We start from the raw sequence: 115,343 nt of genomic DNA on the forward strand, positions 1-115,343 counted from the left end.
ACCTTCCTCTGGGCACCGGCCGAACCCGGCGCCCGCCCGACCGTCCACTACTTCGCCCCGGACGCGCTGCGGTGGGAGGACCTCGAGGTCGGGTACGCAGAATGGCTGAACGCCATGCTGTCCGGCGCGCTGACCGGCTTCTACGAGAACCTGCGCTGGCCCGGCTGGACCGACGAGGTCGCCGCTACCCGTCCGGACCAGGGAATCAACATGTTCCCGCCGCTGTGGACGAAGGAGGGCAAGGACCTGTCGGCGGCCTCGCGCCGGGCCATTCCGCTGCCCGAACTGATCAGCTATCACCAGCACTGCGCCGAGCAGCTCGGCGGATAATCGGCTGCGTCGATGGTGTGGTCCGGCTACCTTGATCGGCATGACGACGATGCTGGTACAGGTGGATCTGAGGTCGAGCGGGCGCTATCTGACGTGCTGGGTCGAGCCGAAGGTGCGCGTGGGCGACCAGGTCACGCTGAAGACCTCGGACGAGCCCGCCCGCCGCTGGGACGTGCTGCGCGTGGGCGAGCCCCGCGTCACCACGGACATCAAGCGCGGCTGGAACAACAACATCTGAACTGTTGAATGCGCTGGTGAACCGCCTCGTCCCGCCGGGACGGGGCGGTTTTCGCATGTTGCGTGAATGGAGCGGCGTCGGATTGGGCATGCTGGACCCATGAGCGAGGCGGGAGCAGGGCTGGCGGCGTCGCTGGTGCGCCTGCGCGACGAGCTGGCCGGGGTCGGCTACCCGCTGCCGCTGCCCGACGCCGCCACCGACTCGGCCCTGGCCAGGGCCACGGTGGGTCAGCTCGACGACTACCTGATCCCGCGCCTGGCGCGGCTGGACGCCCCGTTGCTGGCGGTGGCGGGCGGTTCCACCGGCGCGGGCAAGTCGACGCTGGTCAACAGTCTGGTGCAGGCGCCGGTGAGCGTGGCCGGGGCGCGGCGCCCGACGACCCGGGCGCCGGTGCTGGTGTGCCATCCCGGTGACGCGTCGTGGTTCGGGCAGGCGCAGCTGCTGCCCCGGCTGGGGCGTACGCACACGTCGGGCGGCTCCGGCACCGACCTGGTGATCGTCACGTCGTCCGTGCTGACCCCGGGCTTGGCGCTGCTGGACGCCCCGGACATCGACTCGGTCGAGGAGGCCAACCGGGCGCTGGCCGAGCAGCTGCTGGCCGCCGCGGACCTGTGGCTGTTCGTGACGACCGCGGTCCGCTACGCCGACGCGGTGCCGTGGGAGCTGCTGACCACCGCCCGTGACCGGGGCACCGCCGTCGCGGTGGTGCTCAACCGGGTGCCGCCCGGCGCCGACGGCGAGGTCGTGCCGCACCTGCGGGAGATGCTGGCCGAGCACGGCCTGGGCGAGATCGGCCTGTACGTGGTGGCCGAGCGCCGCCTGGACGAGCAGGGCCTGCTGCCGCCGGAGGCGGTGGCGCCGCTGCGCGACTGGCTGGACCAGCTGGCCCGCTCGGCGGCCGAACGGGCCCGGGTGATCCGGCAGACCGTCGACGGGGCGGTGGCCGCGCTGGGGCCGTCCACCGACCGGCTGGCCGCGAGCGCGGACGGGCAGGCCGCGGCCGTGGGTGAGCTGCGCGAGGCCGCCGACCGGGCGTACCGCGACGCCGAGCTGACCGTCGACCACGGTCTGCGCGACGGGCTGCTGTTCCGGGGCGAGGTGCTGACCCGCTGGCAGGAGCTGGTCGGCACGGGCGAGTTCATGCGGGGGCTACAGGCGAAGGTGGGCCGCTGGCGCGACCGGATAGTCGCGGCGGTCTCCGGCAAGCCGCTGCCCGACGAGCAGCTGAAGACCGCGCTGGAGTCGGGTCTGGTGACGTTCCTGCACAGTACGGCCGCCGACGCCGCCGAGCAGGCGGTCGCCGCGTGGCGCACCCGGCCCGCGGGCCTGGCGGTGCTGGCCGGTCCCGGCGGTCCGGAGCTGGCCGCGCCCTCACCCGACCTGCCCGCGCGGGCCGACCGGCTGGTGCGCGACTGGCAGCGTGGCGTGCTGGAACTGGTCCGCACCGAGTCGGGCAACCGCCTGTTCGCCGCCAAGGCCAGCGCGTACGCGGTGAACGCGCTCGGGCTGTGCCTGATGGTCGCGACGTTCGCGGCGACCGCGTTCATCCCGACCGGCGCCGAGATCGCGGTCGCGGGCGGCACCACCATCGCCGCACAGAAGGTGCTGGAGGCGGTCTTCGGCGACCAGGCGGTGCGACGGCTGGCCGAGCAGGCTCGAAAGGACCTGCTGGCCCGGGTGCGCACCCTGTACGGCGAGGAGGCGCGGCGGTTCCACGCGGTGCTCGCCGCGATCGGCGTCGACCCGGACGCGGGGCAGCGGCTGCGCGCCGCGGCCTCGGCGGTGCGCGCGGCCCGGCAGGCCGACCCGATCCCGGGCGCGGCGGCATGACCGACTCCGCCGTGTACGACCGCATCGAGGCGCTGCGCCGGTTCAGCACCGCCGCGCAGCCGTACCTGCCGGAGCCCGAGCTGGCCGCCGCGCGGGTCCTGGCCGTCAAGGCCGACGAGCGGCTGGCACTGTCGCGGGCGCACACCGTGGTGGCGCTGGCCGGGGCGACCGGCACCGGCAAGTCCAGCATCTTCAACGCGCTGGCCGGGCTGACGCTGTCGCAGGCGGGACTGCGCCGACCCACCACCGGCCAGGCGCACGCCTGCGTCTGGGGCGACCAGCCCGCCGACGACCTGCTCGACTGGCTCGGGGTGGGCAAGCGTTTCTCCCGGCCGGGCGGCGCCGACCCGGACCTGTCCGGCCTGGTGCTGCTGGATCTGCCCGACTTCGACTCGGTGCACGACGCGCACCGGGCCGAGGTGGACCGGCTGCTGAAGGTGGTCGACCTGATCGTGTGGGTGCTGCACCCGCAGAAGTACGCCGACAAGATCGTCCACCACGGCTACCTGGCCCGGTTCCACCGCCACCGCGAGATCACCGTGGTCGACCTCAACCAGGTCGATCTGCTGTCCCCGGACGACCTGCAGCTGTGCCTGCTCGACCTGCGGCGGCTGCTCGCCGATGACGGCCTGACCGACGTGCCCGTGCTCACCAGTTCCACCGTCGGCCCGCCGGGGCTGTCGGCGCTGGCCGACACGGTCGGCACGAAGGTCGCGGCCCGGCAGGCGGCGTTGCGGCGGCTGGCCGCCGATGTGGACGACGCCGTCGCAGACCTGCGCCCACTGGTCGCGCCGGACCTGCCCAAGGACGCGCTGGGCAAGCAGACGCTACGGCCGCTGACCGACGCGCTGGCGCGCGCGGCGGGGGTGCCGCTGGTGGCGCAGGCGACCGAGCGGGCGTACGTGCACCGGGCCCGCAAACGAACCGGCTGGCCGCCGCTGCGCTGGGTCCGCCGGCTGCGCCCCGACCCGCTGATCCGGCTGCACCTGGGCGGCCTGACCGAGGACACCCCACCCGGCATGGCCGGTTCGGTGGGCGCCACCTCGATCAGCCCGGCCGCGCCCGCCGAGAAGGCCGCGGTGGCGCTGACTCTGCGCGACACCGCCGCCCGCGCCGGGGCGACCCTGCCCGCACCCTGGCGGGAGAGCCTGCTCGCGGCCGTACGCTCCGGGGCCGACGGGCTGCCCGACGCGCTGGACCGGGCGGTGGCGAGCACCGACCTGGGCGTGGCCCGACCCCGGGCCTGGTGGCGGGTGATCAACCTGCTGCAATGGATCTTCACGCTGGTGGCGCTGGTCGGACTGCTGTGGCTGGGCCTGCGCTGGGCCATGTTCGCCCTGGCACTGCCGCAACTGCCGCTGCCGCAGGTGGCGGTGCAGGGCTGGCAGGTGCCGACGCCCACCGCGCTGCTGGCGGGCGGTCTGCTCGCCGGGCTGCTGCTGTCGCTGTTGGTGCGTCCGGTGGTGCGGCTGGCCGCCGTGCGCAGGCGCAAGCGGGCCGCCGCGCGGCTGCGCGCCAATGTGGAGCGGGTGGCCCGCGAGCAGGTGCTGGCCCCGGCGCAGCGGGTGCTCGACGCGTATGCCCAGGCCAGGCAGGCGCTGACGCAGGCGGGAGGCTGACGTGCCGCAGCCCCGTGCGCGACGGGTCCGGTCGATGCGGTGAGATGGTCGGCGTGTGCACGGTGATCCTCAGCTGGGAGCCCGCCGCCCGTACGCCGTTGCTGGTGCTGGCCGTACGGGACGAGGTGCTCGACCGGCCGTGGCTGCCTCCGGCGCGGCACTGGCCGCGGCTGCGGCTGGTCGGCGGCCTGGACCGGCTCTCCGGCGGCACCTGGCTGGCCGCCGACCCGGACACCGGCCGGGTGGCCTGCGTGCTCAACGGCTCGGGCCGCGAGCCCGACCCGGCGCTGCGGCACTCGCGCGGTGACCTGCCGCTGGCCGCGGCGACCGGCGCGCCGCCACCGGCCGACCTCAGCCGGTACTCGCCGTTCCACCTGGTCACCTTCCCGCCGGGGGAGGCGGCCCGGTTGGCGAGCTGGGACGGGCTGCGGTTGGTCGAGTCGACGCTGCCCACCGGGGTGACCGTGGTGTCCAATACGGGCGCCGACCTCGCCGACCCGCGTACGGCGGCGCTGACCGCCCAGCTCACCGCCGCGCCGCGCCCCGATCCGCGCCCCGGCGACGCGCCCGCCGACGCCTGGGCGAGCTGGCTGCGACCGCTGGCCGCACAGCGGGTCGCGCCACCCGCCGACCAGCACGCCATCTTCCGGCGCGGCACCGTCGAGGGACGGGTGGCGTACGGCTCGAACTCGCTGACCCTGCTCGCGGTCGCCCCTGGTCAGCTGCGCTACGACTTCACCGCGCTCGGCGATCCACCGTGGCCGCCGCTGGGGTTGACCACGGTGCTCGGCTGAGCCGAACGGCTGCTCGCGGGCCCGGCGTCAACCCCTACGCGGTGTGATGCGTCCGCATTAATTTCTATGCATCGACCCCTGGACATCGCCGCCGCTTTCCCCCTAAATGGATCGAGACTCGCGGCAGGCCGGCCGCGAGCTCGTGGCGGTGGGGGTGACCGGTGGGGTCCTGTCCGTGTGCCGCCAGGTCGAAGGGGTGGGGATGATGCTTTCGGTGGTGGAGTCGGGCAGTCAGGGCGCCCTCCCGGCCGTCGGGCCGCAGTCGCCGGACGCCGGCGGACAGACGTGGTGTTGGACCTCGGTGGCCGACAGTGACGGCGAACCGCTGCGCGACGCGCTGGCCCGCCGCGACATCGGCAAGGTGTTCAGTTTCCTGCGCGGACGCGGGATGAGCGTCAACGCGCTCAGCCGGGCCACCGGCATGCAGGAGCACTCGGTGCGTGCCGTGTGCGGCGGCAAACGTACCGTCCAGCACTACGACGTGCTTGTCCGCATCGCCGAAGGATTGTGTATTCCACGGGACATGATGGGGCTCGGTCAACGTCAGCACCAGCACTGAGACGCCGCTCGAATTACCGGCTGTGACGATATCGCCGCCTTCTGCGGCTTGGCGTGACACGCGCTTTGCCGTAGCTTTCTCTGCACAGCAGACTGGGGCCGATGCGACAGAAACGGGGACGTGCGCAGTGGCTTTACAGGTAAGGAGGCCACACTGATGACGTCGTACACCGTCACCATCACACCCGACGATCCGTCCCTCGCCACGACTACGCTGCGTGTGGAGGTGACCGACAGCTCGGCGGTCGTCACCGAGCTGCTGCTGCGCGCCGGCGCCGACGGGGCACTGACCCCGGGTGGGCTGCCGGTGCTCGACCTCAATCAGCTGGTGCGGGCCGTCACCGCCGCGACCGGCGCTCCGCTGCCGAGTGGCACGCGACAGCCCGCCGCATCCGGCGTGGTCGCGTCCGACCGCGACGATGCGGCCCGGCCGGTCGTCGTCGTCGAAGCCGCCGCCCCGGTGGCCGCCCCGGCAGTCGGGGATGCGCGCGGCGCGGCCCCCGCCCGTAGGGCCACGGCCACGGCGCCCGCGAGGAAGGCGCCCGCCAAGCAGGCCCCGGCGCAGCGGCCGACGCCGCCCAGGGGCACGACGCCCACGGCGCCCAGGGGCACGACGCCCACGGCGCCCACGGCGCCCAAGGGCGCAGTGGCCGGGAACACGGCGGGCAAGGCCGTCGCGCCGACGAAGGTCACGGCACCGGCGCCCAGGTCGACTGCCGCGTCGACCGCCGAACCGAAGGTCGCGGCGGTCCACGACGGTGGCGTCCTGATGCCGGTGTTCTCGGCTCCGACCGAACCTGTCCCGCAGGTCAGCGCCGCCGCCAAGGCGGCCGCGGTGACCTCCGCGCCCGCCAAGTCGGCCCCGGCTACGTCCCCGGCCGCGCCCGCGCACAAGTCCGCGCCCGCGCACAAGTCCGCGCCCGCGAAGGCGGCCGCAGTCAAGCCCGTGGCCGCGAAGGCGGCCGCGGCGAAGGCCGCGCCCGCGAAGGCGGCCGGACGCAAGACGACCGCGGCCAAGGCGGCCGCGGGCAAGGCGGCCAAGCGCGGCGCGGTGAAGACCTCCGCGCGGGTGTACCGCCGGGTGCCCGACGACTTCGAGTCGGTGATGCGGCAGACCGGCGACAACGGGCCGGCCATCGCCGACCACTACAACGTCCCCAAGCACACCGCGTACGGCTGGCTGCGGACGGTGCGAAACCGGCCCGGCGCCTGACGATCGCGTTCCACCAGGCCCGCTCCGCCCGCCACCGCGGGTCCGGGGCGGGCCTTCGCGTGCGCCAGGTGAAATCCACCCGGCCGTTCGGTGGCGCGACCCTGCCGGTCACCGGCTCACCGAGACGATCATATCGCTGGTCCGGACGGGTGGCGCGGCCATCGAGCATGTTTCCGTATGGTGTCCTGAAGCGACTGTCCGGTATGGGGGGTCCAAGTTAGACCCCCATGACAGTCTGGTGCTCCAGCGATTACAGTCGGCTCGCTTCATCGAAAAGCCTGCGGGGCGGTCAGGCATTCACCAGGTACGAGCAGCGTCGCTCGGTGGTGGGTGAACCTGGCTCGGGTGTGGGGTCGACAGAACGTTGGGGAGGCGGACCGCTATGCGCGGAATCGGCAAGGTCAGAGGCGGCACCACGTCGCACCGGGCACGGCAGGCCCGGGAGGTGCGATGACGGGGCGCGCACTGGCACGTCGGACGCTGGGCGCCGGCTCGCTGTGGGTCTTCGCGGTCGGGGCGTCCTCGCCGCTGACCGTGCTCGTCGGCGGTGTCGTCGCGATGTACGCCCTCACCGGCGTGATCGCGGTGCCGCTGTCGTTCGTGGTGATCGGGATCGTGGTCGGGCTGCTGGCCGTCGGCTACGTCGCGATGGCCCGGCACGTGCCGCACGCGGCACCGTTCTACGCGCTGCTCGCGCGCGGTCTGAACCCGTCGGTGGGGGTCGCCGGCGCGGTCATCGCGTTGCTGGGCTACAACGCCATCCAGATCAGCCTGTACGGCCTGTGCGCGGTCACCCTGTCCGGCCTGCTCGGCGGCCCCTGGTGGGTTTGGGCCGCGTTCGTCTGGGCCATCGTCGCGGTGCTGGGCCAGCTGCGCGGCGTCACCAACGCCAAGCTGCTCGGCACCCTGCTGGCGGTCGAGCTCGCCATCATCGTCCTGTTCGACCTGGCCGCGCTCGCGAACCCGGCCGAGGGCCTGGACATGTCGCCGTGGTCCCCCTCGCAGCTGGCCGTGCCCGGCATCGGTGGCGTGCTCGCGTTCGCCATGGCCGCCTTCGTGGGCGGCGAGACCGGACCCGCCTTCGGCGAGGAGGCCCGCGCCGACGGCGCGGTGGGCCGGGCAATGGCCGCCACCGTCGTCTTCCTCGGCCTGTTCTACGCCGTGTCGGCCTGGGCGTTCGCCGTGGCGGTCGGCCCGGACCACGTCGCCGAAGCCGCCCAGGACCCCGACCAGGGCCCGCTGGGCGTGCTGGGCACCGTGTACGGCTCCGGCATCATCACCGTCGCGACCGTGCTGCTGGTCACCAGCGTCATCGCCGCGATGTCGGCGTTCCACGCCACGGTGGCCCGCTACGTCTTCGCGCTGGCCCGCGAGGGGGTGCTGCCGCCGGTGCTGGCCAAGCTCAGCGGCGGCGTACGCGGTGGCGCGCCGCTGGCCGGCTCGGCCGTGCAGTCGCTCGTGGCGGCGGTCGTGGTGACCGCGTTCGTCCTGGTCGGCGCGGACCCGATGGCCATCATGTTCACCTGGCTGTCCACCATCGGCGGTATGTCGGTGCTGGTGCTGCTGGTGCTGTCGGCGCTGTCGGCGCGGGCCTACTTCGCCCGTGGCGGCGGCTCCCGCGAGTCCGTGCTGGTGCGCACCATCGCCCCGACCGTCGGCGCCGTGACCGGCTTCCTCGTGATCGTGTTCATGCTGTCCAACCTGGGCGCACTGCTGGGCGTGGCGCCGGAGTCCCGCTGGCCGTGGCTCATCCCGTTGCTCATCGCCGGCGCCGGGCTGATCGGCCTGGCCTGGGGTGGCGGCATGCGCCGCAGCCGTCCGGGCGTCTACCAGCAGATCGGGCGGGGCACGCCGAACCCGCTCACCGTCGGCGACCACCGCCTCGAACCCCTGGAGCTGTGACATGGGACCGACCGCATACGGGCAGTCGCAGCCCGGTATCAACCGACCGCAGGGCATGGACGAGCAGCCCGACCCGATCGGCGAGGCGTCCATGCTGGACCTGGCTCAGATGGCCGACCTGCGCCACCAGGCCGCGCAGCGGCTGCGCAAGATGAACGTGCTGCACGCCCGGCACGCGTGGGAGAAGCGCCGCTCCGACCCACTGTCGCCGTACGCGCTGGCGTTCCTGTACAAGCAGACCGATCCGTTCCGGCGCGACCGGCAGCTGCTCACCGCGTCGACGAAGATCTGGCTGGCCGGGCCGGAGGTCAGCAACCTGCCCCGGCTGCTGTTCGAGCTCAACCAGACCATCGCCGCGCAGCGTCCGCCATACGATGTCCGCTTCGCACTGGCCAACCGGCGCGACGACACGATGACGGACAAGGCTGTCTACGCCGGACTCGGTGTCAGCAGCCTGGACACCCACACCGGCACCTGGGAGCAGGTCCGCTCGCAGGTCAGCCGGGACTCCGACGTGCCGGGCAGCATCCGCGTGGTGATGACCGACGGCAGCGTGATGGTGGGGGAGCGGCGCGGCCTGGCCGAGTTCAACACCTTCCAGGTGCACTCCACGCACAGCCTCGAGGTCGCCCCGGGGCACCATCTGATGCAGTGGAGCCCGGTCGGCCTGGACAATCTGATCGCCGACGACTACCACGGCCAGATCGTGCGCTGGATGAACGAGCTGTCCACCACCCTGGCCTGGGCCGACAACCAGCGCATCGCGGCCGCGCAGGCCCGGGGCCGCAGGAGGGCCGGGTGACGGCCGTCCCGGTCACACCGCTGCGACCGGCGGCGCCGCCGCTGTCGGTCGCGGCCACCCTGCGGGACCTGACCGCCCGCCTCGCCCACTCACGGCACTACGACATCGGCTTCCCCGGCGCCGTCGACCTGGTCTTCCCCGAACTGGCCGAGCTGATGACCGGCCACCTGCTCAACAACGTCGGCGACGCCTGGGGCGACCCCGGGCACGGCGTGAACCACACCAAGGACCTCGAACGCGAGGTCGTCACGACCATCGGCGGCCTGTTGCGGGCCCCGCGCGACTGCTGGGGGTACGTCACCGGCGGCGCCAGCGAGGGCACCGAGCACGCCCTGGACGAGGCGTGGCAGCGCTATCCCGACATCGTCGTCTACACCTCGGCGGCGGCGCACTACTCGGTCGCCAAGGCCGCCCGCAAGCTCAAGCTGCAGCTGGTCATCGTGCGCACCGACGTGACCGGCCGGATGGACGTCGCCGACCTGGCCGGGGAACTGGCCCGGCGCCGCGAACGCCCCGCGATGATCGTGGCGACCGCGGGCACCACCATGACCGAGGCGATCGACGACGTCGCCGCGATCCGCGAGGTCTGCGACGATCTGGCCATCATCCGGCGGCGCATCCACGTCGACGCGGCGCTGTCGGGCGTCCCGCTGGCGCTGCTGCCCGAGGGGCAGCGCCCGGCGTTCGACTTCGCCGCCGGGGCGACGTCGATGGTCGTGTCGGGGCACAAGTTCCTGTCCACGCTGATGCCGTGCGGCGTGCTGGTGTACGCGCAGTCGCCGTACCGCAACGCCGACACGCGGGTGTCGTACACCGGCAGTGCCGACACGACGATCACCGGTTCCCGGTCTGGGCACACGCCGCTGATCCTGTGGACGGTGCTCAACCGGGTCGGCTTCGACGGGCTGCGCGAGCGGGCCGAGGCGTCGCGGCGGCTGGCCGACTACACCCACAAGCACCTGTGCGAGCTGGGCTGGGACGCGCACCGCAACCCGCACGCGTTCACGGTCACGCTGCCCAGTCCGCCGTCGGGGCGGCTGGGTCGGTGGGTGCTGGCCGACGACGGGCGCCTGTCGCACGTCATCTGCATGCCCGGCGTGACCGTCGGGCAGATCGACGAGTTCCTCAACACCCTCGGCCACGGGCCGGGTCGACGGCGGCTGCTGCGGTCCCGCGCGGCGGACGCCACGGCCGTGCTCAGTTCGGCGGTGTGAGGCACCGGAGGCCTCCGGCAGGGTGCGGCGTCGATACCCCGTGTCCGCCGCCGCGGTGGCCGTCCGGCCCGTAGTGCCGCCGTATGCCGAGGCGGAGGCGGGGCGAGCCTCCTCGCCCCGCCTCACGGCCGGTCCATGGTGGACGCCCGTGCCGCGGTGCGCCAGGATGTGACGTCGTGGAGGAGTTGCTTTCGGCGGGGCGGGTCGCGGCGGAGCTGGCGGCCGGACACCTGGCCGGGATCGACGCCGCCCCGGTGTGGCGGCCGGTGTCCGACGCCGATCGGGCTTGGCTCACCGGCCAGCGGTTGCCCACGACGGGACGGCCGCTGGCGCAGCTGCTGGCCGACGTGCGCGACCGGGTGCTGCCGTACCCGATGGGAAACGGCCATCCTCGGTTCTTCGGCTGGGTCAACTCCGCGCCGTCGCCTGCCGGAGTCCTGGTCGCCCCACTGGCCGCCGCGCTGAACCCCAGCTGCGCCGGGGGAGAGCACGCCGGGGCGCTGCTGGAGCACTCGGTGCTGCGCTGGCTGGCCGAACTGGTCGGCTACCCGCACCGGCCCGGCGGCGGCCTGCTGACCAGCGGCGCCTCGATGGCGACCATCGCGGCCCTGGCCGCGGCGCGCGGCCGGGCGGCCCGGCGTGACGGCTGGGACGTGCGCGCGGACGGCCTGGCCGGGCAGGCCCCGATGACCGTGTACGTCGGCGCCGAGGGCCACAGCTGCCTGCAGAAGGCCGCCGAACTGCTCGGCCTGGGTCGGCGCGGCGTGCGCACCGTGCCCGGCGACGACCGGCTGCGGATGGACCCGGCCGCACTGCGGCGCATGATGACCGAGGACATCGCCGCCGGGCTGCGCCCGATGTGTGTGGCGGCCAGCGCCGGGACGGTCGGCACCGGGGCGGTCGACCCGCTCGACGAGATCGCCGACGTGGCCGCCGAGTTCGACACCTGGTTCCACGTCGACGGGGCGTACGGGGCGCTGGGCGTGCTCGCCGTGCCCGAGCCGTACGCGGGGATGGATCGTGCCGACTCGCTCGCCCTCGACCCGCACAAGTGGCTCGGCGTGCCCGTCGACTGCGGCTGTGTGCTGGTCCGCGAGCCGTCGGCGCTGCGCGACACGTTCAGCCTCGTCCCGGCGTACCTGCGCGACGACGCCGCGGGCGACCTCGGCTGGTTCGCCGAGTACGGCCCCGAACAGACGCGGCCGCTGCGTGCTCTGCGCGTCTGGGCCACCCTGTCCCACCTGGGCCGCGACGGCGTGGTCGACCTGGTCGGGCAGACCGTGGCCCGCACCCGCGAGCTGGCGGATCTGCTCGCCGCCGCACCCGACTTCGAGTTGCTGGCGCCGGTCGTCACCGCCATCGCGGCGTTCCGGCACCGCCCGGCGGGCGTGACCGACGAAGCCGAACTGGACGCGGTGAACCGGGCCGTCCCGGCCGCGGTGCAGCGGCGTGGGTTGGTGTTCCTGACCGGTGCCAGGGTGGCCGGGCGGGAGTCGCTGCGGGCGTGTCTGCTCAACCCGGCCACGACGACCGCCGACCTGGCGATCCTGCTCGACGAGATCCGGGCGGCGGCCCGTGGACTGACACCCTGAGCACGCCGCGACTTGGTCGACGCCGTCAACACGACCGCGACCGAGCTGGACAAGCCCCCGACCCGCGGAAGTCCCGACCCGCCCTCAAGATCCCGCAAGTTGCCGGGCAATCGGGCGTATCTTGACCACTCTTTTCCCCGATTGCCTGGCAATTCGAACGATCGACGAGCGCCGTCCCGCCATATTGGACCAATGGTGGCAGTAGTCCGATCCGGTGAAGTTCGCGTCCCACCGGCGGGCCAAGCGGCCGAACATCCGGTTGCGGGTCTCGGAGAACGCGAGCAGACTCGCGTGCGTCGTCGCGTACGGGAGTCAAATGATGGCGCAGAGTTGGGCAGACCTGCCGCTGGGGCGGGTCATCCGCCTGCGCGACGCTGCCCTCGACGCCGTTGAACTCTCCCTGCGCCCCCTGCCCGCCGACGCCCCGGCCGTGCTGGTCTACCACCCGCGCCCGGCCCGGACCACGGCCGAGCTGGTCAGCGCCGTGCTGACGGAGCTGGAGCGCGCCGCCGTCCAACTCCTCCCGGCTTGGCTGCCCGGCGCCGAGCCGCTCGACGGTCCCGCCGGCGCCGGAGTCGCCGCCGTCCGCGCCCTGGCCGTCGAACTCGCCGCCACCACCGGCCATTTCGGCCCGTTCCTGGCCGACCTCGCCGAGCGGGCGCTGCGCGGCAGCGGCGCCGGCACCGCCCGCTTCGCCCCCGAGGTGCGCGCCGCCGAACTCGCCAAGGTGCTGGCCGCCAGCTACGGCCGCGGCGGCGCCGCGATCGTCGTCGAGGTGCCCGCCGACCTGGACCAGGCCGCGCAGCGGGTGCTCGGCGCCGCGTGCGAGTGGCTGGCCGCCCACGGCGGCTTCGGGGTATGGCTCACCGGCGCGCCGCTGCCCTCGGCCGAGCGGATCGAGACGGTCCGGTTCCCGCTGCCCGAGCACCTGGTGGAGGTCGTCGCGCAGACCCCGCCGACGCCCGCCCCGGTGGTGCCGCCGACTGGCGTGGTGACGTACCCGCCGGTCGAGGGGCGGCCGGACCCGAACAGTGCCGCCGAGAAGGCGCTGGAGGCGGCGCTGGCGAAGGTCGCCTGGGCGGTCGGCCGGATCTGGAACCGCAGGTTCGAGGCGTACCCGCACTACATCATCGACCTGCAGTGGCGGGCCGAGCGGTGCGCGGTGGAGATCGACGGCCCGGAGCACCGGGGGCCGCGCAAGTTCGAGCACGACCGCCGCCGCGACGTGCTGCTACAGCTCGACGGCTTCGCGGTGCTGCGCTTCACCAACAACCAGGTGATGACAGAGCTGGACCAGGTGCTGTCCCATCTGGAACGGTACATCCGAAACAAACGCGACGACGCGCACAAGGAGTGACGATGGCAGGCAAGACCCTCAAGCCCTCGCAGAAGGCCTTCCTCACACTGCTGATGGCCGAGGCCCGGGAAGTCACCAACAGTGAACTGACCGAGCGCTACGGCATCTCCCTGACCGGCGAGGACAGCCGGACGTTGGTCGACGAGAAGCTCGTGACGCGCCGTAAGGTCGGTCGAGGCCTCGCGCACGAGCTGACCGACCAGGGCTGGGCGCGGTGCAAGGATGAGCTGACCGCCGAGTACGTCAAGGGCACCGGGCCTGCCGTCCCCGCCATGCACGCGCTGCTGGGTGCCCTCGACCGGTACGTCAAGCGGGCTGAGCTGGGGCTGCCCGACCTGTTCACCGCCAGCCCGGCACCGGTGGAGGTGCCCAGGCCCGCCAAGGCCGCCGCCAAGCCGCGCGCGGCGACGAAGGTCGACGTCGAGCAGCGCATCCGCACCGCGTACGCGAAACTCGCGCCCGCGCCGCAGGGCTGGGTCAGCCTCACCGACCTGCGTGGCGCACTGTCCGACCTCGACCGGGGCGTGGTCGACCAGGCGCTCATGACGATGGCGGTGCACCGCGCGGTGGTGCTGGTGCCCGAGGAGAACCAGAAGAACATGAGCGCCGAGGACCGCGCCGCCGCTATCCACATCGGCGGTGAGGACAAGCACCTGCTGTCGATCGAGGCCGCATGAACGAGGAGGAGCGCCGGGCGCTGTCCGCGCTGAGGTTCGACGTCGCCCCCGTTCCCGACGACGTCTGGCGCAGCTCGCCGTTCCATGTCGAGGCACTGCACGGCGAGGTCGCCCAGTACATCCTGGACGGCCTGCACGACGCCGAGCGCAGCGCGGACGGCAGCCCCATGGGCGTGGCCATGCAGGGGCAGGCCGGGTCGGGCAAGACCCACCTGCTCGGCTGGGTGCGCGAGCAGACGCAGGCCAAGGGCGGTTACTTCTTCCTGGTCGGCCTGCTCGACGGCGGCCACTTCTGGAAGAGCACAGCGCTGGCCTTCCTGGACGGCCTCTACCGTCCCCACCTGGAGCGGCGCAGCCAGCTGTCGGTCTTCCTGGACCGGATCTGCGAACTGGCCGGGGTGGGCGACGAGGCGCGCGCGGCCGTCGCGGGCAGCGGGCTGCTGGAGCGCGCCCACGTGGACGAGTTCATCGGCGCGCTGCGCCGCTACCACCAGCCCGTGGGGATGGCCTGCCACCACACGGCCCGAGCCCTCGTGCTGCTCGCGGCGGGCGACCCCGCCGCGCAGGACGTCGGCTACGCCTACCTGCAGTCGATGGAGGAACTGGAGCAGGGCGAGCGGCACGCGTGGGGCATCCACCCCGATCCGAAGCTGCCGCAGCTCGTGGTCCAGGAGATCTCCCAGCTGCTGGCGCTGACCGGACCGTCGGTGGTGGCGGTGGACCAGCTCGACACGCTGATCGCACAGGCGGTGACCAACACCGCCGGCGACAGCGCCGCCGAGGAGAGCCAGGACCAGGTCATGCTGGTCAACCGCATCGCGGACGGGCTGATGTCGCTGCGCCAGACCACGCGCCGGACGCTGACCGTGCTGTCGTGCCTGCCCTCGACGTGGACGCTGATCCGGACCCAGGCCACCAGGTCGGTCGCGGACCGGTTCCGGGAGGTGGTGACGCTCAAGGGGATCGCCAGCGCGGACATCGCGCAGGACATCGTCGAGAAGCGGTTCGCGGTGCGCTTCGCCGAGATCGGGTACGCGCCCGAGTATCCGTCCTGGCCCGTACGCCCCGAGGTGTTCGCCTACGCCACGGTGATGACGCCCCGGCGCCTGATCAACACCATCAACGACCACGTCCAGTCCTGCCTGCGCCGGGGCGTCGTCCGCGAGCTGGAGAGCCTGCTCGCCGACGGCGAGGCGCCGCCGCCGGAGGAAACGGTCGTGCCGCCGCCGCGGGACGACGTGCTGGAGGAGCGGTTCGAGCAGCTCAAGCGGGTGGCCGACATCTCCGGGGCGATGCGGCCCGCCACCGAGGACCAGGTGGTGTACGAGCTGCTGACCGCCGGGCTGACGGCCTGGATCGAGGAGCAGGGGGCGTACGCCGAGCAGTTCAAGGTCGATCCGCCGCAGGGCGGGAAGGTGGCCCTGCACGCCCGGCTGCGCCGGATCCTGGACGAGAGGGTTGAGGACGAGCAGCACTGGGCGTTTCGCGCGATCTCGGCGGAGCAGCCGATCGCGGCGCTGGCGCGCATCCACGCGGCGCGTACCAGCGCCGGGCTCAGCCGGGGCATCACCAAGCGCAAACTGTTCCTGCTGCGCAACACCGACTGGAGTAAGGGCGCCAAGACCCGGGAGGTGCTGAAGGCGTTCACCGAGGACGGCGGCACCTGGCTGAAGATGAACGAGGACGACCTGCGGACGTTCGCGGCGTTGCGGCAGTTGCTGGCCGAACGCGACGCGAACCTGTCGGCCTGGCTGGTCTCGCGCCGCCCGGCCGGGCGCACGATGCTGCTGCGTACCGTGCTCGGCGAGGTCGGCGCGGAGCTGGCCCAGGCCGAGCTGGCGACGGCCGAGGCCGAGCAGGCAGGGTCCGGGCAGGCGGCGGAGCCTGAGCCGCAGGCCGTGTCCGAGGTCGCCGAAGTGCCCGACGGCGCGGGGACGTCCGACACCGAGATCGCGCTCGGGACCGGCTACGAGGACGGCAGGCCGCTGCGGTTGCAGCTGGAATGGCTGCGCAAGCACACGGTGATCTTCGCCGGGTCGGGTTCGGGCAAGACGGTGCTGATCCGGCGCCTGATCGAGGAGTGCGCGCTGCAGGGCGTCTCGACGATCGTGCTGGACCCCAACAACGACCTGTCCCGCCTCGGTGACGCCTGGCCGGAGCCCCCGTCGGGCTGGCGCGACGGGGACGCGGCCAAGGCGGCGGCCTACCACGACTCGGTCGAGGTGGTCGTGTGGACGCCGCGCTGGGAGGCGGGTCGGCCGCTGACGTTCCAGCCGCTGCCCGACTTCCAGGAGGTACGCGAGGACGCCGACGAGTTCCGGGCCGCGGTCGACTCGGCCGTGGCCAGCCTCGCGCCCCGAGCCAAGGCCGACGGCACCACCGCGAAGGCGATCCGCAGCCAGGCGGTGCTGAAGGAGGCCGTCCGCTCGTTCGCGGTGCAGGGCGGTCGGGGTCTGCACTCGTTCATCGGCATGCTGTCGGCGCTGCCCGAGGGGGTCAGTCGGCTGGAGGAGGCGGAGAAGCTCGCCTTCGAGATGTCGCAGAACCTGACCGCCGCGACGGTCAACGATCCGCTGTTCGGCGGGGACGGCGTCGCGGCCGATCCTGGGGTGCTGCTGACGCCGACGCCGGGGCGGCGCGCCCGGGTGTCGGTGATCAGCTTCGTCGGCCTGACCTCCGACGAGCAGCGCCAGGGCTTCGTCAACCAGCTGCAGATGGCGTTGTTCGCCTGGATCAAGCGGCATCCGGCCGGTGACCGGCCGCTGGGCGGCCTGCTGGTGATGGACGAGGCCCAGACGCTGGCGCCCTCGGGCGGGGCGACCCCGTGTACGCAGAGCACGCTGGCGCTGGTGTCGCAGGCCCGCAAGTACGGTCTGGGCCTGGTCTTCGCCACCCAGGCGCCCAAGGGGCTGCACAACCAGATCCCCGGCAACGCGGCGACGCAGTTCTTCGGGCTGCTCAACGCGCCGGTGCAGATCGACGCGGCGCGGGAGATGGCGCGGGCCAAGGGCGCCGACGTGCCGGACATCTCGCGGCTGGGCACCGGCGAGTTCTACGCCTCGGGTGAGGGCTTCGCGTTCCGCAAGGTGCGTACGCCCCTGTGTCTGACCCACCACCCGAAGAGCCCGCTGACCACCGAGGAGGTCGTCGACCGCGCCCGCGCCGGACGCGACTGACGTTAAGAAGGGCACCTTCTTCTACGCGAAGCGATAAGAAGGTGCCCTTCCTTACCTGTCAGGGTTCGTGGGGGTCGAGGCGGTGGCGGAGGTCGTCGCGGCGCTGTTCGAGCTCGCCCAGCAGCGCCTCCTGCTCCTGGGTTTCGGCGAACAGCTCGCTGACGTCGCCGGGGTCGCCGGGGCCGTCGTCGCGGTTGCCGATCTCCTCGTGGATGCCTTCGGCGCTGCGGCGCAGGTCGGCGATCAGCCGCTCGACCTCCGCCAGCTCCGCCCGCGTGGCCGCCTCGTCCGCCGCCATGGCCCGCCCCCTCGTGCGCTCGACCGCTTTCCACCCATTGTCGGCACCCGTTCGGGCACGCCGGGCAGGTTCGGGCGGATCAGAGTCGGGCGAACCAGTCGCGTACGGCGTCGACCCCGCCGCCGCCGAGCGCGGCCATCAGCGCCACCCGGGCCTTGACCGGGGACAGGCCGCGGGCGCCGATCGCGCCGATCCCGGCGGCCAGGCCGGTGCCGGGCGGCAGGTCGGTCAGCGCCGCGGTGCCGGTGCCGCTGCGCGAGGCGACCACCACCGGAATGTCCCAGCCGACGAGCTCGCTCACGGTGCTGAACAGGCCGACCGGGATGTTGCCCGCCCCGGTCCCGGCCAGCACCACGCCCCGGGCCCCGGCGTCGACGGCCGCGTTGAGCAGCCCCGGCTCCATGCCGGGGTAGGTCGTGATGAGAGCGACGTCGGGTTCGGGGTCGCCGGTCACGGCCGGGGGGCGCGGCGGGACAGCGCTCAGCAGCTCGACCTTGGCGCCGATGACCTGGCCGAGCGGCCCGGCCGGGCCGGAGCCGAACAGCGCCACCCGGTCGGCGTCGACAAGCGTCGCCAGCCGCGCGGCGTGCAGCTCGCCCGCCGCGCACACGAGCACCCCGGCTCCGGTCAGCCCGGGTTCGGACGCTGCGGTGAGCGCGTCGGCCAGGTTGCCGGGAGCATCGGCGTCGGGGTCGTCCAGGCGCCGCTGGCCGCCGGTGAACACGATGGGCCCGCGCCCGGCGGCGGGCCCGGCGAGCAGGTCGGCCAGGTAGGCGCTCTCCTCCAGGGTGTCCGGACCGTGGGCGACGACCACGCCGTGGTAGCCGTCGTCGAGCAGCGCGCCGCGGACCCGGCGGGCCAGCGCCAGCATGGTGGTGGGGGAGATGTCCCAGCTCGGCTCGGCCATGACGTCGACCGGGGTGACGTGGACGCCGGCGAGGGCCGGACCGGCCGCCTCCAGCAGCTCGTGGGCGCTGGCGACGGCCGGTCGTTCGCCGTGGTGGGTGTGGGCGTAGGTGTCCTTCAGCGCCAGCAGCAGCAGCCGTGTGGTCATTCGGAAACTCCTATCGCGCCGTCCACCACGTCGTCCACCCGGGGTGGTCAGGCGCCTGCCAGCGCCTGCAGGATCCGGGCGGCGTCGGTGCCCAGGCCGGTGAACGACGGCAGGGCGGGGACTGGTTCGTGGCGGGCGCGCAGCTCGTGCTCGCCGTACCGGATGCAGGTGTCGTGCCAGACCAGGATGCCCGACATCCAGTCCTTGAGCTGCCCGGCGTACCGGTCGAGCCGGTCGCGTACCTGGGCGGGCAGGTCCAGCTGCTCGTACAGCTGGGGCAGCTCGACCGAGTCCAGGTGTTCGAACTGGCGCATGCGCTGGTTCATCAGGTCGGCCACCACCTCACGGGCAGCGTAGGCGTCGCAGCCGAGGAACCGCTCCACCACGAACACCATGTTGTGGATCTCGTTCTCGTACTGGATCTCCTTCTGGTACGAGTACAGGTCGTTGGTGAAGCAGGCGTAATCCTGGGCCGCGTGCTCGAGCTGCTGCAGCACCCGGTGCTCGAACAGCTCGTCGGGGACCAGGTCGGCGTGGGCCAGCCGGGCCAGGCCCATGGTCATGTCCGAGCCGAAGGTGGCCCGGCGCATCTCCACGTAGTCGACCGGGTCGGGCACCCGGTTGAGCACCTGGTTCTCCAGCTCCCACACCCACGACGCGATCATGTCGAGCACGGCGGTGCGGAACCGGGCCTTCGCGTGCGGACTCATCGGCCCGGCGGTGCGCAGCCACAGGTCGGCCAGCCCGCGCTCCAGCGGGGTCACCGCCTCCGGCATGACCGCGCCGTCCAGCGGCATGAACGTCTCCAGCCGCGCGGTCTGCGCGCGGGCGCCGACCAGGTCGCGGGTGCGGCCGAAACGCACCGGGTAGAGGTCGTCGCCGTAGGTGCCCCAGGACAGCCAGTCGGCGGACAGTTCCAGCTGCTCCGGGGCGGCGTCGGCGTGGATCATCGCGGCGCAGTGGGCCAGGTCGTACCCGGCGAGCAGGCCCGCGTCCCAGACCGCGATCGGGCCGTCGCCGGGCGCGGGCTCGAAGAAGCCCATCTGCTCGCTCCAGGCCAGCACGTGACGGCGGGCCTGGGCCAGGTGGGGGCTGGTCCGATGGGTGTACGGCATGTGCAGCGGCGGCAGCGGCAGGTGCCCGACGACCCGCCCGACCGGCACGTGCGCGTGCTGGACCAGGAAGGTGCGCACACCCGGCGCGAGCTGCCCGGGCCAGGCGGCGGCGGTGCCCAGCCCCACCGGGCGGCCGCTGAGGTCGGCGGCGTTGCGCTCGCGCGGTTTCTGGTAGCGGCTGGACCGGGCGTGCCACTCGTGCCCGCCCGCCTGCCAGTCCTGCAGGCCCTTGGCGTACAGGGCGACGGCGAGCTGGTCCTCCAGCGGCACCCCCTGCTCGGCCAGCAGCTGCGGCAGCTCGGTGAGCGCGGTGTGCTCGAACTGGCGCAGCCGGGACGTCAGCAGCTCGTTGACCAGGTCCGCGGCCCGTTGGGTGGGCAGGTCGAGGAAGCGTTCGAGCACCAGCACCGCGTTGGAGTTCTCGCCCTCCTCGGCGACCTCGCGCTGGTACGAGAACAGGTCGTTGCGCAGGTGCACCGCGTCGGCGAAGGTGTCGCACAGCACCCGCAGCGGCCGCAGTGCGGCCAGGTGCTCGGGGATCTCGGCGCCCGCCGCGTACTCGACCAGGTTGGCCGACCAGGGGGCACCGCCGACCCGCCGCCGCATCTCGATGTACTCGATCGGGTTGGCGATGCGGTGCCGGTTGATGTTGTCCAGCTCCCACATGGACTCGACCATGAGGTTGTGCGTGCTGGCCACGAACCGCCGTCGCCAGCCGTCCGACATGGCCGGGATGGTACGCGCCCACAGGTCGGCCAGCCCCGCCTCGGCCGGGTTCTCCGGCTCCGGCGGGATCTCGCCGGGCTCGGTCATGAACAGGCCGAGCCGGTCCAGGTACGCCTGCGCTCCGGCCAGGTCGGCGGAGTACTTGAACATCTCCAGGAAGTGGTCGTCGAAGAAGAAGACCCACACGTACCAGTCGGTGACCAGGTCGAGGGTGGGCTCGTCGCAGTCGGGGTGGGTGTAGGCGCACATCAGCCCGTAGTCGTGGCGGTTGAGGCGCTCGGCGTCCCAGACCAGGTTGCCCGACGGCCCGACGGCGTCGAGCATCCCCATGTCCCTGGCCCACGCGTTGGAGTGGTCGCGGGCGTGCTGCTCGTGCGGGTTCAGCCGGGCGGGGTAGGGCAGGTAGAACTCGGGCAGGTCGAACGCTGGCATTGCGGCTCCTGACGGGTCGGGGGCGGCGTAGCCAGCACGACATTACCGATAAAACGGACTTCTGGGTAGATGTCTCCTGGCGATGATCGCCTGCCCGCCCAACGACCGACCGGACCGCCGTGACACGGGCGACGATGCGGCCATGATGGACGGTCACCGTCCGAAATGGAAATCGCCAGCTCCCGGCCGTGTAGTGGATCAGCCCAGGGCCTGCATGAGCGGGCTGTAGTGCGGTCCCCGGTCGCCGCGAACCGGGCCGAGCGCCATGATCGTGCAGGTGAAGCGCTCGGACAGCCCGTGCGCCGTGGCCCACTCGCGCAGGTGCGGACGGCGCTCGTCGAAGTCGACCCGGACCTCCCCGTCGGTGCCGGTGACCGTCTCGGTGATCAGGGCCAGCGCGTCGTCATCGGATCCGGCGACCACCGGACCGACCATCAGGCGGTCGGTGTTGGGCCACGCGGCCGCGAAGCCGGTGATCTCACCGTCGCGCTCGGCCACCCGCAGGCTGCTGCAGAACTCCGGCAGCAGGCGCAGCACGGACGTGCGCTCGGCGCCCATGGTCACGGTGTCCAGGCGGGCGATCGCGGGCAGGTCGGCCTCGGTCGCCGGGCGGGTCGCCGCGGTGGTGGATTGTGCGACGGGCGGGGTGAAGGTGCCGACGTGGACGTGGCGGGTGCCCAGGGCGGTGAAACCGAGCTTCTCGTACAGCGGGCGGCCCTGCTCGGTGGCGTCGAGGATGGCCGTGGCGGATCCGGCCTGCGCCAGCGCGTGCTCCATCAGCCGTCGGCCGAGGCCGTGTCCGCCCAGGCGGGCGGCGACCAGCACCATGCTGATCGCGGCGACGTCGGCGCCGTATCTGGTCAGGATCGTGGTGCCGACCAGTTCGTCGCCGTCACGGATGCCGTAGACCTCGCCGACGGCGAACAGGAACCGCCATTTGCCCTCCTCGGACAGCCAGCCCCGGTCGTCGGCCAGCGCCAGGCAGCCGGGCAGGTCATCCAGGGTCAGGCGTACCACGTCGTTCGTCACCAGCGGATGCTCGCATTCCCGCCGGCCCCCGGTCACCTGCGTTTCCGGGCTGAGCCGCAGGTCACATTCGGCCCGATTTACAAACCGTACGTACGTATTGTTGAATCGGCGGCATGATCCAGAGACTGCTGCCGCCGCCCGGTCCCGCCCGCCTGCTCAACCTCGCCACGCTGATCAACACGGCGGGCAACGGGCTCTGGCTCACCGTGAACGTCCTCTACCTGACCCGGGTGGTGGGATTCTCGCCGCGCGAGGTTGGGTTCGGGCTCACCGCCGCCACCGCCGTCTGCGTCGTGGCCAGCACCCCGATGGGCTACCTGGCCGACCGGTTCGGCCCGCGCCGCATGCAGATCGCGTGCTTCGCGGCGCTGTCGCTGCTCACCGCCGCGATGCTGCCGGTGCGCACCTTCGGCGCGTTCGTCGCCGTCGCGGCGCTGACCGCGCTGGCCGACGCCGGGCAGCGCGGCGCCCGAGGCGCCCTCATCGCGGGCGTCATCCCCGCCGACCAGCGGGTGCGGGCCCGCGCCTTCCTGCGGGTGACCACTAACGTCGGCATCTCGGTCGGGGCGGCGCTGGCCGGGATCGCGCTGGCGGTGGACACACCCACGGCGTACCGGCTGGTCATCCTCGGCAACGCGGTCAGCTTCGCCGCCGCCGCCCTGGTCGGGACCCGCCTGCCCGCGGTGGCGCCGGTGCCCGCCGGGCCCGGCCCGCGCCTGGTCGCCCTGCGCGACCGGCCCTACCTGGCCTTCGTCGCCCTGGACGGCCTGATGTCGATGCACTTCGACATCCTCAACATCGTCCTGCCGCTGTGGATCGTCTCGCACACCCACGCCCCGGCCTGGCTGGCCGCGGTGCTGCTGCTGGTCAACACCACCATGGTGGTGGCCTGGCAGGTCCGCGCCGCCCGCGGCACCGAGGAGCTGTCCGGGGCCGCCCGCGCCAGCCGCAGCGCCGGGCTGTTCGTCGGCGGCGCCTGCCTGATCTTCGCCGCCAGCGCCGGGGTGCCCACCTGGGCCGCGGTCACCCTGCTCATCGCGGGCGCCCTGGTGCACGTCGTCGGCGAGCTGCGCCAGTCCGCGGGCGGCTGGGGCATCTCGTTCGGCCTGGCCCCCGCCCACGCGCAGGGGCAGTACCAGGCGACCTACGGGATGGGGGCGCAGTTCGGGCGGATGCTCGCCCCGGCGCTGCTCACCTGGCTGGTGCTCGACCACGGCACCGCCGGATGGCTCGTCCTGGCGGTGCTCTTCGCGACCCTGGCCGCCGCAGTCCCACCCGTCGTCACCTGGGCCGCCTCCCACCGCCCCCGCCCGGCCACCGCGTAGACCGCGCAAGTTGCCGGGCAAACGGGCATATCAGCACCGCGATACCCCCTGTTGCCCGGCAACTTGCGTGATCTTGGGGTCGGTCAGTTGCGGCCCTGGCCGTCGTACAGGTCGAGGTCGCCGTCCAGTTCCACCGCGATGACCGTCGCGTGCGGGTCCACGTCCGCGTCCCGTGGCCCGTCGATCCAGGTCACCCCCGGCACCTCGCCGTGCCCGCCGGTCACCCGGTGCCCCAGCTCCGCCCCGGTGCCCAGCACGTACGCCCGCTTCACCGCCGTACGCAGCCCCTTGACCGCCAGCTCCCCGGGCGAGCCGAAGCACACCAGGTACAGCGTGCGGCCGTCGGCCGACCGGGTGCTCGGACCGTAGTGGTGCCCGGCGGGCAGACCCGCGACCGTGCCCCACACCGCGTCCGCGTGCCGGGCGATCCAGGCACCCAGACCCTCCAGGCGCTCCACCTGCTCCGCCGGGATCACCCCCGCGGCGGTCGGACCCACGTCCAGCAGCAGGTTTCCGCCCAGCCCGATGGTCTCGGCGAAGTAGCGCACCAGCTGCCCGACCGACTTGAAGTTCGTGTCGGACTGCCGGAAACCCCAGCTGTCGTTGATGGTCAGACACAGCTCCCACGGCCCGTCCGGCGCCCGCATCGGCAGACCCTGCTCCGGGGTCGCGTAGTCGCCATAGGACAGCATCCGGGCGTTGAGCACCGTACGCGGGTCGGCGGTCAGGATCCGCTCGGCCAGCGGGGCTAGGCGCCACTGCTGCTCGCTGCGCTCCCACTCGCCGTCGAACCACAGCAGGTCCGGGTGGAACCGGTCGACCAGCTCGCCGACCTGGGCGTCGCGGTAGTCCAGGTACCGCTGCCAGGCCTGCTCGTCGTCCGGGGCGCCGTCCTGCGGGGCCACCCAGCGGCTCTCGTTCACCCACGGCGCCCGCCCCTGCGAGCGCACCGACGGGTAGAGCGGGTGGTTCCAGTCCGAGTGCGAGTAGTAGAAGCCGACCTTGAGACCGTGCTCGCGCAGGGCTTCGGCGTACGGTCCGAGCAGGTCACGCCCCGCCGGAGTGTGCCGGACCACGTTGAGGTCGCCGTGCGCGGTGTCCCACAGCGCGACGCCGTCGTGGTGGCGCGAGGTGAGCACGGCGTAGCGGGCGCCGACCCGGGCGAACAGCTCGGCCCACGCCTTCGGGTCATAACCGGCGGCGGTGAATCCGTCGGCCTGGCGCATGTACTGGTCGTGGGGCACCTCGTCGGCGTAGAACGCCCACGACTCCAGTGTCCCGTCGACGGCGTAGATCCCCCAGTGCAGGAAGATGCCCAGTTTGGCCTCGGTGAACCACGGCTGCATAGCCACGTTGACGTTTCTCCAGTGTGCGTCGCTGGTCGGTAACGTGGAGAGGCTATGCGGCGGCGAGCCCGCGCAGCGTGGGTCGTAATCACCACTGCTGGTAGATTTTCACCATGCCGGATCTGGAACCGGGGGGCGGCCGGGTGCGGCTGCGGCTGCACGAGCCGCCCCGCGTGGTCAACATCGGCGTCGGGCTGCACGGGGTGGGCACCGTACGGGACGTGTTCCTGCTGCCCGACCTGTGGCAGTTGCACCTGTACGGCTACCACGCCGAACTCACCCTCGGCGGCCTGACGCACGAGATCCGCCCCGGCCACGTGAGCCTCATCCCGCCGGGGCACGAGGTCGCCTTCCGCTACCGGGGACGATCGGAGCACCTGTACGCCCACCTGCGGCTGCCGGGCGGCGGCCCGGCGCTGTCCGTGCCGGTGATGCAGGACGCCGCCGACCGGACCCCCGTGCTGCGCGACCTGTTCAGCCAGGCCCTGGCCGCCGCACCCCGCGACGGCGCGCACGCTGACGCCGAGGTGTGGGCGCTGCTGTGGCGGATCAGCCGCCTGCCCGGTCCGGCGGCAGCCACACCGGGCGGACCGCATCCGGCGGTGGCCGCCGCGACCGCCCACATCGAGCTGCGCCTGGCCGAACCGTTGACCGTGCCGGAGATCGCCCGGCACGCGGGCGTCTCACACAACCACCTGACCCGGCTGTTCCGCGCCGAGACCGGCGACACCGTCGTGGCTTACCTCCGTCGCCGCCGCCTGGCCCGCGCGGAGCATCTGCTGCGGCGCTCCACCCTGTCGATTCCGGCGATCGCGGCGCTGGTCGGGCTGGCCGACCTGCAGGCGTTCAACAAAGCGTGTCGGCGTGAGTTGGGGGCGTCGCCGCGCGCCCTCCGGGGGTAAGGAAGGGCACCTTCTTATCGCTTTCCGTAGTAAAAGGTGCCCTTCTTATAATAAGAGTCTTTTCATTGACTGATCCCAATGTGGACAATATTCGAGGAATAGACCTGCCGGAGCACCTTCCGCGCCTCGCCCCACGAGCCACGGCGCTCGATCGGCACGGGCACTCACAACATCAAAGACCGCGATACCGTATGACCCGCATCGACGTTTCCGGCGAAGGCCGTGGCCGCCGAGCGCGGCGTCGTCTGCCGGATCCGTTCGAGCAAGCCCAGGAGTAGCACGATGAAGCTGACTATCGTGGCGGCGACCGGCGGCATCGGCAGCCAGCTCCTCGTCCAGGCCGTCGCCGCCGGTCATGAGGCCACCGCCGTCGTGCGGAATCCGAAAAGGCTCCCCGACGCATCGGTACGCGTCGTCACGGCCGATCTCTCGGCAGCCGATCCGTCGCAGTTGCGGTCCGCGGTCGACGGCGCCGACGCGGTGCTCTCCGGACTCGGGGCACGATCGGGCGCCGAGGCGGGTGTCGCCTCACGGGGCACCCGCGCCCTCGTCCAGGCGATGCAGGCGACGGGCGTACGGCGCATCGTCGTCGTCAGTGCCGCATCGGTCGGCACCGTGCCGTCACCAGGGCGGCCGAACCCGCCGCGCCACAACCCCGGCGACGGGTTCTTCATGCGGCACCTGGCCGCTCCGCTGGCCAAGGCCGCGTTCCGCAGGCACTACGTCGACCTGGCGCTGATGGAGGATGTCCTGCGCGACAGCGACCTGGACTGGACGATCTCCCGCCCACCCCGTCTACTCAACGGGCGCGTGACGCGCAAATACCGGACGGCGTACGAGCAGAACGTCCGCGCCGGCATGTTCATCTCCCGCGCCGACGTCGCCCACCACATGCTCGACGCGCTCGACCATCCCGAGACGATCCATCGCACCATCGGGATCGCCTACTAACGCCTGGACCAGGAGCAGAAACCACTTGAAGAGTCTCAAGCCCACGGGCGACGCCCGTGAGTCCGGGTGGTCATCCGGTATCCGCGCGGAGCGGGCCGCGTGAAGCGCCGGCGGCTACACCGCGCCACCTTCGTCGCGGCCGGGATCTACAACATCGCCTGGGGCTGCTACGCGGTCCTCGATCCGCAATGGTTCTTCCGCGTCACGGGCCTGCCACTGTCGAACTCGCCGCAGATATTCGCCTGCCTCGGCATGGTCCTCGGCCTGTACGGTCTGCTCTACCTGGAGGTGGCCCGGCGGCCCGAACACGGCTGGCCGGCTGCCGCCGTCGGGTTCACCGGCAAGATCCTCGGACCCCTGGGCCTGGCGTGGCTCATCGCCACCGGCGTCTGGCCGATCAGCACCGTCATCATGATCATCACCAACGACCTGATCTGGTGGATCCCCTTCAGCTGCTACCTGCTCGACGCCTGGCCGGACTTCCGAGCCACGTGGCGGTCTCCGTCACCGCAACATGATCAGGCCGAGGACGTCCCCGCCGCACCCCGGTGAGCGTCGCGGCGACCGGTAGGGCGGCCCATTGGGCGCGATCTGGTGTAGCAGCCGGGTGCGCCTGCGGGGAAAGTCGTCGCGCGTCAGGTACCACCACATCCACGCATACATAACGAGAACGGCATATTTGGGTTGCTGGTCAATAACCCCTGAGGGTGGCGCGATATGGGGCTGCGGCGGGTCGCATGACCATAAACTGGGCGCGGAGGGGGTGGTTCTCCATGCCCATCAAACGCTGGCACAACGTGCGGACCGGGCCGACGGGCGACAAGATCATATCGATCTTCGAGAAGTACTACCCGAAGAAGCGTGACCTCTACGTCAGCTCCGGCATGGACGGCGACCATGGCGGCTCCAGCCACCACTACGGTCTCAGCCACCAGGGCTCACCCACCGCAGCGGTCGACTTCGGGGTGGGCGCGAAGTCGACGATAGGCCGGGACCTGGCCAAATGGATCGAGGACGAGTTCCACGACCAGTGCGTCGAACTGATCCACACCACCCCGTTCCCCGACGACGACGGGTTCTACGTCAAGAACGGGCAGAAGATCTCGTCGTACGGCGCCGGCACCGACGCCGCGCATGCCGATCACGTACACCTGGCCATGTCCGCGGTCCAGGCCGACGAGGTGCTGGCCCGGCTGGAGCGCAAGTACGGCGACAAGGTCAAGGGCACCCGGGCCCGCCGCACCACCACCGCCAAGAAGACGACCGCGAAGAAGGCGCCCGCCAAGAAGGCAGCCGGTGCGGCGAGCAAGCGTTACACCGTCAAGGCCGGGGACACCCTCACCGCGATCGCCAACCGCTTCGACACCACGGTGCTGGAGCTGTGCCGCCTCAACCCGCAGATCACCGACCCCGACCTCATCGAGATCGGCTGGCGTCTCCGCATCACCTGACCGCACACCGCGGCCATGCGCCCGCCCGCTCGCGCCCGCTCGCGCCCGTGGCGTCGCCGCTCGCGTGGCGTTGCTGCAATTTCGGGGAAAGTGCAGCTATCCGCGCCAAGATTCCTGCACTTTCCCCGAAACCGCACGAACCTCCGTGTGCTCGGGGAGGGCGGGATGCTCGGGGGCGGGGGAGGGCTCGGCGGTGGGCTGGCGGCGGCGTTGGGCCAGACGACGGACCAGGGGTTCGACGCCGCGGGCGATCAGTGGGCCGAGCACCGCCAGGATCAGCACGTACGCCGCGGCCAGCGGACCGAGCCGCGGGTTGATGCCGGCGGCCACCGCGAGGCCCGCGATGACGATGTTGAACTCGCCTCGGGGCAGCAGCGCCACCCCGGCCCGTAGCCGACCGGCGGCGTGGATGCCCGCCCGTCGCGCCGCCCACCAACCGGTGGCCAGTTTGGTGGCGATACCGGCCAGTGCCAGCAGCAGCGCGATGCCGATCACCGGCGGCAGTTGCGCCGGGTCGGTCTGCAGTCCGAAGAAGACGAAGAAGACCGCGGCGAACAGGTCCCGCAGCGGCGTCAGCAGCTCCCGGGCGGTGTGCGCGAGCGGCCCCGACAGCGCGATGCCGACCAGGAACGCGCCGACCGCCGCCGACACCTGCAGCTGCTGCGCCACCCCGGCGACCAGCACGGTCAGCCCGAGCACCTTCAGCAGCAGCACCTCCTCGCTGGGAGAATGCACGAACTTCTCCACCCACTTGCCGAACTTCAGCGCCACCACCAGGATCACCGTGATGGTCGCCCCGGCGATGCCCAGCGTGGTCAGCCCGGCCACGAACCCGACCCCGGCCAGCATCGCGGTCAGGATCGGCAGGTACACCGCCATGGTCAGGTCCTCGAAGACCAGCAGTGACAGCACCACCGGCACCTCGCGGTTGCCGAGCCAGTTCAGGTCGGCCAGCACCTTGGCGGTGATGCCGGACGAGGTGACGTACGTGATGCCGCCGAGCGCGACCGCCGCCACCAGACCCCAGCCCAGCAGCAGCGCCGCGATGACGCCAGGGGCGCTGTTGAGGACCAGGTCGACCAGGCCCGCCGGGGCGTTGTGCCGCAGCGTGCCGACCAGTTCCGGCGCCGTGTACTCCAGACCCAGGGTGAACAGCAGCAGGATGACGCCGATCTCCGCGCCGGTGGCGGTGAACTCCTCGGTGGAGACCAGCGGCAGCAGGCCGCCCTTGCCGAACGCCAGTCCGGCCAGCAGGTACAGCGGGATCGGGGAGATGCCGAAGCGCACCGACAGCGCGCCGAGCAGGCCCAGGGCGAGGATTACCGCCCCGATCTCGATCAGGGTGACGGCTCCGTGCACGGGCGCCCCTCAGCCGTTGTTCAGGATGTCGGTCACGGCGGCGGTGCCCTCGGCGGTGCCGACGGCCACGGCCAGGTCGCCCGGGTGGAACTCGAAGTCCGGCCGGGGGCTGGCCAGGATCTCCCCGGCCCGGATCACGGCGACGATCGAGGCACCGGTACGGGTGCGGGCCTGGGTGTCGCCCAGGGTGCGGCCGTCGTACGGCGAGCCCGCCGTCACCGGCACCTGGACCGTCAGCAGCCCGACCACCTGGCGGCGCAGGTCGGCCAGGCGCTCCACGATCCGCGCCGTGCCGAGCAGTTCGGCGACCCCGTTGGCCTCGTCGGTCGTCAGCGACAGCGCCGCCACCGCGGTATCGGGATCATCCGGGTGGTAGATGACGATGTCGCGGCGGCCGGAGACGTGCGACACGACAGCGGCGTGCTGCCCCTTCGCGGTCTGGAACTCGTGGCGCAGGCCGATTCCCGGCAGTGCGGTCTTCTCGACGTCCAACGGTGAAACCTCCCGGTGCGGCGTCACGGTTTGCGATCACCTTACCCGTATGGCATCTGATATCGGCAAACTCGAACTTGACCTCAAGTGCGCTTGAGCCTGCAACCTCGTCGCATGAGCTCGCAGACGTTGGCTGAACGGCTCGGCCTGCCCCGTACGCGTGGCAACGGCCGCCTGCTGACCGCACTGGCGATCGACGCCCTCGGCAACGGCCTGATGGCGCCGTTCCTGCTGCTGTTCCTCGGCGCCTGGACCGGGCTCGACCTGCTCGTGATCGGATCGGTGCTGACGGCCGCCCGGCTGGCGGCACTGCCGCTCGGTGTGGCGGCCGGGCCGTTCACCGACCGGATCGGGCCGCGCCGCGCCCTGGTGTGCAGCGGGCTGGCGCAGGCGGCGGGGATGGGCGGCTTCCTGTTGTGTACGCAAGCCTGGCAGGTCGCGGGGTGTGCGCTGCTCGCTGCCGTCGGCGACGCGACGTTCTGGGTCGCGCACCGGTCGATGACCGCCGCGGTGGTGCCCGAAGGCGACCGGCCGCGCTGGCTCGGTGCCCAGATCGCCCTGCGCAACGGGGCGTTCGCGCTCGGCGGGCTGGCCGCGGCACTGGTCGTGGCCGCCCCCGGTCGCACCGGCCTGGCCGCGCTCGTCGCGGTGAACGCGGCCAGTTTCCTGGCGCTGGCGGCTCTGGTCGGCACCTGGCACCCGGCGACCCTGGTGCCGTCGCACTCCTCCGATGTGGACACACCCTCGTACCGGGTGGTGCTGGCCGATCGGGCGTACCTGCTGTTCGTCGGGGTGAACCTGCTGCTGGTGGTGGCGATGGCCACGCCCGCGCTGCTGCTGGCGGTGTACGTCGGCGACGTCCTGCACGGGCCGGTGTGGCTGGTCGGGGTGGCGTTCACGGTCGAGACGGTGCTCATCGCGCTCTGCCAGACCGTGGTGGGACGTCTGCTGGAACGCCACCGGCGCACCACCGTGCTGCGCTGGGCGGCGCTCGCCTTCGCCGCCTCGTTCCTCGCGTACGCGCTGCTGCCCGCCGTACCGGCGAGCCTGCTCGGGCCGTGTCTGATCGGCGCGGTGCTGATCACGACCGTGGCCAACCTGCTGGAGGGGCCGACCGGGATCGGCCTGGTCACCGACGCCGCACCGGACCGGGTCCGGGGCCGCTACACCGCCGTCTACCAGCTGTCCTGGAACATCGGCAAGGCAATCACGCCCGGCGCGGCCGCCTGGCTGCTCGACCGGGGCCCGGCCGTCCCGTGGCTGACCCTGACCGCCTGCTGCGCCCTCGCGTACGCCCTGCTGACCCGCCTGGCCCGGCTACTGCCCACCCGCGTCGACAACCCGCGCCACGCGTCAACGCTCCCCGACCAACCCCTCCCCGCACCCGCCTGATGCCCCACCGCGACCCGCGCCGCGCCGCAACCCGCGCCGCGCCGCAACCCGCGCCGCGCCGCGACCCGCAACGACACCGAGGAGATCGACGCCGCCGACGCGACCCGCGCCGCGCGACGACCCGCGCCGCGCCGCGCGACCCGCCCGTTTCAGGCTGCAGTTTCCGGGAAACTGCGGCAATTCGGCCCAAGATTCCAGCACTTTCCCCGAAACTGCAGCCAAGCGGGCCCGGGACGCGGCGCGGAGCGGGGTGGGGGCGGCGGAGTGGGCCCGGTGGCGGAGCGGGCCGGGGCAGTCAGAAGGCGGGGCGGTTGTTGAGGATCTTCTGGAAGAGGACGTGGTCGCGCCACTGGCCGTCGATGTGCAGGTAGTCGCGCGCGGTGCCGATGTGCTCGAAGCCGCTCTTGGTCAGCACCCGCTGCGACGCGGCGTTGTCGACCAGCGTGCCCGCCTGCAGCCGGTGCAGGCCCAACCGCTCGTCGGCGATCCGGCAGGCGACGGCCACGGCGGCGGTCGCCAGGCCGCGTCCGGTCTGACCCGCGTCGACCCAGTAGCCGAGGTTGGCGCTGCGCAGCGGCCCGAACATGATGTTGGACAGGGTCACCGCGCCCAGCACCTGCTCGCCGTCGTCGAGCAGCCACGGCGCCATGTGACCGGCCTCCGCCAGGGCGAGCTGGTCGAGCACGCGGGCGGCGTGTGCGGCGGTGGTGAAGAACTCCTCGTCGCGCTGCGGCTCCCAGGGGCGCAGGTGCTCGCGATTGCGCAGGTACGCCTGCGCGATGGCGTCCGCGTCGGCCGGGCTGGGCGTGCGCATCACCACTCCGCGCGCGACAGGGAGCACTTCGCCGATCATCCATTCACCCTAACCCGTGCCCCTGCCGCCCGCCCGCTCCCGCGACGCCGGCCCGTCCGCTCCCGTGAGCCCGGCTCGCCGTTTCGAGGAAAGCGCAGCATTCAGGCTCAGGATTCCAGCACTGTCCCCGAAACCGCGCCCGCTCCCGCGTGGCGCGGGGTGGGGGCGGCGGGCGGAGCGGGCAGGCGGGGGGTGTGACGGGGTCGCGCGGGGTGGGTGGGGGCGGTAGCGTGCCGCCATGTCTGTGTCACCGGGGTTCCGCGACGGCGTCGAGTCGATGCGAGAGGGGCTGGTGGCGCTGCGGCGCGAGATCCACCGGTACCCGGAGATCGGCCTGTGCCTGCCGCGTACCCAGGAGACGGTGCTGCGGGCGCTGGCGGACCTGCCGTTGGAGGTGAGCACGGGCACCGGCCTGAGTTCGGTGACGGCGGTGCTGCGCGGCGGCCGTCCCGGCCCGGCGGTGCTGCTGCGCGGCGACATGGACGCGCTGCCGGTCACGGAGCTCAGCGGCCTGGACTACGCCTCGCGCGTCGACGGGGCGATGCACGCCTGCGGCCACGATCTGCACGTGGCGATGCTGGTCGGGGCGGCCCGGCTGCTGTCGGCCGTACGCGACGAGCTGCCGGGCAGCGTGGTGTTCATGTTCCAGCCCGGCGAGGAGGGTCCGGGCGGGGCCGAGCCGATGATCGCCGAGGGACTGCTGGAGGCGGCCGGTACGCCGCTGGTCGGCGCGTACTGCCTGCATGTGCTGTCGGGGTGGCTGCCGCACGGGCAGTTCACCACCCGGCACGGCACCATGCTCGCCGCGGCGGACACCCTGCACGTGACCGTGCGCGGGGCGGGCGGGCACGGGTCGGCGCCGCAGTTCGCCCGCGACCCGATCCCGGCCGCCTGCGAGATGGTGCTGGCGCTGCAGACGTTCGTGACCCGCAACATCGACGTGTTCGACCCGGCGGTGATCACGGTGGGCACGTTCCACGCGGGCACGGTCGAGAACGTGATCCCGGCCCAGGCCACGTTCTCGGCGACGCTGCGGTCGTTCTCGCCGCAGACCCGCGAGCGGGTGCGTACCGGGGTGCAGGACGTGGTCAACAACATCGCCGCCGCGCACGGGTTGACCGCCGACGCGGAGTACGTCCCCGGCTATCCGGTGACGGTCAACGACGGTGGTGAGGCCGACTTCGCGGCCGCGACCGTGGCCGAGGTGTTCGGGGCGGACCGGTTCGCCTGGATGGCGAATCCGGAGGCGGGCGCGGAGGACATGTCGTACGTGCTGGAGCGGGTGCCGGGGGCGTACCTGAACCTGGGCGCCTGCCCACCCGAGCTCGATCCGCTGACCGCGCCGCTCAACCACGCGCCCGAGGCGCGCTACGACGATTCACTCGTGCCCGACGGCGCGGTGCTGCTGGCGGAGCTGGCCTGGCGCCGCTTGCAGCGCGGATAGCCGCCCCGTTCCCTTCCCGACGAACGCCACACTCGTGATTGGAGTGTGGTGTTCGTCTTTATGTCGCACTCGTTGTGCGACAACGGGGCCGCGCGGTCGTGTTGAGTTCTTTGAGCCGATCACCTTCCGTATCGGTGATGGCACCAACAGATGCGGACCGGGCCGGTCGGCACCCTTCTACTGACGTCTGACGTCGCTGGGGCGTGGTGATGAGTACCCGGACCTCGAACCTGCGGGCCAAGATCGTATTCCTGCTGGTGTCCCTGTCCGCGCTGTGGATGTTCGCGGCCTTCGTGACCATGCGCGAGGGCCTGAACCTGTTCTGGATCAACACACTCGACCAGGACGTGGGCCGCCCCACCGACGCGCTGGTGGCCGATCTGCAGGCCGAGCGCCGCCTCTCGGTGGTGGTGCTGGCCGGTGACACCGGCGCTCGCGAGCAGCTGCTGCAGGCCCGGCAGGAGACCGACACGGCGGCGCGCAAGCTGCGCGAGTCGGTCGACGGCACGTTGGTCGGCTGGGCCGCCTCACCCCTGGCCGAGCAGCGCATCGAGGAGCTGCTGGGGCATCTCGACCGCATCGCCCCGGTACGGATGGGCGTGGACACCGGCCGCCTCGACCGCGCCGACGCCGCCACGTACTACACCGAGACGGTCGCCGCCGCGTACCAGATCTTCGCCACCATCGCCCGCTTCGACGATCCCGAGATCAACGACCAGCTCTCGCATCTGCTGACGGTCTCGCGCGGCCGTGAACTGCTGTCGCAGGAGGACGCGGTGATGTCCGGGGTGCTGGCGGCGGGGCGGTTCACCACCGCCGACGCGGCCCGCTTCGCCGAGCTGGTCGGCGCCCAGCGCTACGTACGCACCATCGGCACCCAGGGCCTGCCCGAGGACACCGGGATCTACGAACCGGTGCTGACCGGGCCCGCGCTGACCCGCCTGCGTACGGTCGAGGACCTGGTCATCTCGTCCGCGCGCGACGGCGCCGCCCCCGGAGTGTCGCGGCAGGCCTGGCGCGAGGCCTTCGACCCGGCCCTGGGCGAACTGGCCGACCTCGACGTCGACCTGGCCGAGGCCGCCATCGACCGCTCACGCGGGCCCATCGTGTGGACCGTCGTGCGGCTGATCCTCGCCGCCGGGCTCGGGCTGATCGCCGTCATCGCCTCGATCGTGCTGTCGATCACCACCGCCCGCGCCATCGTCGCCCAGCTGCGCCAACTGCGCGACGCCGCCAACGAACTGGCCACGGTACGGCTGCCGCGGGTGGTGCAGCGGCTGCGCCAGGGCGAGGAGGTCGACGTGGCCGCCGAGGCGCCGCCGATCGCGGCGTTCGGCGGCGACGAGATCGGGCAGCTCGGCCAGGCGTTCAACACCGCCCAGGAGACCGCGATCCGCACCGCCGTCGAGCAGGCCGAGCTGCGCAGCGGCGTACGCGACCTGTTCCTGAGCCTGGCCCGGCGCAGCCAGACGCTGGTGCACCGCCAGCTGGGCATGCTCGACGCGATGGAGCGCCGCACCAACGACTCCGCCGAGCTCGACGAGCTGTTCCGGATCGACCACCTGGCCACCCGCATGCGCCGCAACGCCGAGAACCTGATCGTGCTCGCCGGGGCGGTGCCCGGCCGGGGCTGGCGGCGCACCGTGCCGATGATCGACGTGATCCGGGGCGCGGTCGCCGAGGTCGAGGAGTATCCGCGCATCGAGGTGCGCCCGAGCGAGACCGTGGGCCTGGCCGGGTACGCCGTCGGCGACATCATCCACCTGCTGGCCGAGCTGATGGAGAACGCGTTGTCGTTCTCGCCCCGGCACTCGAAGGTGCACGTCGGTGGCTCCTCGGTGGGCAGCGGCTACGTGATCGAGGTCGACGACGCCGGACTGGGCATGACCGAGGCCGACCTGGCGGAGGCGAACGAGCAGCTGTCCCGCCCGGTCGAGTTCTCCCTGAGTGGCACTCCGCGCCTGGGCCTGTACGTGGTCGGCAAGCTGGCCCAGCGGCACCACGTGCAGGTACGGCTGCAGCACGGTCGTGGTGGCGGCACCACCGCGGTGGTGCTGATCCCGGCGTCGCTGCTGGCCGAGGGCTGGACCCCGCAGGGGCCCTTCGGCGCCGACGACGCCGACACCAGCGGCGAGCTGCCGGTGGTGCCCGCCCTCCCGCCCGCGCCCCGTACGCCGCAGCCGCGGCCGTCGGGGTCGGCGGCCGCCGAACCGACCGAGGAGCAGGGCGCGGAACCGGCTGAGCCGGCCCCGGCCCGCATCCCGGCCCCGCGCGACGGCGCCGCCACGACCGGTTTCACCGTCTCCGGCCTGCCGGTGCGCCAGCGCCGCCCCTCCCCGCACCCGGTGGGAACCGAGGAGACCGCACCGTCGGTCCCCGCCGCCGAGGCGATCGAGGTGGAGGCCGAACCCATTGACGACGACGGTCCAGACACCGTCGCCGACCTGCCGGGACTGCGCGAGGAACAGGTAAGGGCCCTGTTCTCGTCGTTCCAGAGCGGATCAGAACGAGGCCGCCGCGAGGCCGGCCTGATGTCCGTAAACGGATCTCCACCGGCGGCCCCACCCCCGCCACCGGCCGACCGGTCCTGAACCCGGTCATGGCGATCAACCACCGGAAGGGAAAGCACGATGCACGTGGAGCAGACAACGAGCGCGGTGGCGGACCTGGCGTGGCTGGCCGACGACTTCGTCGACCGGGTGGCCCAGGTGCGCAAGGCCATCGTCCTGTCCTCCGACGGCCTGATGATGGCGGCCTCAAGCGGGGTGGGCCGCGAAGACGCCGAGCACCTGTCGGCGGTCGCGGCCAGCATGTTCGGCCTGGCCAGAGGTGCTGGACGGCACCTGGGCCGGGGCAGGGTCCGCCAGGCGGTCATCGAGACCGACTCGGGGTTCCTGTTCGTGACCGCGGCGGGCAACGGGGCCTGCCTGGCGGTGGTCGCCAGCCGCGAGGCCGACGCCGGGATGGTCGCCTACGAGATGGCCATGTTGGTGGTGCGGGTTGGCCAGTTCCTGACCGCCCCGGTTCGAAGCAGCGGCGCGTGAGCGCCGCCGAGGCGGTCGAACCGGTGCCCGAGGGCATGCGGTGGCTGGATGACGACGCGGGGCCGGTGGTGCGCCCGTACGCGATGACCGGCGGCCGCACCCGCCCCGCCCAGGGCGACTTCGACCTGATCGAGCTGGTCGTGGCGACCAGGCCGATGCTCTCGATGGACGCGGGCATGGGCACCGAACTGGCCGAGATCATCCGCCTGTGCCAGCGGCCGCAGTCGGTGGCGGAGGTCTCCGCGCGGCTGCGCCTGCCTGCGGGCACCGTACGCGTGCTGCTGGCCGACCTGGCCGAGCGGCGACTCATCCGCCGGCGACCGCCGGTGGACCTCAGGCATCTGCCAACCCAGGACATCCTCAGGGCGGTCATCGATGGGATCCGAGCACTCTGACACCGCGCCACTGCCGTCCGCGTTCAAGATATTGGTCGCGGGCGGTTTCGGCGTGGGCAAGACCACCCTCGTCGACACGATCAGTGAGATCGCGCCGCTGCTGACGGAGGAGTACCTGACCGACGAGAGCGTCGGTGTGGACGACGTGTCCGGGGTGGAGGGCAAGAACACCACCACCGTGGCGCTGGACTTCGGGCGGATCACCATCAGCTCGGAGCTGGTGCTGTACCTGTTCGGCACGCCGGGCCAGCAGCGGTTCGCGTTCGTCTGGGACGAGCTGGCGCACGGCGCGATCGGCGCCGTGGTGCTGGCCGACACCCGTCGCCTTGAGGACGCGTTCGGTTCGATCGACTACTTCGAGCAGCGCGGCATGCCGTTCGTGGTGGCGGTGAACTGCTTCGACGGCGCCAAGGTCTACCGGCCCGACGAGGTCGAGCAGGCCCTCAACCTGGACCCGCACGTCCCGGTGCGGCTGTGCGACGCCCGCCGCCGCGACTCGGTGAAGGAGATCCTGGTGGCCCTGCTGGAGCACGTCATGTCCGCCCCCCAACCCGCCTGACCCCGGGTAAGGAAGGGCCCCTTCTTATCGGAATACGTTGAGGAAGGGCACCTCCTTAACCCCCTCACCAGAGCAGACCGCGGCCCCGGGCGGTGCGATGCCCGGGGCCGCGGAGTCTTGCGGACGCGCGGTTACAGCGTCAGGGTCCAGGTGTTGATGTACCCGGTGTCGTTGGTCGCCGCGTCCTGCACTCGCAGGTTCCAGGTGCCGTTGCGGGTCTCGGTGGACAGGTTGACGGTGAAGGTCTGGTCGATGTTGTCGGCCGACCCGCCCGCCCGGTTGGACAGCACGTACGCGCTGCCGTCCGGCGCGATCAGGCTGACCACCAGGTCACCCTTGTACGTGTGCACGATGTGCACCTCGACCGTCGAGGTCGCCGACGCGGTGCCGGTGCAGCCGGATACCGTGATCGGGCTGTTCACCGTCGTGTTGTCCGGGATGGTGACGTCGGTCCCGTTGGTCCCGCCGCAGGACGGTGGCACCGTCCCGCCCAGTCCCAGCGTCCACGAGTTGAGGTACCCCACGTCGCCCGACGCCGCGTCCTGCACCCGCAGCTTCCAGGTGCCGTTGGCCACCTCCGACGACAGGTTGACCGTGAAGGTCTGATCGATGTTGTCGGTCGCCCCGCCCGCCCGGTTGTGCAGCAGGTACGCGCTGCCGTCCGGTGCGATCAGGTTCACCACCAGGTCGCCCTTGTACGTGTGCACGATGTGCACCTCGACCGTGCTCGCCGAGCCCGCGTTGCCGCTGCAGCCCGAGATCGTGATCGACGACTCGACGGTGGCCAGGTCGGCGATGGTGACGTCGGTGCCGTTGGAGCTGGTGCAGCCGGGCGGACCGGCCACCGTCAGGGTGTAGGTCGCGGTGTGCGTCGCGTCCGGGCCCGTGCCGGTCACCGTCACCGGGTATGTGCCGGTGGGGGTGCTCGCCGTGGTGCTGATGGTCAGCGTCGACGAGCCGCCCGAGCTGATCGAGGCCGGGCTGAACGACGCGGTGGCGCCCGTGGGCAGCCCCGACGCGGTCAGGTTCACCGTCTGCGCGCCGCCGTTGGTGATGGCGGTGCCGATGGTCGAGGTGACCGAACCGCCCGCGGTGGTGCTGCCCGAGGTGGGCGAGGCGGAGATCGAGAAGTCGTTCGTGGCGGGGGCCGGGGCGACGGCGAGAGTCCACAGCGCGTACGCGGCGGCGTCGCCGGAGCGGTTCAGCACCGTGTCGCTGATGTTGCTCGGGTACGTGTCGCAGGACGAGTGGTAGCAAGGGTCGTAGTCGCCGGTGCTGCCGCCCCACTTGGTGACCTGCGCCGACGTCTTGTTGGCGCTGGCACCCGCGGCGACTCCGGAGGTCTGCACGCCCACGGCGTTGAAGGATGCGTCGTCGGACCGGCCGGCGCCCTCGACGTTCTCCTCCGGTGCCAGCCCCGGGAAGTTGGTGTCGTAGTACTGCTTGAGCACCTGACCCGGGGTGGACGTGATGCGGTTGATGAAGTAGCCGCCGTTGGTGGAGGCGACCATGTCGAAGTTGAAGTACGCCTTGATCTTGGCGCGCTCGGTCGACGACAGGTTGTTGGCGTAGAACTCCGAGCCGTTGAGGCCCTGCTCCTCGTCGGTCCACCAGCCGAACCGCACGTGGTTGAGCATGGTCGGGTTCGTGGCGGCGAGCGTGAGCGCCATCTCGAGGATGGTGGACGAGCCCGAGGCGTTGTCGTTGATGCCCGGACCGGCCGAGACGCTGTCGAGGTGGGCCCCGAACATGTACACGTTGTTGGCGTCGCCGCCCGGCCAGTCCGCGATCACGTTCGGGCCCGCGCCGGAGGTGCAGCCCGAGGTGCAGCTCTGCTTCACCACGGTGAAGCCCGCCGCGACGAGCTTGTCGTAGACGTAGTTCACCGACGCGGTGTAGCCCGCGGTGGTGGAGCGGCGGGTGCCGCCGTTGGCGGTGGCGATGCTCTGGAACTGCTGCAGGTGCGCCTTGACGTTGGTCAGCGAGATGTCGGGGACGGCCAGTGCGGCCACTGGCGCGGACTGCGCGGGGACGCCCACGCCGAGCGTCGCGGCGCAGGCCAGGGCGAGGGTCGCCAGGCCGCGCAGGATCGGGTGTCTACTCACGCCGTTCTCCTTCGGTCGGTTGTGCCGGGGTTGCCGGTCCTGCGGAGGATAAGCCATTAAGTAGACAGATTTGAATAGGTGAAAATTAGTGCCACGCTGTGCCTCCGCTTCGGCGAACGATCCGGGCAGCGTGGGCGTGGCGGGCGGGCCGTAGGCTGCCCGCCATGAACGAGCTGCTCGGCACCGTCCTGGCCGCGATCGGCGTCTTCGCGGGCACCAACATCGACGATCTGGTGGTGCTGACCGTGCTGTTCCTGTCCGCGCGCACCTCCGGGGTGCCGCGACCGGCCGCGATCTGGGTCGGTCAGTACGCGGGCATCGCCGCGCTCACCGCGGTCTCGGCCGCCGCCGCGTTGGGCCTGGCCGTCGTGCCGGGGACGTGGGTCGGGCTGCTCGGTCTGGTGCCGCTGGCGCTGGGCGTACGCACGCTGCTGCGCAACCGCCACGACGGCGCCGAAGCCGCCCCCGCCGTGCCCGCCCGCACCGCCTGGGCCGTGGCCGGGGTGACCATCGCCAACGGCGCCGACAACATCGCCGTCTACACCCCGGTGCTGCGCACCGCCGGAGTCGCCGCCAGCGTGGTCATCGTCGCCGTGTTCGCCGTGCTCACGGCGGTCTGGTGCCTGGCCGGGGCGTGGCTGGGCGGGCACCGCCATGTGGTCGCGATGCTGGAGAAGGCGGGGCACTGGCTGGTCCCGGCCGTGTTCATCCTCATCGGCGTCGTGATCATCGCCGAGTCGGGTGTACTGGCCCAGCTGGGCTGAGACTCAGAGGGTCCAGTAGCCGCGCACGTCGTTGGCCAGGTCCGGCCGCAGCTGGGCGCGCAGCCCGGTGACCGCGTCCTTCGGCACGTCGAAGACGACCACCCCCGCGACCTTCTCGCCGCTGTTGAGAGTCACCGACTGCATCCCGTCGTCGAAGCCGAACGGCAGCACCGGTTCGAACAGCGAACCGTCCGCGGCGACCAGCGCGAAGTCGCAGTAGCAGGCGTAGGTCTTGCCCGACACCACCTTCACCTCGACCGTGAGCGCCACGAACACGCCCTTCTTCGGCCGCACCAGCGAACTGTCCGGGGCGACCGGGTGCCGGGTGGCCTTGGCCACCGTGTACGACACCTTGTTGTCGCCGAGGCCGCCGCTGGTGGTGATGGTCTGCCCGGCCTTGGCTGTCGGCGGCCCCTGCGTCGGGGCCGCCGACGCGGGCGTGCCGGACGGGGCGGAGCCCTCGACATCGGCCCGCTCGGGCTTGATGCCGCAGGCCAGCGCGGTCAGGGCGGCCAGGGCCAGCACCGCGGTCAGCGCCGTACGCCCGGCGCGGGGGGTGGGGGCGGACACGCGTGCATCGTAGCGGCCACCGGTGATCACGTGCGGAAACCCGTTTGCCGCCCTCGCTACCCGGCCCCTAACCTGGCCCTTCGGGCGCGTCCAGCGCTCATGACCATCAAAGTTGCCGGGCAATCGGGCGAATGGCGAGCCAAGATTCGCCCGATTGCCCGGCGACTTGCGCGCGATCTTGATCGGGCACGGGTTGCGGGGAGGGAAGGGCGATGAGGGTGGTAGTGCCTTCGGTGCTGCGGGAGGAGCCGCAGTTCGCCCGGTACTTCACCGGACAGTTGCTGTCGGTGCTCGGCGACCGGATCACCATGGTGGCGCTGCCGTTCGCGGTGCTGTCGATCGGCGGGACCGCCTCCGACGTGGGCCTGGTCGCCGCCGCCGCGCTCGTGCCGTTCCTACTGTTCGCCCTGGTCGGCGGCGTATGGGCCGACCGCCTGCCGCGACACCGGGTGATGCTCGTCAGTGACCTGGTCCGCGGTGTGCTCCAGGCCGCCATCGCGGCGCTGCTGCTGTCCGGCACGGCCCAGGTGTGGCACCTGGCGGTGCTGATGGGCCTGTTCGGCATCGCCGACGCGTTCTTCACCCCCGCCGCCACCGGCCTGATGCCGCTGGTGGTGAGCCCGCACCGGCTCCAGGAGGCCAACGCCCTGCGCGGCTTCACCTTCTCCGGTGGCGTGATCATCGGCCCGGTGCTGGCCGGGGCCCTGATCGCCGCGTTCGGTCCGGGCGGGGCGATCGCGCTGGACGCGGCGACCTTCGCCGTCAGCGCGTACTTCCTGGGGCGGTTGCGCCCGCGCGCCGCGGAGAGCGCCGCCGAGCACGCCCCGTTCCTGCGGCAGCTGCGCGACGGGTTCGCCGAGGTGAGCTCGCGCAGCTGGCTGTGGGCGACCATGGGCGTGGTCTCGGTGTACCACGTGATCGTGCTGCCGTCGGTGTTCGTGCTCGGGCCGGTGCTGGCCGAGCAGGAGTTCGGCGGGGCGGCGGGCTGGGCGGCCGTGGTGACCGGCTTCGGGGTCGGCTCGATCGTCGGCGACCTGGTCGCGCTGCGGGTCCGGGTGCGGCGTCCGCTGATCGTGGCGGCGGTGGCCTTCGCGGTCGCCTCCTGCCAGGCGCTGGTCATCGGCGCCGGGCCGAACCTGGTCGTGATCGCGGCGCTGGAGGCGGTCACGGGGGTGGCCGTGTCGCTGGCGTTCACGCTATGGGAGACCGCGCTGCAGGAGCACGTGCCGCAGGCGTCGCTGTCGCGGGTCAGCTCGTACGACCATCTGGTGTCGACCGGGTTGATGGCGGTGGGGCTGGCGGTGGCCGGTCCGGCCGCGGACGCCTTCGGCATGCGCCCGACCCTGTTCGCGATGACCGCGGTCGGCGTGCCCGTCTCGCTGCTGCTGCTCACCCTGCCCGCGGTACGCGCGCTGCGCAGCGCCGCCGGTGAGCCCCAGGTGGTCGCCGTCGCGACCGCCTGAGGTCCGGCCGGGCCGCGGGCTCGGTAGGGTGGGCCGGTGACCGAGGTGACCGAGGACGCCGTCTTCCGTGACGAGGACTGGTACGGCGAGGAGTTCGTCGAGCGCCGCTTCGTCCGCTGCTCCTTCCACGAGGTGGACCTGACCGAGGCGGTGACCCGGGGCGCGGTCTTCGAGCAGTGCGTCTTCGGCAACGTCCGGTTCAACGCCTCGCACCACACCGACTCGGCGTTCCTGCGCTGCTCGTTCACCCGGTGCAACCTGTTCGAGGCGGAGTTCACCGGCTGTAAGTTGGTGGGCAGCACGTTCACCGAGTCCGTGCTGCGGCCGCTGCGGGTCGTCGGCGGCGACTGGTCGTTCGTCGGGCTGAACGGGGCCGACCTGCGCCGGGCCAGCTTCGACGGCGTACGCATGCGCGAGGTCGACCTCAACGGCGCCGACTGCACCGGCGCCGCCCTGGTCAACGTGGACCTGTCCGGGGCGCACCTGGCCAAGGCCAAGTTCGGCAAGTCCGACCTGCGCGGCAGCGACCTGACCGCGTTCGTGCCCGGCGAGCTGGAGCTGGCCGGGGCGGTCATCGACGACGCCCAGGCCATCGTGATCGCGCAGACTCTCGGCCTGATCGTCCGCTGACGCCCCCGGTCCTTCCGGTACTTTGGCGCCCCGGTCCTTCCGGTACTTTTCCGTGAATCTACCGCTGCATTGAGGCGCCGCGGACGCTCCGACCGTGGCCGCAGCACCGCGCTGGCGTGGAAATTTCCGGTCGCGACGGACGACATGGGCAGGCGCCGATAGTTTCCGGAAGTTGTTGACTTGCAACGGATGCGGCCGAACAATTGGGAGCGCTTCCATTGATGTGTGCCGTGTCCGGTCGCGACCGACCCCGCTGCGCCGCCGATCTGCCCGGATCGACGCCGCACCGCTCCCCAACCCGGGTCGGCCGCGACCGGCGCGGCACAGCTGCCCCGTCCCTAGGAGGAAAGACAATGACGCATCGCAGCGTCCCTGTCGCCCGATCCCGCCGCCTCGCGCCCGTCGCCGTGGCGGCGCTGCTGGCGGCGTTCGTCGTACCGGTGCTGGCGGCCGAGCCCGCCAACGCCGCCACCCCGCTGCGGACCCTGGCCGCCGCGAAGAACAAGTTCATCGGTTTCGCGGCCGCCACCGGCCCGCTGGCCAACGAGTCGGCCTACCGGACCATCGCGCAGACCGAGTTCAGCCAGATCACGCCCGAGAACGCGATGAAGTGGGACTCCACCGAGCCCAGCGACAACCAGTACAACTTCAGCGGCGCGGACCAGATCGTCACCTTCGCCGCCGCCAACAACCAGGTCGTGCACGGCCACACCCTGGTCTGGCACAGCCAGACCCCGAGCTGGGTGCAGAGCCTGTCCGCCTCGGCGATGCGCACCGCCATGAACGACCACATCGCCACCGTGGTCGGGCACTTCGCCAGCAACCCCGTCGTGCAGTCGTGGGACGTGGTGAACGAGGTCTTCGACGAGAACGGCGGCTACCGGAGCAGCTTCTGGTACAACACGCTGGGTTCGGGCTTCATCGCCGACGCGTTCCGCGCCGCCCGCGCGGCCGACGCCGACGCGAAGCTGTGCATCAACGACTACAACGTCGAGGGCATCAACGCCAAGAGCACCGCGATGTACAACCTGGTGAACACGTTGAAGGGCCAGGGCGTGCCGATCGACTGCGTGGGCCTGCAGACCCACCTGTCCACGCAGTACGGCTTCCCCGGCGACATGCAGCAGAACATCGCCCGCTTCGCGGCGCTGGGTGTGACGGTGCGCATCACCGAGCTCGACATCCGCATCCCGACGCCGCGCACCGCGGCCAAGGACGCGACCCAGGCGCAGTACTACACCAACGTGGTCAACGCGTGCCTGGCCGTCAGCGCCTGCACCGGCATCACCATCTGGGGCTTCACCGACAAGTACTCGTGGGTGCCCGACACCTTCCCCAGTGAGGGCGCGGCGCTGATCTACGACGAGAACTACCAGGTCAAGCCGTCGTACACGGCGGTCAACACCGCGCTGGGCGGCTCGCCGAACAACGACACCACGGCCCCGTCGGCGCCGAGCAACCTGGCCGCCTCCGGCACCACGTCGACCAGCACCACCCTGTCGTGGACCGCCTCGACCGACAACGTCGGCGTCACCGGGTACGACATCCTGCGCGCGCCGGGCACCTCGGGCGGCACGTTCGCGGTCGTCGGCAGCTCGACCACCACGTCGTTCACCAACACCGGGCTGACCGCCGCCACCTCGTACCGCTACCAGGTGCGGGCCAAGGACGCGGCGGGCAACACCTCGGCGGTGTCCAACACCGTCACGGTGACCACCTCCGGCGGCACCGGCGACACCACCGCCCCGTCGGCGCCGAGCAACCTGGCCGCCTCGGGCACCACCGCCTCCGGCACCAGCCTGTCGTGGACCGGCTCGACCGACAACGTCGGCGTCACCGGGTACGACATCCTGCGTGCCCCGGGCACCTCGGGCGGCACGTTCGCCGTGGTCGGCACGTCGACCACCACGTCGTACGCCGACAGCGGCCTGTCCGCGGCCACCTCGTACCGCTACCAGGTGCGGGCCAAGGACGCGGCGGGCAACGTCTCGGCGGTGTCCAACACCGTCACCGTCACCACCCTGTCGGGCGGCGGCACCGGCGGCTGCTCGGTCACCGCGACCGTGCAGACCTCGTGGGGCAACGGCTACGTGATGGACCCGGTCACCGTCAAGAACACCGGGACCTCCAGCATCACCGGCTGGACCGTCACCTTCACCCTGCCCGCCGGTCACACGATCTCCGGCAGCTGGAACGGCACGGTGACCGTCAGCGGCCAGAACGTGACCGTCAAGCCGGTCGGCTGGAACAGCACGGTGGCGCCCGGCGCCAGCGTCGCGTTCGGCTTCCAGGTCAGCCGCCCGAACGGCGACACCTCGACGGCGAGCGGCTTCGCCTGCACCACGCCGTGATCCACGGCTGACCAGGTGGCCGGTCGGCCCCGATCGTCGCCGACCGGCCACCGCGACGCGGCACGTCCCGGCGTACCCGGGTGAGGTTGTGCCCACAACCCCACCCGGGTACGCCGCACGGACGACACGCCCGCGGCGCCACCTGACCTCACCTTCCGCGCGTACGGCCCACCACTGCCCGGGTGGGCCGTACGCGTCCGCGGTTACCATGCCTTTGCGGCAGAGCAGCCGCGTGGAGAAGGAGCCCGGCATGCGTGTGTTCACGTCCCCCGACGACCTGGCGGCCGCGATCGGCGAGGACATCGGGCCGGGCCCATGGCACCGCATCGAACAGGAGCGGGTGGACGCGTTCGCCACCGCGACCGGCGACGACCAGTGGATCCACATCGACCCGGCCCGCGCCGCGCAGGGCCCGTTCGGCGGCACCATCGCCCACGGCTACCTGACCCTGTCGCTGCTGCCGCTGCTGGTCCGCGACCTGTACCGGTTCGACGGCGTCGCCATGGCCGTCAACTACGGCCTCAACAAGGTCCGCTTCCCCGCCCCGGTCCGCGTCGGCGCGAGCGTACGGCTGACCGCCCGGTTCCTCACGGTCGAGCCGGTCACCGGCGGAGTCCAGCTCGCCGCGCAGATGACGATGGGCACCGACGCCGGCGACAAGCCCTGCTGCGTCGCCGAAACCCTCACCCGCCTTCACTTCCGCCCCTGACCAAACGAAAGGAAGGGCCCCTTCTTATCGCTTTGCGAGGTAGAAGGGCCCTTCTTGACCACGCCTGCCCTCGAGGAGCGGACGTGAGTTGAGAAGGGCCCTTCTACTGCGGATTGCGATAAGAAGGGGCCCTTCCTTTTCTCAGGCCCAGTGGAGGGTGAGGAGGAGGTCGAGGAAGTCGGCCAGGCGCAGGGGGGCGCGGCAGACCAGGCGGTGGCGGGCGGTGCCGTCGCTCCAGCAGGCCTCGAAGCCGCGCCAGGTGGTCCCGGCGCTGACCCGGACCCGGAAGGCGCCCAGGTTGAGCTGGGCGATCTGACGTTCGGGGGTGTGCTCGCCCCAGCCGAGCATGGTGTGCAGGTGCAACTCCACGGCGCCGCGGGTGTAGGTGATGTACCGCTCGGCGGCGGTGGCGATCCGGGTGCGCTCGATCCACTCCGGTGGCAGCTGCGGCAGCGCCGACTCCGGCGCGGCGGCGGCCCGAGCGGCCGGGGCGAGCAGCGGCACATCGGCGGCGCACGCGGCGGCGGCCCTGCTGAGCAGGTCGGCGCGGCGGCGTACGTCGCGCAGCTTGGAGGCGGAGGTCTGCACGCTGTGCTCCAGGGGTAGCGGAGGTGTGCCGCGCGTACGCCCCGGGTGAGCGCGGGAACGCGGCGGATGCGGCCGGGTGTTGGCCGCCGAGCCCGACGCTGCGCTCGTGAACCAGTTCACACCATCCCCACCAGTCCCGCCGCCCCAACCCACCCCTCGGGACCAGCGGGCCTCGTACGGGCGGTGGCGAACGGGCGGTTTCGGCGTACCTGTACGAATCTTGGCGCGGCTTCCAGCGCGTTCTCGAAGCCGCGCCCACTTTCGGGTTCGCCGGTTGGGAGTGGGGGTGCGAGAACAGGGATAAACTGCGGAAATGGAGACGACGCGGGCACGCGTCGGCGACCCGCTGGCGCACATCGATCTGAGCAGGCTCCGCGCGGACCTTCGGGCCGTGCAGCGGCTCGGCACCTCCGGCGGCGCGTTCAACGCGTGTGCGGTGAGCGCCGAGATCCGCCAGGCCTACCGCACCGCACTGGCCGCCCGCGACGAGGCGGCGGCATACCTGCACGGCAGCCGGGTGTGGTCGCGGGCCGATCTGGCCGAGGCGATCTGCGCGTACGGCGAGCACGAGGGACGCCCACGCCTGGTGGCGCAGTGGTGCGTCACCACCGCACCCCAGCACTTGTACGACGCGGGGCACGAACTGCTGCGCCGCCAGCAGCTCGCCACGGCCCTGCGGGACCTGCTCACCGAGGCGCGCGGGACCGCGATCCGGCAGCTGAACGAGGCCGAACTGCCGCTGCCCGACGACCCGCTGGCCCGAGCCCACAAGGCAGCCGACGTGATCGTCTTCGCCCGGCACCACCTCGACTACGTCGCGGCCAACCGCAACCTGTACGCGGCGAACCTGGTCGTGCACCACGGCTGGAGCCTCGACGAGGTCGTCGAGGTCGCCGAGGCCGACCCGGGCGAGGTGGCCGACGCCTACGCGGCGGCCCGCGAGCACCCGCCCTCCGACGCCGACGCCCGCACGGTCCGCGAGCTCGCCCTGATCGCCGCCGCGATCGCGGGCCGGATCGAGCACTGGGAGTCGGCCCGAGCAGAGGCGATCGCCGACTGCCTCGCGAGCGGCCTGGCCACCGAGCGCATCGCCATCTCGGTGCCCACCTGACCCCGAGCCGGCGCCTCAGCGCAGGCGGCGCATGGAGTTGAGCCAGCGGTCGGGGTCGGTGGCTTTGCGGCGTACGTATTCGGCGACCTCGGGGTGGGGCAGGATGTGGAACCGGCCCTCGGCCAGGGCGGCGAGGGTCGCGTCGGCGACCTCCTCCGGTTCCAGGATCGCCCCGGCGCGGGCCACGGCCAGCGCGGCGGGGCTACCCGCGGTCAGCCCGTCGGTGAGCAGCGGGGTGCGTACGCCCTGCGGGCACAGCACGCTCACGCCGATGCCCCGGTCGCCGTAGGTGATGGACAGCCATTCGGCGAAGGCCACCGCGGCGTGCTTGGTGACCGCGTAGGGCGCGTCGCCGGGGGAGCTGAGCAGCCCGGCCGCCGAGCAGGTGTGCAGTAGCCAGCCGTGGCCGCGCGCGAGCATGCCGGGCAGCACCGCGCGCGCGGAGTGCACGTGCGCCATGACGTTGACCGACCAGGCGGCGGCCCATACCGACGGGTCGGCTTCGAGTCCGGCGCCGGTGCCGATGCCCGCGTTGGCGCAGAACAGGTCGATGCGGCCCAGTTCCCGCTCGGCGGCGGCGACCAGGGCCGTGACCTGCTCCTCGTCGGCGACATCGGCCTCGACGGCGACGGTGGGGGTGCCCACGGCGGTCAGCTCGGCCGCCAAGGCGTCCAGCGGGGTGCCGGACCGGTCGGACAGGCACAGGCCGGCGGCGCCCTCGGCGGCGAAGCGGCGGGCCAGGGCGGCGCCGATGCCGCCGGTGGCACCGGTGATGACGACGGTGGAACCGGCCACACGCATGTGCCCACTCCGTTCGGGTAGGGGTGTCGGCGGTTGACAGCGGGCAGCGGCTCCCGCAAGCTCCATACCGACCGGTCGGTCTGGTGGGTAACGTAGGCGCCCGACCGTGCACGCGTCAACGCCGGGACCGAATCGCTGGACAAACGTGGAGGCAGGACAGGTGGACACGGGTCTGCAGGGGAAAACGGCGCTGGTCACCGGCGCCTCCCGGGGCATCGGCAGGGGCATCGCGGCCGCGTTGGCGGCCGAGGGCGCCAACGTGGTGCTGGTGTCGCGGCGGCAGGATTCGCTGGACGCGGTCGCGGCGGAGCTGGCTGAGGCGTACCCGAAGGTGGGGGTCTTCGCCAAGGCGGCGCACGTGGGCGAGCCGGAGCAGGTGCAGGCCTGCGTGACGGCGGCCGTCGAGCGGTTCGGCACGGTGGACGTGCTGGTCAACAACGCCGGGACCAACCCCTACTTCGGGCCGCTGGTCGACCTCGACGTGTCCCGGGCCGAGAAGACGGTGCAGGTCAACCAGCTGTCGATCGTGCTGTGGACGCAGGCGGTGTGGCACGCCTCGATGGCCCGGCACGGCGGCAGCGTCGTCAACATCGCCTCGGTCGGCGGTCTGGTCACCGAGCACGGCATCGGCTACTACAACGCCACCAAGGCCGCGGTCATTCACCTGACCAGGCAGTTCGCCGCCGAGCTGGCGCCGTCGGTGCGGGTCAACGGGATCGCGCCGGGCCTGGTGCGCACCCAGCTCGCCCGCGCGCTGTGGGAGCCGTTCGAGGAGCAGATGAACGCGGTGCTGCCGCTGGGCCGCATCGGCGAACCGGAGGACATCGCCTCGGTGGCGGTGTTCCTGGCCGGGTCCGCGTCCGGCTGGATGACCGGGCAGACCCTCGTCGTCGACGGGGGCTCGCTGATCCGCACCTCGGTGACGGTCGGCTGATGCGCGGAGAGACCATGAGCGCACGTCGGGGGATTCTCCGATGAGCGGGCGCTGGGAGATCACCGTACCGCTGCCGGGGGTGCCGCTGGCCGAGCACCGGCGGCTGCTGCCGCTGCTGGCCGAGCTGGGCTACACCGGCGTGTGGAGCGCCGAGACCAACGGTGTGGACGCGTTCACGCCGCTGGTGCTGGCCGCCGAGCACGCCCCGACGCTGCGGCTGGGCACGGCCATCGCGCCCGTGTACACCCGGGGGCCGGGCCTGCTCGCGATGACCGCCTCCGCGCTGGCGCAGCTCGCGCCGGGCCGGTTCGCGCTGGGCATCGGCGCCAGCTCGCCGGTGATCGTGGAGGGCTGGAACGCGGCCGCCTTCGACCAGCCGTTCCAGCGCACCCGCGACACGCTGCGGTTCCTGCGCGCCACGCTGGGCGGGCAGAAGATCGACCAGGCGTACGACACGTTCGGCGTACGCGGATTCGCCCTCGATCCGGCGCCCGCCCAGCCGCCGCGCATCCTGCTCGCCGCGCTGCGACCGGGCATGCTGCGCCTGGCCGGGCGCGAAGCCGACGGGGCGATCACCAACTGGCTCGCCGTCGAGGACGTGGCCCAGGTACGCGCCGAGCTCGGCCCCAAAGAACTGGCCGCCCGGATCTTCGTCTGCCCGAGCGAGGACGCCGACGCCGTCCGCGCCCTCGGTCGGCGGCTGATCGCGGCGTACCTGACCGTGGGCGTGTACGCGGCGTTCCACGACTGGCTGGGGCGCGGCGAGCAGCTGGCGCCCATGCACCTGGCGTGGGCGGCGGGACAGCGCAAGGAGGCGGCCGCGGCCATCCCCGCCGAGGTGATCGACTCGCTGATCGTGCACGGGTCCTACCAGCAGTGCCGCGAGCACGTGGCCCGCTACGTCGAGGCCGGGATCGACACCCCGGTGCTGGCGCTGGTGCCGCTGCCGGGGCTGGACGTCGAACGCGCCGTACGAGAGCTGGCCCCGCGATGAGCGAGTACCGCGACCCGCCCGGCATCGACACCGACCGGCTCGCCGCGTACCTGCGCGATGCCCTGCCGACCGCGGACCAGCGGGCCGAGCTGGCCGGGCCGCTGCGCGGGGAGCTGATCGAGGGCGGCCGGTCCAACCTCACCTACCGGCTCACCGACGGCACCACCCGTTGGGTGCTGCGCCGCCCACCGCTGGGCCACGTGCTGCCCACCGCGCACGACATGGGCCGGGAGTACCGGGTGATCCGCGCCCTGCGCGACACCGGCGTGCCCGTGCCCGGCACCTGGCTGCTGTGCCCCGACGCCGAGGTGATCGGCTCGCCGTTCTACCTGATGGACGAGGTGCCCGGGGTGGTGCTGCGGGGCGAGGGACACGACCCGCTCACCCCCGAGCAGGCGCGGCGCTGCGGCCGGACGCTGGTCGACGTGCTGGTGGCGCTGCACGCCGTCGACCCGGCCGAGGTGGGCCTGGCCGACTTCGGCAAACCCGACGGCTACCTGGTCCGCCAGGTCGCCATCTGGCACAAGCAGTGGCAGCGCTCGATCACCCGGGAACTGCCGGGCCTGCAGCGGCTGCACGACCGGCTGGCCGCGGCCGTGCCCGACTCCGGCCGGGCCGGGATCGTGCACGGCGACTACCGGCTCGACAATGTCATGTTCGACCCGGCGGTGACCCGGATGCTGGCGGTGCTCGACTGGGAGATGTGCACCCTGGGCGACCCGCTGGCCGACGTCGGGCTGCTGCACGTGTACACGGTGCTCGCCGAGCAGGGCGCCCGCCCCGGCGGCGGGCTCGCCCCGGGCAGCGGCTTCCCGCCCGCCGGGCAGCTGACCGCCTGGTACGCCGAGGCCACCGGCGTCGACCTGGCCCAACTGGACTGGTACATCGCGTTCGCGTACTACAAGCTCGCGATCATCCTGGAGGGGATCCACGCACGGTTCCTCGCCGGGAAGACCGTGGGCCGGGACTTCGAGACGGTCGGCGCCATGGTGCCGCACCTGGTGGAGCAGGGACTTTCGGCGGCAGGGGAGTGACGATGGATTTCGCGATGGACGAGCGTACGGCGCACCTGGCCGAGCAGGTGCGCGCCTTCCTCGACGAGGTGGTGTACCCGGCCGAGGCCGAGTTCGAGGCCCAGATGGCGGCCGAGCCGGACCGGTGGGACTCCCCGCCGCTGATGGCGGGTCTCAAGCTGGAGGCGCAGCAGCGCGGGCTGTGGAACCTGTTCCTGCCCGACGCCGAGCACGGCGCCGGACTGACCAACCTGCAGTACGCGCACCTGGCCGAGCTGTCCGGCCGCAGCCCGCTGCTGGCGCCGGAGGCGATGAACTGCGCCGCCCCCGACACCGGCAACATGGAACTGCTGGCCCAGTTCGGCACGCCCGAGCAGCACGACCGCTGGCTCAAGCCGCTGCTGGCCGGGCAGATCCGGTCCTGCTTCTCGATGACCGAACCCGAGGTGGCCTCCTCCGACGCCAACAACATCGCGCTGCGCATCACCCGCGACGGCGACGAGTACGTGGTGCACGGGCGCAAGTGGTGGTCGTCGGGGGCGATGAACCCGCGCTGCGAGATCTCGATCGTCATGGGCGTGTCCGACCCGGACGGTCCGCGCCACCGCCGCCACAGCATGGTGCTGGTGCCGTTGGACACCCCCGGTGTCACCCGGCGCCGCTCGACCCACGTCTTCGGATACGACGACCGCAGCCACGGCGGCCACGCCGAGATCGAGTTCGACCAGGTCCGGGTGCCGGTCACCAACCTGGTCGGCGGCGAGCACGAGGGCTTCGCCATCGCCCAGGCGCGCCTGGGTCCGGGCCGCATCCACCACTGCATGCGCCTGATCGGCATGGCCGAGCGGGCCCTGGAGCTGATGTGCCGCCGGGTGCTGTCGCGCGACACGTTCGGCGGCCCGATCGCCGACAAGGGCGTGGTGCAGGAGTGGATCGCCGACGCCCGCATCGAGATCGAGCAGGCGCGGCTGCTGGTGCTCAAGACGGCCTGGCTGATGGACACCGTCGGCAACCGGGGCGCCCGCACCGAGATCGCCGCGATCAAGGTGATCGTGCCCGCGATGGCCTGCCGGGTCATCGACCGGTCCATCCAGGCGCACGGCGCCACCGGCGTCTCCCAGGACACGCCGCTGGCCTCGCTGTATGCCCACGCGCGTACCCTGCAGATCGCGGATGGGCCCGACGAGGTGCACCGCCGCACGGTGGCGCAGCGGGAGTTGGCACAGTACCGATGACAGGAGACGGCGTGGCGGGTCGGCGGCCGGGGGTGCGCGAGCGGGTGCTCGCCGCCGCCGTGGAACTGTTCGCCGGGCAGGGCTACGACGCCACGTCGGTGCAGCAGGTGGTGGAGCGTGCCCAGGTCACCAAGGGCGCGCTCTACCACTACTTCAGCTCCAAGGACGACCTGCTCTACGAGATCTACCACCACCTGATCTCGCTCCAGCTCGCCGAACTGGACGCGATCGTGGCCCGGCAGATGCCCACGGCCGACGCCGTGGGCGCGGTCATCGCCAGCCTGGTCTCCACGACCGCCGCCCACGCCCAGGAGGCGGCGGTCTTCGGCCGCGAGATGCACCGGCTGGACAAGGAGCGCCGCGAGGCGATCCGAGCCGACCGGCGCCGCTACCACGAGACGTTCCGCGCGGTCATCGACCGGGGCCAGGCGCGCGGCGAGTTGGCGTCGGTCGCTTCGGCCGAGACGGTGACGCTGATGGTCTTCGGCATGGTCAACCAGATCCCGGTTTGGTATCGCCCCGACGGCCCCAAGGACGCCGACCAGCTCACCCACGAGGTCACCGACTTCGTGCTGGCCGCGCTGCGCCCGGCCTAGGCCGGTAGTCGGCCCGCCTCCACCGTTCGGGGCTTTCGGCACGCGGCTCATCGCTGTTTGCTGTACCACGTGTCCTGTTCGGATGGAGGCGGCGCGTGACGGCGAACCACAACGTCCCCGCGCTGCGTAGGCGGATCTTCCTCATCGGGTTGCCCATGGCCGGCGGCGCGGGCCTGGTGGTGCACATCCTCACCGACGTCTCGCTGCCGCTGGCAATCGGCGCGTTCGCGCTGCTGGGCGCGGCGGTCTTCGGCTTCGTGCTGTCGCGGATGGACCCGGCCGGACGCCGGGCGCTGCGCCGCCGCGCCGGGGTCGGCCTGCTCGCGGGCCTCGTCGGCACCCTGGCGTACGACGCGGCGCGCTACGGCGTGGTGGCGCTGTTCGACATGTCGTTCAAGCCGTTCCACGTGTTCCACATCTTCGGCGAGCTGTTCATCGGCCCGAACCACCCCGACGTGCTCATCTTCGCGGTCGGCACGCTCTACCACATCTCCAACGGCACGTTCTTCGGCCTGGCGTACACCCTGGTCTTCAAACGGCCGTCCTGGTGGACCGGCGCGCTGTGGGGCATCGGCCTGGAACTGTGCATGGCGTTCCTCTACCCGACCTGGCTGCGGATCCAGATGCTCAACGAGTTCCTGGAGATCTCCGCCCTCGGCCACGTCGTATACGGCTCCACCCTCGGCGTGGTGGCCGCGATCGGCGTACGCCGCCTGGCCGCCCGCGCCACCGCCCCGGCCGACGCGCCGGTCGAGACCCCGAAACCCGCGGAGGTGCTGTGAACAAGCTGGTGGACGTCCTGTGGTTGCAGCTGCCCGCCGCCACCCGGCGACTGTGGCTGACCCTGGGCGCGATCACAGGCGACGGCGCGTACCTGCGCGCCTGGCCGCCGTTGGCCGTCGCCGCTCCGCTGGGCGGGTTCGCGCTCGGCGCGTTCCTCGGGCTGATCCACCCCGGCACCGTCTACACGTACTCGTTCTTCGTCGTCGCGTTCATGGTGCTGGCGGCGGGGGCGGGTGCGGCGGTGGGATTGTGGACCTGGTCGGGGTACGCGCTGGTGGACCTGGCCGTGACCGACCGCACCGGCCTGCCCGGGTTCTGGTACTACGGCGACGCGATCGACCGCGTCACCACCGGGTACGTCCCGCTGGCCATGTCGTACCTGCTGCTGGCGAGCCTGCTGGTGCTGGCGCCGCTGCTGGGCGCGGGCTTCGCGGCCCGCACCGCGCAGGTGGTGCGCCGGAGTAACCCCGACCTGGCGCTGGTGGCGGGGCAGGGTATCTACGTGCTGGTGGTGGCCGGGTACACCTACGCCTGGGCGCACGCCACCCCCTTTATGATCCGTCCGCTGTGGAGCTTCGCCGGGCAGGTGCCCGACACTGCGGCGGTGCAGCCGATCCAGGCCAACGCGTTCTGGCTGGCGGTGTTCGCCGGGTTCGCCGCCGTTGCTCGCAGCGGGGCGATGCTGATAGCCGCGCGCAAGCCGGTCCGTCCGCCCGCGGTGGCCGTGGCTGCCCCGAAGCCGCCCGGCGCGCTGCCGGACGTGATGCGGCTGGTGCTGCTGCCCGCGCAGGCGCTGTTCGTGACGCTGCTGTTGTCCGGCCTGGTCAGCAATCTGTTCCTCGGGCTGGTGGTGTGGGTGCTGCTGACCGGCATCCTGCTGCTGCGGGTCGCGGTGGTGCCGCTGATCCCGGTCTACCCGGCCCTCGTGGCCAAGGTGCCGCTGCTGGTGCGCATCGGCGTGTGTGTGCTGTTCAGCTACCTGTCCACGTCGGTGATCGTCCAGCCGTTCGTGGACCAGGGTGAGCGGTCGTTCACGCCGCTGGTCGTCTCGATCTTCCTGTCTTTCATCGTGTCGGTGTTCCTGCTGCCCGGCCCGCGCCTGACCTTCGGCCGCCTGCGCGGCCAGTCGGGTCCGGCCGGTCCGGCCGCCCCGACCGGGGGCGTGAGCGCGGCCGCCGCGAGCGGGCCGCTGGCGCCCACGGTGGCGATCCCGACCCAGCCGATCCCGACCAGCCCGCCGCCCGCCCCGCCAACCGTCCCGCCCTCGGCGGATCCGCCCGCGCCGCCGACCGCCCCGGCCACCCCGCCTCCAGCGGGCCCGCCCGCCGCATCGGGGCCGAGCGAGCCGCCCGCCTTCCCGCCGCCGGGCCTGGCCGGATTCGCGGCGCGGATCGTGCGTCGGGTCGCTCTGCTCGGTGCGATGGTCGTCGCGGTTGTGGGCGGGTCAAGCGCACCGGCGTTCGCGGACAACTGCTCGGGATTGACCGACTGCTCGTTCGGCGTGAAGGTCGCGCTGGTCGTGGGCGCGATCGCGCTGATCGCGCTGGCCGTTTTCCTGCTGCCGGAAATCCTGGCCGGGGCGGGCCTGGCCGAGGCCGCCGCCCTGGCGGAGGCGGAGGCAGCGGCCGCCGCCGCGGCGGAAGCCGCTGCCGCCGCCGAGGCTGCTGCGGCGGCTGAAGCTGCTGCGGCCGCCGCCGAAGCTGCCGCCGCCGCAGAAGCTGCTGCTGCCGCCGAGGCCGCTGCCGCCGCCGAAGCTGCCGCTGCCGCTGAGGCCGCTGCCGCCGCCGAAGCTGCCGCTGCCGCTGAGGCCGCTGCCGCTGAGGCCGCGGCGGCGGAGGCTGCTGCCGCGGAAGCCGCTGCTGCCGAGGGGGCCGCTGCCGAAGGTGCCGCCGCCGAGGGCGCTGCTGCCGAGGGCGCCGCCGCAGAGGGGGCCGCGGCGGGCGAAGGCTTCTCCGAAGAGGTGATGGAGCAGGCCTTCGAGTACGCCAACACCGAGTCCAAACTCGCCCACATCATCGACCCCGCCAAGCACAACCTGGAGCCGCTGGTCGAGGCGGCGGGTGGGCGCTCGGAGGCGATGAAGGCGCTGGTCGACAGCCTCGCCAGTGGTGAGGGCCTGCCCGCCGCGGGCCGGTTCGAGGTAACCCGGATCATCGAAGGCGCCACGGTGACCATCCGGGGCGCCGTCGTGAACGGCATTCCCAAGATCGGTACTGCCTTCATACCGTGATCGAGACTCGGAAGGATGCGACGATGAGCGAAGCGACCGGACGGCCGCTGACCGACGATGAGCGGGCGGTGCTGCGCCACCTGCTGTCGGCCCCGTTCAAGGGCGCCGAAGCGCTGCGGGACCAGGTCGAGGCGGCGTCCGCCGAGGGCTCGTGGGCCGACGGCGACGGGCCGAGCATCGACCTGGTCGTGCCGGACTCGGCGCCCGCGGCGCCGCTGGCGGACGGCCTGGTGCCGGTGGACGCGGCGGTGACCGGGCCCGACGGCGAGTTCGCCGGTGAGCTGCTGCTGTGGCTGCAGGACGGCCGCCTGGCCGCGCTGGAGTACGCCTGGGTCACCGACGAGGCCCCGGCGACCCTGCCCGCCGTCTCCGAGATCACGGTCACGGCGCGGTAGTAACTACACGCGAGCCCACACCTCATACGGTGTACGTACACCGTATGAGGTGTGGGCTCGCGTGGGCACCTGGCTGGTGGTAGGTACCGATGGCGCAATTCAAGGTTCACAACAGCACGGATTGCGCCTTGACGGTGCGATTCGAACCCAGCGGAATGGAGCACGACATTCCGTCGACAGACCACGTCGTCGTAGGTTGGCCCGATGACGAGAGCCCCATCCTCGGTTTCATCGAGGTCGGCGACGGGGAGCTTGTAATCGAAGGACCCGTGGGCCTGCGGGCATGGCATTCCTCAGGGCAGGAACTCGACACCTGACGTGCGCCGATGGCGCGCGCTGGAAGTCCGGCACCGCCAGGTGGCGAATGGGCCACCACCGGGGCCGGTCGTGGCGAGACTGGGAGCATGAGCGGCGTACCGATCGGCGCGCACGCGCTGCTGTCCGACTGCCACAGCGCGGCGCTGGTGACCCGGGACGGGTCGGTCGACTGGTTGTGCTTCCCCCGCTTCGACAGCCCCTCGGTGTTCGACCGGCTGCTCGACGACGGTGGCGGGCACTGGTCCATCAGCCCGGTCGGCGAGCACCACACGCTGCGCGGATACGCCGATCAGACGCTGGTGCTGGAGACCACCTTCCACACCTCGACCGGCACGGCCGTGCTCACCGACGCGATGGCGATGGGGGAGGGCAACCACGGCCACGCCCTGGGCCAGGGCGCCCCACACCTGCTCATGCGGGGCGTGCGCGGCCTGGCCGGCGAGGTCGAGTTCGACCTGTGCTTCCGCCCCCGGCCCGAGTACGGGCTGGTCCAACCGCTGCTGTCGGCCGTCGACGGGGGAGTGTCCGTGCGTGGCGGCGCCGACCGGCTGGTGCTGTCGAGCCCCGTGCCGCTGGCCGTGGCCGACGGCGACGCGCGAGCGCGGCTGACCGTGCGCGGCGGGCAGGAGCTGTGGTTCGCCCTGCACCGCTCGACGCTGGAGCAGCAGCCCGCGCGGATCTGGGCCGAGGATGAGATCGCCGCCCGGATGGCGGGCACCGTCGAGTCCTGGCGCTCCTGGTCCAAGCTGCACCAGCGGTACGAGGGCCCGTGGCGGGAACTCGTCCACCTCAGCGGCCGGGTGCTGCAGGGGCTGACGTACCAGCCCAGCGGCGCGATCGTGGCCGCGCCCACCACTTCATTGCCGGAGGCGGTCGGGGGCGAGCGCAACTGGGACTACCGGTACTCCTGGGTCCGCGACGCCAGCTTCACCATGCAGGCGCTGTGGGTCGCCGCCTGCCCCGACGAGGCGGAGAGCTTCTTCGCCTTCATGACCACCGCCGCGGCCGGGACGCTGTCGGCCGACCGCCCACTGCAGATCATGTACGGCGTCGGCGGCGAACACGACCTGTCCGAACGCACCCTGCCCCGGCTGCACGGCTGGCGCGGCAGCCGCCCGGTGCGGGTCGGCAACGGCGCCTGGGACCAGCAGCAGATCGACGTGTACGGCGAACTGCTCGACGCCGCCTGTCGGCTCGAACGCCACATCGCGACCGTGGACGACGACATGCGCGCCTTCCTGGTCGCCCTGGCCGACACCGCCGCCCGCCGCTGCCACGACCCCGACCAGGGCATCTGGGAGGTGCGGGGCGGGCCGCGGCACTTCACGTACTCGAAGGTGATGTGCTGGGTGGCGCTGGACCGGGCGATCCGCCTGGCGGACCGGCTCGGCGCCGCCGACCGGGTGCCCGACTGGGCGCGGGCCCGCGACGAACTGCACGCCACCGTGCTGAGCGAGGGCTGGAACGAACGCGTCGGCGCGTTCACGCAGTACTTCGGCGGCGACGAGTTGGACGCGTCCTGCCTGATGCTGTCGATCGTGGGTTTCCTGCCCGCCACCGATCCGCGCGTCGTGTCGACGGTCGAGGCGATCGCCGACCGGCTCACCGACGAGCGCGGCCTGGTCTACCGGTATCGGGCCGAGGCGGGCGTGGACGGGTTGGCAGGCGGCGAGGGCACCTTCCTGCTGTGCACGTTCTGGCTGGCCCAGGCGCTGGCCGAGGCGGGCCGGGTCAACCGCGCCGTCGAGGTGTTCGAGCGGGCCGCCGGGTACGTCAACGACGTCGGGCTGCTGGCCGAGGAGGTCGACCCGGACAGTGGCGAGCTGCTGGGCAACTTCCCGCAGGCGTTCAGCCACATCGGCCTGGTCAACGCGGCCTGGGCCATCGCGCAGGCCCAGCACCGCGCCGCGCTGTGAGAACCGCTGCGAAATCCGAAGGAAGCGCTGCGAAATCCGAAGGCAAGCTGTTCGGGAGCAACGGAATCCGTGTTACCGTGCCGGGATGACCGGCATCGACCGTACCCGCGTGGAGAAGCTCGTGGACCGCGAGCGCGAGCGCTACCGGGCCGAGCATCCGCGCTCGCTGGAGCTGCACCGGGCGGCCGACCACCTGTTCGGGCGGGTGCCGATGACCTGGATGAGCAAGTGGGCGGGCGGCTTCCCGATCGCGTACGCCACCGCGCACGGCAACAAGATCACCGACGTGGACGGGCGGTCCTACGTCGACTTCGCCCTCGGCGACACCGGTGCCATGGCCGGGCACAGCCCGCAGCCCACGGTCCGCGCGGTGGCCCGGCGCATCGGCACCGAGGGCGGCATCACCACCATGCTGCCCACCGAGGACGCCGAGTGGGTCGGCGCGGAGCTGGCCCGCCGGTTCGGGCTGCCGAAGTGGTCGTTCACGCTCAGCGCCACCGACGCCAACCGGTGGGCGGTGCGGCTGGCCCGGCTGGTCACCGGCAAGCCGAAGCTGCTGGTCTTCTCCTACTGCTACCACGGCTCGGTCGACGAGACCTTCATCGTGGTCGGGCCTGACGGCCTACCCGCGAGCCGCCCCGGCAACGTGGCCCCGGCCGTCGACCCGACGGTCACCACCCGCGTCGCCGAGTGGAACGACCTGGCCGCCGTCGAGCGGGAGCTGGCCCACGGCGACGTCGCCGCGATCCTCACCGAGCCCGCGCTGACCAACATCGGCATCGTGCTGCCCGCACCCGGTTTCCTCGACGGCCTGCGCGAACTGGCCACCAGGTACGGCGCGCTGCTGATGATCGACGAGACGCACACCATCTCGGCCGGACCCGGCGGCATGACCAGGCGCGACGGGCTGCGCCCCGACGTGTTCGTCATCGGCAAGTCCATCGGCGGCGGCATCCCCTGCGGCGCGTACGGCCTCTCCGACGAGGTCGCCGACGCGGTGCACCGGCGTGCGAGCAGCGGTGAGGCCGACATCGTGGACGTGGGCGGCGTCGGCGGCACCCTGGCGGGCAACGCGCTCTCGCTCGCGGCGATGCGGGCCACGCTGGGCGAGGTGCTCACCGACGACGCGTTCGCGCACATGATCCGGCTGGCGTCCACATACACCGAGGAGGTGCGGCGGGTGCTGGAGACCGCCGACGTGCCCTGGTCGGTGACCCAGCTCGGGGCGCGGGCGGAGTACCGGTTCACCCGACCGGCGCCGCGTTCGGGCGGCGAGTCCGCCGCGGCCGCCGACGACCCGCTCGACGAGTACATGCACCTGTACACGCTGAACCGGGGCATCCTGATGACGCCGTTCCACAACATGGCGCTGATGTGCCCGGACACCTCCGACGCCGACGTCGCCCGGCACACCGACGTGTTCGAGTCGGCCGTGGCCGAACTGGTGGGCTGAGTCAGCTCACGCGTTCGGTGCCGGTGAGGGCGGCGAAGACCACGGTGCTGTTCAGATAGCCGCGCTGGGTCGCGTCGTACGTCCCACCGCAGGTGACCAGGCGCAGCCCCATGTCGTCGCTGGTGCCGTACACCCGGGTGGCCGGGAACTCGGCCTTGGGAAACGATCGCACCTTGACCACGCTGAACACCGCGACGCTGCCGTCCATCCGCACCACCTCGACGCGGGTGCCCGCCGCCAGCCGTCCCAGCTCGTAGAAGACGGCCGGGCCGCTGGCGCGGGTGTCGACGTGGCCGACGATGACGGCGTTGCCGCGCTCGCCGGGGCTCGGGCCGTACCGGTACCAGCCGGTCAGGTCGGCGTGGGTGAGTTCGGGGACCTGCAGCGTGCCGTCGAGGTTGGTGCCGACGGTGACCACGACCGCGTCCACGTTGATCGTCGGGATGCGCACCCGCACCGGCACCGACCGCTCCATCGGCCGGACACCGCGCGCGTCGGGGCGCCGGTCGGTGTCCCCGGCCTGGTAGCGGCCGCTGTCGACGGCGGGCTGCGGCGGCGGCTTGGGCGCGGTCACGAACGCGGCGGCCAGCAGCACCAGCCCGGCCAGCGCGCACAGCACCACCAGCGTGGTGGCGGGCAACCGGCCGTCGCGGCGGCGCCCGCCCGCGCGGTGGCGGCCGAGCAGTTGCTGCACCTGCGCCGGGACCTGCGTGGACACCGGCACCAGCGCCTGGCTGGGCGCCACGGTGACCGAGGCGCGGCCGGTCCGCTCGTCGGGGTGGGACCAGGGCGCCGGCTCAGGCGCAGTGGTTGCCACGGTACCTCCGGCGTAGCAGCAGACCGGCGCCCGCGCCGGAGACCAGCACCAGGCTGCCGCCCACCGCGAGCATGACCCGGTTCGGTCCGCCCGAGGTCGAGCCGCCGCCGCCCGCGGGCGCGCCGGCCGGCGACACGACCAGGCTGCCGCTGCCGGTCTCGCCGTCGCCACAGGTCACGTCCAGCGTGTACGTCCCGGGCAGGGTCGTGGTCGGCACGGTCAGCGAGGACGCGAACGCGCCCGGCCCGCCCTCGGCGTACCCGTCCAGGTTGATCTCCGACGGGCCGCCCCAGCTCGTGCCGCTGAGCTGTGCCGAGGTGGCGCTGGCGCTGCAGTAGGCGGCGACGGTGAACACCCCGCCCGGGGCGACCGCCGCGGGGTTGACGGTGACGTCGGCGGCGGCGAACGCCGCGACCGGAAACGACAGAGCCGCCGCTGCGGCACCGATGGCGCCGGTCATCGCCGTACGCCGAGCGAGTGTGCCCATGGCCGATCCCCCCGAATGTGCTGATCGTATGGGTACACCAAACCATCTCTTATCGGACTTGGCTCATGCTTTGCCCGAGTTCGTCGTGATGAGAATCGACTCGATCCACCCCGGCGGCGTCGGCGGCTGGTCCCCGACCAGGCCCGCGATGATCCGGGTCCGGCTCAGCGCCGCCTCCGGCCACGGCGTGTAGCCGTCGGTCAGCACGATCACGACGTGCGGCGGCTGCGGCACCGCCAGCGCCGCCGCGACGCCCACGCGCATGTCCGTGCCGCCGCCGCCCGCGAGCACCACCTCGCCGACGGTGGCCACCTTGCGTGTGGCGTGCACGTCGGCGTCGCAGGCCAGCACGGTGACCCGGTTGCCGCGTACGCCCACCGCGCGCAGCACCCCCGAGATCTCACCCATCACCGCGGCCAGGTCGTCCTCGGACATCGAACCCGAGGTGTCCACCACGATCGCCACGCGCGGCAGCGGGGCGCGCAGGCTCGGCAGCACCACCCCGCGCAGCGCCGCCCCGCGCCGCGACGGCCGCTGGTACGTGTAGTCCACCGCCCCGCCGGCCCAGGCCGCCGCCTCGCGTACCGCGCCGGTCAGCGCCTGGCGCCAGTCGACCACCGGCTCCAGCACCTGCTGCGCCCAGCGCTGCCAACCCGCCGGCAGCTTGCCGCGCGAGCGCTGGTGGCCGCGCATCGCGTGCGCGGTCTGCCGCCGGATCGCATCCGCCTCCACCCCGGGCACCCCGGCGGCCCCCGCCGGATCCAGTTCCCATGGCATCGGGTTTCCATGCGCCCCCGACCCGCACTCCACCAGCACGTACCGAGTGTTCGGCAGCGACGGCAGGTACTGCTCGAACAGCTGCCCGATCGGCAGGCCCAGCGCCTTCGGGTCGACCCGGGACTCCGGCAGCGGCAGGCCGTCGGCGAGCAGGTCGTCGTTGATCTCGCAGTCCTGCGCGATGTTGAGCCGGTGGTGGTCGCGCCGGTCGGCGACGGGCAGCCGGTCGGCCCGGCCGTGGTGGTCGCGCAGCAGGTGTGCGACCTCGTGGATCCATACCGCCGCCAGCTGGTCGACCGGCGTCTCGGCGACGAACCGGGGGTTGGCGTAGCAGCGCCAGTGCCGGTCCACGCCCATCGTCGGCACCTGCTCGCTGGCGACGATGGTGAGGCTGTACAAGGCCGTGGCCAGGTACGGCCGGTCCTGGGCGGCGCGCAGCCGCGCGGCGAGCAGCCGGGTCCGGTCCAGCCCGCCGGTCATCGCCCGGACAGCATTCCGGACAGGCTCAGCACCTCGACGAAGGCGTCGATCGAGTCCGGCACCGGCCAGTCGGTGTCGCGCAGCGCCGCCAGGTCCAGCGCCGCCCGCGCGGCCACGTCCGGCACGCCCGCCTCCACCGCCTTGGCCAGCACCACCCAGCCCGCCTCCCAGCGCTTGCGGGTCACCTCCGCCTGCACCGCCGCGACCACCGCCGTCAGGAACGCCAGCTGCCGGTCACCCCGCTCGGGCAGCGTGAACGCGTCCGGGTCGGCCAGCACCCGCTCCGGATCGGGCAGATCCAGCTCCTGCAGGTACGTGATGAACTCCAGCCCCGGCCCGTCGCCCACCGCGCCGATCACCGCGGTGGCCAGCGCGTCGCGGCTGGTGTCGGTGCACAGGTGGAACGCCAGCAGTCGCAGCGCCATCTCCCAGCTGCGCGGCGACGGCCACGCCCCGCCCCGGCTGTCGGCGTCGGTCGGCAGGTGGTGCACCAGACCCGGCCGGGCGGTGAGAAAACCGGCGATCGTGCCCCGCGCCCGCGCCACCGCGCCTGCCGCCCGCGACGGGATCACCGACGGCACCGTGATCGCGGGCCACGTTCCGGCCAGGCCGCGCGCGACCGCCTTCGGGTCGTGCGTCCAGTGCAGGTGCACGAACCGGTTGGCCAGCGGCGGGCTCAGGTGCCAGCCGTCGGCGGCGCTGGCAGGCGGGTTGGCCGCCGCCACGATCCGGATCGAGGCGGGCAGCTCGAGGCTGCCGACCCGCCGCTCCAGCACCACCCGCAGCAGCGCCGCCTGCACGGCCGGGGGTGCCGAGGACAGCTCGTCGAAGAACAGCAGGCCCCGACCGGTACGGGCCAGCCGCACCGCCCAGTCCGGCGGCGCCATCGGCACCCCGTCCACGGCCGGGTTGTCGCCGACGATCGGCAGCCCGGCGAAGTCCGACGGCTCGTGCACGCTGGCGATCACCGTCTCCAGCGGCACGCCCAGCCCCACCGCGAGCTGCTGCAGCGTCGCGGACTTGCCGATGCCAGGCTCGCCCCACAGCAGCACCGGCAGGTTCGCCGACACCGCCAGCGCCAGCGCCTGGGCACGCGGATCGGTCACCGGCTCGCCGCGCCACGACCGGGTCCGCCCGATCAGTTCATCAGCCGCCAGCAGCGGGTCATCCAAAGTCGTCACGCCTTCTCCACTGTTCCAGGTATCGCCGTATCAGAAGCCTGCGCGCCGAGGGGGTGCCCAGTCGCCGAAGCACCTCGTCGTCCTCGTCGCCGTCCTCCTCCTCGCTGGAGTCCGTCAGGAGCAGGACCCACCGCCACGGCGACATTCCGTGCCGGTCCTCGGCGTACGGGTCGGCGCCCGCCTCCGTCAGCGCCCGCACCAGCGGCAAGGAGGTGGCCCGCTTGACGGCGACGTGAAGCGGCGTACGGCCCTCGCGGTCGCGCGCGTCCACGGGCACCCCGGCCGCCAGCAGCCGCGGCAGCAGCCGCTCGTGTTCCAGGTAGGACAGCAGGTGCAGCAGCGTGAACCCGCGCCCGTCGCGTATCGACGGATCCATACCGCGGTCGAGCAGGTCCAGCGCCTCATCGGCGTCGCCGTGCAGCACCAGCTGCATGAGGTCGATGCGCTGGGCGCGCAGCCGTCGGGGCAGGCGCCCAGACCCGGTCTGCCACGCCAGCCGGGTGGCGAAGCAGCCCGCGACCGCGCCGCCCAGGCTGTGCAGCGTCTGCTCGCGCAGCATCTCCTCGGCGGAGTGATCGAGCAACAGCAGGCCGCCCGGGTCGGGGCGCACCTGGTGCCAGGCACCCCGGCACCGGACCCGGACCGGCTCGGACACCGGCCGTGGTGCGGCGGGTGACGCGGTCGGTGCGCCGGGCAGCACCGCCGCGCGTACCAGTGGATGGAGTTCGTCGAGAGTGATCATTCCGTGGTGCAGGAGGTCGAGGTCGACCGGGCGCCGATGCAGCAGCTCGGGGAGGTCGACGAACGAGACGCCGTGGGCGGGCAGCCGCGCCGTGAGCCCGCCGTCCGCGCCCCGCCGCACCACCATGCGGGCCTGACCGCCGAACGTCAGCCCCATCGCGGCCACGCCGTGTCTCGCGGTGAGGTCGTCGACCAGAAGGCGCAACCCCACGAGGTTCAGCTGCCGCGCCTGTCCCCGGCTGCGCAGCACGTCACGAACGGCCTTCGCGCCGTAGTGGTGGCTGACCGGTTTGACCTCGTCGTCGACGTGCTCGGAGACCAGCGGGATGCCGGCCAGCTCCCACGCGGCGTCCAGGTCGCCCATGGCCAGCAGCGCGGCGATGTCCTCGGCCCTGGTGGCGGAGTCGGAACCCGCCAGCTCCTGCTGCCGCTGCTGGGTGAGGGGGGTGCCGTCCGGGGCGAGGAACGGCATGCGCTCGGCCGAGCCGCCCCAGACGGCACGCAGCCGGTGTGCCTCGCGTGCGTCCCACAGGAACGCGGGCAGCTCCGGGGTGCCGCCGGTGTCGCGGATCTCCAGGCGCAGCCGCTGCGATCCGTCGACGAACGCGGGCAGCAGCACCGCCAGGCGTGGCATGTCGTCGGTCACCCGGGTGACCTTCGGGGCGAGGACGAACGACCGCTCGGTGGCCAGGCCGGTGCGCCCGCGCAGCGCCCGGGGCAGGTGCCAGCGCAGCAGATCCGGGGCGAATCCGGTCAGCTCGTCGATGAGGCGGGCCGCCGTCCGGGCACCGTACGCTTCGACGAGATCCGCCTCGTCGAAGGCGACCTCCACGTTTGCGGCCGCGCAGGCGCCCCGCCAGTCCCCGGCCAGCCGCCTGGCCGTCGTCCGAGCGATCATCCGCTGCGGCACCGCGTACCGCCGCACCCGACGCCAGCTCGGCAGATCCGGCTGGATCGACTCGTCGAGCATGGACGCGGGCCCTCGCGCGCGCCTCACCGCTCGGCGGCCTCTTCGAGGTACCGCTTCACCAGGCGCAGGTCCTGCTGCCCGTCGAACCAGTCCTCGTCCTCGTCGTCGAACATGTCGCCGCCCTTGTACTCCAGCAGCAGCGTCGGCGACACCCCGTCGGCGTCGTCGGCCTTCGGGTCGGCCCCGGCCTCCAGCAGCGCCTTGACCAGCGCGGACGTGCCGACCCAGCCGACCGCGACGTGCAGCGGCGTACGCCCCTTGTGGTCGCGGGCGTCCACGGGCAGCCCGGCGGCCAGCAGCCGCGGCAGCACCCGCTCGTGGTCGAGGCAGCGCAGGTGGTGCAGCAGCGTGAACCCGCGCCCGTCGCGCACCTGCGGGTCCATGCCCCGGTCGAGCAGTGCCAACAGGCCGTCGGTGTCGCCGTGCAGCACCCGCTGCATCAGGTCGTCGCGCTGGGCCCGCAGCCTGCGCGGCAGCCGCCCGGCACCGCTGCGCCACGCCTGCTCGGCGGCGAAGCAGCCCGCCGTCTGCCCGCCGAGGCTGCGCATCATCTGCTCGCGCAGCACCTCCTCGGGCGTGTGGTCGAGCACCTGCAACCGGCCCGCGTCGTTGTGCACCCGGTGCCAGGCACCTCGGCAGCGCACCGCGACCGGCTCGAACCGGGGCACCTCGGGCTCGTCGTCCGGCTGCGGCGCGTCCGCGCCGGGAACCAGGGCCGCCCGCACCAGCGGATGCAGGTCGGCGACGGTGATGAGCCCGTGCCGCAGCAGCTCCAGGTCGACCGGCAGCCGGTGGAGCGGCTCGGCCAGCTCCGCCGCCGTGGTGTCGCGGTCGTTGGTGAGCCGGGCCCGGACCACGCCGCCGCCGTCCGGCCCGGACCGACGGTCCTCGTCCGCCCCGGGCCACTCGGCGTCGTCGCTCAGGTCCAGCTCGACGTGGATGCGCCAGCCGAAATTGACCTGGACCGCGGTCACGTTGTGCCGCGCGGCCAAGGCGCGGGCCTGCGGGAGCAGGCCGGCCAGGTTGAGCGCGGGCAGGCTCCGGACGGTCATGGTGACCCCCCAGCGGCCCTTGGCGTCGGCCGGGTCGAGATCGATCCCGGCCTCACGCCAGGCCCCGACGACGTCACCGGCGGCCAGCAGCGCGGCCGCGCGCTCGGCCCGAGCCGCCGCACCGGTGCCGACGCCCAGGTCGGCGGCGGCCAGCGGGGTGCCGTCGGCGGCCAGAAACGGCATCCGGTCCGCGCCGCCCCAGGCGGCGCGCAGCCCGTGCGCCTCGCGGGCGTCCCACAGGTAGCCGGGCAGCTCCTCCCGGGCGGCGGTGCGCACGTCCAGGCGCAGCCGCTGCGAGCCGTCGACGGTCTTCGGCAGCAGCACCACCAGGCGGGGCAGCTGCGCCTCGACCCGCTCGACCATCGGCGCGAGCGCGAACTGCTCGCCGGTGGCGAGACTGGTGCGCCCGCCCAGCGCCCGGGGCAGGTGCCAGCGCAGCAGGTCGGGGGCGAACCCGGCCAGCTCGTCGGCCAGCCGCGCGGCGGCCTCGGCGCCGTAGGTGTCGGCGAGCTTCGCCGCGTCGAACACCACGTCCACGTTGGCGGCGGCGCAGGCGCCGCGCCAGTCCCCGGCCAGCCGCCGGGCCGTGGCCCGCGCGATCATCGGCGCCGGTACGGCATACCGGCGCACCCGGCGCCAGGTGGGCAGCTCGTTCTGGTCGGACGTCTCGTCGGTCACCGGTACACGCTCGCGATCGCGCTGATGTCGGGGTGCGGGGCCTCGGCCGGGCCCAGCACGGCGGTCGACAGCCGCCGCAGCCGCCGGGGCACGCCGCCGTTGAGCCCGAGGTAGCGCAGCGGCATGCCATCGTGTAGGGCCGCGACCAGCACCTTCGCCCCACGCCCGCCGATGCCGGTGAAGCGCAGGTCCAACCGCCGCAGGGCGCTGCTCGGCAGCACCGCGGCCAGGGCGGCCGCGCCCTCATCGGCGACGATGTTGGCACTGGCGCCCAATGCCCGTTCCGACGGCGGTCGGGCCAGGTCGAGGGCGTGCCAGGCGCCCAGCCGGGCCGCGAGCGCGGCCGTCCCGGCGGGGGTGATGCCGTTGCCGCCCAGGCCCAGCGTCATCGGCAGCCCTTCGGCGGCCTCGGCCAGGGCGGCGGCGCCGGTGTCGCCGAGGGCGTTGGCGGCCAGGTAGAGCTCGCGCACCCGGCCGTCGTGGATGATCGAGGCGAGCGCCGCGACGGCGTCCGGCCCGAGGCCGTTGCCGCCCAGGAACAACCGCTCCAGCGGGGTCGCCCGCCCGGCCAGGGTGCGGGCCAGTTCGGCCAGCCCGGAGGCGCTGAGTCCGGTGTTCACCAGGTCCAGGGTGCGCAGCGTGGGGTTGGCGGCCAGCGCGGGGCACAGCCGGGCCACGCCCGCGTCGCCGATCGGGTTGCGTTTGAGCCAGAGCGCCCGCACCGTCCGGTCGGTGGACAGCCGGTCGGCCAGCGCCCCGGCGCCGTCGGCGTCGATGCGGTTGCAGCCCAGGTAGACCGTCCGCACCCGGTGGCCGGGGGTGAGCGCGTCGGCGACCACGCGGGCGCCCTCGCTGCCCAGGCCGTTGGTGCCCAGTAGCAGGTGGGTGGCGTGGCCGAACCGGACGGCGGCCTGCACCACCCGCTGCGCCGCGTACGGCCCCAGGCCCTGCTTGCACAGGTCGAGGCGCCCGTCGGGCTGCAGGGTGCCGCGCGGGAAGTCCTCGGGCGCGGCGGCGGCGTCGGGCTCGCCCAGGCGGGCCAGCAGCGCGTCGAAGTCGCCCGGGTCGGCCAGGCCGAGTTCGGGGTGGCTGATGGCGGGGCAGCGGACCGGCGTCGGGCCGGTGGGCGGGGTCGGCTCGGTCACCACGGCACCGGCCGGTAGTCCTTGAGGAAGGCGCCGTGCACGGGGTCGCCGTGGCGTTCGCGCACGATCGGGTCGTACACCCGGGCGGCGCCGTCGACGACGTCCAGCGGCGGGCGGAACCCGGCCTGTCGCTGCGCCTGCTTGGCCGGGTGCGGCCGCTCGTCGGTGACCCAGCCGGTGTCCACGCTGTTCATCAGGATGCCGTCGCGGTGGTAGTCGGCGGCCAGGGTGCGGGTCAGCATGTTCATGGACGCCTTGGCCATGTTGGTGTGCGGGTGGCGCTCGGTCTTGTACTCCCTGGAGAAGCTGCCCTCCATCGCCGACACCTGCACCACGTGCCGCAGCGGGTGCGGCGCGGCGGTCAGCAGCGGCCGCAGCCGCGAGGTGAGCAGGAACGGCGCGAACGCGTTGACCACGTGCACCTCCAGCCACTCCTGTGGCGTCACGTCCCGGTCGCGCAGCACCCAGCTGTTGACCTCGCGCAGGTCAAGCGGCTCGCCGGTCTCGTCGACGGCCCCGGCCGGGAACAGCGTCTGCACCAGCGCGGGCAGGGGGGCGGTGGTCCCGGCGGCGGCGTGCCCGCGGGTGGGCACCGCCGAGATCGCGGCGGCCGCGCCCGACAGCGGGGTGAGCTCGGCCGCCCGCACCTCGCGGTGGTAGGCCGCCGGGCGGTGCAGCGTCTGCGCGGCGTTGTTGACCAGGATGTCGAGGTGGTCCCAGCGCCGGTGCACCGTGTCGACCAGGTCGAGCACGCCGGTCAGGTCGAGGAAGTCGACACCGTGCACGTGCAGCCGGTCGCGCCAGTCGGCGGCGTCGGGCACGGCCGCGAAGCGGCGCGCGGCGTCGTACGGAAACCGGGTGGTGACCAGCACGTCGGCGCCGTCGCGCAGCAGCTTCAGGGCGACGTGGAACCCGATCTTCACGCGGCCGCCGGTCACCACCGCCCGCCGCCCGGTCAAATCGCACCGGGCGTCGCGCCGCTGCCGGTTGTCCCGCGCGCAGTCCGGGCACATCAGGTGGTAGTCGGCGTCGACCAGCCGGTAGTGCGTCTTGCACACGTAGCAGCGGCGCGGCTTGTGCAGCCGGGACGGCGCCTCGGCCGCATCCGTTCCGGACGGCGCGGACGCCGTCAGCGCGGGAATCTCCTCCCGGTACCGGCGCGCTGCGGCCAGCAGTTCCTGGTCCTGTTCCCGACGCGCCGCCGAACGGGCCGCCCGGCGCTCCTTGCGCCCGTCGCGGTACACCGCGCCGACCGCCCGCCCGACCGCCTCCGCGTCGGCCTCGTCCAGCGTCCCGTCGCGCAACGCGTCCAGCACGCGTAGACAGGTGTCCACATCGGAAGGGCTCACGCTCGGCCCCGCGCCGCGCGCGGACGGCACCCACGTGCTGCTCGGCGGCATCGATCCCTCCAGGCGCGGCCGGCGTGGCCGGACGGGCCGCGTTGCCGCCGATCCGGAGCCACGGATTGCTGTGGGGGCGAGGCCGGTCGGATTCGAACCGACGTCCTCCAGCTTGCAGTCAAGGCGCGACGACCTCTGCGCTACGACCTCGCCGCGCGGCACACTACCCGACCCGACCGACAACACGCCCGCCCCAGTCGGGCCACCGTCCAGCGTGCTCACAGCAACTTCCCGGATTGACCCCGACTGCCAGAAAGCTCCAAGTTGGCACGGAATTCGGGCGTAGCGTTGGCAGGCGTAGGACTTCCGCCAGACCGCGGAAGCGTCGGTCCCGGCGCTCGCACTGAGTGCGTTCGCTCGGTCCGTCGTCTCCGCTACCGCTGAGGACGGGGCGGGCTGATGATGCACTGGATCATCCGATCGAGCCTGAAGTTCCGGCTGCTGGTCATACCGGTGGCCGCGCTGTTGATGTTCTTCGGTGTCACCAGGCTGAATCGGTCGGCCTCCGATGTGCTGCCCGAGTTCTCGCCGCCGACGGTCGAGATCCAGACCGAGGCGCTGGGTCTTTCGGCGACCGAGGTGGAGCAGTTCATCACCGTCCCGCTGGAACAGGACCTGCTCAACGGCGTGCCGTGGCTGGAGTCGATCCGGTCGCAGTCGCTGGGCGGCCTGTCGCAGGTGGATCTGGTGTTCGAGCCGGGCACCGACGTGCTGCGGGCCCGCCAGGCGGTGCAGGAGCGACTCACCCAGGCGGTGGCCCTGCCGCATGTGTCGAAGGCCCCGAACATGATCCAGCCGGTCTCCTCCACCAGCCGGGTCCTGGTCGTCGGCCTGTCCTCGCCGGACGTGTCGCTGATCGACATGTCGCTGTTGGCGCACTGGCAGGTCAAGCCCCGGCTGATGGGTGTGCCTGGTGTGGCCAATGTGTCCATCTGGGGCGAACGGGAACGCCAGCTGCAGGTCCAGGTCGATCCCCAGCGGCTGGCCGACGCGGGCGTGACGCTCACCCAGGTGGTCGAGACGACCGGCAACGCGCTGTGGGTGTCCCCGCTGACCTTCGTCGAGGCGTCCACACCCGGCACCAGCGGCTTCGTCGAGACGCCCAACCAGCGGCTGAGCATTCAGCACATCCTGCCCATCCACACCGCCGCCGACCTGGCCAAGGTGCCGCTGGAGCAGGCTCGGGCCAACACCGGTGAGGACCAGGCCGCCGCGCCCCCGGTGCAGCACGACGGCAAGACGACGCGGCTGGGCGACGTCGCCACGGTGACCGAGGACCACCAGCTCCCGCTGATCGGCGACGCCCTGGTCGGGGACAAGCCCGGTCTGATGCTGGTGGTGGAGAAGTTCCCGGGCGCCAACACGCTCGAGGTCACCAAGGGCGTCGAGGAGGCGCTGAAGTCCCTGGAGCCGGGTATGACCGGAGTCCAGGTGGACACCTCCTTGTACCGCCCCGCCACCTTCATCGAGTCGGCGCTGGGCAACCTGCGCACCTCGGTGCTGCTGAGCATCCTGCTCGCGGTGATCGTGATCGGGGCGTTGCTGCTGGACTGGCGCGCCGCGCTGATCGCGCTGATCGTGATCCCGCTGTCGCTGCTGCTGGCGGTGCTCGTGCTCGACCTGCGCGGCAGCGGTGTGAACATGCTGGTGCTGGCGGGGTTGATGTTCGCGCTCACGGTCGTGGTGCACGACGTGGTCACCGAGACCGACAACGCCAGACGCGGGTTGGTACGCCGCGAGGGCGAGCCCGCCACCGAGCAGTCGTTCACCGACACGGTGCTGCGCACCCGCGTGCCGCTGCTGTACGCCACCCTGATCCTGCTCGCCGGACTGGCCCCGCTGCTGTTCATCGGCGGTCTGACCGGCGCCTTCACCGCCCCGGTGGCGTGGTCGTGCGCGCTGGCGGTGCTGGCGTCGCTGCTGCTGTCGCTGACGCTCACCCCGGTGCTGTCCTGGCTGCTGTACCGCCGGGCGAACCTGCCCGCGCAGTCGCGCGCGCTGGGCTGGCTGCGGACGCGCTACGAGGGCCTGTCGGCGCGCGCCGACCGCCGCCCGAAGCTCGCGCTCGCCACCGCGCTGGTGCTGGCGCTGGCCGGGCCGCTGCTCGCGCCGCTGCTGGGCGGCCAGGCGCTGCTGCCGGTGCCGCAGGACCGCAACCTGCTGATCCGCTGGACCGGCGTGCCGAGCATGTCCCAGCAGGAGATGGTGCGCGTGGCCGGTGCGGTCGGCACCCGGCTGCGGGCCACCGAGGGCGTGTCCAACGTGGGCGTGCACGTCGGCCGGGCGATCAACTCCGACCAGGCCGTCGGCATGAACTCCGGCGAGTTCTGGCTGACCCTCGACCCGAAGGCGGACTACACCGCCACCACCGACCGCATCCAGAGCGTCGTCGACCAGTACCCGGGCTTCGACCACCACGTGGTGACCTACCCGGCACAGCAGGTCAACGAGGCGTTGACGGGCACCAAGGGCGACCTGGTGGTGCGGATCTACGGCAAGGACCTCGACACGCTGCGGGCCAAGGCCCAGGAGGTGCGCGGGGTGCTGGCGCAGGTCGACGGCGTCACCGCGCGGCCGGAGGACCTGAGCAAGAACCAGGCCACCATCGAGGTCGAAGTCGACCTGGCCAAGGCGGAGAAGTACGGCATCAAGCCTGGCGACGTCCGGCGCAGCGCCGCCGTGCTGATCTCCGGCCTGACCGCGGGCAGCCTGTTCGAGGAGCAGAAGGTCTTCGACGTGGTGGTGCTGGGCGTGCCGTCGGTGCGCGACAGCGTCGCCGCCGTCGGCAACCTGCTCATCGACACCCCGAGCGGCGGGCACGTGAAGCTGTCCGACGTGGCGAACGTGCACATGGTGTCAGCGCCGTCGAACATCCGCCACGACTCCGTGTCGCGCCGGGTGGACATCCCGGTCGACGTGACCGGTCGCCCGGTCGACCTGGTCGCCCGCGACATCCAGGGCGAGCTGAAGAACGTGAAGTTCCCGGTCGAGTACCACGCCGAGGTGCTGGGCGACTACACCACCGCGGGCGCCGCGCACTGGCGGCTGCTGGCCCTGCTCGCCGTCGCCGCGATCGCGACGTACCTGCTGCTGCAGGCGGCGTTCGGCAGCTGGCGGCTGGCCACGCTGCTGATCCTGCTGCTGCCCGCGTCGCTGTTCGGCGGGGTGCTGCTGGCGCTGCTGACCGGCGTCGGGATCTCGATCGGCTCGCTGCTCGGCCTCGGGGTGCCGCTGGCGCTGGCGGTACGCGAGGGTGTGCTGCTGGTGCGCGGCTGGCAACAGCAGGCGGCCGAGGCCGCCGCGACCGGCGTGCGACCGACCTACGGCGTCGGCGACCGGTTCGGTCCGATCGTCACCACCGCGCTGGCCGTCGCGGCGGCGCTGGTGCCGATGCTGGCGCTGGGCAACGTGGCGGGCCTGGAGATCCTGCGCCCGCTGGCGGTCACCGCGCTCGGCGGCCTGGTCACGGCGGTGCTGCTGATCCTGTACCTGCTGCCCGTGCTGCACGGGTTCTTCGACCCGGCACGCGAGCAGCGCCCGGCGGCCGGTCCGGCTGGGACCGCCCCGTCCACCGCAGAGGGAGCGTGACGCCATGTCGGGCAACAGCGCAGGTCCTGGCAGCAGCGGCGCGAGGCCGGACCGTAGATGGCTCAAATGGGGCCTGGGTGCCGTGGTCGTGGTCGCCGTGGGCATCGGGCTGGCGTCGATGCTGGGCAGCTCATACCCGCCGCTGTCGGACATCGTCGACACCCAGAACGACACGTCCGGGGTGGCCGAGCCGGTCGACGGCACGGATCTGAGCAAGGTGACGCTGCAGCCGGAGGCGGTGGAGCATCTAGGCATCGTCACCGCCCCGGTGGCCACGGCCAAGTACGGCAGCAAGCAGAAGCTGACCATCCCGTACCAGGCGCTGTTCTATGACCCGACCGGCGACACCTGGGCCTACGCCGTCGTCGGCGACCGGGAGTACCTGCGCCAACACGTGACGGTGGAGACCGTCGCGGGCGACACCGTGGTGCTCAAGGAGGGGCCGAAGGCAGGGACCGAGGTGGTGGTCCAGGGCGTCGACGAGCTCTACGGCACTGAGGTCGGGGTCGAGGAAGAGTAGCGGCGGGGGAGTGAACCGGTCATGATGCGCTGGATCGTCGCGACGAGCCTGAAGTTCCGCGTGCTGGTGGTGGCACTGGCCGCCGGGATGATGGCGCTCGGCTTCGTCCAGCTGCGCAAGATGCCGGTCGACGTGTTCCCCGAGTTCGCCCCGCCGCGCGTGGAGATCCAGACCGCGTGCCTGGGCCTGTCCGCGGGTGAGGTCGAGTCGCTGGTCACCGTGCCGATGGAGAACGCGCTCAACGGCGTCGAGGGCCTGGAGACGATGCGGTCCAAGTCGCTGGCCCAGCTGTCCTCGATCGAGCTGCTGTTCAAGCCGGGCACCGACCTGTTCACCGCCCGGCAGCTGGTGTCGGAGCGGATGGTGGCGGTGACGCCGACCCTGCCGACCTGGGCGGCGCCGCCGGTCATGCTGCAGCCGGTCTCGTCCATGGGTCGGGTCATGAAGATCGGGCTGACCTCGGACTCCCGGTCGATCATCGAGATGTCGATGATCTCGTACTGGACCATTCGCGCCAAGCTGCTCGAGGTGCCCGGGGTCGCCAACGTGGCGATCTGGGGCGAGCAGCTGCAGATGCTCCAGGTGCAGGTCGACCCGAAGCGGATGCAGGCGCACAGCGTCTCGCTCGACCAGGTGATGACCGAGACCGCCGACGCGCTGGAGGTGGGGCTGCTCCAGTTCTCCAACGGCGCCGTGATCGGCACCGACGGCCAGGTCACCACCCCCAACCAGACCATCGGCGTACGCCACGTGCTGCCCATCCGCACCGCGGCCGACCTGGCCAAGGTGACCGTGTCGCGGGCCGGCCAGGCGCCGTTGCGCCTCGGCGAGGTGGCGGACGTGGTCGAGGGCCACCAGCCGCTCATCGGCGACGCGGTGATCGAGGGCCAGCCCGGCGTGATGCTGATCGTGGAGAAGCTGCCCTGGGCCAACACCATCGACGTCACCAACGGCGTCGAGCAGGCGCTGAAGACGCTGGAGCCGGGCCTGACCGGCATCAAGGTCAACCCGACCATCTTCCGGCCCGCCTCGTTCATCGAGACCGCGGTGGACAACCTGTCCCGGGCGCTGCTGCTGGGCTGCCTGTTCGTGGTGCTGGTGCTGGCGCTGTTCCTGTTCGAGTGGCGTACCGCGCTGATCAGTCTGGTCGCGATCCCGCTGTCCATCGTGGCCGCGGGGCTGGTGCTCTACTATCGCGGGGCCACGATCAACACCATGGTGCTGGCCGGGTTGGTGATCGCCGTCGGCGTGGTCGTCGACGACGCGATCATCGACATCGAGAACATCATGAGACGGCTGCGCCAGGCGCGGGCCGAGGGTTCGGACCGCTCCACCGCGTCCATCGTCCTGGACGCGTCCCTGGAGGTGCGGAGCCCGATCGTGTACGCCACGATGATCATCGTCGCGGCGGCGGTGCCGATCTTCTTCCTGGGCGGGCTGACCGGGGCGTTCTTCCGGCCGCTGGCGCTGTCGTACACCCTGGCGGTGCTGGCGTCGCTGGTGGTCGCGCTGACGGTGACCCCGGCCCTGGCGCTGCTGCTGCTCTCGCGCGCCCCGCTGGACCGCAAGGAGTCCCCGGTCGTGCGCTGGCTCAAGCCCGCCTACGGCAGGCTGCTCGACCGCGTCGTCCGCAAGCCGTTCGTCGCGTTCGCCGCCACCGGCGTGGTGCTGCTGTTCGGCCTGGCCGCGCTGCCGGGGCTGGGCCAGTCGCTGCTGCCCGCGTTCAAGGAACGCAACGTCTTCATGCACTTCATCACCGCGCCCGGATCGTCCAACGACGAGGAGATCCGGATGATCCAGAACGTCTCCAAGGAGCTGCGCGACCTGCCCGGCGTGCAGACCTTCGGCGCGCACATCGGCATGGCGTTCCTGGGCGACGAGACCGCGGGCGTCAACTTCGGCGAGCTGTGGATCAGTATCGACCCGGCGGTGGACTACGACGAGACCATCGCCAAGATCGAGGATGTCGGCAAGAACTACCCGGGCCTCATGCACAACGTGTACACGTACCTGCGGGAGCGGACCGACGAGGTGCTCACCGGCTCCGGTGACGCGATCGTGGTGCGCATCTACGGTGAGGACCTGGACAAGCTGCGGGGCAAGGCCGAGGAGATCCAGCAGTTGATGGCCGACACCCCGGGCACCGTCGACCGCCACGTCGACCTGGAGGTGGACGTGCCGCAGGTCGAGGTGACCGTCGACCTGGCCAAGGCGGAGCAGTTCGGCGTCAAGCCGGGCGACGTGCGGCGCGCCTCGGCGACGCTGATGGCCGGCGAGGAGGTCGGCGACATCTTCCGCGACGGCAAGGCCTACGACATCGTGGTATGGAGCACGCCCGGCACCCGCGACTCGGTGGCCGACATCGAGAACCTGCCCATCGACACGCCCAACGGCGGCCACGTGCGCCTCGGTGACGTGGCCAAGGTCGAGGTCAAGTCCACGCCCAACGTGATCCTGCACGACGGCACCCAGCGCTATATCGACGTCGGCGCCAACGTGGAGGGCCGCGACCTGGGCGCGGTCGTCAAGGACCTGGACTCCAAACTGGGCAACGTCAGCTACGACCGCGGCTACCACGCCGAACTGCTGGGCGAGTACGCCGAGCGCCAGGCCGCCTCGCAGCGACTGCTGTTCTTCGGCCTCGGTGCGGCGCTACTGATCCTGATCCTGCTGCGGCTGTCGTTCGAGAGCTGGCGGCTGGCGATCCTGTCGTTCCTCACCCTGCCGTCGGCGCTGGTGGGCGGCGTGCTCGCGGCGTACTTCTTCAGCGGGCGCACCATCTCGCTCGGGTCGCTGGTGGGCCTGCTGACCGTGCTCGGCATCGCGGCCCGTAACGGCATCCTGCTGATCAGCCACTACCAGCACCTGGAACGGTTCGAGGGGCAGTCCTTCGGCAAGGACCTGGTGCTGCGCGGCTCGCTGGACCGGCTGTCGCCGATCCTGATGACCACGCTGGCCACCGGTCTGGCGCTGGTGCCGCTGGTGGTGCTGGGGGACGTGCCCGGACACGAGATCGAGCACCCGATGGCCGTGGTCATCATCGGCGGGCTGCTCACCTCGACGCTGCTGAACCTGATCATCGTGCCGGTGCTGTACCTGCGGTTCGGCCGTTCCCGCAAGGAATCGGCCGCACCGGCCGCACCCGCACCGCCCGGCCCCGAACCCGCCCCGGCGGTGTGACCAGCGCGCTTGACCGCGGAAAGCGGTCAAGCGCGGGCAAATAAGAACGCTCGTCTTGGCAACCACGGGGGAAGTCGCCAAGCCGAGCGTTACCGATGAGCATAGCCGCGTCGGCAGCTTTTGGCTACGTCGTGTTCGGACGGGGTTCACCTGCTCAAACGTGGTGATCCTCCGCGATTCGACCAGGTCAGCGGCGAAGTGAAAAATGTCCAACGAATTTCACGCCGATCTTCGGATCCCGTCGTCAACCCCAGATCGTGGCCACCTCTTCGGCGATCACCACAGCCTGGGCCCGTCCGGCCCGCGCCGACATGGCCCGCCGGGCCGGATCGAGCATGTTGCGGCCGATCGCCGACCGGGCCGCCTTGTCCGGGCTGACCAGACTCACCTGGGCCCCGGCGGCGCGCAGGTCGGTGGCGTGCCGCGAGGCACTGGAGACCAGGCCGCCGCCGACGGTCACCGGCGCGACGATGACGACCCGCTCGTATCCGGTGGCCAGGTCGGCGTTGGTGGCCGAGCGCATGCCGCCGTCGATGTAGCTGCGCCCGTTGATCTGCGCGGGCGGCCACACGCCGGGCACCGCGCAGCTGGCCGTCACCGCGTCGAGCAGCGGCACCCCGCTGTCGCGGTCGAAGACCACGAACTCGCCGGTGTGCGCGTCGCTGGCGGTTATCTTCAACGGCCGGTCGGGCCAGTCGAGATCGGGCAGGCGGGAGGCGATGACGGCGCGCCGCTCGTCCGGGGTCATCCGGGCGTTGGCGATGGCCAGCGCACCCAGGCGGGCCCGGTACTGCTCGGGCTGCCTGCTCCAGAGCATGGCCCAGCCGTACCCCAGCAGCATCCGGGTGCTCAGCCGGTCGGCGACCTCGTTGACCGGGTCCTCCAGTTGGGTGGCGTAGCGCTCCTCGATCGGGGTGCGGTCGGCGATCAGCGAGGCGACCACCGAACCCGCCGAGGTGCCGATCAGCACGTCGGCCTGGCCCAGGTCGAGCCCGGCTTCGGCCAGCCCGGCGAGAATGCCCAGTTCCCAGGCGATGCCGGTGATCCCACCGCCGCCCAGCACCAGCGCCCGGCTCTTCATCGGCAACCCTTTCTTCCGCTTCGGGCTCCGACGGTACTCCGCCGAGGCTCGGGCGGCGGGCCGCCGGGAAGCGCGTGGGGGCTCGGGTTCGGGGGCCCGCGCGGTGGTGGCGGTGCGGGAGGCCGCTGCCTCGTCCGGCTGCTTCAGCATGTCGCCCTCTTTCCCGGCGAGCTCAGCGGCGGGTGGCAGCCCGCGCGCTTTGCGATGCTCATGCGCTTGTACGCCTGATCGAATCCTAACGTCCGAATAGCCGTCACCTGCTGTAACAACCGCGAAATACCCGGCTCGGGCCCATCTCATTCCTGCCGCCGCGCACCGGTCGTCGCCCCCGGCCACCCGCCCGTCCTGGTCACCCCGCTGGGCCCACCGCGGTGGGGAGAACTGTCACCGCGGTGGTTTAGCCTCCGGTGTCCTCGACAGGAAGGGGGCCGTCCACATGGGATGGTTGACCGCTTCGGGTGGCTATGAGGTCACCCTGCGGGAATCGACGCTGGTCGCCCGCAACGCCAAGGGGCGCGAGCTGCGCTCGGTGCCCACCGCGCTGCGCGACGACCCGGTCGTGGTCGGGCTGCGCCAGCTCACCGAGTGGCTGGGACGCCACGAGGCGCAGTGCCGCACCGACATCGAACGCTGGATGGTGCGCTCGCTGCCGGTGCCGGTGGAGGTGCTCGCGCAGGTGTGGCCGGACGAGAGCTGGCGTACCGCGCTGACCGACCTGGTGGTGGCGGTGCTCGACGACGACGGCGGCTGGGACCCCGACGAGGTCGGCTTCCTGCGGGCGGCGGAACCGGCAGGCGGGTCGCAGCCGGGGCGCATCGGCGTGGTCAACCTCGACGGCGAGACGGTGCGCCGCGACGCCGCCCGGGTGCTCATCCCACACCCGGTGACCCTGAGCGACCTGGACGACCTGCGTGAGTTCGCGGCGGACCTGGGCGTGCAGCAGTCGGTGGACCAGCTGTTCCGCCAGATCCACGTCCGCCCGGCGACGCTGGAGGCGGGCGCGAGCCGCGTCGAGGAGTACTCGGGGGGCCGCTACGAGCAACTGCGCCACCTGACCTCGCGCGCCACCAAGCTGGGTTACCCGGTGCGTGGCGGCAACGCCGTCTGCCGGGTGTTCGAGGGCGGCCGGGTGGTCGAGGCCCGCTCCTGGGTCGGCGCCGAGGACCCGTACTACGAGACCGAGACCGGCGACCTGGTCTTCACCGACCGCGACGGCGCCGGGCTGGCCCTGGCCGACGTCGGGCCGGTGGCCTGGTCGGAAGGCATCCGCATGGCCGCGGCCCTGTACGCCGGGCGCGTGGTGAAGCAGGAGGAGGGTGAGGACGAATGAGCGAGCGGAATTCCCCGGCGGCCGGTCTGCTGGAGGCCGGTGCGGTGCTGCCGACCGGCACCGCCGTGGCCAAGGACGACACCGTCGACGCGCTGAGCGCGCGCCGCTACCGGCACCCGGTGCTGGGCGAGCGGACCGTGGTGCGCCTGGTCCCGGCCACCCTCGGCGCGGCCGAGGACCTGACCATGGAGTTCCTGGGCTTCGACAAGCCCGAGTCGACCGAGCCGGTCGGCGTGGTGCGCCAGCAGGCGCTGGGCTTCCCGGCCTGGGCGCTGGTGCACGACCCGGCCAACGGCCACCACGCGCTGGCCCTGGTCAAGGAGATCGAGCGGCTGGCCCGCATCGCCAAGTCGCGCACCGGCGCGGCCAAGGAGGGGTTCGACGCCCTCGGCGAGCGCCTGGCCCGGTCGGTGCCGCACTTCCTGCCCACGTTCTACGAGGAGGCGGGCCGGGCCTTCCTGGCCGGGGACAGCACGTCGTACGGGGCGAGCATGTTCGGCAAGGCGCGTGACGCCGAGCGGGCGTACGGGCTGACCATCGACGAGGACCGGCAGCACGCCGTGTTCCTGGAGTTCGCGCTGGCCGGGGCGCTGACGGTGAAGGCGCTGACCGGGCACGCCCGGGACCTGGCTGCCCGGTGCACCCCGGCCGACGCCTACGAGCGGTTCCGGCGGCTGTGCGTGGAGCGGGTCCTGGGCGGACTCCCGCCGTACGCGGCGATGCACACCGATCTGCGCCGCCTGGCCAAGGCCGCCAAGGTGGACCAGGCCGTCGGGGACGAGCAGGTGCTGCGGGACCTGTTCGGCGCCCCCGCCGTCGTCGGCGCGCCGGAGCAGTTCTGGGCCGCCTACCGCGCGCCGCTGGCCCGGATGGCCGCCGCCGACCCGGCGATCCGCGGCCGCCTGCTGGGCATGTTCCCGAAGAGCTGCACCGACGAGACGTGGCTGTCGCTGCTGACCGAGGCGGGCGCGCTGGCCGCGCTGACCGAACCCGCCGACCGCGTCGCGGCCGGGGCCGCCTCCCCCGACGGCCCGGCGGGCTGGCTGCAGCGCTTCGACTCCCACCGCGAGAACCGCTCCTGGCGCGACCGCAAGCGCAGCCCGCAGCTGCTGGCGCTGCTGGCGCAGATGGCGCCCCGGCTCAAGGCCGACGGCGTGCCGGTGGCGCTGTGCCGCCGGCACGACCAGGTCGACCTGGACCTCGTGGACGCCTGTCTGGCACTGGGCGTGCCGCTGGCGCAGCCGCACGAAGACGCCCGTTACGACGTCGGGCAGTGGCTCAACGACAGCACCGACGGCCGCCGCGACCTGGTCGCCCTGGCCGGCGACGGGCGCTTCCTGGACGAGCTGGTCAGCGGGGTCGAGGAGTATCTGCGGCGGCGCAGTGGCGCGGCCGAGGGGATCAGCCACGTCCTGTCGGTCGCGGGTCTGCGCACCGCCGTGCGCGTCTGGCTGGAGAACCTGGCCCGCGAGGTCGGTGCGCACGGACTGCCCACCCTCGGCGGCCACCTGGACCGGCTGGAGCGGCTGAACAGCCCCGAGGGCCTGGCCGTGCACACCGACGCGGCCCGTACCGTGATCGAGCACGACGTCACCGCGGTCCTCGCCCGCACCCTGCGCGCGGGCGTGCTCGACGAGCTGGGCTGGCCCGCCTTCGAGGAGGCGGTGCGCCGCTTCGACGGCACGAAGGTCGACGACCTGACCGTGGTCGAGCAGTGGCCGCACCTGATCCTGCGCGTCGGCGACCTGGTCCAGGTAGTCGGCCCCGACCGCGTCGAGTACGAGCACCTCCTGCGCATCCCCGCCGCCGAGCGCCGCTACCAGTGGCGCCAGGTGCTGCGCTGGGTCGACGGGCAGCTGCTGGTCTGCTGGGACGCCGGAACCGAGCGGCGCGGCTACTGGAGCGGCACCGCCGACGACGTGTTCACCGTGCCCGACGAGGCGTTCGACCTCTCGCGCGGCGTGTCGCTGGCGCTGCCCGGCGGCGGCCGCACCCTCGGCGCCCGACCGCTGCACGTCGGCGACCGCTCCGAGCGCCGGGGCGGCCCGGTGCTCAGCGACGGCTCCGCGTACTGGGTGTGGCGCTCGGGGCGGGAACGCCACGAACTGCGTGAGTTCGACCCGGCCACCGGTGAGCTCGGCCGGGCCAGCCTGCCCGCGTTCCTGGAGGACGGCGCCGTCGACGGCGAGTCCCTGGAGCTGTACGCCTGCCGCCTGCACCCGGGCCCGGCCGACAGCCCGCTGGGCGGGCGCGACGGCCTGGTCGGCTGGCGGGTCCGGGAGCGGCCCGACGGCAGCCGGGTCGGCGAGTCGATCGACGGGGCCTCGTACACGCTGCGCAAGGGCGCGGGCGAGGGCCGCCTGGTCGGGGCACTGCGGCTGCCCGGCGGGCAGGTGTGCGGCCTGACCGAGGTCGACAACTACCGCAACAGCACGCTGCGGCTGTACGCCGCCGACGGCGCGGCGCTGGGCGAGTACCACCGCGGCTGGGGCAACTCGCACTACGCCTGGGGCACCACCCTGGTCCCACCGGCCGGGTTCTGGCACTACCTGCGCCCGCGCGACGAGGCCGGGTCGGCAGCGCTGCGCACGTTGACCGACGAGCGGGCCGCCGCCCTGGTGGCCGCCGCGCGGACCACCAACGAGCACGGCGGCGTCAGCACCGTCGCCATGGAGCGGCTGCCCGACCTCATCGCACCGTTGCTGCCCGAGGTCACCGACGCGGCGCTGCGCGCGGGCGTGGCCGGGGTGGTCATGCGCGCGGCCGCGCTGGCCGTCCGGCAGCACCGGCTGGGCGAGACCCTGGCCGGGCGGGTCAAGCAGCCCGCCGTCCAGGTCACGCCCGCGGGCGTGGGCGACAACGAGCTGGCCGAGGTGCTGTCGGGGCTGATCCGCTACTGCTACCGGCGCGGCGACAGCGCCGTACGGCTGCTGGAGGCCGCCGGTGCCGCGCTGACCGCACCCGAGGTGCCGACCGAGCGGGTCGCCTTCCCCGGCGACATCGACTGGATCGACAGCCTCGGCCTGCTCCGCCCGGCCATGGCCCGCGCGGCCAGCCCGTTCACCCCCGACGACCAGCGCACCGCCCTGGCCGACCTGCTCGCCGCCGCCGGGCGCAGCGGCCTGACCGCGCCCGGCAGCGCGCTGCGCCGCATCGACGTCACCTCCGACGCCCCCGTCACCGCCCAGGTGGGCCAGGTGCTGACCCTGGGCGGGCGGCGGCAGCTGGTGCTGTCGGTCGACCCCGACGACCGCGAGCTGACCCTGCTCGACCACGCCCCCGACGGGGTGTTCGGGGCGCTGCCCGGCCACACCCTCGACGAGGAGATGCGCTTCGACGTCACCGGAGCCGACCCGGCCTCGGTGGCGGCGTTCCTGGCGGCGCTGGCCGAGCACGGCCCGGCGCCGTGGCGGCCCGAAGCGCCCGCCGAACTGTCGCAGCGGGCGGGCATGTCGCCGGCCGAGGCGACGCTGCTGCTGGCCGGGCTGCCCCGGCGGCAATGGGAGCGGGCCGAGCACGAGCAGCTGCGCCAGCGGCTCGGCGACGTCGACGCGACCGCGCTGAACATCGCGGCCCGCCGCTGGAACGCGCAGGACGAGACGGTGCGGATGCTCGCGCTGCTGCTGCCCGACGACCCGGCCGCGCTCTGGACCACCGGCCCGGCCGTGGACCGGGTGGTGGCGGAGTGGGTCGAGCGGCACGGCGTACGCCGACCCGTGCGCGACGAGCTGATCGTGGCGCTCAGCCAGTCCCGGGCCGCGAGCGGTGTCGGGGCCTCCGAACTGCTGCACGGCATCAGCAGCCCCGACACCTGCCGGTGGCTGCACGGCAAGGTCAAGGGGATCGACACCGACGACCTGATCGTCGCGATCACCAAGACGCTGCCGTGGCTGGTCTACCACCTGCCCGCAGCCGACCCGATCCGCGCCGGGCTGCCCCGGGTCCTGGACCTGCTCCGGGCCCGGCTGCGCGACCCGAAGCTGGTCATCCACGCCGGGCACATCGCCGCCAAGGACATCGACGGCCTGGCCCGCGCCCTGGGCGGCACCGCCACCGAGGGCCCCGACGGCATCCAGGCGGGTGCGCTGGTGTTCCCGCCCGGCGGCGACTGGCGGCACGCGCACCTGCGGACCAGCCTGCTGGACGGCGCCGACGACCCGGCGCTGGCCGTCCTGCTCGCGCAGGTCAGCGGCGTCAGCGCGCTGGTCGCGGGCCTGCGCGCGGTGCTCGGCGACCAGATCGAGCAGCTGGTCGGCTACCCGGTGTCCGACGAGGCCGCCAAGGACCCGTCCCGGTCGGTCCCGGCGCTGGTCGCCGAGGTCGCCCAGACCACCGGCCTGACCGCCGACGCCGCCACGCTGTACCTGCAGCTGCTGGCCCTGCCGGACCCCACCGACCGCAACGTCGCGGCGTGGACCGGCTGGAAGCCCGCCCGGCTGAAGGCCGCCCGTGCCGCCCTGGCCGCCACCGACCTCGTCGTGGACGCCAAGCGGCCGCGCGCCGGACGGTCGCTGTTCCTGCCCGGCGGCTGGCTGGCGCTCAAGGCCCCGCACCTGCCACTGGAAACCTGGAAGTACGGCCTGCTGATCGGCGGTGCGCAGGGTCCGGGCGTGCTCGGCGTGGTGCTGCCGATCGCCCCCGCGCCACAGCTGTTCGACCTCGCCTGGACCCGGGTGCGCCAGGGCGACGCACCGCGATTCGATGAACTCGTCACCGAGAGGCGCCGATGACCACCACCGCAACACCCGACACCGCGCGGCAGGTCGACCCCGCCGAGCACCGGCACGCCGAGGAGCTGGCGTTCCTGGCCGCGTACGACGGCGGGCCGCGCCCGCCCGGCTGGCGGCTCACCCCGCGCGCCGTGGTCACCTTCATCACCGGCAGCGACGGCCGAGAACTGGAACTGGCCAAGGAGGACCGCCGCGACGGCCTGCCGCCCAAGCTGGTCGTGCCGGCGAAGTTCGTCGGCGAGCGGGCCCTGGTCGAGCGGTGCGTGGTGACCCTGGCCGGGGAACGCGGCCTGCTGCTGGTCGGCGAGCCCGGCACCGCCAAGTCGATGCTGTCCGAACTGCTGGCCGCGGCCGTCTGCGGCACCAGCGAGCTGACGGTGCAGGGCACCGCGGGCACCACCGAGGACCAGCTGCGCTACGGCTGGAACTACGCCCTGCTGCTGGCGCACGGCCCCAGCAGCGAGGCGCTGGTGCCCTCGCCGATCCTGACCGCGATGCGCACCGGCGCGGTCGCCCGGGTCGAGGAGATCACCCGCTGCCTGCCCGAGGTGCAGGACGCGCTGGTGTCGCTGCTGTCCGACCGGCGTATCGCCGTGCCGGAGCTGGCGGGCACCGCCGGGGCGACCGTCCCCGCCGCGCCCGGCTTCACTTTGATCGCCACCGCGAACCTGCGCGACCGGGGCGTATCGGAGATGTCGGCCGCGCTCAAGCGCCGCTTCAACTTCGAGACCGTCGGCCCGATCGCCGACCTGGCCCAGGAGACCGCGCTGGTCGCCCGGCAGGCCCGTGCGGCGCTGGCGCGGGTCAAGGCGCCGTTCGAGGTCGACGAGGCGGTGCTGGAGGCGCTGGTCACCGCGTTCCGGGACCTGCGCGAGGGCCGCTCGACGGAGGGCTGGGACGTGCCCAAGCCGTCGACGGTGATGAGCACCGCCGAAGCGGTGGCCGTGGCGACGTCGCTGGGACTGGCCGTCGCCTACTTCCCGGGCGACCGGGACGTGCTGTCGCTGCTGCCGGGCCACCTGCTCGGCGTGGTCCGCAAGGACGACCCCGCCGACGGCGCCAAGCTGCTCGGCTACTGGGACGGCGCGGTACGCCGCCGCGCCGAGGACGGCGCCCGGCTGTGGCGGCGCCTGTGGGAACTGCGCGATGAGCTCGACAACTGAGCCGACGGTGCCGGGCGCGAACGCGCCCGGCACCGCCCCCGACGATCCGGCCGTGGCCGTCGCCGAGCTGGCCGGATGCCGCGAGCCGTACCTGATCGGGATACGCCACCACTCGCCCGCCCTGTCGGTGGTCCTGCCCGAGCTGCTCGACCGCGCCGCGCCGCAGGCGCTGCTGTTGGAACTGCCGCCCGAACTGGGCCAGTGGCTGCCGTGGCTGGCCGACCCGGCCACCACGGGGCCGGTGGCGCTGGCGGGCATCGTCGGCGACCACGGCCCGGCGTTCTACCCGTTCGCCGACTTCTCGCCCGAGCTGGTCGCCATCCGCTGGGCCGCCCGCAACGGCGTCCCGGTCATCCCCTGCGACCTGCCCCTGGCCGACCGCACCTGGCACGAGCCCGCCCCGCGCGAGCCCCGCGGGCCCGCTCCGGTCGACGGCGGTCCGCCCGAGCGCGAGCTCCGCGGCGACGCCGAGCCCGGTGCGGCTCCCGGGCGCGGCCGTTCCGGCGCGGACGGCCCCGGCGGGGCGAGCGACTCGGCCGGGCTCTCCGGCGATCCGGTCCGGACGGTCGCGGCGGTGTCGCAGCGGCCCCTCGCGGACGTGCTCAAGCAGACCGCGACCGGGCGGGCCGACGAGGACATGTGGGACCGGGTGGTGGAGGCGCGGGCGCCGGGCGCCGACGCCGAGGCGGTACGCCGCGCGGCCCTGCTCGTCGGCTGGGCGCTGCGCCGCGACGCCGCCCGGGACACCGGCGTGTCCCCGCTGGACCTGCGCCGCGAGGCGCACATGCGCTCCTGCCTGGCCGCCCACGCCGGGCAGCGGGTCGTGCTGCTGGTCGGCGCCTTCCACGCCCCGGCGCTGATGACGACGGCCGACGCCGTCGCGGGCGGCGGATCGGGGCAGCAGGTGGTGACGTCGCTGGTGCCGTACACGTTCGGGCTGCTCGACGCCCGCTCCGGCTACCCGGCGGGCATCCGCGACCCGCAGTGGCAGCAGGACGTGCTCACCGCCGCGGGCGACCCGGTCAAGATCGAAGCGGCCGCCGTCGCGGCGCTGGTGGCGGTCAGCGCCCGCGTGCGCGCCGCCGGGCACCCGGCGGGCCCCGGCGAGTCCGGCGAAGCCGCCCGGCTCGCCCTCGACCTGGCCCGGCTGCGCGGCCTGCCCGCACCCGGCCGGGGTGAACTGGTCGAGGCGCTGACCAGCGTGCTCGCCCACGGTGAGGTGCTCGGCCGGGGCCGGGTCGTCGCCGCCGCGATGGAGCAGGTGCTGGTCGGCGAACGGCGCGGCCGACTGGCCCCCGGCACCCCCCGCTCGGGCCTCGGCCCGGCCGTACGCGACCTGCTCGCCGCACTGCGGCTGCCCGGCCCCGGCGACGCCGCCAAGGACCTGCGCCTGGACCCGCTGCGCTCCGACCTGGACGCCCGCCGCGAGATCGCGCTGCAGCGCCTGGCCACCAGTGGGGTCGCCTACGCCGAGCCCGTGGCGGGCGAGGGCGCGGGCGGCACCGACACCGTGACCACCCGCTGGCGGGTGCAGTGGACAGCCGCCACCGACGCGACCGTCGAGGTCGCCGGGCTGCGTGGGGTCACCCTGGCCCAGGCCGCCGAGGGCGCCCTGGCCGACCGTCGCCGCCGCGAACGCGACGCGGGCGGCCCGACCGCCGCCCAGGTCATCACCGGCCTGCACGCCGCCGCGGTGTGCGCCCTGACCGACCTCGCGACGGCGCGACTGGTCGAACTGGCCGCCGTCGTGCCCGGCGAGGGCTCGCTGAGCGACGCGCTGGACGCGCTGGCCCTGCTCGACCGGCTGCGGCTGGGCCACGTCCCGGGCCTGCCACGGCCCGACCCGGTGCCGCTGGCCGTGGCCGCCGAATCCATCGAAGCCGCCGCCGTGGCGCAGGTCGACGGCCTGGCCGGATCAACCGACCCCGCCGACGCGCGGGCGCTGGCTGCCCTGGCCCAGCGCGCCGACCGGGCCGGCTCGCTGCTGCGCCTGTCCGACGCCCTGGCCCGGCTGGCCACCGACGGCACGCCGCTGCTGGCCGCCGCGGCCGGTGCGGTGCAGGTGCTGCTCGGCCACCGGGCCGCCGCCGAGTACGGCGTACGCGTCGCGTCCTGGGTGGACGCCGCCGGCACCGACGAGGCCCGCCGCGACCTGACCGGGCAGCTCACCGGCCTGCTCGTGGTGGCCGAACCGCTGCTGCAGGCTGCCGAACCGGTCCTCGACGGGCTGCTCGACCGGGTCGAGCGGCTGCCCGACGACGCGTTCCTCAGCCGCCTGCCCGCCCTGCGCGGCGGCTTCCACGCCGCCAGCCCGGCCGCCCGCGACCGGCTGCTGGCCGTGGTCGACGAGCGGCTCGGCGACAGGGTACGCGTCGATGAGGTGTCCGACCCGGACGCGCTGCTGCTGCGGCTGCTCGCCGACCGCGCGGGCCGCGACGCCCTGACCGCCCTCGGCCTGCTCACCCCCGACACCCCGCCCATCCCCACCCCGCCCGCCGCCCTCGCCGCGCCCGCCGCGCCCGAGGTTGGCGGCAGTTTCGGGGAAACTGCAGGAAACGGGGCCAAGATTCGTGCAGTTTCCCCGAAACTGCACGACGATTCGGCGTCGGCGTCGGCGTCGGCGTCGGCGTCGGCGGCACCGGATCGGGAGGGGAGCGGGACGGGTGGCGACGGGGTGGGCGAGGCGCTGGGTGCGCGGCAGCTGACCCCGGCGGACCGCTGGCGGCTGATCCTTGGCCGGGACGGCGAGGCGTGCTCGCCCGGGGCCCGCCGCTACGCGACCGCCCTCGACGAGCTCTACGGCGCCGGACGGGGCGAGGGCGCCCGTGCCGACGCCGCCGGGCGGGCCGGGCGTGAAGCCCCGTTCCCCGGCGTACGTGAATGGTCGGAGGAGCTCGCGGCCCTGTTCGGCCCCGGCGTACGCGAGGAGGTGCTGGCGCGGGCGGTCGAGTCCGGACGGCTGGAGGCCGCGCTGGCGCTGGACCCGGACGCCGTACGCCCCTCGATCGGGCTGCTGCGCGACGTACTGTCGCTGGCCGGTGGCCTGCCCGAGGGTCTGCTGGCCAAGCTGCGGCCGCTGGTGGCCAAATTGGTCGAGGAACTTACCCGGCAGCTGGCCACCACCCTGCGACCGGCGCTCAACGGGCTCACCACGCCCCGGCCGACGAGACGTCCGGGCGGGCGGCTGGATCTGCCGCGTACGCTGCGCGCCAACCTCGCCGCCAGCCGCCGGGACGAGCACGGCAACGTGGTGGTGGTGCCGGAGCGGCCGGTATTCCGCAGCCGGGCCCGCCGCGGCGTCGACTGGCGCCTGGTGCTGGTCGTGGACGTCTCCGGCTCGATGGAGGAGTCGGTGATCTGGTCGGCGCTCACCGCGTCGGTGCTGGCTGGGGTGCCCGCGCTCAGCACCCACTTCGTCGCGTTCTCCACCGAGGTGGTGGACCTGACCGACCGCGTCGACGACCCGCTCAGCCTGCTGCTGGAGGTACGCGTCGGCGGCGGCACCCACATCGCCGCCGGGCTGCGTCACGCCCGGTCGCTGGTGACCGTGCCGTCGCGCACGTTGGTGGTTCTGATCAGCGACTTCGAGGAGGGGTACGGCATGTCCGGCGTGCTTGCGGAGGTGCGGGCGCTGGTGGAGTCGGGCGCGACGGTGCTCGGCTGCGCCAGCCTCGACGACGCGGGACGGCCGCGATACTCGGTGTCGGCGGCCGGGCAGCTCGTCGCGGCCGGGATGCCGGTGGCGGCGCTCAGCCCGCTTGAGCTGGCCCGCTGGGTGGGGGAGCAGGTGAGCCGGTGACCACGACCCTGCCCCCGGTCGACGCGGCGGTGCTCGCCGAGGCGCTCGACGCACTCCCCGCCCGGCTGCGCAAACGCGTCGACGACGCGGTGGCCAAGGCCGCCGCCTGGCCGGTTTCGCCGACCCCCGACGGCTGCGCCGTCAGCCCCGACGAGGACACCGTCGTCACGCTGACCGCCCCCGACGGCGTGGTCCGTACCGCCGACCAGGCCGTCTGCAGCTGCCTGCTCGCGCCGCACTGCCTGCACCGCACCGCCGTACTGGCCCTGGCCCCCATCCACGACGGCACCCCCGCACCCGCATTCACCACTTCCGACACCCCCGCCGCCGACCCGCCCGGATCCGACCCGACCCGCGCTGACACATCCGCCGCCGACGCGCCCGGATCCGACCCAACCTCCGCTGACACATCCGCCGCCGACGCGCTCGCGTCCGCGCCGACCCCTCCGGTCGCCGCACGCGCACCCGCCTCCGCGTCCGACGCACTCGCACCTGCCGCCGACGCGGCCGCCGCCGAAACCGCCAGTTTCGGGGAAACTGCACGAAAGAAGGCCAAGATTCCCGCAGTTTCCCCGAAACTGCAGCCCGGATCGGGAGCGCGCGGAGGCGCGCGGGCGGGCGTGGGCGTCGGCGAGGAGGGGGAGGCGGGGCCGGGGGGTGCGGGGGCCCGGTTGACCGAGCGGCAGCGGGCGGCGGCGGACGGGCTGTGGCGGGCGGCGGTGGCCGTGCTCGAGGCCGGGCTGTCCGGCAGCGGCGTCGTGCTGCGCTCCGGGCTGCTCCGGGCCGTGCACGAGTGCCGTGCCCAGGGGCTGCACCGGGCCGCCGCGGCGGGGCTGCGTACCGCCAACGGCATGCAGGCCGCCGCCCAGGCGCAACCACAGTTCCGGCTCGCCGAGCTCACCGACGACCTGCGTGAGCTGCTGACCGTCACCGCCCGGCTGCGCGACCCGGACCTGCCCACCGACCGGCTCGGCCCGCTGCTGGGCACCGCCCGCCGGGGCTACGACCCCCAGCAGGGCCTGCGCCTGTACGGCCTGTGCACCGTGCCCGTAGTCGCCGACACCGGCTACGCGGGCACGGTGACGTACCTGGCCGATCGCGCCGGACGCCTGTGGCTGACCGCCGACCTGTTCCCGGGCGGTGCCACTCGGGCCGCCGCGGCCGCCGACGCGACCGTGGCGCTGGGCGAGGCGGGAGTGTCGCACCGCGAACTGACCCGCGCCGGGCTGATCGTGTCCGGCGGCACCGCCACCGAGACGGGCCAGCTCGGCGCGGGCCGTTCGGTCAAGGCGGTGCGCGCGTCCGGGGCGACCTGGACGGAGCAGCCCTTGCGTGCACTGTGGGAGCAGCCGCTGGCCGACCAGCTGCGCCGGGCGTTCGCGGCGCTGACGGTGCCGGTGGTGCAGCGCCAAGTCGGCGCCGACCTGCTGTTCGTCACCGTACGGCTGCTCGGCCGTGACGGCGGCACCGTCCTGGCGGCCACCGCCGAGGGCACCGTGCTGCGGCTGACGGCGGCCGATGACGAGGCGGCGCTGCCGTTCCGGGAGAACCTGACCGTGCTCGGTGGCGCGCCCGGCGTGGAACTGCTGCTGGTGGGCCGGCCCGACCCGGCGCACCAGGGTCACGTCGCGGCGCTCGCGATCGGCGATCCCGGCGGCGCCGACAGCGGCCTGCGCCTGCCCCCGGCCTGGGGCGGCCACGCCGACCTCGGGTACGACCGCCTGCACCGCAGCCACCTGGCCGGATCGGCGGCGGACCGGCTGCCGCCGGTGCGTCGCGCGGAGGCTACCGGCGACCCCGCGCTGCGGCTGCTACGGCGCCACCTGGAACGGGTGGTGACCGGCGGCCGGGCGGTGCAGGCACTGGCCGAGTCGCAGGAGCGGGCACTGCTCCGGGCCCGACTCGACCTCGGCGCCCACCTGCTGGGCGAGCTGACCGGGGCGGCCCGGCACCGGCCGCGCGACACGTTCGGCCGGGTCACCGGCGACGACGGGCACGGGTTCGCGCGAGCCTGGCTGGCGGCCGCGGTGTACGAGCAGGCAGCCTCGGCCACCCTCACCGAAGCGTCCTGGCTGCGCTGACCCGTTCTGTGCGCCCGGCCCTCGTCGTGCTGCCGACCGGGGGCCGGGAGCGGTCAGCCCAGCCGCAGCAGATCCTCCAGGGTGAGCGGGTCCACGCCGGTCAGCCGCCGTACGGCGTCGGTCGGCGTGGCCAGCTCACCCGACGCGATCGCCAGGTACGTGCTGACCCACGCCTCGACCTGCCAGCCGGGTGCCTGATAATGCCGGCGCGAGGCGTACGCCTCGGCCTCGGTCTCGGCGTGGTAGCGCATGGGCCGCCCGGTCACCAGCGTGACTATCTCGGCGACCTGGCCCAGCGTCAGCGCCTGCGGTCCGGTGAGGTCGTAGGTCTGCCCGTCATGGCCGGGTTCGCGCAGCACCGTGGTGGCCACGTCGGCGATGTCGTCGATCGCCACCGCCGCGACCCGGCCCTGCCCGGCCGGGCCCCGAAGCACGCCTTCGGCGTCGGCGAACTGCGGCAGCACATCCAGGTACAGGTTGTCGCGCAGGACGGTCCAGGCCAGGCCGCTCGCCTTGAGGTGCTCCTCGGTGTGCCAGTGGTCGCGGGCCAATGTGAACGTGGCGTCGGGCGCGGCACCGTAGAACGAGGTGTAGACGATCCGCCGCACCCCGGCGGCGACCGCGGCGTCGATGAACGTGCGGTGCTCGTCGACGCGTCGGGCCGACTCGGCCCCCGACACCATGAACACGGTGTCGACCCCGGTCAGCGCCTCGGTCACCGCCGCACCGTCGTGGTACGCGGCGCGGGCGATGTCACAACGGGGCAGCACGGGTGCCCGATCGGGCTCGCGCACCACGAGGCGCTGGCGCACCCCGGCCTCGGCCAACCGCTGGGCGACCCGGCCCCCGAGCCTGCCGGTGGCGCCGGTGACGGCGATGAGTGGCTGCGGCACCTCGGTCATCGACACCTCCCGGCCTAGTATGGAGGAGAGGCCCGTGATGACACGCCAGAAGCCGGACGGCTCCCACGATCATCCGTACAGCGCGCTGAACCTGCGCCTGGCGCTGGCGGGCTTCGGCCTCGTCTTCGCCGCGGTGCTCGCCGTGATCGCGTTCGCCTTCGGCCTGGCGCTGGTGGGCTGGGCCGCGATCCTGCTCTGCCTGATCACGATTGTGGACCTCATCGTCATCATGCGCCGCCGCCGCGAGCGCGCCCGCGCCGATCACCACGCCCCGCACTCCCTGTTCGAATGAGACGCCCCGCTTCTTCACCCCGGTCGACGGGATCGACCCTGCTCAGGCAGGTGGCGGACCTAGAATCGAGAAATGATCAAGGGAATGCACGCGCTCATTTACAGCACGAACGCAGAGGCCGACCGGGCGTTCTTCCGCGATGTGCTGGGCCTGCCGCATGTGGACACCGGCGAGGGCTGGCTCATCTTCAAGGCGCCGCCCGCCGAGATCGCCTTCCACCCGGCCGAGGCACACACGCGCTGTGAGCTGTATTTGACCGTGGACGACGTGGAGTCGACCGTCGCGTCCTGGAGCGAGCGCGGCCTGGAGATCATCGTGGCTCCGGCCAAGCGCGACTGGGGCACCGAAGCGGTCGTCCGCCTGCCCGGCGGCGCCACCCTCGGCGTCTACCAGCCCACCCACGTCACCGCCTACGACACCCCCTGACACCCCACGCCCACCGCCCTTTGCTCTGCACCCCAACCCTTGCTCTGCACCCACGGGCGCAACACCCCGAACGGCAGTTTCGGGGAAACTGCTGGAATCATGGCCGTCTTTCCAACAGTTTCCCCGAAACTGCGGTCAGACGCCGCGTCAACGGGTGCAGAGCAAGGCGGTGGGTGCAGAGCAAGGCGGTGGGTGCAGAGCAAGGCGGTGGGTGCAGAGCAAGGCGGTGGGTGCAGAGCAAGGCGGTGGGTGCAGAGCAAGGCGGTGGGTGCAGAGCAAAGCGGTGGGTGCAGAGCAAAGCGGTGGGTGCAGAGCAAAGGGTGCGGGCAGGGGAGAGTCGCGGCGCGGGCGTCGGGTGGGGCCGGTCAGGCGGCGCGGCCGGGCGGCGGCGCCCAGGCCGGGTCGCGGCCGAAGGCGGCGATCAGGCGAGCCTGCGGATCGGCGTCAGCGGGTACGGTCACCGCCGGGCCGATCACCCCTGCCCGCCGGTACTCCCGCTCGTGGTCGCCGAACCAGGCCGCGATGAAGGCCACCGCGTCCGCGTCCAGCCGCCGGTCCAGTCCCGCGGCCGCGGCCAGGTCCCAGGTGTGCACCAGGTGGTCGGCGGTGAGCTGGTGCAGGTACTCGGTGGCGGGCGTCTCGCCGAAGGAGAGGAACACCGTCCGGTCCAGCGCGCCCGGCTCCTCGACGGCCTGCCGGGCCTGCCACGCCGCGTCCACGGCGGCGGTGTGCGGGTCGTCGCCGAGTAGGTCGCCCTCGAACCGGTCGCCGACGTCGGCGATGGTCGAGCCGCCGAACATCGGCGGCGTCCAGCGATCCTCGCCGACGAGGTGGTTGACCAGCTCGTTGACGTTCCAGTCGGGACACGGGGTCGGCGCGGCCCAGGATTCGGGGCCCACCTCGCCCACGCGCCGGGTGAACCCGTCCAGGCTGCTGCGGTACGCGGTCAGCAGGTCCATTCCTTCCACCCCCGCAGCAAGTATCGCTCGCGCCTAGGATGGGCCGGTGATTTTCCAGCAGGGACAGCGCATCGTCTTCATCGGCGACAGCATCACCGACTGCGGCCGCCGCGACCACGCCGCGCCATACGGCGACGGGTACATGAGCCTGGTCCGCGCCTTCGTCACCGCCGCCCACCCGGAGTTGGGCCTGACCTGGGCCAACCGCGGCGTCAGCGGTGACACCGTGCGCGACCTGGCCCGGCGTTGGGAGGCCGACGCGGTCGCCGAGCGACCCGACTGGCTCAGCGTGAAGATCGGCATCAACGACGTGTGGCGGCTGTTCGGCGACCGCGCCGACGAGGCCGTCCCCCTCGACGAGTACGCGGCGACTCTGCGCACCCTGCTCACCCGGGCGGTCGACGCCACCGGCTGCCGCCTGATCCTGGCCGACCCGTACGTCATCGAGGCCGACCGGGCCGAGCCCCAGCGTGCCCTGACCGCCCGCTACGCCGAGGTGGTGGCCGGGCTGGCCGCCGACTTCGACGCGCTGCACGTGCGCACCCAGGACGCCTTCGACGAGGTGCTCAAGACCACCACGTCGCAGGACTGGGCGCCGGACCGTATCCACCCCAACCTGCCCGGCCACGCGATCATCGCCCGGCAGTACCTGGCGCTGCTCGGCTGACCGGATCCGTGGCGGCGGGCCGCTGACGACGGGCGCCAGCTCGCCTGGGGCGAACGCCGATGCCCGTGATCGGCCCGATCGGGTAAGCGGGGCCGGTTAGCGTGCGGGCATGGCCAGGTGGGGATACGGCCTGGGGTCGGCACTGCTTCAGGTCGGTGCCGCGGCGCTGGTCGGTGCCCTGTCGGGCCTGCCTGGCGCGGTCGTGGCGGTGCTGGCCGCGGCGGCGGTGGCGCTGCCGTACGGCTGGGCGGTCGCGCGGCTGGACGCCTATGCCGACACCGGGCGCGGGCTGGCGCTGTTCGCGCTCGACCACACGTGGAGCCTGGTCAACACCATCGCGGGCGCGCTGTTCCTCGCGTTGAACCTGGTCGGCGGCCACCGGCTCGATCCGGCGCCGTCGCGGCACCGGGGCCGGATCGTGGTCCGGGAGCAGGCCCTGCCCGGGTACGCCACCACGGTCGGCAACGTCATCGCGGGTCTGACGCCCGGCAACGAGGCGCACGAGGACCTGCACGTGCGCCAGGGGCGCCTGCTCGGCCCGCTCTACCTGCCCCTGGTCGCCCTCGGGTACGTGCTGTGCGCCGCGTGCCCGCTGTGGCTGCGCCGCCACGACCACACCGTCTGGCCGATCACGGGCCCGATCCGCTACTTCACCCACGGCGTCTATCCCCACGTCTGGCACGAGGCGTGGGCCTACCGCCGCGACCGTCTGGCCAGGCGAGAGGGTGATCGCAATCACTGACGGCTGACAATTCTTGAAATCTGTCAGTTGTCAGTTCTATCGTTGCCGGTATGACTGACACACGTACGCTCGGCCAGGCCGGTCCCCGGGTCTTCCCGCTCGGCCTGGGCCTGATGGGCATGTCCGACCTCTACGGCCCGGCCGACGAGGCCGAGAGCATCGCCACCGTGCACGCCGCCCTGGAAGCGGGGGTGACCCTGCTCGACACCGGCGACTTCTACGGCATGGGCCGCAACGAACTGCTGCTGCGCGACGCGCTCAAGGGCCGCAACCGCGAGAACGCCGTCATCAGCGTCAAGTTCGGCGCCCTGCGCGACCCGGCGGGCGGCTGGAACGGGGCGGACACCCGCCCAGCCGCGATCAAGAACTTCCTCGCCTACTCGCTCAACCGCCTGGGCACCGACCACGTCGACGTCTACCGGCCCGCCCGACTCGACCCGAACGTGCCGATCGAGGAGACCGTCGGCGCGCTGGCCGACCTGGTCAAGGCGGGGTACGTGCGGCACATCGGCCTGTCCGAGGTCGGCGCGGACACGCTGCGGCGCGCCGCGGCCGTACATCCGATCAGCGATCTGCAGATCGAGTACTCGCTGCTCTCGCGGGGGATCGAGGACGAGATCCTGCCAGTGGCGCGCGAGCTGGGCATCGGCGTCACCGCGTACGGCGTACTGTCGCGCGGCCTGCTGTCGGGCCACTGGTCGGCCCAGCGGCAGACGCCCGAGGGCGACTTCCGCACCCGGCTGCCCCGGTTCGGCGGCGACAACCTCGACCGCAACCTCGCCCTGGTCGAGGCGCTGCGTGAGATCGGGCAGGACAAGGGCGCCAGCGTCGCGCAGATCGCCGTGGCCTGGGCGCTGGGCCGAGGCGAGGACATCGTGCCGCTGGTCGGGGCGCGTACCCGGGAGCGGCTGCACGAGTCGCTGGGGGCGCTGACCGTGGTGTTGACCGAAACCGACCTGGCCCGCATCGACGCGGCCGTGCCCGCCGGGGCGGCCGCGGGCGACCGTTATGACGCGTTCCAGATGTCACACCTGGACAGCGAACGGTAGGGTCTGCCTCACCATGGCAGATGTACTCACCTCGGACCGGATCCTGGAGGCGGCGGAGGACGTCCTACGCCGCTTCGGCCCGGCCAAGGCCAACGTGGTCGACGTGTCGCGGGCGCTGGGTGTCAGCCACGGCAGCGTGTACCGGCACTTCCCGAGCAAGGCCGCGCTGCGCGAGGCCGTCGCCGAGCGCTGGCTGGCCCGACTGTCCGAGCCGCTGGCCGTCATCGCCGCCGACCACGGCCCCGCCCCGCAGCGGCTGCGCCGCTGGCTGGACGCGCTGAGCGAGTCGAAGCAGCGGATGGCGCGCGAGGAGCCGGAGTTGTTCGCCACCTACCACGGCCTGGCCATGGAGGCCGGTGAGGTGGTGCGCGCGCACGTCATCGCGCTGTCGACGCAGCTCGGGCAGATCATCGCCGACGGGGTCGGCCGGGGCGATTTCGCCGTGGCCGACCCGTTCGGCATGGGCCGGGCGGTCCTGGACGCCACCAGCCGGTTCCACAACCCGGCGCACACCGCCGAGTGGACCGACCCCGACCTGCCCGCCGCGTACGAGCGGGTGTGGCGGCTGATCCTCAACGGCCTGGGCGCGCGCGCCTAGGCGACGGACTTCGGCGGCCGCAGCTCCCAGACCCGGGTGTGCTTGACCGTCGTGCTCTCCAGCGCGAAGGGCACCGGCACCTGGTACGACGCGACCTCGTCGAACATGCGCCGGGGCAGGAAGGCCCGGTCCGGGTCGCCGACCAGCACCCGGGCACCGCTCTTCACCGCCCGGCGCAGGAAGCCGATCATCCGGTCGGCCATCGCCTGGCTGTAGAACACGTCCCCGGCCAGCACCACCTCGGCGTCCCCGGCGTCGCCGTCGAGGATGTCGGCCCGCTCCGCGACCACGGTGAGGCCGTTGGCCTGCGCGTTGACCTCGGTCGCGGCGGTCGACAGCGGGTCGATGTCGACCGCGCGCACCGAGGCCGCCCCAGCCCGCGCCGCGCAGACCGCGACCAGGCCCGAGCCCGACGCGAGGTCCAGCACCCGGCGCCCGGCCACCGTCTCGGGGTGGTCGAGCAGGTAGCGGCTCAGCGCCTGACCGCCGGCCCAGGCGAAGGCCCAGAACGGCGGCGGCTGCTCGCTGCGGTACTCGCCCTCGGTCAGCTCCCACAGCCCGATCGCGTCGGCGGCCTGGTGCAGGCGCACCTCGGGGATGAACGGCACGGGCGCCAGTACGGCGTACTCACGAACGAAGTCAGCAGCGGTCACCCAGGAAGTGTGCCGCCTGTGCCCGTCCGGCACCCGCACCGCCCCCGGTGAGACTGCCCACGGTCACCAGCTGACCGGCCCCTGCTCCAGCACGGTGATCGGGATCTGCGCGCCGTAGCGCTCGACCAGCTTCTGCTGGATCTTCGGGTCGACCTTGGTCACGCCGACCTGCACGCCGGAGGAGTCCGGCAGCGGCCCGGTCATGTTGATCTCGATGCCCTGTCCGCGCCAGTACTTGTTGTCGTCGCTGATCCGGTTGGTCAGCTTGAGCAGCGCCGCCTGGCTGAACGCGGCGTCGCGCAGGTGGATGCACTCCTGCCCGGCCACCGAGCGCACGTACGCGTCGAAGTCCGCCGACGGGACCCGGTAGATGATCGCCTCGCCCTTCTCCGGCACCACCTCGACGCCGCCGAACACGTCGGCGAACCGGCCGCCCTCGGCCTCGCGCTGCACCACCCCGAGCACGTTGTCCAGCTCGGCGGGGGTGCTGTACATGATGCTGCCCGCCGTCTCGATCGGCGAGGGCACCGGCCGCACGGCGTCGCAGCCCGCCGTCTGTGCCGATGGGAACTTCGGCGGCGCGGCGGCCTCCTGCGCGTCCTTCTCCTGCCCGGCGCAGCCTGCCAGCAGTGCGATCAGCGCCAACCCGGGGGCGGCGACGCGCAGGTGCGAGCGGACCCCGGGGGCACGGGTGTGAATGCGTGTCATGGCAGTCCAGACGCGCGCGGTGCGCCCTCGGTTGCCGGGGGCAGGATCCGATCTTCGGGTGGCGCGTTAGCAGGGTATGACCCGAAAGCGGATCATCGCCGCGGCCCTGCTGGCCTCCGCCGCGACGGCAATGATGCACGTCCGGCTCGCCCCGCCCGCCACCGTCGCCGCGGCGGTGGTCGGCCCATCCGGGACCGGCGACGGCCCGGTGCCCCCGCCTGAGCGGGAGATCCCCCTGCACCCGTTCGCGATCGTCCCGATCGAGCAGAAGGTCGCGATCGGCGACGTCGCCCTGCCCGCCAGCGAGGCCTCGGGCCTGGCCGCCAGTCGCCGCTATCCGGGCGTCTACTACTGGCTGCGCGACGGCGGCGGCGCGACAGCGCAGCGTCCCCGGGCCGCCCTGTGGGCGATCAAGGTCGACGAGGCCGGCGACTCCAAGCCGGTGCGCCGGGGCGAGAACTTCCCGTTCGCCGGGGTCTTCGACGCGGCCAACGGCGACTGGGAGGACATCGTCGTCGACGACGACGACAACCTGTGGATCGGCGACATCGGCGCGAACAACTGCAAGGCCCAACAGCACCTGTTCAAGACGCTGGAGCCGGATCCGGACACCGACGACCCGTTCGTGGTGACCGCCAAGTACCCGCTGGCGTTCCCCGACCCGGCCGAGGGCTGCCGCACCCGCAACGCCGAGGCCATGCTCTGGCTGGACGGCAGCCTCTACATCTTCGCCAAGGGCCCACACTCCCCGCTGTACCGCGTCGAACTGCCGGACCACCGCGGCGACGACGCCGAATTGGCGCCGGTGGGCCAGTTCGAATCGACGGTCAATCGGATCTCGGTCAGCACGCTGTCCGACGACCGCACTCGCCTGGTCCTGGCCAGCCACGCGCTGTACTGGGTCTTCGAAACCGATCCGGAGCTCAAGGGCGACGACCTGCTACGCGACGCCATGAAGCGCACCCCCCGCTACGTCGGCAAGTTCCCGGAGCAGGACGGCATGGTTGCGGCGGTGGAGGGCGGCAGCTACCTGCCCGGCTCGCACCAGGTGCTGTTCGTGGCCGAGAACAAGCAGGTCTTCCTGCTACCCGACGACCCAGGCGGCGCTCCGGCCGCCAAACGGTGACGATCGCGTTCTAGGCTCGGCGGATGGGCCTGGAGTGGGAACAGACGATCGTCGACGCGCACGACCCGGCCGCGCTGGGCCGGTGGTGGTGCGAGGCGCTGGGCTGGGTCGTGATAGACCCCGACCCGCGCTGGTATGAGATCCGCCCGGCCGTCGACCGTATGCCGGGCCTGCTGTTCGTGCCGGTGCCCGAGCCCAAGACGGTCAAGAACCGCCTGCACCTGGACTTCCGCCCCGACGACCGCGACGCCGAGGTGGCCCGACTGCTGGCCATGGGTGCCACCCGGGTCGACGTCGGCCAGGCCGCCGACGCCTACTGGGTCGTCCTGGCCGACCCCGAGGGCAACGAGTTCTGCGTCCTGTCCTCCCGCCGCCCCACCTGACGCGACCGCCGTCGCGGATCGAGCAATGCGGTTTCGGGGAAACTGCACGAATCCGAGGCCGGATTCCAACAGTTTCCCCGAAACCGCACCCCCGCGGCCGCGGTGCGGCGCGGTCATGCGGGAGTGGTGCGGGCAGCGTCAGCAGCCGCCGCAGTTGTAGTAGAGGATGTCCCAGTGGTTGCCCTCGTCGGTGTAGAGGTTCCCGGCGCCGGACTTGTACTGGTAGCCCCAGCCGGAGATGTACCCGACGTAGGCGAAATTGTTCTTGATGTAGTTGCCGATGCAGGTGTACTTGCTGATGTCGACCTTGTAGCCGTTCCAGTGGCTGTAGGTGCCGCTGGCGTGGCCGGTCTCGGTGCCCGCGGTGATGTTGATGGCGCAGCCGCTGGCCTTCTTCAGGGTGATGACACCGCTGACGGTGGTCTGGCGGATCTGCTCGAACGAGGTGCAGGTGGAGTTGTTGCGGTTGGAGCAGCCGCCGCTGGACGACCAGGTGATCCCGGCCGCGCTGAGCTGTGCGGCGGCCTGGGCGTGGGTGAGGAAGGTGGCGGCGTGCGCGGGGCTGGCGAACGCGAGCACCACGGCGACGGTGGCGGCGCCGAGGACGGTCATCCCGCGGCGGACGATACGGAGCATGGGGGTCTCCCTGGGAAGTTCGGGGGGTAACTTCTAGGCGCTGCGCAGCGACCGTCGATTCCTATCACTCATTCGCATATGCCACTAGCCGCACTACTCCAGATCCACTACAGGCGGGCTACAGAACTAGTTGCCTAGGATGGCGTGGCGATGGTGCCGTGACCCCCGAAAGGAGCCCGATGGGCCTGCTCACACCCCTGTGGCGGGCGGTGGCCGTGTTCCGCGTCGCCGCCCTCGCGTACGCCGCGATCCTGATGCTCAACAGCTACCAGGATTTCCTGCGGCCGTGGCTGGGCTGGGCGGTGCTGGCGCTGATGGCGGTGTGGACGGTGGTCACCGGCGCCGCGTACGCCGATCCCGCGCGGCGGCGCTGGCCGATGCTCGGCGCCGACATGATGGTCACCATCGCCTGCCTGGCCGCGTCGGAGCTGGTCGTGGCCCCGCAGCGGCTGCACACCGGCAGCGCCACGCTGCCCATGGCCTGGGTCGCCGGGGTGGTCCTGGTCTGGGCGATCTCCGGCGGCCGCCGCCGGGGCACCATCGCGGCGCTGCTGGTCGGCGCCGTGGATCTGCTGCTGCGACGAGGGATCACCTCGGCCACGGTCAACGGCACCGTGCTGCTCCTGCTGGCGGGCTCGATCATGGGGTACGTGTCCCGGCTGACCGGCGACGCCGAGGAGCGGCTGCAACGCGCCACCGAACTCGAAGCGGCGACGAAGGAGCGGGAGCGGCTGGCGCGCGGCATCCACGACTCGGTGCTGCAGGTGCTGGCGCTGGTGCAGCGGCGCGGGGCCGAGATCGGTGGCGAGGCGGCCGAACTGGGACGGCTGGCGGGCGAGCAGGAGGCGACGCTGCGGGCCCTGGTGGGCGTACGCGCCGACACCCCCGCCGAAGGCACGGCCGACCTGCGCGTCCTGCTCGGACGGTACGCCGGGGCACGGGTCACCGTCGCCTCCCCGGCCACGCCGGTGCTGCTGCCCGCCGCCACCGCCGAGGAGATAGCCGCCGCCGTCGGCAGCGCCCTGGACAACGTGACCGTGCACGCCGGACCACACGCCCAGGCGTGGGTGCTGGTCGAGCACGAGCTCGACCTGGTCACGGTGTCGATCCGCGACGACGGTCCCGGGATCGCCCCGGGCCGCCTCACCGAGGCCGCCGACGCGGGCCGACTCGGGGTGGCCCAGTCGATTCGGGGCCGTATCCGGGACCTGGGCGGCAGCGTCGTCATCACCAGCGGCCCGGGTGAGGGCACCGAGGTCGAGCTGCGGGTCCCCGCCGCGTGAGCGAAGGTGACTAGGCTGCACGGCGTGGTGGACGTGATGGTGGTCGACGATCACCCGATGTGGCGCGAGGGAGTGGCCCGCGACCTCACCGAGGCCGGGTACACGGTGGTCGCGGCGGTGGGCGAGGGTGCCCAGGCGGTGCGGGTGTGCGGCTCGGTGCGTCCCGATGTGGTCGTGCTGGACCTCCAGCTGCCGGACCTGTCCGGGGTCGAGGTGATCCGGGGCCTGGTCGGGGCGCTGCCGCAGGTGCGGGTGCTGGTGCTGTCGGCCAGCGGCGAGCAGCAGGACGTGCTCGACGCGGTCAAGGCCGGGGCCACCGGCTACCTGCTCAAGTCGGCGGCGCGGGAGGAGTTCCTGGAGGCGGTGCGGCGCACCGCCGACGGCGACGCGGTGTTCACGGCCGGGCTGGCCGGGCTGGTGCTGGGGGAGTATCGGCGGCTGGCCGCCGGCCCGGCCGCGGACCTGGACGCCCCACGGCTGACCGAGCGGGAGACCGAGGTCCTGCGACTGGTCGCGAAGGGACTGTCCTATCGGCAGATCGCCGAGCGGCTGACCCTGTCGCACCGTACGGTGCAGAACCACGTGCAGAACACGCTGGGCAAGTTGCAGCTGCACAACCGCATCGAGCTGGTCCGCTACGCGATCGAGCGCGGGTTGGACGACTCAGACTCTCCTGAGTAGCCCACCCCCGTCTTTGAGTACGTGCCCCGATTCGCCGCGCCGCCGACTTTGGCTGAATCAGGGGCATGGCTGGAAACGTGTACCTGACCGGCTTTGGGGCGTACCTGCCCGGGGAGCCGCTGGACAGCGAGCAGATGGCCCGTCGCCTCGGCGCGGGCGAGCGCGGCGCGGCACTGCGGGCACGCGTGCTGGCCGCCAACGGCATCCGCACCCGCCACTACGCGCTGGACGAGCGCGGCGAGGTGACCATGCTCAACGAGGAGCTGGCCGCCGAGGCGGTCCGCGACGCCCTCAAGGACCGCGATCTGCCGATCGAGTCGGTGGGGATGCTGGCGGCCGGAACCACCCAGGGCGACCTGCTGGTGCCGGGGTTCGCCTCGATGGTGCACGGGCGGCTGGGCGGCCCGGCGATGGAGCTGCTGTCGGCGGGCGGGGTGTGCGCGTCGAGCATGACGGCGCTGGCCGCGGCCGCGCGGGCGGTGCGGCTGGGCGAGCACGACGCGGCCGTGGTGGTCGGGTCGGAGCTGGTCAGCCGTTCGCTGCGGCAGAGCCGGTACGAGGGCGCGCGCAGCACGTTCGACGCGGAGTTCCTGCGCTGGACCCTGTCGGACGGGGCGGGCGCGGCGGTGCTGGAGCGCGCGCCCCGGCCCGGCGGGCTGAGTCTGCGGCTGGACTGGACGCACGTGGTGTCGTACGCCAACGAGCGGCCGGTGTGCATGTCGGCCGGTGGCGAACCGGTCGCCGGGCAGACCTGGCAGGACGGGGCCGATCTGGGCGAGGCCGTGGGTCAGGGACTGATCCGGCTGCGCCAGGACGTCAAGAACCTGCCCGCGCTGTTCCGGCTGGGGCTGCGCGAGTTCATGGGGCTGGTGCGGGCGGGCCGGTTCCGGCCGGAGGACGTCGAGCACGTGCTGTGCCACTACAGCGCCGAGCATTTCCGGGGTGAGATCTTCGACCTGTTGCGCGGCGCCGACCTGATGATCGACGAGAGGCGCTGGTTCACCAATCTGCACAGCCGCGGCAATACGGGGGCCGCCAGCATCTTCGTGATGCTGGCGGAGGCGTGGCAGACGGGGCGGTTCGCCCCCGGTGACCGGATCCTGCTGATCGTGCCCGAGTCGGGCCGCTACTCCTTCGCCTTCGCCCACCTGACCTGCGTGGACGGTTCGGTCGAAGCCGAGGCGGACGCCGCGCGGCCGGGGAACGCGCCTGCGGTCGACCGCCGGGCCGCGACGGCTGCGCTGTCGCATGCCGAACGGGCCGTGTCGCTGCCCGCGCGGGCGCGGTTCGAGCAGGCGGTGCGGCATGCGGTGCCGGTCGCGGCCACGCCGTCGCCGCTGGGGCGGCCGCTGCCCGAGGACGGTGACGCCGTCCGCTGGACCGTGCTGGAGCTGGCCCGGGTCTGGGGTGACTTCGAGCGGCAGGTGCGGGCGGTGCCGCTGGTGCGGCGCATCGACACCCATACCGCGACCCTGGCCGACTACCGGCGCCTGCTGTTGCACCTGCGCCAGCAGGTGGTCGAGGGCGGCCGCTGGATCAGCCGCGCCGCGTCGAACTTCTCGGTGGAACTGTTCGCGCTGCGTAGCGCGGCGATCAAGCACGCGGCCGAGGAGCACCGCGACTACCAGCTGCTGGAGCGGGACTTCGTGGCGGCGGGCGGGGACCTGGCCGAGATCCAGGGCGGGCGCAAGAACATCGGGTCGGAGGCGCTGTCGGCGTTCATGTTCCACCAGGCGAGCCAGCCGGATCCGGTGGATCTGCTCGGGGCGATGTTCATCATCGAGGGGTTGGGCACCGCGCTGGCGCTGGGCTGGGCGGACTCGCTGCGTGAGCAGCTCTGGCTGCGCGAGGACCAGGTGCGGTTCCTGGCCTACCACGGCGAGGCCGACGACGGGCACTTCGCGGAGCTGGCGCACCTGCTGCGTGAGGGGGTGCTGGACGCGGCGCGGGCCGCGCGGGTGGTGCGTACGGCCGAGGTGGTGGCGCGGCTGTACACGCTGCAGCTGGCGGAGGTGGACGCGTGAGGGTGCTGCGCGACCCGTCGGTGTGGATGGCGATGCTGGCCGACCCGGCGGTGCCGATGGACCGCGAGACGCTGCGGCTGGTCGTACGCGACCAGCGGCGGTGGACCCGGCGCTGGCTGTACCCGGTGGTCCGGCCCTGCTCGGCGGTCGCGGTGTGGCTGATCCGGGTGCTGAAGCGGCTGGTGGCGGTGCCGCTGTCGGCGCACGGCACGATGGACCGGCTGTGCGTGTGGTTCCTGCACCGGTTCGTGCACCCGGAGGCGGGCACGCTGCTGGTGCGGCACTTCATCGTCGAGACGAACCTGCTGGCCTTCCTGGTCCGCAACGCGCCGGTGGCCGGGGTGCCCGAGCCGACGCTGCGTCCGACGACGGTGTCGCGGCTGGGCGACCGGGCCGTGATCGAGCACGACGTCAACGTGTACGAGGTGCTGATCGGCCTGGGCACCGGCGTGCCCCGGCCCCGCCCGGACCGGCTGGACCTGTCGATGCTGGACGTGCCGCCGATCGACCCGGCCCCGGCGCGGCGACGCTGGCTGCGGCTGGACATCCAGACCGCGCTGTGTCTGATGAACATCCCGTTCGCGTTGTGCCTGACGGTGCCGGAGTACCAGCGGGCGGTGCACTCGATGCGGCTGGACGCCTCGCTGCTGGCGCTGCTGGCCGACACCACCGGCGACGAGACGTTCCTGCGCTGGCGGCCCCAGGGGATCACGGTGCGCCTGGACAGCGGCCTGGACGTCCCCCGCGCCGTCTACGAACACGCCGTCATCTGCGAATACGCCCACGAACACCTCCTCCGCCTCCGCGGCGGCGGTGGTGGCGGTGGTGGCGGTGGTGAGTTGCCGGGCAGTCGGGCGAATGGGGTCGCAAGACACGTCCGGTTGCCCGGCAACTTGGGTGATCTTGGAGACTCGGCCGGGTCAGGTGGTGCGGGGGCGCATGGCGCGGTCGAGGGCGCGCATGCGTGAGGTGGCGATGGCGGTGACCACGCGGGTGGCGGGGGACAGTTCGGCGTCGCGGCGGTGCACGATGGCGAACTCCTCGTACATCGCCGGGCGCAGCGGGGCCCAGCCCAGCCCGGCGGGCAGCCGGTCGCCGAGGTTGTGCAGCACGCCGCGCCAGGTGACGGTGTCGGCCAGGCCCCGGGCGGCGATCTCCAGCGCCGTCTCGGTGTCCTCGACCTCCACGCGCGGGCGCAGCGACCGGCCGGTGCCCTGGACCGCGCGGGTGAGCTGGCGGCGGGTGGTGTCGTCGTCGCGCCAGCTCGCGTCGGGCAGCACCAGCGGGGCGTCGGCCAGAGCGGCCGGGGTGATCCGGCCGGTGAGCCGGGCCGGGTCGGCGCTGACGTAGACCAGTTCGTCGCGCAGCACCGGGGTGACGACCATGCCCTCATCGGCGACGGGCAGCGCGATCACGGCGGCCTCCAGGCGGCCGCGGCGCAGCTGCGCCAGGATCTCGGCGGAGTTCTGCCCGACCAGCTCGACCCGGATGCCGGGGTGCTGGCTGAGCACGTCGGCGACCAGGTCGGCGGCGAGGTAGAAGCGGGCGGTGCGGAACACCCCGAAGCGGACCGTGCCGGTGAGCAGCTGGCGCACCGAGGCCACGGCGCGGCGGGCCTCCTCGACCGCGCCGAGCGCGGTGGCGGCGTGCGGGGCCAGCGCGCGGGCCGCCTCGGTGGGCACCAGTCCTCGGCCGACCCGCTGGAACAGGGTCGCGTCGAGCTGCTGTTCCAGCAGCCGGACCTGTTCGGAGACCGACGGCTGGGCGTAGCCGAGCGCGGTCGCGGCGGCGGTGAACGAGCCGTGCTCCAGCGTGGTGAGGAAGCAGCGCAGCTGGTGCAGCGAGATCAAGGAAATCCCTTCGGTATGTGCTGGAATCCAAGGCTACCTCGATGGCTCGGCCCGCCCTACCGTCTTGGTGTGTCCTCGGCTCCCCCTGCCCCGACCTCGACCGTTCCCGCCCCCGCCCCGTCCCGCTCGGCTCGCCGTGGAGTCGCGCTGTGTCTGCTGGCCGCTGCCGGGTTCGGCGTCTCGGCCGTGTTCGCAAAGCACGCGTACGCCGCCGGGCTCAACGTGTCGACGCTGCTGACGGCTCGGTTCGCGCTCGCCGCCGTGCTGCTGTGGGCGGTCGTGGCGTGGCGTCGGCCCAAGCTGCCCACCGGGCGCAGCCTGCTGGTCGCGATCGGCCTGGGCGCGATCGGGTACGCCTGCCAGTCCGGTCTCTACTTCGGCGCCCTGGCCCGCATCGACGCCTCGCTGACGGCGCTGCTGCTGTACGCGTACCCCGCGCTGGTCACCGTCATCGCCGTGGTGCTGCGCCGCGAACGCGCCGACCGGCGCCGGATGGCGGCGCTGGCCTGCTCGGCCGCCGGGCTGCTGCTGATGCTGGGCGCGGGCGGCATCAAGGGCTCCGCCGCCGGGGCCGGGGTGCTGCTGGCGCTGGGCGCCGCCGTCGCCTACTCGCTGTATCTCACCGTCAGCGAGGGCCTGCCCGCCGGGCTGGACCTGTTCGCGGTGACGGCGATCGTGTGCAGCGCCGCCGCGGTCAGCCTGGGCCTGACCGGACTGGTCACCGGCAACCTGCACGCCCCGGCCGACCCGTCCGCGTGGGGCTGGGTGGCGCTGCTGGCCGCCTGTTCGACGGTGGTGCCGATCGCCTGCGTGTTCGTCGGTGTACGCGAGGTGGGCGCCTCCACCGCCGCGATCCTGTCCTGCGCCGAACCGGCCGTCACCGTCGCGGCGATGGCCCTGGTCTTCGGCGAGCGCCTCACCCCGGCGCAGGCCGTGGGCGGCCTGGCCGTGCTCGCCTCGGTGGCGGTGCTGCAGTGGCCCCGGCGCACCGCGCGGGCGGCGGCGGACGCGCAGCCAGCGGACGCGGGTATCGTGCGGGGCGATCGACTCGCGGAGGAGACCCCACCCCATGCGCCGCTTCCTGCCCCTGGCCCTGCTCGCGGTGATGCTCGGCGCGGGCTGCGCCGACGGGCCGACGCCGGTGTTCCACGCCGCCCAGAGCAGCCCGGGCAGCACTCCGGGCCCGACGGGCGCCGCGACGCCGTCGGCGCCGGCCGCGCTGTCGGCGGCCGAACGGCTGCAGGCGGCACTGGTCACCGATGACGAGCTGAAAGCCGACGCGGTGTTCGCCGTCGCCGACTTCGAGCGCACCTTCGACCAGGACCACCAGGTGAACTACGCGTACGGGGTGGTCCCGGCCTGCGGGGAGAAGGCGGCGTCGTCGACCACCGAGGGGCGCGCGGTCGTGGCGTGGTCGCGGGCGTGGTGGACCGGGCACGGCATCGCCGGCCAGGACGCGTACGTGCTGCCCAAGCAGACCGCCGCGACCGTGCTCGCCAAGGTCAAGTCGAACCTGGCCGGGTGCGGTTCGTTCAGCGAGGACGACGTCACCTACCACAAGACGGCCAAGCACCAGGTGAAACTGCCCGCCGGGTTCACCGGCTCGGTCGCGGCCTGCTTCGAGGGCTCCGGCGACACCGCCTGCTTCGCCTACCTGGGGCGCGGGCACGTGGTGACGCGCCTGTTCAGCTCCGCCGAGGACCAGGCGGGCGCGCAGCGCCAGCTGCAGGCCCTGATGGCCCCGGTCGCCGCCCGCCTGCAACGCCTCCCCGCCTGATCGGGGCAAGGCAGGGCACCTTCGTCGGCTCGCGTCAGCGAGACGAGCAGCGGCTCGGCTCGCAATACGGTTCGGAAGGGCCCCTTCCAAACCGGGGCTGCCGCGGCGGATGGCGCGGTGCTGTGGCGGTCAGCGGGTGGTGAGGTCGGCGGTGTCGAGGTCGACTCGGGTGCCCAGGGCGCCGGCGGCGGCGCAGGCCACCGCGAGCACCAGTTCGGCTCGGTCCGGTCTGGTCAGGGCGGTGCCGGACAGGGCGATGCCGCGCGTGCCGGGGACCAGCGCGGTCAGGGCGGTGCCGTCGGCCGGTGGCGGCAGCGGCATCTCGCGGCGCAGGCCGCCAGCGCGCAGGCCGGTGCCCAGGGCCTTGCCGACGGCCTCCTTCTGCGTCCACAGGGCCAGGAAGTCCTGCGGGCGCTCCCGCACCCAGCCCGCCTCACGGGCGTCGAACCACCGCGCGGCCAGCTCCGCGGCGGGCAGGTCGCGGCGCAGTTCGACGTCGATGCCGACCGGGCCGAGGGTGCTCAGCACGACCGCGGCCACGCCTTCGGTGTGCGTCAGGGACAGGTGCAGTTGCGGATGGGCGGGCAGCAGCGGCCGCCCGGACGGGTCGCGGCGGACGCGGACCGTGGTCGGGCAGGTGTCGAGGGTCTGCGCCACGGCCAGGCGGGCCAGGCAGGTGGCGCAGTGCGATTCGGAGACCCACACACGCAGCACCAGCTGAGCACATCACGCGGGCCTGCCGGGTGGTATCGGTGAGCCGGTCGCGGCGTGACGCTGATACGGCGGTGGCCGCGACCCGAGTACGGGTCGCGGCCACCGGACGGCGCGTCGACCGACCGAACGGTCGGTCGGGCAGGTCAGCTCACCAGGAAGTTGGCGAACGCCCACGGCTCACTGTCGTCACCGGACGCCGGACGGAAGTTGGCGAACGGCTCGTAGTACGCGCTGCGCGGGGTCCAGTCGGTGTGCACCGACGGGCTCGCGCCGAGGTACGGGTTGGCCACCGACAGGACGGTCTCGTGGTCGAGGTCGTCCGGGACGCACAGACCCTTGTTCGGGTTCTGCACCATCCAGTAGACGGCGCCGAGCACCGAGGCGGCCACCTGCAGGGTGGTCGCGTTCTGGTGCGCCACCAGCGCGCGGGACTCGTCGATGGTCAGCTGCGAGCCGACCCACCAGCCGTTGAGCTCGTGGCCGAGCAGCAGCACGCCCAGCTCGTCGCGACCGCTGACGATCTCGTCGTTCATGATGCGCTGGTTGGTCTGCAGCTCGTAGCCGTTCATGCGGCACTCGTACAGCGAGTTCATCGCGGCGTCGGTGGGCAGGTAGGCGTAGTGCACCGTCGGGCGGTACACGGCCTTGCCGTCCTCCCACACGGTCAGGTGGTCGCTGATGGTGAAGGCCTCACCGTGGCGGACCACCATGCCGATGATCGGGCCGCCGATCGGCACCCAGGAGCGCACGTACGTGGTGATGCCGGTCTGGGCCAGGCAGATCTGGTTCTGCGGGCCGGACTCGTGCGTGTACGCGTGCTCGGGCAGCGACGGCTCGTGCGTGCCCCAGCCGAGCTCGGCGGGGGCGATGCCCTCCTCGTAGAAGCCCTCGACCGACCAGGTGTTGACGAACTCGCCGACCTGCTTGGGCTTGTCGCCGACCTGGGTGTCGCGCTCGGAGATGTGGATGACCTTGGTGCCGGTCTCCTTGCCCAGGGCCGCGAAGTCGCGGTTGGCCAGGGCCTCCTCCAGCCGGGTGCGGTGGGCCTCGTCCAGCGGGCGGGCCAGGCGCTCGGGCTCCTTGAGCATCGCGGTGGCGATGTCGATGAGCGCGACCTTGGTCCAGTGGCTGACCAGGCCCGGGTTGGCGCCGTGCTCGACGACCGCGGTGGGGCCGTCGGCCCGCCACGACTTGGCCTTCTCGCGCAGCTTCATGTGCCGGGCGTAGAGGGTGCGCGACTGCGGCGTGGCGTTGAGCTGGTCGGCGTACGGGTCCCACTCCTCGACCGAGGTGTCGACGTAGAGGGTCCCGTGGCGCTGACACCAGTCGATGATCGTGCAGGTGTCGATGTTCCACGCCAGGTTGATCAGCAGATCGCCCTCGCCGACGTACTCGGCGAGCTTGGTCTCGATGTTCTCCTCGGTGATCCGCTCCCGCACGTAGGTGCCGCCGGCGGCGGTCACCTCGGCGGCGGTGTGGGCGAGGTCCTCGAAGTCCATCACCGTCAGGCGCGTGAAGTCCATGTCCAGGTGGCGCAGCAGCAGCGGCTGCAGGCACTGCGAGACAGAGCCGCTGCCGAGCAGGAGGATGCGGCCGTCGAAGGCAAGCTTGGGAATGGAAGTAGTCACGCGCCGTCTCCGATACAGAATGTTGCCAATGGTGCGAACCCGTTGAATCCAACGGAAGAATACGTGGTGGTATAGGCCCCGGTGCCCAGAATGTCGACGTAATCGCCGGGCTTCAGGTCCAGTGGGAGCCGGTAGGGGGCCTTCTCGTACAGGATGTCGACGCTGTCGCACGTCGGACCCGCCAGCACGACCGGCCCGCACGGCTCGCCGTCACGGGCGGTGACCAGGCGATACTGGATCGCCTCGCCCTCCGTCTCCGCCAGCCCGCCGAAGCGACCGATGTCCAGGTAGACCCATCGGTGATCGTCTTCGTAGGACTTCTGCGACACCAGCACCACCTGGGCGCGGAGCACCCCGGTGTCGGCGGCGATGAAACGGCCCGGCTCCACGGCCAGGTGAGGTGACGGCAGGTCGGCGAAGTGGCGGTCCACCGCCCCTTCGATCGCCTCCGCGTACTCCTCGATCGGCGCGACCGGCTGCTTGTAGTCGGTGGGGAAGCCCCCGCCGACGTCGAGCAGCCACAGGTGCACGCCACGCCCGGCCAGCTCCCGGAAGACCCGCGCCGCCTGGGCGATGCTGGGTTCCCACCGGGTCGGGTCGAGCTGCTGCGAGCCCACATGGAAGGAGATCCCGACCGGAACCAGCCCGAGTCGGCGGGCCGAGTCGAGCAGCTCCACCGCCATGTCCGGCGCGCAGCCGAACTTGCGGCTCAGCGGCCACTGGGCACCGGCGCTGCCGGCCAGCAGGCGGCAGAAGACGGACGCGCCCGGGGCGTTCTCGGCGATCTTGTGGAGCTCGGCCTCGCTGTCGAAGACGAACAACCGCACACCGCGTTCGTACGCGTAGCGGATGTCGGAGGCCTTCTTGATGGTGTTCCCGTACGACAGGCGGCCCGGATCCGCACCCTCGGAGAGGCACAGGTCGATCTCTGCGGGGCTTGCCACGTCGAACGAGGAGCCGAGCCGGGCGAGTCGCCTGATCAGCTGCGGCTGGGGGTTGGCCTTGACCGCGTAGAAGACCTGGGTCTGGCGGAAGGCGCCGGTCAGGCGGAGGTACTTGTCCGCCGCGACCTTGGTGTCAATGACCAGGTAGGGGGTTTCCTGCCGGGTCGTGTCGAGGAAGTCCTGGATCTCGCGGTTGCCTGCCGCGAACGTGGTGACCAGGGTGGTGCCGTTGGTCATCGCCATTGTCTCGCTAATCCTCCACTGAAGGGTTTGATGCGCACCCGGTGCGGGAACGCCGACGGAGGAGTCTAGGGCCAAAGGGTGAACAACCGCGGGGCGGGACGCCGTGACCGAGTGTGGCGATGCTCATACGCAGGTGCGGGCGGGTCGCCGAGCGGCCCGCCCGCACCCGATCAGGTGACGCGCATCACGAAACGGTGATCTTCACATCGTCCACGCCCGCCTCGACGAGGCTGGCGGTCGAGGCGTCGGCCGCCTCGATCAGGATCCGCACCGACTGCCCCGCGTACGGGCTGAGGCTCCAGGTCCCCTGCGCCCAGGCGCCGTTGCGGTTGCTCGCCGCCCCGGCCTGGGTGAACAGGGCGGTCGTGCCGCCGCTGTGCACCACCGAGACCCGGAAGAAGTCGGCGTTGGAGGAGTTCGACCCGTGCGCCAGGTACCACGACAGCGACAGGTTGATCGCGCCCGAGGCGGGCAGGGTCACCGCGGGGGAGCGGACGCTGGTCGTACCCCCGTCGATGTCGTAGTCACCCGCGGCCGTGCCCGCCAGGCGCCCGGTGACCAGGTCGTTTGTCCCGGAGACGGTGGTGCCGAGCTGCTTGGCGCCGCCGGAGTTGGTGTCGGCCGGGTCGCCGCGCTCCCAGGCGCCGGTGGTGGCGCCGTCGGTGCCGCTCGGGTTCACGGTCCACCCGGTCGTGGTCTCGAAGGTGTCCTGCCACACCACGGTCGCCGGGGTGCCGGTGGCCAGGTTCCACAGCGCGTACGCCGCCGCGTCGCCCGCCCGGTCGAGCACCGTGTCGCTGATGTTGCTCGTGGTGTCGCAGGCCGAGTGGTAGCAGGCGTCGAACGCGGTCTGGGTGCCGCCCCACTTGGTGACCTGCGCCGCGGTCTTGACCCGCGACGCACCCGCGGCCACCCCCGAGGTCTGCACGCCCACGGTGTTGAACGAGGCGTCGTCGGAGCGCCCGGCGCCCTCGGTGTTCTCCTCGGTCTGCACCCCGATCGAGTCGTAGTACGCCTTGAGCACCGCGCCCGGCGTCGACGTGATCCGGTTGATGAAGTAGCCGCCGTTCTTCGAACCCACCATGTCGAAGTTGAAGTACGCCTTGATCTTGGCGCGCTCCGTGGCCGACAGGTTGTTGGCGTAGAACTCCGAGCCGTTGAGGCCCTGCTCTTCGTCGGTCCACCAGCCGAACCGGACGTGGTTGAGCATGCTCGGCTTGGTCGCGGCCAGCGTCAGGGCGATCTCGAGGATGGTGGACGAGCCCGAGGCGTTGTCGTTGATGCCCGGACCGGCCGAGACGCTGTCGAGGTGGGCCCCGAACATGTACACGTTGTTGGCGTCGCCGCCCGGCCAGTCCGCGATCACGTTCGGGCCCGCGCCGGAGGTGCAGCCCGAGGTGCAGCTCTGCTTCACCACGGTGAAGCCCGCCGCGACGAGCTTGTCGTAGACGTAGTTCACCGACGCGGTGTAGCCCGCGGTGGTGGAGCGGCGGGTGCCGCCGTTGGCGGTGGCGATGCTCTGGAACTGGGTCAGGTGCGCCTTGACGTTCGTCAAGGAGATGTCGGGGGCGGCCAGCGCTGCAGCCGGGAGCGCCGGGGCCGGGGCGGCGGCCAGGGCCGGGGGCGCGGCCAGGGCGCCCGCGGTGGCCAGGGCCAGGGTCAGCAGACCGCGCAGGACCGGTTGGGGTCTCAAGTCGTGCTCCTCACGGTATGGGGAAATCGCCGGGGGTCACCGGCGCCCGCAGGATATGACCCGTAGTGACGAATGTGAATACTGAAAATCATTTCGGTGCCCGCTGGGTGTCGGCTGGACGCGGTGCGGTGCTGAGCGTTGGCGCGTTCGGGCACTCGCGCCTACCCTGACGCCCGTGGCATTCGATCTACGTCGATCAGCCCGGTCCACCGCCCGCTGGTCCAGCCCGGCGGCGCTGCTGTTGGCCGGATTCTGTCTGCTCATGCCGTTCCTGGCGGTCTCCTGCGACGCCCCGGGCGGCTACGGCCGGGCCGCGCCCGGCGGCACCACCACCTACACCGGCTGGGACCTCGCCGTCGGCGGCGCGCCCGAGGTGACCTCGGACCATCTGCGCCCGGCCGAACAGGCCCGGGACGACACCCTGCCACCGCAGCCGCTCGCGATCGCGGTGCTGGTGCTGGTGCTGGTCGGCCTGGCCGGTGCCGTGGCGATCCGCGGGGTGCGGGCGCGGCGGGCCGCCACCGCGCTGGCCGCCGCGATCGGGGCGGTGTTCCTGGTGGCCAACCAGGCCACCGCGCGGGCCCTGCTGGAGTCGCGGCTGCGCGAGCAGCTGACCGTGCCGATGCCGACGGGCAAGACCGCCGCCGACTTCATCGCCGACCAGGGCGGCTTCGCCCTGTGCCTGCTCCTGCTGGCCCTGGTCGCCATCTTCAACGGCATCGGCTGGCTGCGCGCCCCCGCCCCGTCCACCCCGCCCCTTGGCCCGCCTCCCGCCCCGCCTCCGGGCGGCGTTCCGGACGCTGCAGTTTCGGGGAAACTGCACGAATAACGGCCAAGATTCCTGCAGTTTCCCCGAAACTGCACCCCGTCCCGCCCCGCCCCCGCCCGCGGTGGGTGGGGTGGGGCGGGAGGTTAGCGGTCGTTCAGGGGGTTGGGGGAGGATGGGCGGCATGGTCGTCACGCATGAGGTCTTCAACCAGGTGCCGCCGCTGGTGGACTACGACGTCGCCGCCGACCCGCCGCTGCTGGCCGCGTTGGCGCGCGAGGGTGCGGGCTGGTACGCCGAGGACCTGCACCGGTTGGGGCGGCTGGCCGGAACCGAGCAGGCCCAGCGTTGGGGTGACGAGGCCAACCGGTACTCGCCGGTGCTGCGTACGCATGACCGCTACGGCAACCGGGTGGACGAGGTCGACTTCCACCCGTCCTGGCACAAGCTGATGCGGGTCGCGGTCACCGAGGGGCTGGCCGGGGCGGCATGGGCCGACCCGCGCCCCGGCGCACACGTGGCCCGCGCCGCCGGACTGCTGGTCTGGAGCGCGGTCGAGCAGGGCCACACCTGTCCGATCTCGATGACGTACGCCGCCGTGCCCGCGCTGCGCGCCCAGCCCGACCTCGCCGCCGCCTACGAGCCGCTGCTGAGCAGCCGTGACTACGACCCGGGACTGCGCGCCCCACTGAGCAAGCGCGGGCTGCTGTCGGGCATGGGCATGACCGAGAAGCAGGGCGGCTCCGACGTACGGACCAACAGCACCACCGCGACCGACGCCGGGGACGGCACCTGGCTGCTGCGCGGCCACAAGTGGTTCACCAGCGCCCCGATGAACGACCTGTTCCTGGTGCTGGCCCAGGCCCCGGGCGGGCTGTCCTGCTTCCTGGTGCCCCGGGTGCTGCCCGACGGCACCCGCAACCCGTTCCGTATCCAGCGGCTCAAGGACAAGCTCGGCAACCGCAGCAACG

The 115,343-nt window shown here is 72.8% G+C and carries 96 protein-coding genes, 1 tRNA gene and 1 pseudogene (2 of these 98 cut by a window edge); 66 read left to right on the top strand and 32 right to left on the bottom strand.

What is annotated here, in order from left to right:
* The 14 genes from KUA19_RS08345 to KUA19_RS08410 form a co-directional block, all read left to right on the top strand.
* Positions 1–330 carry the 3' portion of a DUF2625 family protein gene (locus KUA19_RS08345; protein WP_217395569.1) on the top strand. Its footprint begins 282 nt before the window's first position, so only the last 330 of its 612 coding nucleotides appear in the window; its start codon lies off the left edge, out of view; its stop codon occupies positions 328–330.
* A gap of 40 nt (positions 331–370) precedes the next feature.
* The gene (locus tag KUA19_RS08350) at positions 371–568 is read left to right on the top strand and encodes a hypothetical protein (RefSeq protein ID WP_217395570.1); all 198 of its coding nucleotides are present in this window, start codon (positions 371–373) and stop codon (positions 566–568) included.
* Between the two features lie 99 nt (positions 569–667).
* Entirely contained in the window at positions 668–2,398 is a 1,731-nt protein-coding gene (locus tag KUA19_RS08355; protein WP_254548980.1) for a GTPase family protein, read from the top strand.
* Positions 2,395–4,017: a GTPase gene (locus KUA19_RS08360; RefSeq protein ID WP_217395571.1), complete on the top strand. Its 1,623-nt coding sequence runs from the start codon at positions 2,395–2,397 to the stop codon at positions 4,015–4,017. The genes KUA19_RS08355 and KUA19_RS08360 overlap by 4 nt, the downstream gene beginning before the upstream one ends.
* A gap of 53 nt (positions 4,018–4,070) precedes the next feature.
* A complete protein-coding gene (locus KUA19_RS08365; RefSeq protein WP_217395572.1) occupies positions 4,071–4,811 on the top strand; it encodes an NRDE family protein in 741 nt (246 codons plus the stop codon).
* Between the two features lie 175 nt (positions 4,812–4,986).
* Positions 4,987–5,370, top strand: coding sequence for a helix-turn-helix domain-containing protein (locus tag KUA19_RS08370; protein WP_217395573.1), 384 nt, complete (start codon positions 4,987–4,989; stop codon positions 5,368–5,370).
* 156 nt (positions 5,371–5,526) lie between these two features.
* Positions 5,527–6,582: a hypothetical protein gene (locus KUA19_RS08375; protein ID WP_217395574.1), complete on the top strand. Its 1,056-nt coding sequence runs from the start codon at positions 5,527–5,529 to the stop codon at positions 6,580–6,582.
* Between the two features lie 450 nt (positions 6,583–7,032).
* Positions 7,033–8,484 (top strand): APC family permease, encoded by a 1,452-nt coding sequence (locus KUA19_RS08380; RefSeq protein WP_217395575.1) that lies wholly within the window; start codon positions 7,033–7,035, stop codon positions 8,482–8,484.
* Between the two features lies 1 nt (position 8,485).
* Positions 8,486–9,286, top strand: a complete 801-nt coding sequence (locus KUA19_RS08385) for a hypothetical protein (protein ID WP_217395576.1) — start codon at positions 8,486–8,488, stop codon at positions 9,284–9,286.
* Positions 9,283–10,500: a pyridoxal-dependent decarboxylase gene (locus KUA19_RS08390; RefSeq protein ID WP_217395577.1), complete on the top strand. Its 1,218-nt coding sequence runs from the start codon at positions 9,283–9,285 to the stop codon at positions 10,498–10,500. The genes KUA19_RS08385 and KUA19_RS08390 overlap by 4 nt, the downstream gene beginning before the upstream one ends.
* A gap of 176 nt (positions 10,501–10,676) precedes the next feature.
* A complete protein-coding gene (locus KUA19_RS08395) occupies positions 10,677–12,092 on the top strand; it encodes a pyridoxal phosphate-dependent decarboxylase family protein (protein ID WP_217395578.1) in 1,416 nt (471 codons plus the stop codon).
* 319 nt (positions 12,093–12,411) lie between these two features.
* Positions 12,412–13,449: an endonuclease domain-containing protein gene (locus KUA19_RS43830; RefSeq protein WP_217395579.1), complete on the top strand. Its 1,038-nt coding sequence runs from the start codon at positions 12,412–12,414 to the stop codon at positions 13,447–13,449.
* A 2-nt stretch (positions 13,450–13,451) separates the two neighbouring features.
* Positions 13,452–14,126, top strand: a complete 675-nt coding sequence (locus KUA19_RS08405) for a hypothetical protein (protein ID WP_217395580.1) — start codon at positions 13,452–13,454, stop codon at positions 14,124–14,126.
* Positions 14,123–17,302 carry an ATP-binding protein gene (locus KUA19_RS08410; protein ID WP_217395581.1) on the top strand — a complete coding sequence of 1,060 codons (3,180 nt, stop codon included), beginning with the start codon at positions 14,123–14,125 and terminating at the stop codon, positions 17,300–17,302. The genes KUA19_RS08405 and KUA19_RS08410 overlap by 4 nt, the downstream gene beginning before the upstream one ends.
* Positions 17,303–17,360: 58 nt before the next feature.
* On the opposite strand, the gene KUA19_RS08415 is transcribed toward KUA19_RS08410, so the two are convergent.
* From KUA19_RS08415 to KUA19_RS08430, 4 genes are all read right to left on the bottom strand, one after another.
* Positions 17,361–17,600: a hypothetical protein gene (locus KUA19_RS08415; protein WP_217395582.1), complete on the bottom strand. Its 240-nt coding sequence runs from the start codon at positions 17,598–17,600 to the stop codon at positions 17,361–17,363.
* A gap of 79 nt (positions 17,601–17,679) precedes the next feature.
* A complete protein-coding gene (locus KUA19_RS08420) occupies positions 17,680–18,654 on the bottom strand; it encodes an asparaginase (protein ID WP_217395583.1) in 975 nt (324 codons plus the stop codon).
* Between the two features lie 47 nt (positions 18,655–18,701).
* Complete coding sequence (locus tag KUA19_RS08425; protein ID WP_254548982.1) at positions 18,702–20,927, bottom strand: terpene synthase family protein; 2,226 nt, start codon at positions 20,925–20,927, stop codon at positions 18,702–18,704.
* Between the two features lie 198 nt (positions 20,928–21,125).
* Positions 21,126–21,956, bottom strand: a complete 831-nt coding sequence (locus tag KUA19_RS08430) for a GNAT family N-acetyltransferase (protein WP_308167378.1) — start codon at positions 21,954–21,956, stop codon at positions 21,126–21,128.
* Positions 21,957–22,069: 113 nt separating this feature from the next.
* Here KUA19_RS08430 and KUA19_RS08435 point away from each other — a divergent pair, with 113 nt between their 5' ends.
* Positions 22,070–23,281, top strand: coding sequence for an MFS transporter (locus tag KUA19_RS08435; RefSeq protein ID WP_217395584.1), 1,212 nt, complete (start codon positions 22,070–22,072; stop codon positions 23,279–23,281).
* An 83-nt stretch (positions 23,282–23,364) separates the two neighbouring features.
* Here KUA19_RS08435 and KUA19_RS08440 read toward each other — a convergent pair.
* Positions 23,365–24,642 (bottom strand): annotated as a pseudogene (locus tag KUA19_RS08440) (alpha-L-fucosidase); the annotation flags it as partial.
* Positions 24,643–24,740: 98 nt separating this feature from the next.
* Here KUA19_RS08440 and KUA19_RS08445 point away from each other — a divergent pair.
* The 4 genes from KUA19_RS08445 to KUA19_RS08460 all read left to right on the top strand — a co-directional run bounded on the left by KUA19_RS08445 (position 24,741) and on the right by KUA19_RS08460 (position 27,931).
* Positions 24,741–25,529 (top strand): AraC family transcriptional regulator, encoded by a 789-nt coding sequence (locus tag KUA19_RS08445; RefSeq protein ID WP_217395585.1) that lies wholly within the window; start codon positions 24,741–24,743, stop codon positions 25,527–25,529.
* 222 nt (positions 25,530–25,751) lie between these two features.
* Positions 25,752–26,480 (top strand): NAD(P)-dependent oxidoreductase, encoded by a 729-nt coding sequence (locus KUA19_RS08450; RefSeq protein ID WP_308167379.1) that lies wholly within the window; start codon positions 25,752–25,754, stop codon positions 26,478–26,480.
* 99 nt (positions 26,481–26,579) lie between these two features.
* The gene (locus KUA19_RS08455) at positions 26,580–27,032 is read left to right on the top strand and encodes a hypothetical protein (protein ID WP_217395586.1); all 453 of its coding nucleotides are present in this window, start codon (positions 26,580–26,582) and stop codon (positions 27,030–27,032) included.
* Between the two features lie 221 nt (positions 27,033–27,253).
* Positions 27,254–27,931: a LysM peptidoglycan-binding domain-containing protein gene (locus KUA19_RS08460; protein ID WP_217395587.1), complete on the top strand. Its 678-nt coding sequence runs from the start codon at positions 27,254–27,256 to the stop codon at positions 27,929–27,931.
* Between the two features lie 96 nt (positions 27,932–28,027).
* Here KUA19_RS08460 and KUA19_RS08465 read toward each other — a convergent pair whose 3' ends face one another.
* Together KUA19_RS08465 and KUA19_RS08470 are read right to left on the bottom strand one after the other, a co-directional pair.
* On the bottom strand, positions 28,028–29,290 hold the full coding sequence (locus tag KUA19_RS08465; RefSeq protein WP_217395588.1) for a cation:proton antiporter: 1,263 nt from the start codon (positions 29,288–29,290) through the stop codon (positions 28,028–28,030).
* Positions 29,291–29,299: 9 nt separating this feature from the next.
* On the bottom strand, positions 29,300–29,782 hold the full coding sequence (locus KUA19_RS08470; RefSeq protein WP_217395589.1) for a cation:proton antiporter regulatory subunit: 483 nt from the start codon (positions 29,780–29,782) through the stop codon (positions 29,300–29,302).
* 114 nt (positions 29,783–29,896) lie between these two features.
* Between KUA19_RS08470 and KUA19_RS08475 the strand changes: the two genes are divergently transcribed.
* Complete coding sequence (locus tag KUA19_RS08475) at positions 29,897–31,174, top strand: MFS transporter (protein ID WP_217395590.1); 1,278 nt, start codon at positions 29,897–29,899, stop codon at positions 31,172–31,174.
* A gap of 295 nt (positions 31,175–31,469) precedes the next feature.
* On the opposite strand, the gene KUA19_RS08480 is transcribed toward KUA19_RS08475, so the two are convergent.
* Positions 31,470–32,027, bottom strand: coding sequence for a GNAT family N-acetyltransferase (locus tag KUA19_RS08480; protein WP_254548984.1), 558 nt, complete (start codon positions 32,025–32,027; stop codon positions 31,470–31,472).
* A 238-nt stretch (positions 32,028–32,265) separates the two neighbouring features.
* Between KUA19_RS08480 and KUA19_RS08485 the strand changes: the two genes are divergently transcribed.
* The 5 genes from KUA19_RS08485 to KUA19_RS08505 all read left to right on the top strand — a co-directional run bounded on the left by KUA19_RS08485 (position 32,266) and on the right by KUA19_RS08505 (position 37,469).
* Positions 32,266–33,471 carry a M20 metallopeptidase family protein gene (locus KUA19_RS08485; RefSeq protein ID WP_254548986.1) on the top strand — a complete coding sequence of 402 codons (1,206 nt, stop codon included), beginning with the start codon at positions 32,266–32,268 and terminating at the stop codon, positions 33,469–33,471.
* Positions 33,472–33,680: 209 nt separating this feature from the next.
* On the top strand, positions 33,681–36,062 hold the full coding sequence (locus tag KUA19_RS08490; RefSeq protein ID WP_217395591.1) for a sensor histidine kinase: 2,382 nt from the start codon (positions 33,681–33,683) through the stop codon (positions 36,060–36,062).
* Positions 36,063–36,107: 45 nt separating this feature from the next.
* Complete coding sequence (locus KUA19_RS08495) at positions 36,108–36,515, top strand: roadblock/LC7 domain-containing protein (protein ID WP_217395592.1); 408 nt, start codon at positions 36,108–36,110, stop codon at positions 36,513–36,515.
* Positions 36,516–36,550: 35 nt separating this feature from the next.
* Positions 36,551–36,910, top strand: coding sequence for a DUF742 domain-containing protein (locus tag KUA19_RS08500; RefSeq protein WP_217395840.1), 360 nt, complete (start codon positions 36,551–36,553; stop codon positions 36,908–36,910).
* Positions 36,891–37,469, top strand: coding sequence for a GTP-binding protein (locus tag KUA19_RS08505; RefSeq protein WP_217395593.1), 579 nt, complete (start codon positions 36,891–36,893; stop codon positions 37,467–37,469). Before KUA19_RS08500 ends, KUA19_RS08505 begins: the two co-directional genes overlap by 20 nt.
* Before the next feature lie 131 nt (positions 37,470–37,600).
* On the opposite strand, the gene KUA19_RS08510 is transcribed toward KUA19_RS08505, so the two are convergent.
* The gene (locus KUA19_RS08510) at positions 37,601–39,574 is read right to left on the bottom strand and encodes a M28 family peptidase (RefSeq protein WP_372451780.1); all 1,974 of its coding nucleotides are present in this window, start codon (positions 39,572–39,574) and stop codon (positions 37,601–37,603) included.
* A gap of 164 nt (positions 39,575–39,738) precedes the next feature.
* On the opposite strand from KUA19_RS08510, the gene KUA19_RS08515 reads away from it, so the two are divergent.
* On the top strand, positions 39,739–40,338 hold the full coding sequence (locus KUA19_RS08515) for a cadmium resistance transporter (protein WP_217395595.1): 600 nt from the start codon (positions 39,739–39,741) through the stop codon (positions 40,336–40,338).
* 3 nt (positions 40,339–40,341) lie between these two features.
* Here the strand turns inward: KUA19_RS08515 and KUA19_RS08520 are convergent, their stop codons facing one another.
* Entirely contained in the window at positions 40,342–40,908 is a 567-nt protein-coding gene (locus tag KUA19_RS08520; protein ID WP_217395596.1) for a DUF4352 domain-containing protein, read from the bottom strand.
* A 212-nt stretch (positions 40,909–41,120) separates the two neighbouring features.
* Between KUA19_RS08520 and KUA19_RS08525 the strand changes: the two genes are divergently transcribed.
* The 4 genes from KUA19_RS08525 (at position 41,121) to KUA19_RS08540 (ending at position 46,061) form a co-directional block, all read left to right on the top strand.
* Entirely contained in the window at positions 41,121–42,371 is a 1,251-nt protein-coding gene (locus tag KUA19_RS08525; RefSeq protein ID WP_217395597.1) for an MFS transporter, read from the top strand.
* Between the two features lie 36 nt (positions 42,372–42,407).
* The gene (locus KUA19_RS08530; protein WP_217395598.1) at positions 42,408–43,001 is read left to right on the top strand and encodes a pentapeptide repeat-containing protein; all 594 of its coding nucleotides are present in this window, start codon (positions 42,408–42,410) and stop codon (positions 42,999–43,001) included.
* 353 nt (positions 43,002–43,354) lie between these two features.
* Complete coding sequence (locus tag KUA19_RS08535) at positions 43,355–45,352, top strand: endo-1,4-beta-xylanase (RefSeq protein ID WP_217395599.1); 1,998 nt, start codon at positions 43,355–43,357, stop codon at positions 45,350–45,352.
* Positions 45,353–45,602: 250 nt separating this feature from the next.
* Positions 45,603–46,061 (top strand): MaoC family dehydratase, encoded by a 459-nt coding sequence (locus tag KUA19_RS08540; protein WP_217395600.1) that lies wholly within the window; start codon positions 45,603–45,605, stop codon positions 46,059–46,061.
* Between the two features lie 141 nt (positions 46,062–46,202).
* Here KUA19_RS08540 and KUA19_RS08545 read toward each other — a convergent pair whose 3' ends face one another.
* A complete protein-coding gene (locus KUA19_RS08545; protein WP_217395601.1) occupies positions 46,203–46,649 on the bottom strand; it encodes a hypothetical protein in 447 nt (148 codons plus the stop codon).
* A 313-nt stretch (positions 46,650–46,962) separates the two neighbouring features.
* On the opposite strand from KUA19_RS08545, the gene KUA19_RS08550 reads away from it, so the two are divergent.
* On the top strand, positions 46,963–47,760 hold the full coding sequence (locus tag KUA19_RS08550) for a hypothetical protein (RefSeq protein WP_217395602.1): 798 nt from the start codon (positions 46,963–46,965) through the stop codon (positions 47,758–47,760).
* A gap of 15 nt (positions 47,761–47,775) precedes the next feature.
* Here KUA19_RS08550 and KUA19_RS08555 read toward each other — a convergent pair whose 3' ends face one another.
* Positions 47,776–48,561, bottom strand: coding sequence for an SDR family oxidoreductase (locus KUA19_RS08555; RefSeq protein WP_217395603.1), 786 nt, complete (start codon positions 48,559–48,561; stop codon positions 47,776–47,778).
* A gap of 160 nt (positions 48,562–48,721) precedes the next feature.
* Between KUA19_RS08555 and KUA19_RS08560 the strand changes: the two genes are divergently transcribed.
* The 11 genes from KUA19_RS08560 (at position 48,722) to KUA19_RS08610 (ending at position 60,428) form a co-directional block, all read left to right on the top strand.
* Positions 48,722–49,495, top strand: a complete 774-nt coding sequence (locus tag KUA19_RS08560; RefSeq protein ID WP_217395604.1) for an SDR family oxidoreductase — start codon at positions 48,722–48,724, stop codon at positions 49,493–49,495.
* Between the two features lie 58 nt (positions 49,496–49,553).
* On the top strand, positions 49,554–50,489 hold the full coding sequence (locus tag KUA19_RS08565) for an LLM class F420-dependent oxidoreductase (RefSeq protein WP_217395841.1): 936 nt from the start codon (positions 49,554–49,556) through the stop codon (positions 50,487–50,489).
* The gene (locus KUA19_RS08570) at positions 50,486–51,523 is read left to right on the top strand and encodes a phosphotransferase family protein (protein WP_217395605.1); all 1,038 of its coding nucleotides are present in this window, start codon (positions 50,486–50,488) and stop codon (positions 51,521–51,523) included. Before KUA19_RS08565 ends, KUA19_RS08570 begins: the two co-directional genes overlap by 4 nt.
* Before the next feature lie 2 nt (positions 51,524–51,525).
* On the top strand, positions 51,526–52,737 hold the full coding sequence (locus KUA19_RS08575; RefSeq protein ID WP_217395606.1) for an acyl-CoA dehydrogenase family protein: 1,212 nt from the start codon (positions 51,526–51,528) through the stop codon (positions 52,735–52,737).
* Between the two features lie 11 nt (positions 52,738–52,748).
* Positions 52,749–53,333, top strand: coding sequence for a TetR/AcrR family transcriptional regulator (locus KUA19_RS08580; RefSeq protein WP_217395607.1), 585 nt, complete (start codon positions 52,749–52,751; stop codon positions 53,331–53,333).
* 95 nt (positions 53,334–53,428) lie between these two features.
* Positions 53,429–54,115 (top strand): hypothetical protein, encoded by a 687-nt coding sequence (locus KUA19_RS08585; protein ID WP_217395608.1) that lies wholly within the window; start codon positions 53,429–53,431, stop codon positions 54,113–54,115.
* Complete coding sequence (locus tag KUA19_RS08590) at positions 54,112–56,346, top strand: hypothetical protein (RefSeq protein WP_217395609.1); 2,235 nt, start codon at positions 54,112–54,114, stop codon at positions 56,344–56,346. The genes KUA19_RS08585 and KUA19_RS08590 overlap by 4 nt, the downstream gene beginning before the upstream one ends.
* A 23-nt stretch (positions 56,347–56,369) precedes the next feature.
* On the top strand, positions 56,370–56,741 hold the full coding sequence (locus KUA19_RS08595) for a hypothetical protein (protein ID WP_217395610.1): 372 nt from the start codon (positions 56,370–56,372) through the stop codon (positions 56,739–56,741).
* 89 nt (positions 56,742–56,830) lie between these two features.
* Positions 56,831–57,058, top strand: a complete 228-nt coding sequence (locus KUA19_RS08600) for a hypothetical protein (protein ID WP_217395611.1) — start codon at positions 56,831–56,833, stop codon at positions 57,056–57,058.
* A gap of 87 nt (positions 57,059–57,145) precedes the next feature.
* Positions 57,146–58,975: a glycoside hydrolase family 15 protein gene (locus tag KUA19_RS08605; protein WP_217395612.1), complete on the top strand. Its 1,830-nt coding sequence runs from the start codon at positions 57,146–57,148 to the stop codon at positions 58,973–58,975.
* A gap of 85 nt (positions 58,976–59,060) precedes the next feature.
* Positions 59,061–60,428, top strand: coding sequence for a transaminase (locus tag KUA19_RS08610; RefSeq protein WP_217395613.1), 1,368 nt, complete (start codon positions 59,061–59,063; stop codon positions 60,426–60,428).
* A 1-nt stretch (position 60,429) separates the two neighbouring features.
* Here KUA19_RS08610 and KUA19_RS08615 read toward each other — a convergent pair whose 3' ends face one another.
* The 9 genes from KUA19_RS08615 to KUA19_RS08655 all read right to left on the bottom strand — a co-directional run bounded on the left by KUA19_RS08615 (position 60,430) and on the right by KUA19_RS08655 (position 70,306).
* Complete coding sequence (locus tag KUA19_RS08615) at positions 60,430–61,245, bottom strand: class F sortase (protein ID WP_308167380.1); 816 nt, start codon at positions 61,243–61,245, stop codon at positions 60,430–60,432.
* Positions 61,226–61,732 carry a hypothetical protein gene (locus tag KUA19_RS08620; protein WP_217395614.1) on the bottom strand — a complete coding sequence of 169 codons (507 nt, stop codon included), beginning with the start codon at positions 61,730–61,732 and terminating at the stop codon, positions 61,226–61,228. Before KUA19_RS08620 ends, KUA19_RS08615 begins: the two co-directional genes overlap by 20 nt.
* 63 nt (positions 61,733–61,795) lie before the next feature.
* On the bottom strand, positions 61,796–62,989 hold the full coding sequence (locus KUA19_RS08625; RefSeq protein ID WP_217395615.1) for a vWA domain-containing protein: 1,194 nt from the start codon (positions 62,987–62,989) through the stop codon (positions 61,796–61,798).
* The gene (locus tag KUA19_RS08630; RefSeq protein WP_372451786.1) at positions 62,986–64,161 is read right to left on the bottom strand and encodes an AAA family ATPase; all 1,176 of its coding nucleotides are present in this window, start codon (positions 64,159–64,161) and stop codon (positions 62,986–62,988) included. Before KUA19_RS08630 ends, KUA19_RS08625 begins: the two co-directional genes overlap by 4 nt.
* Positions 64,154–65,881 carry an ankyrin repeat domain-containing protein gene (locus KUA19_RS08635; protein WP_217395617.1) on the bottom strand — a complete coding sequence of 576 codons (1,728 nt, stop codon included), beginning with the start codon at positions 65,879–65,881 and terminating at the stop codon, positions 64,154–64,156. The genes KUA19_RS08630 and KUA19_RS08635 overlap by 8 nt, the downstream gene beginning before the upstream one ends.
* A gap of 23 nt (positions 65,882–65,904) precedes the next feature.
* The gene (locus tag KUA19_RS08640) at positions 65,905–67,611 is read right to left on the bottom strand and encodes an ankyrin repeat domain-containing protein (RefSeq protein ID WP_217395618.1); all 1,707 of its coding nucleotides are present in this window, start codon (positions 67,609–67,611) and stop codon (positions 65,905–65,907) included.
* Positions 67,608–68,756 (bottom strand): leucine-rich repeat domain-containing protein, encoded by a 1,149-nt coding sequence (locus KUA19_RS08645; RefSeq protein ID WP_217395619.1) that lies wholly within the window; start codon positions 68,754–68,756, stop codon positions 67,608–67,610. The genes KUA19_RS08640 and KUA19_RS08645 overlap by 4 nt, the downstream gene beginning before the upstream one ends.
* Positions 68,753–70,105, bottom strand: a complete 1,353-nt coding sequence (locus tag KUA19_RS08650; protein ID WP_308167381.1) for an SDR family NAD(P)-dependent oxidoreductase — start codon at positions 70,103–70,105, stop codon at positions 68,753–68,755. Before KUA19_RS08650 ends, KUA19_RS08645 begins: the two co-directional genes overlap by 4 nt.
* Positions 70,106–70,233: 128 nt before the next feature.
* A tRNA-Cys gene (locus KUA19_RS08655) sits at positions 70,234–70,306 on the bottom strand.
* Between the two features lie 249 nt (positions 70,307–70,555).
* Here KUA19_RS08655 and KUA19_RS08660 point away from each other — a divergent pair.
* Genes KUA19_RS08660 through KUA19_RS08670 form a run of 3 tightly spaced genes read left to right on the top strand, consistent with a single transcriptional unit; the run spans position 70,556 to position 77,444 of the window.
* Positions 70,556–73,744 carry an efflux RND transporter permease subunit gene (locus KUA19_RS08660; RefSeq protein WP_217395621.1) on the top strand — a complete coding sequence of 1,063 codons (3,189 nt, stop codon included), beginning with the start codon at positions 70,556–70,558 and terminating at the stop codon, positions 73,742–73,744.
* A gap of 4 nt (positions 73,745–73,748) precedes the next feature.
* Positions 73,749–74,264: a permuted SH3 domain-containing protein gene (locus KUA19_RS08665; RefSeq protein ID WP_217395622.1), complete on the top strand. Its 516-nt coding sequence runs from the start codon at positions 73,749–73,751 to the stop codon at positions 74,262–74,264.
* A 21-nt stretch (positions 74,265–74,285) separates the two neighbouring features.
* A complete protein-coding gene (locus KUA19_RS08670; protein WP_217395623.1) occupies positions 74,286–77,444 on the top strand; it encodes an efflux RND transporter permease subunit in 3,159 nt (1,052 codons plus the stop codon).
* Positions 77,445–77,688: 244 nt separating this feature from the next.
* Here the strand turns inward: KUA19_RS08670 and KUA19_RS08675 are convergent, their stop codons facing one another.
* The gene (locus KUA19_RS08675; protein ID WP_302498888.1) at positions 77,689–78,675 is read right to left on the bottom strand and encodes a patatin-like phospholipase family protein; all 987 of its coding nucleotides are present in this window, start codon (positions 78,673–78,675) and stop codon (positions 77,689–77,691) included.
* A 286-nt stretch (positions 78,676–78,961) separates the two neighbouring features.
* Here KUA19_RS08675 and KUA19_RS08680 point away from each other — a divergent pair, with 286 nt between their 5' ends.
* From KUA19_RS08680 to KUA19_RS08700, 5 genes are read left to right on the top strand one after another with little or no spacing between them, the layout of a single operon-like run.
* Positions 78,962–79,855, top strand: coding sequence for a DUF4132 domain-containing protein (locus KUA19_RS08680; RefSeq protein ID WP_217395624.1), 894 nt, complete (start codon positions 78,962–78,964; stop codon positions 79,853–79,855).
* Positions 79,852–84,585, top strand: coding sequence for a hypothetical protein (locus KUA19_RS08685; RefSeq protein WP_217395625.1), 4,734 nt, complete (start codon positions 79,852–79,854; stop codon positions 84,583–84,585). The genes KUA19_RS08680 and KUA19_RS08685 overlap by 4 nt, the downstream gene beginning before the upstream one ends.
* Positions 84,582–85,748 (top strand): ATP-binding protein, encoded by a 1,167-nt coding sequence (locus KUA19_RS08690; RefSeq protein ID WP_217395626.1) that lies wholly within the window; start codon positions 84,582–84,584, stop codon positions 85,746–85,748. The genes KUA19_RS08685 and KUA19_RS08690 overlap by 4 nt, the downstream gene beginning before the upstream one ends.
* A complete protein-coding gene (locus tag KUA19_RS08695; RefSeq protein WP_254548990.1) occupies positions 85,732–89,547 on the top strand; it encodes a DUF5682 family protein in 3,816 nt (1,271 codons plus the stop codon). The genes KUA19_RS08690 and KUA19_RS08695 overlap by 17 nt, the downstream gene beginning before the upstream one ends.
* Positions 89,544–91,628 carry a hypothetical protein gene (locus KUA19_RS08700; protein ID WP_217395627.1) on the top strand — a complete coding sequence of 695 codons (2,085 nt, stop codon included), beginning with the start codon at positions 89,544–89,546 and terminating at the stop codon, positions 91,626–91,628. Before KUA19_RS08695 ends, KUA19_RS08700 begins: the two co-directional genes overlap by 4 nt.
* A gap of 53 nt (positions 91,629–91,681) precedes the next feature.
* Here KUA19_RS08700 and KUA19_RS08705 read toward each other — a convergent pair whose 3' ends face one another.
* On the bottom strand, positions 91,682–92,530 hold the full coding sequence (locus KUA19_RS08705) for an SDR family oxidoreductase (RefSeq protein WP_217395628.1): 849 nt from the start codon (positions 92,528–92,530) through the stop codon (positions 91,682–91,684).
* Positions 92,531–92,567: 37 nt separating this feature from the next.
* Here KUA19_RS08705 and KUA19_RS08710 point away from each other — a divergent pair, with 37 nt between their 5' ends.
* Together KUA19_RS08710 and KUA19_RS08715 are read left to right on the top strand one after the other, a co-directional pair.
* A complete protein-coding gene (locus tag KUA19_RS08710) occupies positions 92,568–92,822 on the top strand; it encodes a DUF6343 family protein (protein ID WP_217395845.1) in 255 nt (84 codons plus the stop codon).
* Between the two features lie 72 nt (positions 92,823–92,894).
* Entirely contained in the window at positions 92,895–93,248 is a 354-nt protein-coding gene (locus KUA19_RS08715; protein WP_217395629.1) for a VOC family protein, read from the top strand.
* A gap of 365 nt (positions 93,249–93,613) precedes the next feature.
* Here KUA19_RS08715 and KUA19_RS08720 read toward each other — a convergent pair whose 3' ends face one another.
* The gene (locus tag KUA19_RS08720; protein WP_217395630.1) at positions 93,614–94,207 is read right to left on the bottom strand and encodes a TIGR03086 family metal-binding protein; all 594 of its coding nucleotides are present in this window, start codon (positions 94,205–94,207) and stop codon (positions 93,614–93,616) included.
* Between the two features lie 46 nt (positions 94,208–94,253).
* Between KUA19_RS08720 and KUA19_RS08725 the strand changes: the two genes are divergently transcribed.
* The 4 genes from KUA19_RS08725 (at position 94,254) to KUA19_RS08740 (ending at position 97,263) form a co-directional block, all read left to right on the top strand.
* A complete protein-coding gene (locus KUA19_RS08725; RefSeq protein WP_217395631.1) occupies positions 94,254–94,874 on the top strand; it encodes an SGNH/GDSL hydrolase family protein in 621 nt (206 codons plus the stop codon).
* A 109-nt stretch (positions 94,875–94,983) separates the two neighbouring features.
* On the top strand, positions 94,984–95,616 hold the full coding sequence (locus tag KUA19_RS08730) for a glycine zipper family protein (RefSeq protein WP_217395632.1): 633 nt from the start codon (positions 94,984–94,986) through the stop codon (positions 95,614–95,616).
* 50 nt (positions 95,617–95,666) lie between these two features.
* Positions 95,667–96,665, top strand: a complete 999-nt coding sequence (locus tag KUA19_RS08735; protein WP_217395633.1) for an aldo/keto reductase — start codon at positions 95,667–95,669, stop codon at positions 96,663–96,665.
* A gap of 13 nt (positions 96,666–96,678) precedes the next feature.
* Positions 96,679–97,263: a TetR/AcrR family transcriptional regulator gene (locus KUA19_RS08740; RefSeq protein WP_254548991.1), complete on the top strand. Its 585-nt coding sequence runs from the start codon at positions 96,679–96,681 to the stop codon at positions 97,261–97,263.
* Here KUA19_RS08740 and KUA19_RS08745 read toward each other — a convergent pair.
* Both KUA19_RS08745 and KUA19_RS08750 read right to left on the bottom strand, forming a co-directional pair.
* Complete coding sequence (locus KUA19_RS08745; RefSeq protein ID WP_217395635.1) at positions 97,260–97,916, bottom strand: class I SAM-dependent methyltransferase; 657 nt, start codon at positions 97,914–97,916, stop codon at positions 97,260–97,262. The two genes, KUA19_RS08740 and KUA19_RS08745, sit on opposite strands and share 4 nt — an antisense overlap.
* Before the next feature lie 63 nt (positions 97,917–97,979).
* Entirely contained in the window at positions 97,980–98,624 is a 645-nt protein-coding gene (locus tag KUA19_RS08750) for a hypothetical protein (protein ID WP_217395636.1), read from the bottom strand.
* A 76-nt stretch (positions 98,625–98,700) separates the two neighbouring features.
* Between KUA19_RS08750 and KUA19_RS08755 the strand changes: the two genes are divergently transcribed.
* Both KUA19_RS08755 and KUA19_RS08760 read left to right on the top strand, forming a co-directional pair.
* Positions 98,701–99,750 carry a hypothetical protein gene (locus KUA19_RS08755; protein WP_217395637.1) on the top strand — a complete coding sequence of 350 codons (1,050 nt, stop codon included), beginning with the start codon at positions 98,701–98,703 and terminating at the stop codon, positions 99,748–99,750.
* Between the two features lie 23 nt (positions 99,751–99,773).
* Positions 99,774–100,133 carry a VOC family protein gene (locus KUA19_RS08760; RefSeq protein ID WP_217395638.1) on the top strand — a complete coding sequence of 120 codons (360 nt, stop codon included), beginning with the start codon at positions 99,774–99,776 and terminating at the stop codon, positions 100,131–100,133.
* A gap of 138 nt (positions 100,134–100,271) precedes the next feature.
* Here KUA19_RS08760 and KUA19_RS08765 read toward each other — a convergent pair whose 3' ends face one another.
* Positions 100,272–100,769 (bottom strand): hypothetical protein, encoded by a 498-nt coding sequence (locus KUA19_RS08765; RefSeq protein ID WP_217395639.1) that lies wholly within the window; start codon positions 100,767–100,769, stop codon positions 100,272–100,274.
* A 179-nt stretch (positions 100,770–100,948) separates the two neighbouring features.
* Between KUA19_RS08765 and macS the strand changes: the two genes are divergently transcribed.
* From macS to KUA19_RS08785, 4 genes are all read left to right on the top strand, one after another.
* Complete coding sequence (gene macS / locus KUA19_RS08770; protein ID WP_217395640.1) at positions 100,949–102,052, top strand: MacS family sensor histidine kinase; 1,104 nt, start codon at positions 100,949–100,951, stop codon at positions 102,050–102,052.
* Positions 102,053–102,088: 36 nt separating this feature from the next.
* Positions 102,089–102,733, top strand: coding sequence for a response regulator (locus KUA19_RS08775; RefSeq protein ID WP_217395846.1), 645 nt, complete (start codon positions 102,089–102,091; stop codon positions 102,731–102,733).
* Between the two features lie 65 nt (positions 102,734–102,798).
* Positions 102,799–104,757, top strand: coding sequence for a 3-oxoacyl-[acyl-carrier-protein] synthase III C-terminal domain-containing protein (locus tag KUA19_RS42525; protein WP_254548992.1), 1,959 nt, complete (start codon positions 102,799–102,801; stop codon positions 104,755–104,757).
* Positions 104,754–105,725, top strand: a complete 972-nt coding sequence (locus tag KUA19_RS08785; RefSeq protein ID WP_217395641.1) for a DUF6999 family protein — start codon at positions 104,754–104,756, stop codon at positions 105,723–105,725. Before KUA19_RS42525 ends, KUA19_RS08785 begins: the two co-directional genes overlap by 4 nt.
* Here the strand turns inward: KUA19_RS08785 and KUA19_RS08790 are convergent.
* Positions 105,678–106,607 (bottom strand): LysR family transcriptional regulator, encoded by a 930-nt coding sequence (locus tag KUA19_RS08790; protein WP_217395642.1) that lies wholly within the window; start codon positions 106,605–106,607, stop codon positions 105,678–105,680. The two genes, KUA19_RS08785 and KUA19_RS08790, sit on opposite strands and share 48 nt — an antisense overlap.
* Before the next feature lie 69 nt (positions 106,608–106,676).
* Here KUA19_RS08790 and KUA19_RS08795 point away from each other — a divergent pair, with 69 nt between their 5' ends.
* Both KUA19_RS08795 and KUA19_RS08800 read left to right on the top strand, forming a co-directional pair.
* The gene (locus KUA19_RS08795) at positions 106,677–107,870 is read left to right on the top strand and encodes a DMT family transporter (protein ID WP_308167383.1); all 1,194 of its coding nucleotides are present in this window, start codon (positions 106,677–106,679) and stop codon (positions 107,868–107,870) included.
* 19 nt (positions 107,871–107,889) lie between these two features.
* On the top strand, positions 107,890–108,384 hold the full coding sequence (locus KUA19_RS08800; RefSeq protein ID WP_217395643.1) for a hypothetical protein: 495 nt from the start codon (positions 107,890–107,892) through the stop codon (positions 108,382–108,384).
* Positions 108,385–108,513: 129 nt separating this feature from the next.
* Here KUA19_RS08800 and KUA19_RS08805 read toward each other — a convergent pair whose 3' ends face one another.
* The 4 genes from KUA19_RS08805 to KUA19_RS08820 form a co-directional block, all read right to left on the bottom strand.
* Positions 108,514–109,098 (bottom strand): 4'-phosphopantetheinyl transferase family protein, encoded by a 585-nt coding sequence (locus KUA19_RS08805; protein WP_308167384.1) that lies wholly within the window; start codon positions 109,096–109,098, stop codon positions 108,514–108,516.
* 143 nt (positions 109,099–109,241) lie between these two features.
* Positions 109,242–110,726 (bottom strand): saccharopine dehydrogenase NADP-binding domain-containing protein, encoded by a 1,485-nt coding sequence (locus tag KUA19_RS08810; RefSeq protein WP_217395644.1) that lies wholly within the window; start codon positions 110,724–110,726, stop codon positions 109,242–109,244.
* Positions 110,723–111,907 carry a type III PLP-dependent enzyme gene (locus tag KUA19_RS08815; RefSeq protein WP_217395645.1) on the bottom strand — a complete coding sequence of 395 codons (1,185 nt, stop codon included), beginning with the start codon at positions 111,905–111,907 and terminating at the stop codon, positions 110,723–110,725. Before KUA19_RS08815 ends, KUA19_RS08810 begins: the two co-directional genes overlap by 4 nt.
* A gap of 190 nt (positions 111,908–112,097) precedes the next feature.
* Positions 112,098–113,606: a M28 family peptidase gene (locus KUA19_RS08820; protein ID WP_217395646.1), complete on the bottom strand. Its 1,509-nt coding sequence runs from the start codon at positions 113,604–113,606 to the stop codon at positions 112,098–112,100.
* 175 nt (positions 113,607–113,781) lie between these two features.
* On the opposite strand from KUA19_RS08820, the gene KUA19_RS08825 reads away from it, so the two are divergent.
* Positions 113,782–114,435, top strand: a complete 654-nt coding sequence (locus KUA19_RS08825) for a hypothetical protein (protein WP_217395647.1) — start codon at positions 113,782–113,784, stop codon at positions 114,433–114,435.
* A 121-nt stretch (positions 114,436–114,556) separates the two neighbouring features.
* On the top strand, positions 114,557–115,343 hold the beginning of the coding sequence (locus KUA19_RS08830; protein WP_217395648.1) for an acyl-CoA dehydrogenase family protein. Its footprint extends 845 nt past the window's final position; 787 of the gene's 1,632 nt are visible here — the first part of the coding sequence; it begins with the start codon at positions 114,557–114,559; its stop codon lies off the right edge, out of view.

Source organism: Catellatospora tritici (assembly GCF_019083965.1).
Lineage (GTDB): Bacteria > Actinomycetota > Actinomycetes > Mycobacteriales > Micromonosporaceae > Catellatospora > Catellatospora tritici.

What these genes read in the sequence shown, in the direction of transcription:
- KUA19_RS08350 (WP_217395570.1), top strand. Translation starts at nt 371, where the DNA reads ATGACGACGATGCTGGTACAGGTGGATCTGAGGTCGAGCGGGCGCTAT.
- KUA19_RS08355 (WP_254548980.1), top strand. Translation starts at nt 668, where the DNA reads ATGAGCGAGGCGGGAGCAGGGCTGGCGGCGTCGCTGGTGCGCCTGCGC.
- KUA19_RS08360 (WP_217395571.1), top strand. Translation starts at nt 2,395, where the DNA reads ATGACCGACTCCGCCGTGTACGACCGCATCGAGGCGCTGCGCCGGTTC.
- KUA19_RS08375 (WP_217395574.1), top strand. Translation starts at nt 5,527, where the DNA reads ATGACGTCGTACACCGTCACCATCACACCCGACGATCCGTCCCTCGCC.
- KUA19_RS08380 (WP_217395575.1), top strand. Translation starts at nt 7,033, where the DNA reads ATGACGGGGCGCGCACTGGCACGTCGGACGCTGGGCGCCGGCTCGCTG.
- KUA19_RS08385 (WP_217395576.1), top strand. Translation starts at nt 8,486, where the DNA reads ATGGGACCGACCGCATACGGGCAGTCGCAGCCCGGTATCAACCGACCG.
- KUA19_RS43830 (WP_217395579.1), top strand. Translation starts at nt 12,412, where the DNA reads ATGGCGCAGAGTTGGGCAGACCTGCCGCTGGGGCGGGTCATCCGCCTG.
- KUA19_RS08405 (WP_217395580.1), top strand. Translation starts at nt 13,452, where the DNA reads ATGGCAGGCAAGACCCTCAAGCCCTCGCAGAAGGCCTTCCTCACACTG.
- KUA19_RS08410 (WP_217395581.1), top strand. Translation starts at nt 14,123, where the DNA reads ATGAACGAGGAGGAGCGCCGGGCGCTGTCCGCGCTGAGGTTCGACGTC.
- KUA19_RS08415 (WP_217395582.1), bottom strand. Translation starts at nt 17,600, where the DNA reads ATGGCGGCGGACGAGGCGGCCACGCGGGCGGAGCTGGCGGAGGTCGAG.
- KUA19_RS08420 (WP_217395583.1), bottom strand. Translation starts at nt 18,654, where the DNA reads ATGACCACACGGCTGCTGCTGCTGGCGCTGAAGGACACCTACGCCCAC.
- KUA19_RS08425 (WP_254548982.1), bottom strand. Translation starts at nt 20,927, where the DNA reads ATGCCAGCGTTCGACCTGCCCGAGTTCTACCTGCCCTACCCCGCCCGG.
- KUA19_RS08435 (WP_217395584.1), top strand. Translation starts at nt 22,070, where the DNA reads ATGATCCAGAGACTGCTGCCGCCGCCCGGTCCCGCCCGCCTGCTCAAC.
- KUA19_RS08445 (WP_217395585.1), top strand. Translation starts at nt 24,741, where the DNA reads ATGCCGGATCTGGAACCGGGGGGCGGCCGGGTGCGGCTGCGGCTGCAC.
- KUA19_RS08460 (WP_217395587.1), top strand. Translation starts at nt 27,254, where the DNA reads ATGCCCATCAAACGCTGGCACAACGTGCGGACCGGGCCGACGGGCGAC.
- KUA19_RS08475 (WP_217395590.1), top strand. Translation starts at nt 29,897, where the DNA reads ATGAGCTCGCAGACGTTGGCTGAACGGCTCGGCCTGCCCCGTACGCGT.
- KUA19_RS08480 (WP_254548984.1), bottom strand. Translation starts at nt 32,027, where the DNA reads ATGATCGGCGAAGTGCTCCCTGTCGCGCGCGGAGTGGTGATGCGCACG.
- KUA19_RS08485 (WP_254548986.1), top strand. Translation starts at nt 32,266, where the DNA reads ATGTCTGTGTCACCGGGGTTCCGCGACGGCGTCGAGTCGATGCGAGAG.
- KUA19_RS08490 (WP_217395591.1), top strand. Translation starts at nt 33,681, where the DNA reads ATGAGTACCCGGACCTCGAACCTGCGGGCCAAGATCGTATTCCTGCTG.
- KUA19_RS08500 (WP_217395840.1), top strand. Translation starts at nt 36,551, where the DNA reads ATGCGGTGGCTGGATGACGACGCGGGGCCGGTGGTGCGCCCGTACGCG.
- KUA19_RS08505 (WP_217395593.1), top strand. Translation starts at nt 36,891, where the DNA reads ATGGGATCCGAGCACTCTGACACCGCGCCACTGCCGTCCGCGTTCAAG.
- KUA19_RS08515 (WP_217395595.1), top strand. Translation starts at nt 39,739, where the DNA reads ATGAACGAGCTGCTCGGCACCGTCCTGGCCGCGATCGGCGTCTTCGCG.
- KUA19_RS08525 (WP_217395597.1), top strand. Translation starts at nt 41,121, where the DNA reads ATGAGGGTGGTAGTGCCTTCGGTGCTGCGGGAGGAGCCGCAGTTCGCC.
- KUA19_RS08535 (WP_217395599.1), top strand. Translation starts at nt 43,355, where the DNA reads ATGACGCATCGCAGCGTCCCTGTCGCCCGATCCCGCCGCCTCGCGCCC.
- KUA19_RS08540 (WP_217395600.1), top strand. Translation starts at nt 45,603, where the DNA reads ATGCGTGTGTTCACGTCCCCCGACGACCTGGCGGCCGCGATCGGCGAG.
- KUA19_RS08550 (WP_217395602.1), top strand. Translation starts at nt 46,963, where the DNA reads ATGGAGACGACGCGGGCACGCGTCGGCGACCCGCTGGCGCACATCGAT.
- KUA19_RS08555 (WP_217395603.1), bottom strand. Translation starts at nt 48,561, where the DNA reads ATGCGTGTGGCCGGTTCCACCGTCGTCATCACCGGTGCCACCGGCGGC.
- KUA19_RS08570 (WP_217395605.1), top strand. Translation starts at nt 50,486, where the DNA reads ATGAGCGAGTACCGCGACCCGCCCGGCATCGACACCGACCGGCTCGCC.
- KUA19_RS08575 (WP_217395606.1), top strand. Translation starts at nt 51,526, where the DNA reads ATGGATTTCGCGATGGACGAGCGTACGGCGCACCTGGCCGAGCAGGTG.
- KUA19_RS08595 (WP_217395610.1), top strand. Translation starts at nt 56,370, where the DNA reads ATGAGCGAAGCGACCGGACGGCCGCTGACCGACGATGAGCGGGCGGTG.
- KUA19_RS08600 (WP_217395611.1), top strand. Translation starts at nt 56,831, where the DNA reads ATGGCGCAATTCAAGGTTCACAACAGCACGGATTGCGCCTTGACGGTG.
- KUA19_RS08605 (WP_217395612.1), top strand. Translation starts at nt 57,146, where the DNA reads ATGAGCGGCGTACCGATCGGCGCGCACGCGCTGCTGTCCGACTGCCAC.
- KUA19_RS08610 (WP_217395613.1), top strand. Translation starts at nt 59,061, where the DNA reads ATGACCGGCATCGACCGTACCCGCGTGGAGAAGCTCGTGGACCGCGAG.
- KUA19_RS08620 (WP_217395614.1), bottom strand. Translation starts at nt 61,732, where the DNA reads ATGGGCACACTCGCTCGGCGTACGGCGATGACCGGCGCCATCGGTGCC.
- KUA19_RS08625 (WP_217395615.1), bottom strand. Translation starts at nt 62,989, where the DNA reads ATGACCGGCGGGCTGGACCGGACCCGGCTGCTCGCCGCGCGGCTGCGC.
- KUA19_RS08635 (WP_217395617.1), bottom strand. Translation starts at nt 65,881, where the DNA reads ATGCTCGACGAGTCGATCCAGCCGGATCTGCCGAGCTGGCGTCGGGTG.
- KUA19_RS08660 (WP_217395621.1), top strand. Translation starts at nt 70,556, where the DNA reads ATGATGCACTGGATCATCCGATCGAGCCTGAAGTTCCGGCTGCTGGTC.
- KUA19_RS08665 (WP_217395622.1), top strand. Translation starts at nt 73,749, where the DNA reads ATGTCGGGCAACAGCGCAGGTCCTGGCAGCAGCGGCGCGAGGCCGGAC.
- KUA19_RS08670 (WP_217395623.1), top strand. Translation starts at nt 74,286, where the DNA reads ATGATGCGCTGGATCGTCGCGACGAGCCTGAAGTTCCGCGTGCTGGTG.
- KUA19_RS08675 (WP_302498888.1), bottom strand. Translation starts at nt 78,675, where the DNA reads ATGCTGAAGCAGCCGGACGAGGCAGCGGCCTCCCGCACCGCCACCACC.
- KUA19_RS08680 (WP_217395624.1), top strand. Translation starts at nt 78,962, where the DNA reads ATGGGATGGTTGACCGCTTCGGGTGGCTATGAGGTCACCCTGCGGGAA.
- KUA19_RS08685 (WP_217395625.1), top strand. Translation starts at nt 79,852, where the DNA reads ATGAGCGAGCGGAATTCCCCGGCGGCCGGTCTGCTGGAGGCCGGTGCG.
- KUA19_RS08690 (WP_217395626.1), top strand. Translation starts at nt 84,582, where the DNA reads ATGACCACCACCGCAACACCCGACACCGCGCGGCAGGTCGACCCCGCC.
- KUA19_RS08695 (WP_254548990.1), top strand. Translation starts at nt 85,732, where the DNA reads ATGAGCTCGACAACTGAGCCGACGGTGCCGGGCGCGAACGCGCCCGGC.
- KUA19_RS08705 (WP_217395628.1), bottom strand. Translation starts at nt 92,530, where the DNA reads ATGACCGAGGTGCCGCAGCCACTCATCGCCGTCACCGGCGCCACCGGC.
- KUA19_RS08710 (WP_217395845.1), top strand. Translation starts at nt 92,568, where the DNA reads ATGACACGCCAGAAGCCGGACGGCTCCCACGATCATCCGTACAGCGCG.
- KUA19_RS08715 (WP_217395629.1), top strand. Translation starts at nt 92,895, where the DNA reads ATGATCAAGGGAATGCACGCGCTCATTTACAGCACGAACGCAGAGGCC.
- KUA19_RS08720 (WP_217395630.1), bottom strand. Translation starts at nt 94,207, where the DNA reads ATGGACCTGCTGACCGCGTACCGCAGCAGCCTGGACGGGTTCACCCGG.
- KUA19_RS08730 (WP_217395632.1), top strand. Translation starts at nt 94,984, where the DNA reads ATGGCCAGGTGGGGATACGGCCTGGGGTCGGCACTGCTTCAGGTCGGT.
- KUA19_RS08735 (WP_217395633.1), top strand. Translation starts at nt 95,667, where the DNA reads ATGACTGACACACGTACGCTCGGCCAGGCCGGTCCCCGGGTCTTCCCG.
- KUA19_RS08740 (WP_254548991.1), top strand. Translation starts at nt 96,679, where the DNA reads ATGGCAGATGTACTCACCTCGGACCGGATCCTGGAGGCGGCGGAGGAC.
- KUA19_RS08750 (WP_217395636.1), bottom strand. Translation starts at nt 98,624, where the DNA reads ATGACACGCATTCACACCCGTGCCCCCGGGGTCCGCTCGCACCTGCGC.
- KUA19_RS08755 (WP_217395637.1), top strand. Translation starts at nt 98,701, where the DNA reads ATGACCCGAAAGCGGATCATCGCCGCGGCCCTGCTGGCCTCCGCCGCG.
- KUA19_RS08760 (WP_217395638.1), top strand. Translation starts at nt 99,774, where the DNA reads ATGGGCCTGGAGTGGGAACAGACGATCGTCGACGCGCACGACCCGGCC.
- KUA19_RS08765 (WP_217395639.1), bottom strand. Translation starts at nt 100,769, where the DNA reads ATGCTCCGTATCGTCCGCCGCGGGATGACCGTCCTCGGCGCCGCCACC.
- macS (WP_217395640.1), top strand. Translation starts at nt 100,949, where the DNA reads ATGGGCCTGCTCACACCCCTGTGGCGGGCGGTGGCCGTGTTCCGCGTC.
- KUA19_RS08775 (WP_217395846.1), top strand. Translation starts at nt 102,089, where the DNA reads ATGGTGGTCGACGATCACCCGATGTGGCGCGAGGGAGTGGCCCGCGAC.
- KUA19_RS42525 (WP_254548992.1), top strand. Translation starts at nt 102,799, where the DNA reads ATGGCTGGAAACGTGTACCTGACCGGCTTTGGGGCGTACCTGCCCGGG.
- KUA19_RS08815 (WP_217395645.1), bottom strand. Translation starts at nt 111,907, where the DNA reads ATGACCAACGGCACCACCCTGGTCACCACGTTCGCGGCAGGCAACCGC.